The 113073-nt window shown below is 75.8% G+C and carries 108 protein-coding genes and 3 tRNA genes (1 of these 111 running past the window's edge); 61 read left to right on the plus strand and 50 right to left on the minus strand.

Annotated elements, in window-relative coordinates; all coding sequences use genetic code 11:
• Positions 1-710 carry the 5' portion of a phospholipase D-like domain-containing protein gene (locus BJ989_RS02705; RefSeq protein WP_179516892.1) on the minus strand. It extends 418 nt beyond the left edge of the window, so the window shows 710 of its 1128 coding nt (coding positions 1-710); it begins with the start codon at positions 708-710; its stop codon lies beyond the left edge, outside the window.
• A gap of 196 nt (positions 711-906) precedes the next feature.
• Here BJ989_RS02705 and BJ989_RS02710 point away from each other — a divergent pair, with 196 nt between their 5' ends.
• Both BJ989_RS02710 and BJ989_RS02715 read left to right on the plus strand, forming a co-directional pair.
• The gene (locus tag BJ989_RS02710; protein ID WP_179516893.1) at positions 907-2541 is read left to right on the plus strand and encodes a GMC family oxidoreductase; all 1635 of its coding nucleotides are present in this window, start codon (positions 907-909) and stop codon (positions 2539-2541) included.
• Positions 2538-4058, plus strand: a complete 1521-nt coding sequence (locus BJ989_RS02715) for an aldehyde dehydrogenase family protein (RefSeq protein ID WP_179516894.1) — start codon at positions 2538-2540, stop codon at positions 4056-4058. The genes BJ989_RS02710 and BJ989_RS02715 overlap by 4 nt, the downstream gene beginning before the upstream one ends.
• A 134-nt stretch (positions 4059-4192) precedes the next feature.
• On the opposite strand, the gene BJ989_RS02720 is transcribed toward BJ989_RS02715, so the two are convergent.
• Together BJ989_RS02720 and BJ989_RS02725 are read right to left on the minus strand one after the other, a co-directional pair.
• A complete protein-coding gene (locus BJ989_RS02720; RefSeq protein WP_179516895.1) occupies positions 4193-4597 on the minus strand; it encodes a VOC family protein in 405 nt (134 codons plus the stop codon).
• Positions 4598-4798: 201 nt separating this feature from the next.
• Positions 4799-5809, minus strand: coding sequence for an SDR family NAD(P)-dependent oxidoreductase (locus BJ989_RS02725; protein WP_218848690.1), 1011 nt, complete (start codon positions 5807-5809; stop codon positions 4799-4801).
• Positions 5810-5854: 45 nt separating this feature from the next.
• Between BJ989_RS02725 and BJ989_RS18565 the strand changes: the two genes are divergently transcribed.
• The gene (locus BJ989_RS18565) at positions 5855-6658 is read left to right on the plus strand and encodes an MOSC domain-containing protein (protein ID WP_343049033.1); all 804 of its coding nucleotides are present in this window, start codon (positions 5855-5857) and stop codon (positions 6656-6658) included.
• Here the strand turns inward: BJ989_RS18565 and BJ989_RS02735 are convergent.
• On the minus strand, positions 6646-7398 hold the full coding sequence (locus BJ989_RS02735) for a Type 1 glutamine amidotransferase-like domain-containing protein (protein WP_179516897.1): 753 nt from the start codon (positions 7396-7398) through the stop codon (positions 6646-6648). The genes BJ989_RS18565 and BJ989_RS02735 overlap by 13 nt on opposite strands.
• A gap of 151 nt (positions 7399-7549) precedes the next feature.
• Between BJ989_RS02735 and BJ989_RS02740 the strand changes: the two genes are divergently transcribed.
• Together BJ989_RS02740 and BJ989_RS02745 are read left to right on the plus strand one after the other, a co-directional pair.
• Positions 7550-8533 (plus strand): MerR family transcriptional regulator, encoded by a 984-nt coding sequence (locus tag BJ989_RS02740; RefSeq protein WP_179516898.1) that lies wholly within the window; start codon positions 7550-7552, stop codon positions 8531-8533.
• Complete coding sequence (locus BJ989_RS02745) at positions 8526-9446, plus strand: hypothetical protein (RefSeq protein WP_179516899.1); 921 nt, start codon at positions 8526-8528, stop codon at positions 9444-9446. Before BJ989_RS02740 ends, BJ989_RS02745 begins: the two co-directional genes overlap by 8 nt.
• Positions 9447-9498: 52 nt before the next feature.
• Here the strand turns inward: BJ989_RS02745 and BJ989_RS02750 are convergent, their stop codons facing one another.
• The 5 genes from BJ989_RS02750 to BJ989_RS02770 form a co-directional block, all read right to left on the minus strand.
• Positions 9499-11040: a cryptochrome/photolyase family protein gene (locus BJ989_RS02750; protein ID WP_179516900.1), complete on the minus strand. Its 1542-nt coding sequence runs from the start codon at positions 11038-11040 to the stop codon at positions 9499-9501.
• A 92-nt stretch (positions 11041-11132) separates the two neighbouring features.
• On the minus strand, positions 11133-11285 hold the full coding sequence (locus BJ989_RS02755) for a methionine/alanine import family NSS transporter small subunit (protein WP_179516901.1): 153 nt from the start codon (positions 11283-11285) through the stop codon (positions 11133-11135).
• Positions 11282-12913 carry a sodium-dependent transporter gene (locus BJ989_RS02760; RefSeq protein WP_179516902.1) on the minus strand — a complete coding sequence of 544 codons (1632 nt, stop codon included), beginning with the start codon at positions 12911-12913 and terminating at the stop codon, positions 11282-11284. Before BJ989_RS02760 ends, BJ989_RS02755 begins: the two co-directional genes overlap by 4 nt.
• A gap of 199 nt (positions 12914-13112) precedes the next feature.
• Positions 13113-15476, minus strand: a complete 2364-nt coding sequence (locus tag BJ989_RS02765; RefSeq protein WP_179516903.1) for an MMPL family transporter — start codon at positions 15474-15476, stop codon at positions 13113-13115.
• A gap of 67 nt (positions 15477-15543) precedes the next feature.
• A complete protein-coding gene (locus BJ989_RS02770; protein ID WP_179516904.1) occupies positions 15544-16140 on the minus strand; it encodes a TetR family transcriptional regulator in 597 nt (198 codons plus the stop codon).
• Positions 16141-16344: 204 nt separating this feature from the next.
• On the opposite strand from BJ989_RS02770, the gene BJ989_RS02775 reads away from it, so the two are divergent.
• Genes BJ989_RS02775 through BJ989_RS02785 form a run of 3 tightly spaced genes read left to right on the plus strand, consistent with a single transcriptional unit; the run spans position 16345 to position 18300 of the window.
• Positions 16345-16818, plus strand: coding sequence for an SRPBCC family protein (locus BJ989_RS02775; RefSeq protein WP_179516905.1), 474 nt, complete (start codon positions 16345-16347; stop codon positions 16816-16818).
• Entirely contained in the window at positions 16811-17437 is a 627-nt protein-coding gene (locus tag BJ989_RS02780) for a nitroreductase family protein (protein WP_343049035.1), read from the plus strand. The genes BJ989_RS02775 and BJ989_RS02780 overlap by 8 nt, the downstream gene beginning before the upstream one ends.
• Positions 17425-18300 carry a hypothetical protein gene (locus tag BJ989_RS02785; protein ID WP_179516906.1) on the plus strand — a complete coding sequence of 292 codons (876 nt, stop codon included), beginning with the start codon at positions 17425-17427 and terminating at the stop codon, positions 18298-18300. Before BJ989_RS02780 ends, BJ989_RS02785 begins: the two co-directional genes overlap by 13 nt.
• Before the next feature lie 7 nt (positions 18301-18307).
• On the opposite strand, the gene BJ989_RS02790 is transcribed toward BJ989_RS02785, so the two are convergent.
• Complete coding sequence (locus BJ989_RS02790; protein WP_179516907.1) at positions 18308-18790, minus strand: SRPBCC family protein; 483 nt, start codon at positions 18788-18790, stop codon at positions 18308-18310.
• A gap of 106 nt (positions 18791-18896) precedes the next feature.
• Here BJ989_RS02790 and BJ989_RS02795 point away from each other — a divergent pair, with 106 nt between their 5' ends.
• The gene (locus BJ989_RS02795; RefSeq protein WP_179516908.1) at positions 18897-20282 is read left to right on the plus strand and encodes an NAD-dependent malic enzyme; all 1386 of its coding nucleotides are present in this window, start codon (positions 18897-18899) and stop codon (positions 20280-20282) included.
• A 120-nt stretch (positions 20283-20402) separates the two neighbouring features.
• Here the strand turns inward: BJ989_RS02795 and BJ989_RS02800 are convergent, their stop codons facing one another.
• Positions 20403-22508, minus strand: coding sequence for an MMPL family transporter (locus BJ989_RS02800; RefSeq protein ID WP_179516909.1), 2106 nt, complete (start codon positions 22506-22508; stop codon positions 20403-20405).
• Between the two features lie 61 nt (positions 22509-22569).
• Here BJ989_RS02800 and BJ989_RS02805 point away from each other — a divergent pair, with 61 nt between their 5' ends.
• The 4 genes from BJ989_RS02805 to BJ989_RS02820 all read left to right on the plus strand — a co-directional run bounded on the left by BJ989_RS02805 (position 22570) and on the right by BJ989_RS02820 (position 25617).
• A complete protein-coding gene (locus BJ989_RS02805; RefSeq protein WP_343049036.1) occupies positions 22570-23082 on the plus strand; it encodes a MarR family winged helix-turn-helix transcriptional regulator in 513 nt (170 codons plus the stop codon).
• Between the two features lie 104 nt (positions 23083-23186).
• Complete coding sequence (locus BJ989_RS02810) at positions 23187-24716, plus strand: fatty acid desaturase (protein WP_179516910.1); 1530 nt, start codon at positions 23187-23189, stop codon at positions 24714-24716.
• 5 nt (positions 24717-24721) lie between these two features.
• Entirely contained in the window at positions 24722-24913 is a 192-nt protein-coding gene (locus tag BJ989_RS02815; RefSeq protein ID WP_179519319.1) for a ferredoxin, read from the plus strand.
• 116 nt (positions 24914-25029) lie between these two features.
• Entirely contained in the window at positions 25030-25617 is a 588-nt protein-coding gene (locus tag BJ989_RS02820; RefSeq protein ID WP_343049038.1) for a TetR/AcrR family transcriptional regulator, read from the plus strand.
• Between the two features lie 47 nt (positions 25618-25664).
• Here the strand turns inward: BJ989_RS02820 and BJ989_RS02825 are convergent, their stop codons facing one another.
• Positions 25665-26534: a GTP-binding protein LepA gene (locus BJ989_RS02825; RefSeq protein ID WP_179516912.1), complete on the minus strand. Its 870-nt coding sequence runs from the start codon at positions 26532-26534 to the stop codon at positions 25665-25667.
• Positions 26535-26592: 58 nt separating this feature from the next.
• Between BJ989_RS02825 and BJ989_RS02830 the strand changes: the two genes are divergently transcribed.
• Together BJ989_RS02830 and BJ989_RS02835 are read left to right on the plus strand one after the other, a co-directional pair.
• Positions 26593-28026, plus strand: a complete 1434-nt coding sequence (locus BJ989_RS02830) for an MFS transporter (RefSeq protein ID WP_343049039.1) — start codon at positions 26593-26595, stop codon at positions 28024-28026.
• Positions 28026-29300 carry a M15 family metallopeptidase gene (locus BJ989_RS02835; RefSeq protein ID WP_179516913.1) on the plus strand — a complete coding sequence of 425 codons (1275 nt, stop codon included), beginning with the start codon at positions 28026-28028 and terminating at the stop codon, positions 29298-29300. The genes BJ989_RS02830 and BJ989_RS02835 overlap by 1 nt, the downstream gene beginning before the upstream one ends.
• Before the next feature lie 58 nt (positions 29301-29358).
• On the opposite strand, the gene BJ989_RS02840 is transcribed toward BJ989_RS02835, so the two are convergent.
• Positions 29359-30264 carry an alpha/beta fold hydrolase gene (locus BJ989_RS02840; RefSeq protein ID WP_218848692.1) on the minus strand — a complete coding sequence of 302 codons (906 nt, stop codon included), beginning with the start codon at positions 30262-30264 and terminating at the stop codon, positions 29359-29361.
• A gap of 79 nt (positions 30265-30343) precedes the next feature.
• Here BJ989_RS02840 and BJ989_RS02845 point away from each other — a divergent pair, with 79 nt between their 5' ends.
• From BJ989_RS02845 to BJ989_RS02855, 3 genes are read left to right on the plus strand one after another with little or no spacing between them, the layout of a single operon-like run.
• The gene (locus BJ989_RS02845) at positions 30344-30859 is read left to right on the plus strand and encodes a PadR family transcriptional regulator (RefSeq protein WP_179516914.1); all 516 of its coding nucleotides are present in this window, start codon (positions 30344-30346) and stop codon (positions 30857-30859) included.
• Positions 30856-31566, plus strand: coding sequence for an ABC transporter ATP-binding protein (locus tag BJ989_RS02850; protein ID WP_179516915.1), 711 nt, complete (start codon positions 30856-30858; stop codon positions 31564-31566). Before BJ989_RS02845 ends, BJ989_RS02850 begins: the two co-directional genes overlap by 4 nt.
• Positions 31563-32900, plus strand: coding sequence for an FtsX-like permease family protein (locus BJ989_RS02855; protein ID WP_179516916.1), 1338 nt, complete (start codon positions 31563-31565; stop codon positions 32898-32900). Before BJ989_RS02850 ends, BJ989_RS02855 begins: the two co-directional genes overlap by 4 nt.
• A 188-nt stretch (positions 32901-33088) precedes the next feature.
• Here BJ989_RS02855 and BJ989_RS02860 read toward each other — a convergent pair whose 3' ends face one another.
• On the minus strand, positions 33089-33511 hold the full coding sequence (locus BJ989_RS02860) for a hypothetical protein (protein WP_179516917.1): 423 nt from the start codon (positions 33509-33511) through the stop codon (positions 33089-33091).
• Positions 33512-33548: 37 nt separating this feature from the next.
• Here BJ989_RS02860 and BJ989_RS02865 point away from each other — a divergent pair, with 37 nt between their 5' ends.
• From BJ989_RS02865 to BJ989_RS02885, 5 genes are all read left to right on the plus strand, one after another.
• Positions 33549-34514, plus strand: a complete 966-nt coding sequence (locus tag BJ989_RS02865; RefSeq protein ID WP_179516918.1) for an NADPH:quinone oxidoreductase family protein — start codon at positions 33549-33551, stop codon at positions 34512-34514.
• Positions 34515-34578: 64 nt separating this feature from the next.
• Positions 34579-36714, plus strand: a complete 2136-nt coding sequence (locus BJ989_RS02870) for a hypothetical protein (RefSeq protein WP_179516919.1) — start codon at positions 34579-34581, stop codon at positions 36712-36714.
• 40 nt (positions 36715-36754) lie between these two features.
• Positions 36755-38710, plus strand: a complete 1956-nt coding sequence (locus tag BJ989_RS02875) for a M13 family metallopeptidase (protein ID WP_343049040.1) — start codon at positions 36755-36757, stop codon at positions 38708-38710.
• A gap of 190 nt (positions 38711-38900) precedes the next feature.
• Entirely contained in the window at positions 38901-40373 is a 1473-nt protein-coding gene (locus tag BJ989_RS02880; protein WP_179516920.1) for a PKD domain-containing protein, read from the plus strand.
• 114 nt (positions 40374-40487) lie between these two features.
• Positions 40488-42632 carry a RecQ family ATP-dependent DNA helicase gene (locus BJ989_RS02885; RefSeq protein ID WP_179516921.1) on the plus strand — a complete coding sequence of 715 codons (2145 nt, stop codon included), beginning with the start codon at positions 40488-40490 and terminating at the stop codon, positions 42630-42632.
• A 205-nt stretch (positions 42633-42837) separates the two neighbouring features.
• On the opposite strand, the gene BJ989_RS02890 is transcribed toward BJ989_RS02885, so the two are convergent.
• Positions 42838-43323, minus strand: coding sequence for a glutathione peroxidase (locus tag BJ989_RS02890; RefSeq protein ID WP_179516922.1), 486 nt, complete (start codon positions 43321-43323; stop codon positions 42838-42840).
• A 92-nt stretch (positions 43324-43415) separates the two neighbouring features.
• On the opposite strand from BJ989_RS02890, the gene BJ989_RS02895 reads away from it, so the two are divergent.
• From BJ989_RS02895 to BJ989_RS02905, 3 genes are all read left to right on the plus strand, one after another.
• The gene (locus tag BJ989_RS02895; RefSeq protein ID WP_179516923.1) at positions 43416-46253 is read left to right on the plus strand and encodes an SNF2-related protein; all 2838 of its coding nucleotides are present in this window, start codon (positions 43416-43418) and stop codon (positions 46251-46253) included.
• An 81-nt stretch (positions 46254-46334) separates the two neighbouring features.
• A complete protein-coding gene (locus BJ989_RS18570; RefSeq protein ID WP_179516924.1) occupies positions 46335-47066 on the plus strand; it encodes an SWIM zinc finger family protein in 732 nt (243 codons plus the stop codon).
• Between the two features lie 154 nt (positions 47067-47220).
• The gene (locus BJ989_RS02905) at positions 47221-48564 is read left to right on the plus strand and encodes an MFS transporter (RefSeq protein WP_179516925.1); all 1344 of its coding nucleotides are present in this window, start codon (positions 47221-47223) and stop codon (positions 48562-48564) included.
• A gap of 41 nt (positions 48565-48605) precedes the next feature.
• On the opposite strand, the gene BJ989_RS02910 is transcribed toward BJ989_RS02905, so the two are convergent.
• Positions 48606-49169, minus strand: coding sequence for an SACE_7040 family transcriptional regulator (locus tag BJ989_RS02910; protein ID WP_179516926.1), 564 nt, complete (start codon positions 49167-49169; stop codon positions 48606-48608).
• Between the two features lie 120 nt (positions 49170-49289).
• Between BJ989_RS02910 and BJ989_RS02915 the strand changes: the two genes are divergently transcribed.
• The 6 genes from BJ989_RS02915 to BJ989_RS02940 are packed head-to-tail and all read left to right on the plus strand — an operon-like array spanning position 49290 to position 57492.
• Positions 49290-50879, plus strand: a complete 1590-nt coding sequence (locus tag BJ989_RS02915) for a carboxyl transferase domain-containing protein (protein ID WP_179516927.1) — start codon at positions 49290-49292, stop codon at positions 50877-50879.
• Between the two features lie 5 nt (positions 50880-50884).
• Positions 50885-52840, plus strand: coding sequence for an acetyl/propionyl/methylcrotonyl-CoA carboxylase subunit alpha (locus tag BJ989_RS02920; protein WP_179516928.1), 1956 nt, complete (start codon positions 50885-50887; stop codon positions 52838-52840).
• Complete coding sequence (locus BJ989_RS02925) at positions 52837-53871, plus strand: hydroxymethylglutaryl-CoA lyase (protein WP_425489980.1); 1035 nt, start codon at positions 52837-52839, stop codon at positions 53869-53871. The genes BJ989_RS02920 and BJ989_RS02925 overlap by 4 nt, the downstream gene beginning before the upstream one ends.
• Entirely contained in the window at positions 53868-54962 is a 1095-nt protein-coding gene (locus tag BJ989_RS02930) for a hypothetical protein (RefSeq protein ID WP_179516929.1), read from the plus strand. The genes BJ989_RS02925 and BJ989_RS02930 overlap by 4 nt, the downstream gene beginning before the upstream one ends.
• Positions 54959-56278 carry a hypothetical protein gene (locus tag BJ989_RS02935; RefSeq protein WP_179516930.1) on the plus strand — a complete coding sequence of 440 codons (1320 nt, stop codon included), beginning with the start codon at positions 54959-54961 and terminating at the stop codon, positions 56276-56278. Before BJ989_RS02930 ends, BJ989_RS02935 begins: the two co-directional genes overlap by 4 nt.
• Positions 56275-57492 carry a hypothetical protein gene (locus BJ989_RS02940; protein WP_179516931.1) on the plus strand — a complete coding sequence of 406 codons (1218 nt, stop codon included), beginning with the start codon at positions 56275-56277 and terminating at the stop codon, positions 57490-57492. The genes BJ989_RS02935 and BJ989_RS02940 overlap by 4 nt, the downstream gene beginning before the upstream one ends.
• Here the strand turns inward: BJ989_RS02940 and BJ989_RS02945 are convergent.
• Positions 57453-58133, minus strand: a complete 681-nt coding sequence (locus BJ989_RS02945; protein ID WP_179516932.1) for an EcsC family protein — start codon at positions 58131-58133, stop codon at positions 57453-57455. The two genes, BJ989_RS02940 and BJ989_RS02945, sit on opposite strands and share 40 nt — an antisense overlap.
• 77 nt (positions 58134-58210) lie before the next feature.
• Here BJ989_RS02945 and aat point away from each other — a divergent pair, with 77 nt between their 5' ends.
• A complete protein-coding gene (aat, locus tag BJ989_RS02950) occupies positions 58211-58915 on the plus strand; it encodes a leucyl/phenylalanyl-tRNA--protein transferase (RefSeq protein ID WP_179516933.1) in 705 nt (234 codons plus the stop codon).
• Between the two features lie 21 nt (positions 58916-58936).
• Here the strand turns inward: aat and BJ989_RS02955 are convergent, their stop codons facing one another.
• Entirely contained in the window at positions 58937-59290 is a 354-nt protein-coding gene (locus BJ989_RS02955) for a rhodanese-like domain-containing protein (RefSeq protein ID WP_179516934.1), read from the minus strand.
• A 153-nt stretch (positions 59291-59443) separates the two neighbouring features.
• Positions 59444-60361 carry a glycerophosphodiester phosphodiesterase gene (locus BJ989_RS02960; protein ID WP_179516935.1) on the minus strand — a complete coding sequence of 306 codons (918 nt, stop codon included), beginning with the start codon at positions 60359-60361 and terminating at the stop codon, positions 59444-59446.
• Between the two features lie 137 nt (positions 60362-60498).
• Between BJ989_RS02960 and BJ989_RS02965 the strand changes: the two genes are divergently transcribed.
• Positions 60499-60891 (plus strand): ArsR/SmtB family transcription factor, encoded by a 393-nt coding sequence (locus tag BJ989_RS02965; RefSeq protein ID WP_179516936.1) that lies wholly within the window; start codon positions 60499-60501, stop codon positions 60889-60891.
• Positions 60888-61613: a cation diffusion facilitator family transporter gene (locus BJ989_RS02970; RefSeq protein WP_343049041.1), complete on the plus strand. Its 726-nt coding sequence runs from the start codon at positions 60888-60890 to the stop codon at positions 61611-61613. The genes BJ989_RS02965 and BJ989_RS02970 overlap by 4 nt, the downstream gene beginning before the upstream one ends.
• Before the next feature lie 86 nt (positions 61614-61699).
• Here the strand turns inward: BJ989_RS02970 and BJ989_RS02975 are convergent, their stop codons facing one another.
• Both BJ989_RS02975 and BJ989_RS02980 read right to left on the minus strand, forming a co-directional pair.
• Positions 61700-62197: an OsmC family protein gene (locus BJ989_RS02975; RefSeq protein WP_343049042.1), complete on the minus strand. Its 498-nt coding sequence runs from the start codon at positions 62195-62197 to the stop codon at positions 61700-61702.
• A gap of 2 nt (positions 62198-62199) precedes the next feature.
• Entirely contained in the window at positions 62200-63066 is an 867-nt protein-coding gene (locus BJ989_RS02980) for a DNA-formamidopyrimidine glycosylase family protein (protein ID WP_179516937.1), read from the minus strand.
• A 73-nt stretch (positions 63067-63139) separates the two neighbouring features.
• Between BJ989_RS02980 and BJ989_RS02985 the strand changes: the two genes are divergently transcribed.
• Together BJ989_RS02985 and BJ989_RS02990 are read left to right on the plus strand one after the other, a co-directional pair.
• The gene (locus tag BJ989_RS02985) at positions 63140-63457 is read left to right on the plus strand and encodes a hypothetical protein (protein ID WP_179516938.1); all 318 of its coding nucleotides are present in this window, start codon (positions 63140-63142) and stop codon (positions 63455-63457) included.
• A gap of 46 nt (positions 63458-63503) precedes the next feature.
• Positions 63504-64724 carry an AAA family ATPase gene (locus BJ989_RS02990; protein WP_179516939.1) on the plus strand — a complete coding sequence of 407 codons (1221 nt, stop codon included), beginning with the start codon at positions 63504-63506 and terminating at the stop codon, positions 64722-64724.
• 79 nt (positions 64725-64803) lie between these two features.
• Here BJ989_RS02990 and BJ989_RS02995 read toward each other — a convergent pair whose 3' ends face one another.
• Positions 64804-65823: an SMP-30/gluconolactonase/LRE family protein gene (locus BJ989_RS02995; RefSeq protein ID WP_246283386.1), complete on the minus strand. Its 1020-nt coding sequence runs from the start codon at positions 65821-65823 to the stop codon at positions 64804-64806.
• Between the two features lie 121 nt (positions 65824-65944).
• On the opposite strand from BJ989_RS02995, the gene BJ989_RS03000 reads away from it, so the two are divergent.
• The 3 genes from BJ989_RS03000 (at position 65945) to BJ989_RS03010 (ending at position 68933) form a co-directional block, all read left to right on the plus strand.
• Positions 65945-66754 carry a glycerophosphodiester phosphodiesterase family protein gene (locus BJ989_RS03000; RefSeq protein WP_343049043.1) on the plus strand — a complete coding sequence of 270 codons (810 nt, stop codon included), beginning with the start codon at positions 65945-65947 and terminating at the stop codon, positions 66752-66754.
• Between the two features lie 10 nt (positions 66755-66764).
• Positions 66765-67745: a DUF5926 family protein gene (locus BJ989_RS03005; protein WP_179516941.1), complete on the plus strand. Its 981-nt coding sequence runs from the start codon at positions 66765-66767 to the stop codon at positions 67743-67745.
• Between the two features lie 228 nt (positions 67746-67973).
• On the plus strand, positions 67974-68933 hold the full coding sequence (locus BJ989_RS03010; RefSeq protein WP_179516942.1) for a hypothetical protein: 960 nt from the start codon (positions 67974-67976) through the stop codon (positions 68931-68933).
• A 42-nt stretch (positions 68934-68975) separates the two neighbouring features.
• Here the strand turns inward: BJ989_RS03010 and BJ989_RS03015 are convergent, their stop codons facing one another.
• The 6 genes from BJ989_RS03015 to larB all read right to left on the minus strand — a co-directional run bounded on the left by BJ989_RS03015 (position 68976) and on the right by larB (position 74654).
• Positions 68976-69965: an adenylate/guanylate cyclase domain-containing protein gene (locus BJ989_RS03015; RefSeq protein ID WP_343049044.1), complete on the minus strand. Its 990-nt coding sequence runs from the start codon at positions 69963-69965 to the stop codon at positions 68976-68978.
• 110 nt (positions 69966-70075) lie between these two features.
• Positions 70076-70486: a cyclic nucleotide-binding domain-containing protein gene (locus BJ989_RS03020; protein ID WP_179516943.1), complete on the minus strand. Its 411-nt coding sequence runs from the start codon at positions 70484-70486 to the stop codon at positions 70076-70078.
• A gap of 166 nt (positions 70487-70652) precedes the next feature.
• Positions 70653-71876 carry an arginine deiminase gene (locus tag BJ989_RS03025; protein ID WP_179516944.1) on the minus strand — a complete coding sequence of 408 codons (1224 nt, stop codon included), beginning with the start codon at positions 71874-71876 and terminating at the stop codon, positions 70653-70655.
• A 35-nt stretch (positions 71877-71911) separates the two neighbouring features.
• Positions 71912-72535 (minus strand): TMEM165/GDT1 family protein, encoded by a 624-nt coding sequence (locus BJ989_RS03030; RefSeq protein WP_179516945.1) that lies wholly within the window; start codon positions 72533-72535, stop codon positions 71912-71914.
• A 185-nt stretch (positions 72536-72720) separates the two neighbouring features.
• Positions 72721-73917, minus strand: coding sequence for a nickel pincer cofactor biosynthesis protein LarC (gene larC / locus BJ989_RS03035; RefSeq protein WP_179516946.1), 1197 nt, complete (start codon positions 73915-73917; stop codon positions 72721-72723).
• The gene (larB, locus tag BJ989_RS03040) at positions 73914-74654 is read right to left on the minus strand and encodes a nickel pincer cofactor biosynthesis protein LarB (protein WP_179516947.1); all 741 of its coding nucleotides are present in this window, start codon (positions 74652-74654) and stop codon (positions 73914-73916) included. The genes larC and larB overlap by 4 nt, the downstream gene beginning before the upstream one ends.
• 70 nt (positions 74655-74724) lie before the next feature.
• Here larB and BJ989_RS03045 point away from each other — a divergent pair, with 70 nt between their 5' ends.
• The gene (locus BJ989_RS03045) at positions 74725-75138 is read left to right on the plus strand and encodes a DUF4446 family protein (RefSeq protein WP_179516948.1); all 414 of its coding nucleotides are present in this window, start codon (positions 74725-74727) and stop codon (positions 75136-75138) included.
• A gap of 277 nt (positions 75139-75415) precedes the next feature.
• Here the strand turns inward: BJ989_RS03045 and BJ989_RS03050 are convergent, their stop codons facing one another.
• A complete protein-coding gene (locus BJ989_RS03050) occupies positions 75416-76294 on the minus strand; it encodes a prephenate dehydratase (protein WP_343049046.1) in 879 nt (292 codons plus the stop codon).
• A gap of 127 nt (positions 76295-76421) precedes the next feature.
• Here BJ989_RS03050 and BJ989_RS03055 point away from each other — a divergent pair, with 127 nt between their 5' ends.
• The 3 genes from BJ989_RS03055 to BJ989_RS03065 are packed head-to-tail and all read left to right on the plus strand — an operon-like array spanning position 76422 to position 78496.
• Positions 76422-76964, plus strand: coding sequence for an RNA polymerase sigma factor (locus BJ989_RS03055; RefSeq protein WP_218848694.1), 543 nt, complete (start codon positions 76422-76424; stop codon positions 76962-76964).
• A complete protein-coding gene (locus BJ989_RS03060; RefSeq protein ID WP_179516950.1) occupies positions 76961-78256 on the plus strand; it encodes a hypothetical protein in 1296 nt (431 codons plus the stop codon). The genes BJ989_RS03055 and BJ989_RS03060 overlap by 4 nt, the downstream gene beginning before the upstream one ends.
• Entirely contained in the window at positions 78257-78496 is a 240-nt protein-coding gene (locus BJ989_RS03065; protein WP_179516951.1) for a hypothetical protein, read from the plus strand.
• A gap of 96 nt (positions 78497-78592) precedes the next feature.
• Here the strand turns inward: BJ989_RS03065 and BJ989_RS03070 are convergent, their stop codons facing one another.
• The 3 genes from BJ989_RS03070 to BJ989_RS03080 all read right to left on the minus strand — a co-directional run bounded on the left by BJ989_RS03070 (position 78593) and on the right by BJ989_RS03080 (position 82650).
• Positions 78593-80284 (minus strand): acyl-CoA dehydrogenase family protein, encoded by a 1692-nt coding sequence (locus BJ989_RS03070; RefSeq protein WP_179516952.1) that lies wholly within the window; start codon positions 80282-80284, stop codon positions 78593-78595.
• A complete protein-coding gene (locus BJ989_RS03075) occupies positions 80281-80913 on the minus strand; it encodes a TetR family transcriptional regulator (protein WP_179516953.1) in 633 nt (210 codons plus the stop codon). The genes BJ989_RS03070 and BJ989_RS03075 overlap by 4 nt, the downstream gene beginning before the upstream one ends.
• A 150-nt stretch (positions 80914-81063) precedes the next feature.
• Entirely contained in the window at positions 81064-82650 is a 1587-nt protein-coding gene (locus tag BJ989_RS03080) for a bifunctional phosphatase PAP2/diacylglycerol kinase family protein (RefSeq protein ID WP_343049047.1), read from the minus strand.
• A gap of 136 nt (positions 82651-82786) precedes the next feature.
• Between BJ989_RS03080 and serS the strand changes: the two genes are divergently transcribed.
• The 5 genes from serS to BJ989_RS03105 are packed head-to-tail and all read left to right on the plus strand — an operon-like array spanning position 82787 to position 87026.
• Positions 82787-84088 carry a serine--tRNA ligase gene (serS, locus tag BJ989_RS03085; RefSeq protein WP_179516954.1) on the plus strand — a complete coding sequence of 434 codons (1302 nt, stop codon included), beginning with the start codon at positions 82787-82789 and terminating at the stop codon, positions 84086-84088.
• Entirely contained in the window at positions 84081-84974 is an 894-nt protein-coding gene (locus BJ989_RS03090; RefSeq protein ID WP_179516955.1) for an HAD hydrolase family protein, read from the plus strand. Before serS ends, BJ989_RS03090 begins: the two co-directional genes overlap by 8 nt.
• On the plus strand, positions 84971-85486 hold the full coding sequence (locus tag BJ989_RS03095; protein ID WP_343049048.1) for a GNAT family N-acetyltransferase: 516 nt from the start codon (positions 84971-84973) through the stop codon (positions 85484-85486). Before BJ989_RS03090 ends, BJ989_RS03095 begins: the two co-directional genes overlap by 4 nt.
• A complete protein-coding gene (locus tag BJ989_RS03100) occupies positions 85483-86346 on the plus strand; it encodes an HAD family hydrolase (protein ID WP_343049050.1) in 864 nt (287 codons plus the stop codon). Before BJ989_RS03095 ends, BJ989_RS03100 begins: the two co-directional genes overlap by 4 nt.
• 59 nt (positions 86347-86405) lie before the next feature.
• Positions 86406-87026 carry a hypothetical protein gene (locus BJ989_RS03105; RefSeq protein ID WP_179516956.1) on the plus strand — a complete coding sequence of 207 codons (621 nt, stop codon included), beginning with the start codon at positions 86406-86408 and terminating at the stop codon, positions 87024-87026.
• Positions 87027-87155: 129 nt separating this feature from the next.
• Here BJ989_RS03105 and BJ989_RS03110 read toward each other — a convergent pair whose 3' ends face one another.
• From BJ989_RS03110 to mobA, 4 genes are all read right to left on the minus strand, one after another.
• Positions 87156-87851, minus strand: coding sequence for a bacterial proteasome activator family protein (locus tag BJ989_RS03110; RefSeq protein ID WP_343049051.1), 696 nt, complete (start codon positions 87849-87851; stop codon positions 87156-87158).
• A gap of 39 nt (positions 87852-87890) precedes the next feature.
• Positions 87891-88871, minus strand: coding sequence for an NAD(P)H-quinone oxidoreductase (locus BJ989_RS03115; RefSeq protein ID WP_179516957.1), 981 nt, complete (start codon positions 88869-88871; stop codon positions 87891-87893).
• Positions 88872-88904: 33 nt separating this feature from the next.
• Positions 88905-89228 carry a DUF6457 domain-containing protein gene (locus BJ989_RS03120; RefSeq protein WP_179516958.1) on the minus strand — a complete coding sequence of 108 codons (324 nt, stop codon included), beginning with the start codon at positions 89226-89228 and terminating at the stop codon, positions 88905-88907.
• 75 nt (positions 89229-89303) lie between these two features.
• Entirely contained in the window at positions 89304-89945 is a 642-nt protein-coding gene (gene mobA, locus BJ989_RS03125; protein WP_343049053.1) for a molybdenum cofactor guanylyltransferase, read from the minus strand.
• A gap of 40 nt (positions 89946-89985) precedes the next feature.
• Between mobA and BJ989_RS03130 the strand changes: the two genes are divergently transcribed.
• The 3 genes from BJ989_RS03130 to BJ989_RS03140 are packed head-to-tail and all read left to right on the plus strand — an operon-like array spanning position 89986 to position 92377.
• Entirely contained in the window at positions 89986-90789 is an 804-nt protein-coding gene (locus tag BJ989_RS03130) for a nitrilase-related carbon-nitrogen hydrolase (RefSeq protein WP_179516959.1), read from the plus strand.
• A gap of 10 nt (positions 90790-90799) precedes the next feature.
• Positions 90800-92089, plus strand: coding sequence for a hypothetical protein (locus tag BJ989_RS03135; protein ID WP_179516960.1), 1290 nt, complete (start codon positions 90800-90802; stop codon positions 92087-92089).
• Between the two features lie 57 nt (positions 92090-92146).
• Entirely contained in the window at positions 92147-92377 is a 231-nt protein-coding gene (locus BJ989_RS03140) for a biotin/lipoyl-binding carrier protein (RefSeq protein WP_179516961.1), read from the plus strand.
• Positions 92378-92412: 35 nt separating this feature from the next.
• Here BJ989_RS03140 and BJ989_RS03145 read toward each other — a convergent pair.
• Positions 92413-92500, minus strand: a tRNA-Ser gene (locus BJ989_RS03145).
• Between the two features lie 252 nt (positions 92501-92752).
• Here BJ989_RS03145 and BJ989_RS03150 point away from each other — a divergent pair.
• From BJ989_RS03150 to BJ989_RS03160, 3 genes are all read left to right on the plus strand, one after another.
• Positions 92753-93226, plus strand: a complete 474-nt coding sequence (locus BJ989_RS03150) for a hypothetical protein (RefSeq protein WP_179516962.1) — start codon at positions 92753-92755, stop codon at positions 93224-93226.
• Between the two features lie 109 nt (positions 93227-93335).
• A tRNA-Ser gene (locus tag BJ989_RS03155) sits at positions 93336-93429 on the plus strand.
• Positions 93430-93621: 192 nt separating this feature from the next.
• Positions 93622-93834, plus strand: coding sequence for a hypothetical protein (locus BJ989_RS03160; RefSeq protein WP_179516963.1), 213 nt, complete (start codon positions 93622-93624; stop codon positions 93832-93834).
• 190 nt (positions 93835-94024) lie between these two features.
• Here BJ989_RS03160 and BJ989_RS03165 read toward each other — a convergent pair whose 3' ends face one another.
• From BJ989_RS03165 to BJ989_RS03175, 3 genes are all read right to left on the minus strand, one after another.
• Positions 94025-95032 carry a phospholipase D-like domain-containing protein gene (locus BJ989_RS03165; RefSeq protein WP_179516964.1) on the minus strand — a complete coding sequence of 336 codons (1008 nt, stop codon included), beginning with the start codon at positions 95030-95032 and terminating at the stop codon, positions 94025-94027.
• A 177-nt stretch (positions 95033-95209) separates the two neighbouring features.
• On the minus strand, positions 95210-97045 hold the full coding sequence (locus BJ989_RS03170; protein ID WP_179516965.1) for a phosphoenolpyruvate carboxykinase (GTP): 1836 nt from the start codon (positions 97043-97045) through the stop codon (positions 95210-95212).
• Positions 97046-97397: 352 nt separating this feature from the next.
• Positions 97398-98012 carry a hypothetical protein gene (locus tag BJ989_RS03175; protein WP_179516966.1) on the minus strand — a complete coding sequence of 205 codons (615 nt, stop codon included), beginning with the start codon at positions 98010-98012 and terminating at the stop codon, positions 97398-97400.
• Positions 98013-98091: 79 nt separating this feature from the next.
• On the opposite strand from BJ989_RS03175, the gene BJ989_RS03180 reads away from it, so the two are divergent.
• Positions 98092-98164, plus strand: a tRNA-Arg gene (locus tag BJ989_RS03180).
• An 87-nt stretch (positions 98165-98251) separates the two neighbouring features.
• Here BJ989_RS03180 and BJ989_RS03185 read toward each other — a convergent pair.
• Positions 98252-98629 (minus strand): STAS domain-containing protein, encoded by a 378-nt coding sequence (locus BJ989_RS03185; RefSeq protein WP_179516967.1) that lies wholly within the window; start codon positions 98627-98629, stop codon positions 98252-98254.
• Positions 98630-98811: 182 nt separating this feature from the next.
• Here BJ989_RS03185 and BJ989_RS03190 point away from each other — a divergent pair, with 182 nt between their 5' ends.
• Positions 98812-99381, plus strand: a complete 570-nt coding sequence (locus BJ989_RS03190) for a DUF5872 domain-containing protein (protein WP_218848698.1) — start codon at positions 98812-98814, stop codon at positions 99379-99381.
• A gap of 24 nt (positions 99382-99405) precedes the next feature.
• Here the strand turns inward: BJ989_RS03190 and BJ989_RS03195 are convergent, their stop codons facing one another.
• The 3 genes from BJ989_RS03195 to BJ989_RS03205 form a co-directional block, all read right to left on the minus strand.
• Positions 99406-99717 (minus strand): GNAT family N-acetyltransferase, encoded by a 312-nt coding sequence (locus BJ989_RS03195; protein WP_179516968.1) that lies wholly within the window; start codon positions 99715-99717, stop codon positions 99406-99408.
• A 41-nt stretch (positions 99718-99758) separates the two neighbouring features.
• A complete protein-coding gene (locus BJ989_RS03200; protein WP_179516969.1) occupies positions 99759-100679 on the minus strand; it encodes a glucose 1-dehydrogenase in 921 nt (306 codons plus the stop codon).
• Positions 100680-100770: 91 nt separating this feature from the next.
• On the minus strand, positions 100771-101964 hold the full coding sequence (locus BJ989_RS03205; protein WP_179516970.1) for a matrixin family metalloprotease: 1194 nt from the start codon (positions 101962-101964) through the stop codon (positions 100771-100773).
• A 127-nt stretch (positions 101965-102091) separates the two neighbouring features.
• On the opposite strand from BJ989_RS03205, the gene BJ989_RS03210 reads away from it, so the two are divergent.
• A complete protein-coding gene (locus BJ989_RS03210) occupies positions 102092-102973 on the plus strand; it encodes a Cof-type HAD-IIB family hydrolase (protein ID WP_218848700.1) in 882 nt (293 codons plus the stop codon).
• A gap of 25 nt (positions 102974-102998) precedes the next feature.
• Here the strand turns inward: BJ989_RS03210 and BJ989_RS03215 are convergent, their stop codons facing one another.
• Both BJ989_RS03215 and BJ989_RS03220 read right to left on the minus strand, forming a co-directional pair.
• Positions 102999-103961 (minus strand): succinylglutamate desuccinylase/aspartoacylase domain-containing protein, encoded by a 963-nt coding sequence (locus BJ989_RS03215; RefSeq protein ID WP_179516972.1) that lies wholly within the window; start codon positions 103959-103961, stop codon positions 102999-103001.
• Positions 103962-104447 (minus strand): ATP-dependent zinc protease family protein, encoded by a 486-nt coding sequence (locus tag BJ989_RS03220; RefSeq protein WP_343049054.1) that lies wholly within the window; start codon positions 104445-104447, stop codon positions 103962-103964.
• Positions 104448-104505: 58 nt separating this feature from the next.
• Between BJ989_RS03220 and rimK the strand changes: the two genes are divergently transcribed.
• Positions 104506-105705 (plus strand): 30S ribosomal protein S6--L-glutamate ligase, encoded by a 1200-nt coding sequence (rimK, locus tag BJ989_RS03225; protein ID WP_179516974.1) that lies wholly within the window; start codon positions 104506-104508, stop codon positions 105703-105705.
• Positions 105706-105913: 208 nt separating this feature from the next.
• Here the strand turns inward: rimK and BJ989_RS03230 are convergent, their stop codons facing one another.
• Together BJ989_RS03230 and BJ989_RS03235 are read right to left on the minus strand one after the other, a co-directional pair.
• Positions 105914-106105 (minus strand): hypothetical protein, encoded by a 192-nt coding sequence (locus BJ989_RS03230; protein WP_179516975.1) that lies wholly within the window; start codon positions 106103-106105, stop codon positions 105914-105916.
• A 37-nt stretch (positions 106106-106142) separates the two neighbouring features.
• On the minus strand, positions 106143-107660 hold the full coding sequence (locus tag BJ989_RS03235) for a potassium/proton antiporter (RefSeq protein ID WP_343049055.1): 1518 nt from the start codon (positions 107658-107660) through the stop codon (positions 106143-106145).
• A 128-nt stretch (positions 107661-107788) separates the two neighbouring features.
• Between BJ989_RS03235 and BJ989_RS17430 the strand changes: the two genes are divergently transcribed.
• Both BJ989_RS17430 and BJ989_RS03245 read left to right on the plus strand, forming a co-directional pair.
• Entirely contained in the window at positions 107789-108778 is a 990-nt protein-coding gene (locus BJ989_RS17430) for a histidine kinase (RefSeq protein WP_179516976.1), read from the plus strand.
• Positions 108775-109455, plus strand: a complete 681-nt coding sequence (locus BJ989_RS03245; RefSeq protein WP_179516977.1) for a response regulator — start codon at positions 108775-108777, stop codon at positions 109453-109455. Before BJ989_RS17430 ends, BJ989_RS03245 begins: the two co-directional genes overlap by 4 nt.
• A 158-nt stretch (positions 109456-109613) precedes the next feature.
• Here BJ989_RS03245 and ppsA read toward each other — a convergent pair whose 3' ends face one another.
• Both ppsA and BJ989_RS03255 read right to left on the minus strand, forming a co-directional pair.
• Positions 109614-112022 carry a phosphoenolpyruvate synthase gene (gene ppsA, locus BJ989_RS03250; protein WP_179516978.1) on the minus strand — a complete coding sequence of 803 codons (2409 nt, stop codon included), beginning with the start codon at positions 112020-112022 and terminating at the stop codon, positions 109614-109616.
• The gene (locus tag BJ989_RS03255) at positions 112019-112957 is read right to left on the minus strand and encodes a pyruvate, phosphate dikinase/phosphoenolpyruvate synthase regulator (RefSeq protein ID WP_179516979.1); all 939 of its coding nucleotides are present in this window, start codon (positions 112955-112957) and stop codon (positions 112019-112021) included. The genes ppsA and BJ989_RS03255 overlap by 4 nt, the downstream gene beginning before the upstream one ends.
• Between the last annotated feature and the right edge of the window lie 116 nt (positions 112958-113073).

Here is a 113073-nt window from a genome sequence, read left to right on the forward strand (position 1 = left end):
TCCGCCATCGAGGGGGAGTTCCACGGCCCGAAGGACAGCGACACCGTGCGCGAGATCCGCGCGACCCGCCACGGGTCGCCGAGGTCGCGGTCGGCGGTCTGGTCGACGAAGACGTCGACCAGGGTGTCGTAGACCGCGTCGTTGTCGACGAAGACGTAGGCGTCGTTGTACTGGTTCTCCGCAGCACCGACGCTGGCGTTGGCGGAGGTGATGACGCTGACCCGCCGCACCCCGCTGGTCATCGAGAAGGTCCACGACTTCTGGTGCAGCGTGGTCAGCGTGCCGTCGAAGCGGTCGCTGCCGCGCGCGGAGTAGTCGACGACCTTCAGGCAGGACCTGCCGGGACTGCAGTCGGAGCCGATCCCGGCGGCCCGCATGTCGCTGACCTCCTCCTCGGCACGGGACTTGCGCGAGATGAGCAGGCGGACCACGGCGCCGCGACGGTGGGCGGCGATGAGCGCGTCGGCGATGCGCTGCCGGTCGAAGCTCCACGTCACGCCTCGGATGTAGGAGCCCGAGGGCGTCCCGGCGATGGCGTCGAGCACGAGGCGCTCGATCGTCAGGCTGCCCGGCCGGCTGAAGTGCGGACCCGGCGCCGGCGCGGTGGCCGCCGTGGCGGTGGTGGTGAGCGGGGCGGGCGAGAGCAGCGAGCCCAGCAGGACGGTGAGGAGGGTCGCGACCAGCGCGAGGACCCGAGACGGTGTGCGCACGCGGGGATCGTAGACCAGGCAGGCGACGTCTCCCGCGCGTCGCCGACGGCGCTCGCCCGGGCGCCGCCCGGCCTGCGCGCCGCTGTCCGGTTTTCTCTGCCCGCTGTCGGCGCGCTGTGGCAACCTCGCCGGGTCCGCACGTGACCCCGACCACACGGCGTACGTCGCGTGGTCGCCGCAGCTGGGAGGCGCAGCGATGCAGCAGGAGACCTTCGACCACGTGGTGGTCGGCGCGGGCAGCGCCGGCTGCGCGCTGGCGGCGCGGCTGAGCGAGGACCCGGGCGTCCGGGTGCTGCTGCTCGAGGCCGGCCCGCCCGCCGACGCGCTCGAGATCGACATGCCGGCGGCGTTCCCGGGGCTGTTCAAGACCAAGTGGGACTGGAACTACACGACCGAGCCGCAGAAGGGCCTGGCCAACCGCGGGGCCTACTGGCCGCGGATGAAGGCGCTCGGCGGCTGCTCGTCGATGAACGCGATGATCTACATCCGGGGCAACCGCGCCGACTTCGACGGCTGGCAGCGCGACTTCGGGGCGGTCGGCTGGTCCTACGACGACGTCCTGCCCTACTTCCGCCGCAGCGAGGGCAACACCCGGCTGCGCGACGAGTTCCACGGCACCGACGGGCCGCTGCACGTCGAGGACCGCTCCTACACCCACGAGCTGGTGACGGCCTGGATCGACTCTGCGGTCGAGCAGGGCCAGCCGCGCAACGACGACTTCAACGGCGCCAGCCAGCTCGGCGCCGGCACCTACCAGGTGACCTGCAAGAAGGGGCACCGCTGGTCCGCGGCCCGCGCCTACCTCGAGCCCGCCGCCGACCGGTCGAACCTCGAGGTCCGCACGCTGTGCCACACCACCCGCGTGCTGGTCGAGGGCGGTCGCGCCGTCGGCGTCGAGTACCTCCACGCCGGGCAGCGCCACCAGGTGCGCGCGAGCGGCGAGGTGGTGCTCAGCGGTGGGGCGATCAACAGCCCGCAGCTGCTGATGCTCTCGGGCATCGGTCCGGCCGACCACCTGCGCGAGCACGGCATCGACGTGCAGGTCGACCTGCCGGGGGTGGGCGCCAACCTCCACGACCACCTCGTCGTGCCGATGCTGTGGCGCACCAAGGGCACCACCGACATCGGCGTCGACCACAACAACCTGCGCCGGCTGGTGCAGTGGCAGGCCACGGGCAAGGGCCCGCTGTCGTCCAACGTCGGCGAGGGCGGCTCCTTCATCGAGACCCGCTCGGGCCTCGAGGGCCCCGACATCCAGTTCCACGTGGCGGGCGCGGGCTTCTACGACAACGGCCTGAAGGAGGCGCGCGACCGCCTGCTCACCGTGGGCCCGACCCTCGTCGACGTGGCCAGCCGCGGCAGCGTGCGGCTGCGCGGCGCCGACCCGCGCTGGAAGGCGCTGGTCGACCCGGCCTACTACGAGGAGCGCGTCGACCTCGAGGTCGTGAAGGCCGGTTGCCGCGCAGCGATCGAGTCCGTGCGCAGCGGCCCGGTCGCGCGCTTCATCGGCGCTCCTTACCTCCACGCCTCCGACAGCCTCGACGACCTCGCGCTCGAGGAGCACGTCGCGGAGTGGTCGCAGACGCTCTACCACCCCGTCGGGACCTGCGCGATGGGCTCGGGCGACGACGCGGTGGTCGACCCTGAGCTGCGCGTGCGCGGCGTCGAGGGACTGCGGGTCGCCGACGCCTCGGTGATGCCCCGCGTCGTGCGCGGCAACACCAACGCCGCCAGCATCATGATCGGCGAGAAGGCCGCCGACCTCGTCCGGGGCCACGCGCCCCTCAGCCCCGCGGCGGGAGCCGCGGGCCGGAAGGAGACCGTGCGATGACCACCCAGCAGGGCACCCGCCAGCGGCGTGACGAGCGCTTCGACGCCGGCCGCACCGACCGCGCGACCTTCGAGGTCCGCAGCCCCGGCACCGGCGACGTCGTCGGCACCTACCCGGTGCACACCGACGACGACGTGCGCGACGCCGTACGCCGTGCCCGCGAGGCCGCTGCCTGGTGGGCCGACCTCGGCTTCGCGGGTCGTCGCGAGCGGCTCGACGCCTTCCGCGGCATCCTGGCCCGCCGCATCCAGCAGCTGGGCGGCATCGTGGCCGAGGAGACCGGCAAGCCGCACTCCGACGCGGTGCTCGAGGTGGCGCTGGTGCTCGACCACCTCGCCTGGGCCGCCAAGCACGCCGAGAAGGTGCTCGGCCGACGCCGGGTGCGCTCGGGCATGCTGACCGCGCACCTGGCGGGTGAGGTCGAGTACAAGCCGCTCGGCGTCGTGGGCGTCATCGGTCCCTGGAACTTCCCGGTCTTCACCCCGCTCGGCTCGATCGTCTTCGCGCTGGCCGCCGGCAACGCGGTCGTCTTCAAGCCCTCGGAGTTCTCCCCGGGCGTGGGGGCGTGGCTGGTCGACGCCTTCGCCCAGGTCGTGCCGGAGCAACCGGTCTTCCAGCTGGTGACCGGCGACGGCTCGACGGGCGCGGCGCTGTGCCGCTCGGGCGTCGACAAGCTCGCCTTCACCGGCTCGACCGCCACCGCCAAGAAGGTGATGGCCACCTGCGCCGAGACCCTCACCCCCATCGTCGCCGAGTGCGGCGGCAAGGACGCGATGATCGTCGACGAGGACGCCGACCTCGACGCCGCGGTCGACGGCGCGGTGTGGGCCGGGCTGATGAACGCCGGGCAGGCCTGCATCGGCACCGAGCGGGTGCTCGTGCACGAGCGGGTGCACGACGCCTTCCTCGCCAAGCTCACCGCGAAGGTGTCGGGCCTGCGCGCGGGCGCCGACCCGGAGGCCAAGATCGGGCCGATCACCATGCCGTCGCAGGTCGAGGTGATCGAGCGGCACATCGCCGACGCGCTCGAGCGGGGCGGCCGCATCGCGGCCGGCGGCGGCGAGCGCGACGGGCAGGTCGTGCAACCGCACGTGCTGGTCGACGTGCCCGACGACGCGCTGGCCAACACCGAGGAGACCTTCGGGCCCACCCTCACCGTCGGCAAGGTCCGCTCGATGGAGGAGGCGGTGGCGCGCGCCAACGCGACGTCCTACGGCCTCGGCGCCACGGTCTACGGCAAGCGCGGCCGCGAGGTCGCGCGCCGCCTGCGCTCCGGCATGGTGTCGGTCAACGCGGTCTTCGCCGCCGCCCAGCTCGCCTCGGTGCCCTTCGGCGGCGTGGGCGACTCCGGCTTCGGTCGCATCCACGGCCCCGACGGGCTGCGCGAGTTCACCGCCTCGCAGGCGGTCGTGCGCCAGCGCTTCAAGTCGGCGCTGCCGCTGACCTCCTTCGAGCGCACCGCCAAGATGGAGGAGACGCTCGGCAAGGTCGTCGCGATCGTGCACGGGCGGAAGTAGCCCCCGGCGCTCACGGTAGTCCGGCACACCTCGGCCCGCCCGGTCGCCCGGCGGGGCGCAGGTGTGCCGGACCACCGCGCACCGGTGCGGGGCCCGCGGGCGCCGCGGACCCGGCGTACGCCGTGGGGCTGGGCTCAGCCCAGGCGCCAGGTCTGCGGTGGGAGCGGGCCCTTCTCGTGCGGCCCGCGCTCGACGCAGAACTCGTTGCCCTCGGGGTCGGCCATGACCACCCACCCGGTGCCGTCGTCGCGGCGGTGGTCGGCGAGCACGCGCGCGCCGAGCCCCTCGGCGCGGGCGACCGCCTCGTCGCGGGTCTCGTCGTCGGGGGCGACGTCGACGTGCAGCCGGTTCTTGGCGGTCTTGCCCTCGGGCACGGGGATGAAGAGCATCCCGGTGCCGGCGTAGGGGAAGTGCGGGGCGACCACGACCTCGGGGTCGTCGTCGTGGAAGACGTGCCAGCCGAGCAACCGCGACCAGAAGGTGGCCAGCCCCAGCGCGTCGGTGGCGTCGACGGTGATGTTGTGGACGTGCATCGTCATGCCGGCAGCATGCCGGGCGGGGACGTCGACTTCCTCGCAATTGTGCCCAGCAGCACTGTGGAACCCGCGGGTAACCGTCCTTACCTGCACAATTGCGCCCGACTCGACGGCCGCGGCGCGCGCAATTGCTGGGTTCTCGCCCGGTTACCGATCGGTAGGTGGGCAACAGCCCAGCAATTGCACCGACGGGGCGGGGCGGGGTCAGGCGAGGCCGGCGGCGTCGCGCACCCACTGCCACAGCCGCTGGACGTCGGCAGGGGCGGCGCGGCGGCGCCCGAGCCAGTACGCCGGGCGGGCGCGGCGGTCGTGCCACAGCCGGCCGCCGGGGGGCGGGGGCTGCGCGGCCGCGAGCCACACCGCGGTGTCCGCACCGCCGGCGGCGTCGCGCAGCAGTGGCCCGGTCAGCCGGTGGAAGCCGGGCAGGGCGTCGACCACGCCGGGGGTGTCGGCCCAGCCCGGGTGCACGGCGTGCACCGCGATCCCGTCACCCGCCCACCGCTGCGCCAGCGGGCCGAGCAGCTCGACCTGGGCGCGCTTGGAGCGGGCGTAGGCGGTGGTGGGGGAGTAGTCGCCCGTCACGTAGTCGGGGTCGTCGGCGCGCAGCACCTGGGCGTACATCCCGCCCGACGTCACCAGCAGCACCCGCGCCGCGCGGCCGGCCAGCACCGGTCGCAGCAGGTCGGTCATCAGCACCGGCCCGAGCACGTGCAGCGCCATCGTCAGCTCACGGCCCTGGGGCGACGTCGTGCGCACGGGCGGCATGGCCCCGGCGTTGTGCACGACGACGTCGAGCCCGGCGGGCCCCTCGCCGGCCGCCCCCTCGGCGCCGATGCGCCCGCACAGGTCGGTGGCCAGGCGGCGTACGTCGTCGAGGTCGGCCACGTCGCACCGCTCGACGCTGAGCCGGGCACCGGGCACCTCGGCCTCGATCGCGCGGGCGGTCCGCTCGCCCTTCTCGACGTCGCGCACGACGAGGTGCACGTGAGCGCCGAGGCCGGCGAGACCGGCGGCCGTGGCGGTGCCGAGCCCGCTGCTCGCGCCGGTGACCAGCGCCCGGCGCCCGGCCAACGACCCGGGCGCCGGGTCGGCGGGCCACGTCGCGAGCCGGCGCCGCACGGCCAGCCCGGCGCGGGTGTAGCCGCCGACCACCGACAGGTCGAGCGCGGTGTCGAGGGCGGCAGCGGCGCGGGCAGCACGGGGGCGGGCAGTCACGTGGCGGACCCTAGTGACCCGCGGCAACCGGCCTACGCTGGCGTGGTGCAGGTCGTCGCGGTCGGCTACGCCCCGGTGAAGGGGACGCGCCACACCGCCCACGACGCGGTGCGGGTCGAGGCCGGCGGCGTCGTCGGCGACCGCGAGCTGTGCGCCGTCGACGTCGATCGGCGCCGGGTGCTGCGCACCGTCCAGCACCCGGCGCTGCTGCAGGTGCGCGCCGAGCGGCACGGCCCGGGCGGCGGCCAGCTGCGGCTCGTGCTGCCCGACGGCACCAGCGTCGACGGGCCCCTGACCGCGTCCGGGGAGGAGCTCACCTGCGACTACTGGGGCCGCGACGTCGCGCTGCGCCTGCTCACCGGGCCGCACGCGGACCTGCTCACCGCCCACCTCGGGCGACCCGTCCGCCTCGCCGCCGCACCGCCCGGGGCGGTCGTCTACGGCGACCCGGTCAGCCTGGTCACCACCGCCTCGCTCCGCGCCGTGGCCGACCAGCTCGGCTGCCGGCCCGACGAGGTCGCGGCCGCGCGCTTCCGCGCCGACGTCGTGCTCGACGGCGAGCAGCCCTTCGCGGAGGACGCGTGGCGGGAGTGCGAGCTCGACCTCGGCAGCGCCCGCGTGCGGGTCACCGGGCTCGTGCCGCGCTGCGCCGTCGTCGACCACGACCCGGTCACCGGTGAGCGCGACCGGCCCGTCCTCCGCGCACTGGTCGCCCTCGCCCAGCAGCGCGGCGCCGACGGCCGCGACGGGCCGCCCTTCGGGCTCGAGGCGGTGGTCGTCCGGCCGGGCGACGTGCGGGTGGGCGACGCGGCGGCGCTGCGGCCGGCGCGAGCCGCTCAGCCGAGGTAGCGGACCTCGAGCGGGCTCTCTGCGACCTCGGGGGCCTCGACGGCGTCCTCGGTCGCGAGCGCGTCTCCGGCGAGGTGCACGCGGAACCCGCGCGCCTCGGGGCGCGACGACACGGCCTCGACCAGCTCGCCGTCGCGGAAGAGCAGCCCGCACCCGTCGTCGGCGGCGTAGCCGGACGGCAGGCGCCGCGCGCCCACCAGGTCGAGGTAGGCCGGGCGGCGGTCGGCCTCGCCGTCGTAGTGGGGACACGCGCTGCCGCGCAGCAGGCCGAGCCCGTCGGCGAGCGGGGCCAGCGGGCCGAAGGAGTCGGTGACCGAGGCCTCGAACCAGCAGTTCATGCCCGCGCTGATCCCGGCCAGCACCGTGCCGGCGGCGGCCGCCTCGACCAGCAGCTCGTCGAGGCCGTGCAGGCGCCACAGGGCGAGCAGGTTGGCGGTGCTGCCGCCGCCGACGTACACGACGTCCTGCGCCAGCAGGTGGGCGCGCAGGTCGCCTCCGGGCAGCTCGCCGAGGCGGAAGAGCGACAGCACCGAGGTCTCGGCGCGACCGGCGAACGCCTCGGTGAACCGGTCGGCGTAGTCGACGCTGTCGCCGCTCGCCGTCGGGACGAAGCAGACCCGCGGCCGCCCGCTCTCGCCGCGTGGGCGCTCGACCAGCGAGAGCAGGAAGTCGTCGAGGAGGGGGTTGTCGGGTTCCATCGAGAAGCCGCCGCCGCCCAGGGCCAGGACCGTGCCGCGCATGGCGCGATCCTCCCCGGCGCGTGGGGGCACGTCGACGCCGGGGGGATGCCGGGTGCGGGAACGGCCGCCGGCCGTCCACAGCCTGTCCACAATCTGTGGAATGTTTGTCCAGGGCTTGTCCAATCTTTGTCCAGTGTGGTGCACTGACGACGTGAGCACCGGACCCGCCGTCGGACTGCGCATCGGCGCGCTCGCGGAGCGCGTGGGTGCGAGCGAGACGGTGCTCCGGGTCTGGGAGCGGCGCTACGGGCTGTTCTCCCCGACCCGCACCGCCGGTGGCTACCGGCTCTACGGTCCCGACGACGAGCGCCGCGCGCGCGCGATGGTCGAGGCCCGCGAGCAGGGCGTGCCTGCCGCCCAGGCCGCCGCCGCGATCCTGGCCGCCGAGCGTCGGGTCGGTGCGCGGCCCGACGCCGGCGAGCCGGGCACCGACGCAGGCCCGGCCGGGGACGCCCTCGCCACGGCCCCCACTGCTGCCACCGCCGCGAGCGCCGCCGGCTGGGTCGCCGACCTGCTCGCCGCGACCGCTCGCCTCGACCACGTCGCCAGCCACCAGGTCGTCGACCGGGCGCTGGCGAGCGCGTCGGTCGAGGTGGTCGTGCGCGACGTGCTGCTCCCCTTCCTCGCCGAGGTCGGCACGGGCTGGGAGGAGGGCAGCGTCAGCATCGAGCAGGAGCACTTCGCCAGCGACCTGGTGCGTGGCCGCCTCACCACCCTCGGCAGCGGCCTGGGCGCCGGCACCGGCCCGCTCGTGCTGCTGGCCTGCCCGCCCGGCGAGCGCCACGACCTGGGCCTCAAGGCCTTCGAGCTGGTCGCACTGCGTGCGGGCTGCCGCACGCGATACCTCGGCGCCGACACCCCGCTCGCCAGCGTCGAGGCCGCGGCCGCGCGCACCGAGCCCGACCTCGTCGTGCTCTCCGCGACCCGGGCCGAGGTGCTGAGCGGCGTCGCCGACGAGCTGCGCGACCTTGCCGGCCGCCACCCGCTCGCGCTCGCCGGCGCGGGAGCCACCCCCGAGATCGCCGAGCAGGTCGGCGCCACCCTGGTCTCCGGTGACCCGGTCACCGCCGCCCGCCACCTGCGTGCGCTGCGGCCGGGCGGACGCCGCGTGGCCGAGGAGGGCGACCGTGGCTGAGCCGTGGACCGGGCCCGTCCCGCTGGTCGGGCGCCCCGAGCGCACCCGGACCCGCCGCCGCGCGGCCCGCGACCTCGACCCGATCACCGCCCACGTGGTGGCCCGGGCCGCCGGTCGCGAGCTCGCGGTGCGCCGACGCGACCGGGTGCGCCAGGTCGCCCTCAGCCTCGCGTGGGCCGTCGCGGCCGCCGTCTCCGTCGTCGTCGCCGGCACCCTCGGGTCCCCTGTCCTCGAGGGTGCCGGCGGCGCCCTGGCGCCCGGCGCCTCCTCGCTCGCGCCCACCCCGCTGACCGCGGCGGTGGGGCTGCCGCTCGCCCTCGGCCTCACGGCGTACGTCGGGTGGCAGTGGCTCCCGGGCCGCACCGGCGCCACCCGTCACCGGCGCACGGGCTGGTGGGCGGCCTCCGCGCTCGTGCTCCACGCCGCCTGGTGGGTGTCGGTGGCCGGCGGGTCGGTGGCGGCCGGCGGTGCCGTGCTGCTGGCGCTCGCGGCCGTCCTGCTCGGCCTGGTCGGCGCGCTGCACCGCACCCCCACCCGGGGCCGGCTCGAGCGGTTCCTCGTCGACGGCACCCTCGGCGCGTGGCTGGGGTGGGTGCTGCTCGCGGCCCTCGCCCACGTCACCGCGGCCGTCGCGGACGCCGGCCTCGCGGCCGACCCCGTGCTCGAGCCGGCGCTCGCGCTGGTCGCCCTCGCGACCCTCGTCGCGCTCGGGCGCCTCGTCGCGGTCGAGGTCGGCGCGCCCTGGCCCTTCGCGGTCGGCCTTGCCTGGTCGCTCGTCGGCGTGGCGGCCGGCCGGCTCCTCGGCCCGACCGAGCCCGGCGGCTGGCTGGTCGGCCTCGCCGCCCTCGCCGCCGCCGGCGCGGTGCTGCTCGCGACCGCGACCGAGCGGCCTACCCCGCCCGCCCTGACCTGACCCAGGGCCTCAGCTCGTCGGTGACGCGAGGGGCTGAGGCGGAGCGGGCACCTCAGGGCGGGCTGCTGCCCCGGCGCTCCTCCTGCGCGACGAGGTCGGGCAGGTCCTTCAGACGGTCGAGGCCGCGCACGGCGCGCACCATGCGGTTGTTGGCGCCGAACCGCTCGCGGTGGCGGTGCAGGAACCACCAGTAGCCCGCGGAGAAGGGGCACGCGTCGTCGCCGACGCGCACCTTGGGGTCGAGCTCGCACGACCCGCAGTGGTCGGTCATCGTGCTGAGGTAGGCGCCGCCCGAGGTGTAGGGCTTGGTCATCATCGCCCCGCCGTCGGCGTGCTGGCTCATGCCGACGACGTTGGGCACCATCACCCAGTCGTAGCCGTCGACGAACGCGCGGTGGAACCAGTCGGTGACCTCCTCGGGGTGCCACCCGCGCTGCAGCGCGTAGGACCCCAGCACCATCAGCCGGGGGATGTGGTGCACCCACCCGTGCTCGGCGACCTGGTCGAGCGTGTGCGCGAGGCAGCGCGCCCGCGTGGCCGACCCGTCGAGCTCGGCGAACCACCGCGGCAGCGGCTCACGCGCGTCGAGCTCGTTGCGGTGGCGGTAGTCGTCGCCGAAGTGCCAGTAGCAGTGCCACACGTAGTCGCGCCAGCCCATCACCTGGCGCACGAAGCCCTCGACGGAGGCGAGCGGCGCCGAGCCGGAGACGTACGCCGCCTCCGCGCGCCGCACGACCTCGAGCGGGTCGAGGAGCCCGAGGTTCATCGGTGCGCTGATGAGGGAGTGGGCCATCCACGGGTCGCCCTCGAGCACGGCGTCCTCGTGCGCGCCGAAGTGCGGCAGCCGGTCGGCCACGAAGTGCTCGAGGGCGGTCAGGGCCTCCTCACGCGTCGCGGGGAAGATCCGCGGCGCGTCGCGGCCGAGGAAGGAGACCTCGCCGGCGGCCTCCCAGGCGTCGAGGTCGCGGCGCACCTCGGCGTCCACCTCGTCCTCCTCGGGCCACCAGGGCTCCGGCACGCCGAGGGTGACCGCGCCCTTCGGCGGGGGCTCGCGGTTCTCGTGGTCGAAGTTCCACTTCCCGCCCGCCGGGCCACCGCCGTCGTCGAGCAGCACGCCCTCGCGCCGTCGCGCCTCACGGTAGAAGTCCTCCATCAGCAGCCGCCGCCCGCCGCGCCCCTCCGCCCAGCGCGTGAAGTCGGCACGGGAGTTGACGTAGCCGCGCGCGTCGAGCCGCTCGACGTCGAGGCCGCGCCCGTCGAGACCTGCGGCCTCGCCGGCCTCGAGGCGCTCGACGAGCCGCACCGCGGCGTACGTCGTGGGGTGCAGCACCTGCAGGGGCCGCTGCTCGGCGCCGCGTCGCACCGCGTCGCGCACCGCCGGGCCGTAGGTCGGCGCCTGCCGGTAGTCGAGGCGGTCGCCGAGCTCACGCGCGCGGTGGCGCATCGCGGACAGCACGAGGTGCGCCTTGGCGCGGTGCCACCGCTTGCGCGCGAAGACCTGCTTGCTCTCCACCAGCAGCAGCTCGCCGTCGTGGTCGTCGGTGAAGTGCGGGCCGAGCTGGTCGCCGAAGAGCAGGCGGACGGGGGCGCTCACGCGGTCGAGACTAGGGCGCCGGTGGTGGGCCGGACCGTCTGCGCGGCCCGGCTACGCGCGGCCCGGCCACGACGCCCGGCCGCGCGTCCTCGTCACAGGTCGCGGGGCCGCACGGCCGGGTCGACCGGTGTGGTCTCCCGGCTCTCGACGGAGCCCTGCCGCAGCAGGTTGGCCACCGCGAGGCCGAGGCCGCCCCACAGCACCAGCATCGCCACCACCATCAGGACGATCGCGTCGGCGCTCATCGCTGCTCCTCCGTCGTCGTCGTCGTCGTGGTCGTCGTCGTGGCCGGCCCCGTGGGCGCGGCGGCCGTGCCGGGTGCGGCGTGCTCCGGTGGGACGCCGTCGAGGTGGGTGCCGCTGCGCCACGGCAGGCGTGCGAGCAGCAGGCCGACGACCGGCAGTGCGACCACCATCGCCCAGCCGAAGCCGTTGAGCAGCCAGTCGGGGTACTCGCCGTAGGGCTTGCGCAGGTCGTCGAGGAGGGAGAGGACCAGCACGAGCGTGAGGGCGGCGGGGGCGACCACCGCGATCAGCAGCCGCCAGGCGGTGCCTACCCGGGGGCGGCCGTCGACGCTGAGGTGCTCGGCGAGCGCCGGCAGGGCCCGCACCACCCAGGCGACCACCAGCATGCTCACGACCGCGATGAGCAGGATGCCGTACTGGTTGGCGAAGTGGTCGAGCACGTCGAGGACGTGCAGGCCGCTGGTCGTGCTGAAGAGCGCGAGGCTGACGAGCGCTGCGGGGACGACCACGACCAAGGTGGCGGTGCGACGGCCGGTGTCCACCTTGTCGCGGACCGCCGAGATGACCACCTCCAGGACGCTGACCAGGGAGGTGATGCCGGCGAAGACCAGCGAGCCGAAGAACAGCACGCCGATGAAGGCGCCCGCGGGCGCCTCGCTGATGATCGCGGGGAAGGCGATGAACGCCAGGCCGATGCCGCCGGCCGCGACGTCGCCCACCGCGCCGCCGCTGGCCTGCGCGAGGAAGCCGAGCGCGGCGAAGACGCCGATGCCGGCGAGCAGCTCGAATCCGGAGTTGGCGAAGCCGACGACCAGGCCGGAGCCGACCATGTCCTCCCGGCGGCGCACGTAGGAGGCGTAGGTGATCATCACGCCGAAGCCGACCGAGAGGGAGAAGAAGATCTGGCCGAAGGCGGCGCCCCACACCGAGGCGTCGTCCAGAGCGCCCCAGTCGGGGGAGAAGAGCGCATCGAGGCCCGCGCCGGCGCCGGGCAGCAGCAGCGCCTGCACAACCAGCACCGCGAAGGCGGCCACGAGCACGGGGATGAAGACGACGGAGGTCGCGCCGATCCCGCGCTGCACGCCCATCACCATGATGAGCAGGATCGCCACCCACACCACCGCGAGCGGCCAGAGCACCCCGGCCACCACGTCGGTGGTCAGGCCCTCGGCGGCGACGTCGTTGACCTGCAGGAAGTCGCCGGCGAAGAAGCCTTCCGGGTCGGCGCCCCACGCCTGGTCGACGGAGAAGAAGGTGTAGCGCAGCGCCCAGGCGATGACGGCGGCGTAGTAGACCGCGATCACCGCGCAGATCGCCACCTGCCACCAGCCCAGCGCCTCGGTGCCGCGGCGCAGCCGCGCGAAGGACAGCGGCGCCGAGCCCCGGTGGCGGTGGCCGAGCGCGTAGTCGAGCAGCAGGAAGGGGATGCCGGCCGTCAGCAGCGCGACGAGATAGGGCACGAGGAACGCGCCACCGCCGTTCTCGTAGGCGACGTAGGGGAAGCGCCAGATGTTGCCCAGCCCCACCGCCGACCCGATCGCGGCGAGGATGAAGACCCGCCGCGAGCTGAACCCGCCGCGCCGCTGCTCCTCGCCCTGCCGGGGGACCTGCCCCGCGCTGGTGCTCACCGTGACCTCCTGTGCCTCGTGGCGTGCTGAGCGGCCCGGCGCGTGGTCGCCGGGCGCGGCCCAGCATGCTACGAGGCCGACGCCGCGGCACCACCCCCCGTGGGTGCTGTCGCGGCGCCGGCCCCGGCGCGGTGGGGACCCGGCGTACGCCGTGGGGCGGCGGTGCGTGCCGCCCGCCGGTCGCCGGGTCCCGGCGGCGTCAGCGCGCCTCGGCGAGCTCGCGTTCCCGCTCGACCTGGCCGCGCTCCTCGGCGAGGTGGGCCTGCAGCTTCTCCCCCTCGACGTCGACGTCGGGCAGCAGCCGGTCGAGCCAGCGGGGCAGCCACCAGGCGCGCTCGCCGAGGAGGTACATGAGCGCCGGGATCAGGGTCATGCGGACCACGAACGCGTCGAGCACGACGGCCACGGCGAGCGCGAAGCCCATCGACTTGATGATCGGCTGGTCCTGCAGCATGAACGCCGCGAAGACCGACGTCATGATGACCGCCGCCGCGGCCACGACCCGGGCCGAGCCGCGGAAGCCGTCGACGACCGCCTCGCGCGGCGACGCTCCGTGCACGTGGGCCTCGCGGACGCGGGTCACCAGGAAGACCTGGTAGTCCATCGCGAGGCCGAAGACGACGCCGATGAGGAAGATCGGCATGAAGCTGACGATCGGCTGGCCCTCCAGCAGCCCGAAGGCGCCCTCCTGGAAGACCGCGACGGTCGCGCCGAGCGTGGCGAGCACCGACAGCAGGAAGCCGACCGTCGCGGTGAGCGGCACCAGGAGCGAGCGGAAGACGACCATCAGCAGCAGGAACGCCAGCCCGATCACGACCGCGAGGTAGACGGGCAGCGCCCCGTCGAGCCGGTCGGAGACGTCGGTGGTGATCGCGGTGAGGCCGGTGACGCCGACGGTCGTGCCGGTCTCCTCCTCGATCGCCGCCTCCCCGTCGCGCAGCTCCTCGAGCAGCTCGGTGGCCCGCGGGTCCTCGGCGCCGAAGTCCGGCGTCACCAGGACCTGCGCCCCGGTCGGGGTCGCCGCGGGGGTGCCGGGCTCGGCGGTCGGGTCGGCGTTGGTGCCCGCCACCTGGGCGTTGGCGACGCCGTCGGCCTCCGCGGCCCACGCGGCCACCGCGCCGAAGGCGGCCTGGCGCTCCTCGGCGGGGACGTCGCGGGCGTCGACGACGAGGAGGTAGGGCGCCTCGCGGCCGGGTCCGAAGCCGTCCTCGACCAGCTCCGAGGCCTGGCGCAGCGTGGTGTCGGTCGGCGCCGTGCTGTCGGTCGGGAAGGCGAGGTAGAGGTCCTTCAGCGGGATCGCCAGGGCCCCGAGGCCCACCACGACCAGCAGCACCACCGCGACCGGGGCGCGGCCGACGAGGCGGGCCCAGCGCACACCGTTGTTGAGCACGCGGCCGTCGGCCTCGCGGGTGGGGCGGTAGCGGCGCACGACCCCGCCGAACGCCTTGGACTTCAGCGCGCCGAGCAGTGCGGGCAGCAGGGTCAGCGCGACCAGCACCGCGACGAGCACGGTGCCGGCGGCCGCGAGGCCCATGGCGGTGAGGAAGGGGATGCGGACGACCGCGAGCGCCGCCAGCGCGATGATCACGGTGAGGCCGGCGAAGACCACGGCCGATCCGGCGGTGCCGACGGCGACCCCGACGGCCTCCTCGCGGTCGTCGGTGCGCTCGAGCTCCGAGCGGTAGCGCGCGAGGATGAAGAGGGCGTAGTCGATGCCGACCGCGAGGCCGATCATCGACGCGAGGATCGGCGTCGTCGTGCCGAGCTCGAAGAACGCGGTGGCCGCGGTGACGCCGGCCAGCCCGAGGCCGACGCCGATGACCGCGGTCAGGATCGGCAGGCCGGCGGAGACGAGCGCGCCGAAGGTCAGGACGAGCACCAGCAGCGCGACGGCGATGCCGAGGAGCTCGGAGGTGGCGCCGGGCGGCGCGAAGTCCTGCATGCCGGAGCCGTTGGCCTCGGCGACCAGCCCGTCGGCGCGGGCGTCCTCGAGCGCGTCGAGCACGGCGTCGCGGGTGGCGGGCTCGACGTCGGCCGGGGTCTCGACGTCGAAGGCGAAGGTGATGAGGCCGTAGCGCTCGTCCTCCGACAGCGGCGAGACGGTGGCCGCGTCGGCCTCGGCGGCGGCACGGTCGCCGCCGGCCTGCACCGCGCCCTGCACGATCTGCTCGCGCTGGGCGTCGGCGGCCGCGACCGGGTCGGTGACCACCGGGCCGCCGGTCGGCGCCGCCTCGGGCAGCTGCGGCAACGCCTGCAGCTCGGCCACGAGGGCCTGCACCGCGGCCGAGACCTCGGGGTCGCGCAGCGTCGTGCCCTCGGGGGCACGCACGACCACGTTGACCGTCGCCTGGTCGAAGGCGTCGGTGCTGCCCGGGAACAGCTCCGCCTGCAGGTCGGCGGCCTCCTCCGAGGGGATGCCCGGGATGGAGAACGAGTCGACCATCGGCTTGGAGAAGGCGCCCGCCGCGCCGACGACGGCGACGAGGGCCACCAGCCAGGCGGCGAGGACGAGGGGCCAGCGCCGGTAGGCGGTGCGGCCGAGGCGGTGGAGCAGGGTGGCCACGGGGATCTCCTGGGGCTCGGTGCGGGTGTGGGTGCGGGTGGGGCGGTCTGGGGTGGCTGGCGGGGCGTCAGGCGAGGAGCTCGCGGAGCGTCTGCAGGCTCGCGACGAAGGCCTCGCCGAGGTCGACGTCGGGCTCGGGCTGGCGCAGCGCGACCAGCAGGGCAGCGTCGTAGAGGCTCACGCAGACGTGGAGCAGGAGGCGGGCGCGCTCGGCGCCGAAGTCGGCGCCCTCCCGGGCGAGCAGGTGCTCGGCGAGGTCCTCGGCGACGTCCTCGAAGCGGGCGTGCGCGGCGGCGAGCAGGCGCGGCTCGCGCAGCAGGACGCGGCGGCCGAGCTCGATCTCCTCCCGGCCCAGGCCCTGGGCGCTCAGCACGTGGCGCGCCGCGGTGCCGAGGTCGTCGGCGAGGCGGCCCGTGGGGCCGCCCGCGCGGAAGACCGCGAGCACCTCCTCGGCCAGCTCGGGCTCGGGGCCGAGGACGGCGTCGACCTTGCCGGGGAAGTAGTTGAACAGCGTGCGTCGCGAGACCCCGGCCGCTGCGGCGAGCTCGTCCACGGTGAAGCCGTCGAGGCCGTGCGCGTCGGTGAGGCGCAGCGCGGCGAGGTGGATGGCGCGCTCGGTGGCCCGCCGCCGCTCGGCGCGCACGGTCGTTGCACTCTCGGTCACGTGGTGCAGTGTTGCACTTCAGGCCAAGAAGTGCAGGAACTGTGCCGCACCTCACGCACTGGGAGGGCAAGTCCTGCACTGGTGGCCCGAGTTCTCGGGGCACAAGTGCAGGAGTCACCGGTCAGCCGGTGACTCCGACAGCGGCGGCCACGCGGCGCGGGCGACGGCCGAGGCCCCCTGGGGTGGTCTGCCACGATGGACGCCATGGCCCGGTTCAGCGCGACGACGGAGTCCGAGGCGGTCGTGCAGGCGCCCCGCGAGGTGATCTGGCAGGCGCTGACCGACCCGGAGCTGCTGCCGCGGCTCACGCCGTTCCTCGAGTCGATCCACGCCGACGGCGACACGTGGTGCTGGCAGATGACGCGCATCCCGGTGGTCGGCATCGACCTGGTGCCGGCCTTCACCGAGCGGATGGTCTTCGACGAGCCGTCGCGCATCGACTACCACCACGCCCCGCCCCCGGGCACGCGCGAGCGCACGGGGGTCGACGGGTGGTACGTCCTCACCGAGCAGGGACCCGACGCGACCCACCTCGCGATCAGCCTCACCGTCACCGTCGACCTGCCGGTCTCGCGGCTCGCCTCGCCGGCGGTCACGACCGCCATGCGCGGGGTGATGGCGACCATGGGCAAGCGCTTCGCGGCCAACCTCGTCCAGCACGTCGGTGCCCGTGGCTGAGCACGCGCCCGCCGGTGACCAGGCCCGGCTCGCCGAGCCGATGCGCTCGCGGTGGAGCCCCAGCGTCCTCGACCCGGGCCACGAGCTGGCCGCCGACGAGCTGGAGGCGCTGCTGCTCTCCGCCGCCTGGGCGCCGAGCGCCGGCAACTCCCAGCCGTGGCGGCTGCTGGTCGCTCCGCGCGGCAGCGGCCTGCACGACGCCCTCGTCGCCACGCTGAGCCGCGGCAACAGCGGCTGGGTGCCCCGCGCCTCCGTCGTCCTCGTGGTCACCGCGCAGACCGGGCGTGCGCCCGACGACGAGAAGGACCCCACCCCCACGGCGCTGTACGACGCCGGGCAGGCCGCCGCGCACCTCACCCTCCAGGCACAGGCCACGGGGCTGCACGCCCACCAGTTCGCCGGCTTCGACAAGGCCGCCTTCGCCGACGCGGCCGGCGTGCCCGCCTGGCACACCGTCGTCGCCGGCATCGCCGTGGGGCGGTGGCTGCCGGTCGACGAGCGGGTCGGCCCGCTCGCGGTCGACCCGCGCGACGCCGAGCGGGAGGAGCGCCCGCGCCGGCGCCGCGACCTCGCGGAGACGGCGTACGCGGATCGTTGGGGCGAGCCGTGGCGGCGCTGAACGAGCCGCAGCCCGCCCCGCCGCCCAACCCCCTCGGGCGCCGGGGCCGCTGGTTCGCGTTCGTCCTCGTCGCCCTCGTCGTCAACCTGCCGGTCGTGCAGGGCTGGCGCGCGGACCGCCAGCTCGAGCGCGAGGGAGTCGCGGTGCGGGCCGAGGTGGTCGACTCGGTGCTGCTCGACTCCGACGCGGAGGCGCGGCCGGTGGTCGCCTTCGAGCTGCCGCCCACCGGTGACGACGAGCGAGCGGCCGGCACGCGCTGGGCGGTCGAGGTCGACGAGCCGACCTACGACCGGGCGCTGCGCGACGGCGCGATCGACGTGCGCGTCCTGCCCGGGCGCCCCGGCGTCTTCGAGGTGCCCGGCGCCGTCGGCAGCAGGGTCGGCCTGGTGCTGACGCTCGTCGTCGACGCCGTGCTGGTCGGCATCCTGGTGGCGCTGCGGCGACGCCGACGCGCCGAGGCCGCGGCCGGTGGCACCGACACCGGTACGCCGCCCGGTCCCGCCGGTCGTCCGGCCGACGGCCCCGCCGACCTGGGCCCGGACCGGGGCCCGGACCTCGACTCCGACCCGGGCCCGGACGCCCCGGTGGGCGGGGGCGTGCCGCCGGGCGCGGTGCAGCTGGGCGCCCGCGGCACCGCCCGCCTCGTCGCGGAGGGCGACCTCGCGCCCCTCACCCCCGGCCTGCCCCGCCAGCCGCACCCCGACGGCAGCCTCGAGCTGCGCGGGCCGCTGGTGGGCATCCGCGACGACGAGGTCGTGCTCGACGTCGAGGGCACCCGCGTGCTGGTCGACCTCGGCGGCCACCGTGTGGGGCGGCTGCGCTTCGGCGATCCGGTCCAGGTGCGGGTGCGCGAGCAGCCCTGAGCCGGGCTCAGCCCTCCTCGGCGGCCGCGAGGACCACCGGGTCGGAGCACGCCCGGGCCCACGCCTCGATGCGCGCGGTGATCTCGCGCCCGAGCAGCCACCGCCCGACCGGGTCGGCGGCCCACCGCAGCCACGAGGGCTGCGCGGTCCAGGTGTACTTCCACACCGCGAGCGTGCCCGCCGTGCCGTCGCGCTCCTCGGGGGTGAAGCGCCACCCGCCGCCGAACGTCGCGAAGAACCACGGACCGGTGACCATCGTCATGCCGACCGAGGTGGGCGGGCGGTAGGAGACGTACTCGCTCACCATCCGCGGCCCGACGCGGGCCCGGGTCACGGTGCGCACGCCCTTGGCGGGCCGCGCGGCGTCGACGAGGTGCTGGTGGCGGATGAAGGGGTCCCACCGCAGCCGCACCTCGCCCGTGGTCTGGGAGACGGCGAACGCGGTCGCCGGGGACACCGGCACCCACGCGCGAGCGGTGACCTGGGGCACGGGCCCATCCTGCCCTGCCGGGCCCGCTCCGACCTTGCGGTCGTTGTGGTCGCCGGCACGGTGACGTGACTTGCCGGTAACGCGCGGCCCGGAGGAGGGTGCCCCCATGGCCGCCACCACGTCGTCGTACTCCATCACCATGCGCCTGCACACGGCCCCCGACCACGCGGTGGTCGGCCGGGTGGCCACCACCATCAGCCAGGCCGGCGGCGTGGTGACCGCCATCGACGTCGCGGAGTCGTCGCACGAGCGGCTCGTGGTCGACGTGACCTGCTCGGCCATCGACGCAGGGCACGCCGAGCAGGTGCGCGCGGCCGTCGAGGAGGTCGACGGGGTCGAGGTGCACAAGGTCAGCGACCGCACCTTCCTGCTGCACCTCGGCGGCAAGATCGAGGTCGGCTCCAAGGTGCCGCTGCGCAACCGCGACGACCTGTCGATGGCCTACACCCCGGGGGTCGGTCGGGTCTCGATGGCGATCCACGACAACCCCGACGACGTGCGGCGGCTGACCATCAAGGGCAACTCCGTGGCCGTGGTCACCGACGGCTCCGCCGTGCTGGGGCTCGGCAACATCGGCCCCGGCGCGGCGCTGCCGGTGATGGAGGGCAAGGCCGCGCTGTTCAAGCGGTTCGCCGACATCGACGCGTGGCCGATCTGCCTCGACACCCAGGACACCGACGAGATCGTGCGCGCGGTGCAGCTGATCGCGCCGGGCTTCGGTGGCATCAACCTCGAGGACATCGCGGCGCCCCGCTGCTTCGAGATCGAGGCGCGGCTGCGCGAGACCTTGGACATCCCGGTCTTCCACGACGACCAGCACGGGACCGCGATCGTGGTGACCGCGGCGCTCACCAACGCGCTGCGCGTGGTGCGCAAGGAGGTGACCGACGTCCGCGTGGTGGTCGCCGGTGCCGGTGCGGCCGGGTCGGCGATCGTCACGCTGCTGCTCGCCGCCGGCGTGCCGGACGTCGTCGTCTGGGACCGCGAGGGCTGCCTGTCGGCCGACGACGAGACCCTGCCGCCGGCCAAGGCCGAGCTGGCCGCCCGCACCAACCCGCGACGCGTGCGCGGCGACCTGCGCACCGGCCTCGCCGGGGCCGACGTCTTCATCGGCGTCTCCGGGCCGGGCGTGCTGCAGGCCGAGTGGATCCGCGAGATGGCCGCCGACCCGGTGGTCTTCGCCCTCGCCAACCCCGACCCCGAGATCGACCCCGCGTTGGCCGGGCAGTTCGCCGCGGTGGTCGCCTCGGGCCGCTCGGACTACCCCAACCAGATCAACAACGTGCTCGCCTTCCCCGGGGTCTTCCGCGGTCTGCTCGACGCCCGCGCCCACGAGATCACCGAGGAGATGCTGCTGCGCGCCGCCCGCGCGATCGCGCTGGTCGTCACCGACGACGAGCTCAACCCGAGCTTCATCATCCCCAGCGTCTTCCACCCCGACGTGCCGAAGGCCGTCGCCGCCGCCATCTCCGGCCGCCCGCCGCGCGACTGACGCCGACCGCGCGGGCCGGCGTACGCCCGCCGCCTCGCCGCGGGTCACGGCACATGTAACGCGCCGTTGGTGACGCAACGCCCCCCGTCGACGGGGGTAGGGAGTGCTTCCAACGGCGCGTTACATGGGAGCGGGAGCGGGGGTGGTGGCCGTGGTGGCCGTGGCGGGCGGGGTGCGGCGCGGCCACCAGAAGCGGTCGCCGAGGACGACGACCAACGCGGGGACGAGCACGGTGCGCACGAGGAGCGTGTCGAGCAGGACGCCGATGCAGATGACCGTGCCGATCTGCGCCAGCACGACGAGCGGCAGCACGCCGAGCACCGCGAAGACCGCCGCGAGCAGGACGCCCGCGCTGGTGATGACGCCGCCGGTCGCGGTGAGGGCGCGCAGCACGCCGGCCCGGGTGCCGTGGCCGGCCTCGGCCTCCTCGCGGGCGCGGGTGACGAGGAAGATGTTGTAGTCGACGCCGAGCGCCACCAGGAAGAGGAAGGCCAGCAGCGGCGTCGACACGTCGAGCGCCTCGAAGCCGAGGACGCCGGTGAAGACCCACCAGGAGACGCCGAGGGCGGCGGCGTACGTCGCCACGACGGTCGCCACGAGCAGCACCGGGGCCACGACGGAGCGCAGCAGGACGCCCAGGCCGACCAGCACCAGGGCCAGGATGAGCGGGAAGATCACGAGCCGGTCGCGCGCGGCGCCGTCGCGGGCGTCGATCGCCTGGGCCTCGGTGCCGGTGACGTAGGTGTCCTCGTAGCCCGCCAGCTCGGCGCGCAGCGACGCGATGGCCTCCTCGGCCTCGGGGGAGGACGGTGCCGCGTCGAGCACCACGTCGACCTGGCTGACGCCGTCGCCCTGGTCGGTGACGTCGGCGGAGAGCACCGCCCCGGTCGACCGCACCGTCGCGAGCACGTCTCCGGCCGCGGCGCGGGTGACGACCTGGGTGGGGCTGGACGTGCCGGCGGGGAAGGACTCGGCGAGCCGGTCGGCGGCCGCGATCGCCTCGGGCCGCTCGAGGAACTGGTCGCTCTGGTCGAGGCCGGTCGAGACCTGGGCGAGGCCGGCGGCGAGCGCCGCGAGCACCACGACCGAGCCGACCACGAAGGCCGGCGGGCGGGCGGCCACCTGGTCGCCGACGCGGCGCCACAGCGAGCGGCCCTCGACCAGCGTCGGGTCGCCCTCGCGGGGCACCCGCGGCCAGAAGACCCAGCGGCCGAAGCAGACCAGGGCCGCGGGCAGCACCACGAGCGCGAAGACGGCGGCGACCACGATGCCCACCGCACAGGCGAAGCCGAGGCCGCGGGTGGTGGGCACGAGCGAGAGCAGCAGCGTCAGCACGCCGAGCACGACGGTGGTGGCGCTGGCGACCACGGCCTCGGCGGTGCGGCGCACGGCCGTCGCCATCGCGGCTCGCCGGTCGGCGACCCGCTTGAGCTCGTCGCGGTAGCGCGAGATGAGCAGCAGCGCGTAGTCGGTGCCGGCTCCGAAGACGAGCACCGAGAGGATGCCGACGGTCGACTCGTCCCAGGCGATGCCGAGCTGCGCCATCAGCTGGGTGGCGGCGACCGCGGCGAAGCGGTCCGCGACCGCCACGACCGTGAGCGGGACCAGCCAGAGCACGGGGCTGCGGTAGGTGACGACGAGCAGCACGGCGACGACCGCGGCGGTCGCGCCGAGCAGCCGGAAGTCGGCGCCGTCGAAGACCGCGGCCAGGTCGGCCTGCACGGCCGCGGGTCCGGTCACCTGCGCCTCGACGCCGTCGGGAACGCCCTCGTCGAGGTTCTCGCGCAGCTCGGTCACCCGCTCGGCGACGTCGGTGGCCGACCCCCCGGGCACCGGCACGACCGCGAGTGCCGCCGTGCCGTCCTCCGACGGCCGCACCGCCCGCGGGCCGCCGACCGCCCCGACCTCCTGGGCCAGTGCGCCGAGCTCGCCGAGGGCGCCACCCGGCAGCTGGCCCTCGGTGGCCGTCCACAGCACCAGGGCGACCGAGGCGTCGTCCGCCGGCAGCTCGGCGGCGAGCTCGGTGCCCAGCGTCGACTCGTAGCCGGCCGGCAGGGTGTCGAGCGGCGACGGCGCGCGCTCGCCCTCCCCGAGGGCCGCGGCCAGCCCGCCGGCGAGCAGGAGGGGGAGCAGGGCGACGAGCCACGCCGTACGCCGGCCGGTGACGGTGCGCAGCAACGCGGCGAGCGGCCCCCGGTCAGCGGCGTGGGCGGGTCGGTGCGTCATGGCGGCTCCTGGCGGCGACTGCGGGTAGGATGGTGAAGCAGGTTGATCACTAAGCAGGTGAGTGAAAATTAGCAGCCCCGGCAAGCCGGACGAGCCCGGCCCCCACGCGCGCTGGGCCGCGCGTTGGCAGCAGACCGGCTCGCTCACCGCGCTGCGCGCCGCGGTCGACGCCGGGGCACGCGTGCGCCGCGCGGTCTCGCGCCGCGCCGGGCTGAGCGACTCCGAGATGGTCGCCCTCGAGCACCTCGTGCGCGAGCCGCTCGGTCCCGCCGAGCTCGCGCGCCGTCTCGAGGTCACCACTGCGGCCTCGACGCAGATCGTCGACCGGCTGGCCGCCCGGGCCCACGTCGAGCGCCGCCCCGACCCCGACGACCGACGGCGCACGCAGGTCCACGTCACGACCTCCGGGCGCGAGGAGGTGCTGGCCCACCTGATGCCGATGTTCGTCGCACTGGCCCGCCTCGACGCCTCCTTCACCGAGCAGGAGCGCGCGGTCGTCGAGCGCTACCTGCGCGGGGCGGAGGCGGCCTTCGACGCGGGCGCGGCCGGGGAGCTGCCCGCCGACCCCACCTGACGCCGCACCCGCTTGACAGAAACTGCCCTCTTGTCAAACGCCTTGACAATCCCTATCGTCTTGTCAACCCGCATCGCCGCGGGTCGACGACGGCAGGAGGCGCGATGAGCACCGAGAGCACGCACACCACCGGACCCACCGGACCTACCGGACCCGCCGGATCCCCCCGGCCGGCGCCCGACGCAGCCGCCCCCGAGGGCGGCACGCGCGTCGGCGGCACCGTGCCCGCGGGCTCGACGGAGCAGTGGGTCGACAAGAAGCGCTACCTGTGGCTGATCGGCCTCGTCGTGCCCTCGTTGGCCTTCGTCGCGGCCGGCATGCACGCGCTCACCGGCTGGGGCGTGTGGTGGTGGATCGGCCCGATCGTCATCCTCGTGCTGGTGCCCGCGATCGACCTGGTCGCCGGCCTCGACCGCTCCAACCCGCCCGACGACGTCATCGAGGCGCTCGAGCAGGACCGCTACTACCGCTGGGTGACCTACCTCTTCCTGCCGATCCAGTACGCCGGGTTCCTCGCCGGCATGTGGCTGGTCGGCGGCGGCGGGCCGTGGGACCTGTCCACCTGGGACAAGGTCGGCCTGGCGCTCTCGCTCGGCTGCATCGGCGGCATCGGCATCAACACCGCCCACGAGCTCGGCCACAAGAAGGAGAGCCACGAGCGCTGGCTGTCGAAGGTCGCGCTCGCCCAGAGCTTCTACGGCCACTTCTACATCGAGCACAACCGCGGTCACCACGTCCGCGTCGCCACCCCCGAGGACCCCGCGTCGAGCCGCCTGGGCGAGAGCTTCTACGCCTTCTGGCCGCGCACCGTGCTCGGCTCGCTGAAGAGTGCTTGGCGCCTGGAGGAGCGGCGCTACGCCCGCAAGCAGCAGCACCCCTTCCGCCTCGGCAACGACGTGCTCAACGCCTGGGTGATGTCGGCGGTGCTGTGGGCCGGCGTCGTGGCCGCCTTCGGCGTCGGCACGCTGCCCTACCTCGTGCTCCAGGCCGTCGTCGGCTTCTCGCTGCTCGAGGTCGTCAACTACATGGAGCACTACGGGATGCTGCGCCAGAAGGTCGGGCGCCCCGGCAAGGAGCGCTACGAGCGCGTCGACCCCTCGCACTCGTGGAACTCCAACAACATCGCCACCAACGTGCTGCTCTACCACCTGCAGCGTCACAGCGACCACCACGCCAACCCGACCCGGCGCTACCAGACGCTGCGCGACTTCGAGGAGAGCCCGGTGCTGCCCACCGGCTACGCCGGGATGATCGTGCTCGCGCTGGTCCCGCCGCTGTGGCGCCGGGTGATGGACCCCCTCGTCGTCCAGCACTTCGACGGCGACGTGACCCGCGCCAACGTGCAGCCCTCGAAGCGGGCGAAGGTGCTGGCCGCCTGGCCCGCCCCCGCGGCGCCGCACGACGACACGCCCCGCGAGGACGCCGCCCCCGGCGCGGTCGCCGACGAGGTGATGGCCGCCCGCTGCCCGAGCTGTGGCTACACCTACGAGGTCGAGGCAGGGGAGGAGCGCGAGGGCTTCGCCGCCGGCACGGCGTGGGCCGAGATCCCCGACGACTGGTGCTGCCCCGACTGCGGGGTGCGCGAGAAGGTCGACTTCGTGCCGCTGACCGGCGCGACGGGAGCGGTGGCGTGAGCGGCATGCGGATCGTGCCCGACTACGACACCTGCGAGGGCATCGGCATGTGCCAGTCGATGGCGCCGGACTTCTTCGAGCTCGACGACGACGACAACCTGCAGATCCTCGACGAGCACCCCGCCGAGGAGCACCGCACCACCGTGGCCGCGGCCGTCGCCTCCTGCCCCGTGCAGGCGCTGCGGCTCGAGGGCTGACCGGGCCCGCGGACCCGCACCCGCCGACCCGGTCGCGCGCCCCGGCGTACGCCGGGTGGTGCGGGGGCGGGGTCCGCGCACCGGTGGGTGCCGGGGTGGTTCCTAGACTCGGGCGCGTGACCGGCGCGGCGACCTCGAGCCCCCCCGCGCCCCTGCGCGCCCGCATCGTGGCGGCCGCGCTCGCGCTGACGACGGAGCGTGGGTGGTCGGCGGTGACGATGGCCAAGCTCGCCGACGCGGTGGGGGTGAGCCGGCAGACGGTCTACAACGAGGTCGGCGGCAAGCCGGCGCTGGCCGAGGCGATGATCCTCGGCGAGCTCGACCGCTTCCTCGGTGTCGTGACGGGCGCCTTCGACCGCCACCCCGACGCGCTGGTCGACGCGATCCGCGACGCCGCGCACGACGTGCTCGTGCTGGCCGAGGACAACCCGCTGCTGCACGCCGTCGTCTCCGCCACCCACGGCGCCGACACCGAGCTGCTGCCGCTGCTGACCACCCACGCCGAGTCGCTGCTGGTGGCGGCGAAGGGGGTGATCCTCGAGCGCCTCGGTCCCTACGGCCTCGACCTGCCGGCCGCGCGTCTCGACGCCGCCGTCGACACCATCGTGCGGGTCGTCCTGAGCCACGTCATGCAGCCCACCGGCACGCCCGCCGAGACCGCCGACGCGGTCGCCTGGATCGTCGGGCGGGTGCTCGAGCGCTGAGGCGGGACTGCCGGGGCCGCCGGTCGCCGGGGAGCCTCGAGTCGCCTTCAGGCGGCAGCGCGGGCGCGGGCGAGCTCGACGGCGTCGCGGAAGGCGTCGGTGACGTAGGGCGGGACGTCCATGCCGGAGCGGTGGGCCCACAGCAGCTCGCGCTCGACGCGGGCGATCTGCTCGGCGAAGTCCGCGAGCTGGCGGTCGATGCCCAGGGTGGTCATCAGGTCACCGAAGTCGGCCCTCTGCTCGTCGTCGTTGGCGCCGACGGGGCCGTAGGACAGCCGGCGCAGGTGCCGCACGAGGAAGGCCTGCCACGGGCGCAGCTGCTCGGCGAGGCCGCGCGCGCTGAGCGTGTAGAAGGCGTAGTGCCCGGGCTCCTGACGGCGGATCGGGGCGATCACCGTCGCGGCGACGCCGTCCTCGCCGGCCTCGACCAACCCGTCGTGGAGCAGGTTGTAGGCCAGCACCGCCGACCGCTCGGTCGACATGCCGGTGAGGTAGTAGAGCATCCGCACGACGTCCTGCACCGGCCCGAGGTGCGCGAGCGCACCGAGGACGCGGATCTTCAGCGAGACGGTGTCGAGGTCGGCGCCTGCGGGCGGGCGGCCGAGCTGCTGCTGCAGCGCGTCGAGGATCAGCCCGTGCTGCACCTCCTGCGGCTGCCAGACGTCGCGGTAGAAGAGGCGGTCGACCTCCGGCGGGTCGGGCAGCAGCGTCGTCAGCTCGAGCACGTTGCGGTCGACCTCGAGCTCGACGCGCGCCATGTAGTCGAGCACGTGCCCGAACCGGTCGGCCACGAGCCCCGGCTGCCGCACGGTGAGGTCCACGGACTCCAGCGGGATCGGCGGGTGCTCCTCCCCGAGCCGACGCACGTGCTCGTGGAGCCGCTCCTCGGTGGAGCGGCGGCGGGGGTGGGCGCTCACGCCGGCGAGCGTACGGCGCCCGGACCACCCGAGGGGGTGGATCCGTAGAGTCGCGGCTGTGGTGCACGCCTCGCCCGTGCCCGGCCCGCTCGCCGCGGTCCGGCTCGGCACCCCCACCGGTCGCGCGGTCGTGGCCGCCGCGACCCTCGGCTCCGGCATGACGCTGCTCGACGGCACGGTGGTCAACGTCGCGCTGCGCGCCATCGGCGAGGACCTCGACGCCGGGGTGCGGGCGCTGCAGTGGACCACCAACGGCTACCTGCTCACCCTCGCGGCGCTGATCCTGCTCGGCGGCTCGCTGGGCGACCGCTTCGGCCGCCGCCGGGTCTTCGTGGTCGGCACCGTGCTCTTCGCCGTCGCCTCCCTGCTCTGCGGCCTCGCGCCCGACGTGTGGACGTTGGTGGCCGCCCGGGCGCTGCAGGGCGTCGGCGCCGCGCTGCTGGCCCCCGGCAGCCTGGCGATGCTGCAGGCCGCCTTCCGCGCCGAGGACCGCGCCCGCGCGATCGGCCTCTGGTCGGGCCTCGGCAGCATCGCCGCGGCGGTCGGGCCGTTCGTCGGCGGGTTGCTGGTCGACCAGCTCTCGTGGCGCTGGATCTTCCTGGTCAACCTGCCCCTCGCGGCTGCCACCGTGCTGCTGGCGCGGCACGTGCCGGAGACCCGCGACGCCGAGCGGGCCCGGGGCGCCGACGTGCCCGGCGCGGCGCTGGCGACGCTCGCGCTCGCCGCCACGACGTACGCCCTCGTCGAGGTCGGCTCGTCGGCCTCGGCGCTGGCGGCGGTCGTGGGCCTGGTGGCCGGGGCCGCCTTCGTGGTCGCGGAGCGGCGGGCCCGGCAGCCGATGCTGCCGCTCGGGCTCTTCGGTGACCGCACCTTCTCGGCGGCCAACGCGATGACGCTGCTCGTCTACGCCGCGCTCGGCGCCGTGCTGTTCTTCCTGGTGCTGCAGCTGCAGACGGTCGCCGGGTGGAGCGCGCTCGAGGCGGGCCTGGCGACGCTGCCGATCACCGTCTGCATGCTGCTGCTCGCCGCCCGCGGTGGGGCGCTCGCCACCCGCATCGGCCCGCGGGTGCCGCTCACGGCGGGGCCGCTGGTGATGGCCGGGGGCGTGCTGCTGCTGCGGGCGGCGGGTGCGGAGACGTCGTACGTGCGCGACGTGCTGCCGGGCCTCACCGTCTTCGGTCTCGGGCTGGCGCTCATGGTCGCGCCGCTGACCGCGACCGTGCTCGCGGCCGCGCCCGACCGGCACGCCGGCGTCGCCAGCGGCGTCAGCAACGCGGTCGCGCGGGCCGGCACCCTGCTCGCGGTGGCCGCGCTGCCACCGCTCGTCGGTCTCAGCGGCGCCGACTACGCGCGCCCGGAGGTGATGGACGCGGGCTACGACGCCGCGCTGCTCGCCTGCGCCGGTCTGCTGGCGGCGGGTGCGGTCGTCTCGTGGATCGGCGTCCGCGACGTGCTGGCCCCGCCTACCCTGGAGCGCGGAGGTCCCGCCTGATGCACCGCTCGCCCGCCGCCCGCCTGCGGCTCGCCGCGCTGGCCGCTGCGCCCTGCCTGGCGCTCGCCGCCTGCGGCGGCGGGGGCAGCGCCGTCGACGGCTCGCCGACGGCGGCAGCGTCCCCCGGCGGTTCGTCGGCCCCCACGGGCTCCGCGTCGGCGGGGGCGGCGCCCGGGTCGACGCCGGGGGAGCCGTCGGGGTCGCCGGTCGCGGTGGCCGACCCCGAGCACGCCGTGCCCGACCCCGGCCCGCTGCGCGACCCCCTGCTGCCGGCCGACCTGCTGGTCTACGCCCAGGAGCCGCTGAGCGACGAGGTGGTCGACCGGGTCGAGGCACTCCCCGGCGTCGAGGCCGTCGAGCGGCTCTCGATCGGGCAGGTCGCGGTCGAGGACCAGGTGCTCGACGTCGCGGTGGTCGACCCCGCGTCCTACCGCCGCTTCACCCCCGTCAACTCCGCCCAGCTCACCGACATCTGGACCCGCGTCGCCGGCGGCGAGCTCGCGATCCTGCCGGGTCTGGGCAAGCGGCTGCAGGACGAGGCGGGCTACCTGCGGCTGGGCAACGCCGAGGACGCGCCGCAGCTGCACATCGGCGCCTACGCCCCCCAGGTGCCGCAGGTCGACGCCGTCGTCAACGAGACCTGGCGCGACGAGCTCGGCATGCCCGAGGGCAACGCCCTGCTCGTCTCCACCGGCATGACCGCACCGCAGGCCGTGCAGGGGAAGGTCGACCGTGCCGTCGGCGGCGAGGCGTCGGTGCAGGCGCTCGACGTCGTCGCCCGCTTCGGCCTCGACCCCGACGTCCAGCAGACCGCCTACCTCACCGGCGGGTCGGTCGCCGAGGCCGTCGGCACCTTCTCCTACCGGGTCCTGGGCGGCGGGCGCATCCAGCCCGACGCCGGCTGGGTCGCGGCCAACATCCGCACCGAGGTCGTGCCGATCCTCGGCCGCGTGACCTGCCACCGGGTGATGCTGCCGCAGTTCCGCGCCGCGCTCGCCGAGATCGTGTCGCGCGGCCTGGCCGACGAGATCGTGCCGGGGCAGTACGCCGGCTGCTACTACCCCCGCTTCATCGCCGGCTCCACCCAGCTCTCCCTGCACTCGTGGGGCATCGCCTTCGACGTCAACGTGCCCGGCAACCTGCGCGGCACCGTCGGCGACATCGACCGCGACGTCGTCGCGATCTTCCAGAAGTGGGGCTTCGCCTGGGGCGGCGACTGGTCCTACACCGACCCCATGCACTTCGAGCTGGCGCGGCTGGTCGAGCCGCGCTGAGCCGTCTGGCGGGGTCGGCCTGCCGGCGTACGCCCTGCTCTCGGCCCGGCCCCTGGCGTCACGAGGAGGTCGGGGCGGTGCGGGCGGCGACCTCGGCGGCGACGAGGGCCATGGTGCGGCGCGCGCGCACCAGGTCGGCGGAGAGGAAGTAGTGGTCGGCGTGGGGGGTGACGTCGTGCACGACCGGTACGCCGGCCTCCCGCAGCCGGGCGGCGTAGGCGTCGCCGTCGCGCCGCAGGACGTCGCGCTCGGCCGTCAGGACGACGGCCGGGGGGAGGCCCGCCAGGTCGGGCGCGAGCAGCGGTGAGGCGTAGGGCTCGCCGCGCCGGGACGCGTCCGCGAAGTAGGTGCGGCGCACCAGCTGCCGCAGCGACGGGCTGACCATCCCCGCGTCGCGCGGGTCGGGCTCGGTGACGAGGTCGAGCGCGGGCACGCCCAGCACCTGCAGGACCGGGCGGAAGGATCCGGTGTCGCGCGCCATCAAGGCCACCGCCGCCGCGACCTGCCCCCCGGAGGAGAAGCCGCCGACCGCGACGCGCTCCGGGTCCACGCCCAGGTCGGCCGCGCCGGCCCCGGCCACCCAGGCCGCGACGTCGTGCGCCTCCTCCTGCGCGACCGGGTAGCGCACCTGCGGGGCGACCCTGAAGTCGACGTTGACGACCACGACACCCGCCTCGGCCGCCAGGTAGCGGCACCAGAAGTCGTCCATCCGCGGGTGGCGCATCAGCCACGCCCCGCCGTGGCAGTGGACGTAGGCCCCCGCGAGCCCCGCCGGCCCGCCGTCCGAGCGTGGCCGGCCGGCGGCGTACACGTGGGCGGGGACGCGGCCGTGGCGCGTGCGCACCCGCACCCGGCGCGGCCGGGGCAGGTCGGAGCCGGCGAACCGCAGCTCCTCGCCGTAGCGGACGGTCAGCGGAGCGGTCGCCTGCATCAGCCGGACCTGCAGCCAGTCGGTGGGTCGCACGGAGGGTCTTCGACGCCGGTCGACAGAAAGATCGGCCGGACTATTCACAGGGTGTAGTCACCTGGTGCACAGTGGGGGCATGTCCCTCGGTCGCGTGCTCCTCGGCGTCCTCGTCGACGGTCCCGCGCACGGCTACGACCTGAAGCGGGCGCACGACGAGCGCTTCCCGGCGGCCAGGCCGCTGGCCTTCGGGCAGGTCTACGCGACGCTCGCGCGCCTCGAGCGCGACGGGCTCGTCGAGGTCGCCGGCACCGAGCAGGCGGGCGGGCCCGAGCGCACGACGTACGCCGTGACGGAGGCGGGTCGCGCGGCCCTGGCCGACTGGCTGCGGGAGCCGGAGACGCCGGGGCCCTACGCCGCCGACGCGCTGGTGCGCAAGACCGTCACCGCGCTGCACGCGGGCGGCGACGCGCTGGCCTTCCTCGACCGCCAGCGGGCGGTCCACCTCGACGCGATGCGGTCGCTGACCCGCGCCCGACGCGACGGCGAGGGGCCGCCCGACGTCGCGACCCGCATCGCGCTCGACCACACCATCGCGCACCTCGACGCCGACCTCCGGTGGCTCGAGGAGACCCGGGAGAGGATCGGCCGATGACGCAGACCCAGCAGGGACAGCCGAGCGGGGTGCTGCTCGAGGGCCGCGGCCTGCACAAGGCGTACGCCGCGTCCCCCGCGCTCACCGGCGCCTCGCTCGCCGTCCGGTCAGGCGAGGTGGTCGCCGTGACCGGTGCCTCGGGCAGCGGGAAGTCGACGCTGCTGCTGTGCCTCGCCGGCGTGGTGCGGCCCGACGCGGGCGTCGTCACCTTCGGCGGCCGTCGGCTCGACGACCTCGACGACGACGCCCGCACCCGGATGCGGCGCTCGTCGATCGGGCTGGTGCTGCAGTTCGGCCAGCTCGTGCCCGAGCTCAGCGCGGTCGAGAACGTCGGCCTCCCGCTCCTCCTCGACGGCGTGGCGCGCCGCGAGGCCGCCTCGGCGGCCCGGCACTGGCTGGACCGGCTCGGCGTGGCCGACGTCGCCGACGCCCGGCCGGCGCAGATGTCGGGCGGGCAGGCGCAGCGCGTCGCGATCGCCCGGGCACTCGTCACCTCGCCGCGGGTCGTCCTCGCCGACGAGCCGACCGGCGCGCTCGACACCGTGACCGCCGAGCGGACGCTCGACGTGCTCGTCGAGGCGACGCGGGAGACCGGAGCCGCGCTGGTCGTCGTCACCCACGACAACCGGGTGGCCGCGGCCGCCGAGCGCGAGGTCGTGCTGCGCGACGGCGCGACGGTCGGCGCCGACCTGGGCGCCCGGCCGTGAGGCCGCTGTGGCGGGTCGGCCTCGACGCGGTCGGGCGCGGTCGCGCGTCGCTGGTCCTGGCGTGCACGGCGGTCGTGTCGGGGCTGCTCCTGGTGGGGGCGTCGATCGTGCAGCTGAGCCTGGTCGACCGCGGCGACCGCGGGTCCTACGAGTCCGGGATGCTCGGCGTGGTCGCCGACCCGAGCCTGCGTCCGGGCGTGCTCTTCGGCATCGCGCTCGCCTGCCTGCCGCTGCTGCTCCTGCTCGACCAGGCCGTCCGCCTCGGCTCGGCCGACCGACGCCGCCGGGTGGCGGCGCTGCGCGTGGCCGGGGCCACCCGGCGCGACCTCGGTCGCCTCGGCGCGGTCGAGGTCGGGGTGCCGGCCGTGGCGGGCGCGCTGCTCGGCGTCGTGGTCTGGGCGGTTCTGCGGCAGGTGCTGGGGGTGGCGCTGCTCGAGCGCCAGGCGGCCCTGGTGCCGGTCACGGTCGGCCCGGGCCCGTGGGTCCCGGTCGTCGTCGGCGTCCTCGCGGCCTACGGCCTGCTCGTCGGCCGCCGCGCCGGTCGCCGTGCCGCGACCACCGACGGGCTGGGCGAGGCGGGCGGGCCACGGGGGCTCGCCCGCCCGCCGCGGCCGTGGGGGCTGCTGCCGCTCGGCGTCGGTGTCGCCCTGCTGTGGGGGCTCGCCACCGGGGGCGGCGCACCCGGCGACGACGCCCTGACGCTGCTGGCCGTGGCTGCGATCGCGGCCGGCATGGTGCTCCTCGCGCCAGCGGTCGCGCACGCGGTCGCCGGGCTGGTCGCCCGTCGGGCCCGGGGTGCGACGGCGTTGCTGGCGTCGCGGCGGCTCCAGGTCGATGCGCGGCCAGCGGGTCGGGCAGCCGCCGCCGTCGGAGCCGTAGCGCTGGCGCTGGGGGTCGTGGGTGGTTTCGTGCCCGACGTGTGGGGCGTCGACTCCTACGACCGCGGCTTCTACCTGGCGCCCGCCCTGCTCGCCGCGATCCTGGCAGCGGGCCTGGTGGCCGCCTCGCTGGCCGTGCACACGACCGAGACGGTGCTCGACCGACAGCGGGAGCTCGCCACGCTGGTCGCGACCGGTGTCCCGGCTGCGGTGGTCTCGCGCTCGCAGCGGCTCGAGTGCCTGATGGCCACGGTGCCGATGGCCCTGCTCGGCGCGCTGCTCGGCGGAGTGGGCTTCGCCGCGATGGCCGACACGGGGCTCGGAGGCTACGTCGGCGCGGTCGTCGGCACGCTCGTCGCGCTCACCGTCGTCGCCGGTGCGGTCACGCTCGCTACCGCCCTGCTGCGCCCCTGGGTCGAGGCCGCGCTGCAGCCCGACGCCCTGCGCACGGCCTAGCCGCCCGGCGTACTGCTGGGGGTGCCGGGGGTGCCGGGGAGCGCAATGGTGCGGGACCGCACTGTGGAACCCGCCGGTGACCGTCGTGACCAGCACGGTTGCGCCCAGAACGACACCCGGCCGGCCCCGCACGCTGACCGGGACACGAGCCGTACGCCGCACCGCACGCCAGCCGGGACAGCGGCGGGTCAGAGGTGGTCGGGCACCGTGATGGCGTCGGGGTCCTGGCGCACCGGCATGGCGGCGACGGCCGCGCGGGTGAGGGCGACGGTGGTCTGCAGCAGCGCCTGCTGCTTCTTCGCCGACAGCGACTCCCACGCGTCGGGGTCGCGGGAGCCGACCAGCGCGCGGGCGCCGGCGACGGCCGCCTCGGCGTACTCCTCGTCGCTGAACTGCGGCGGCGCTCCCACGGTGGGGCGGTCAGGCAGCGCGATGAGCACGGGCAGCACGACCTCGCCGGCGGCGGCGCGGCGCTGGTACTTCTGCCCGGGGGTCATCGCCTCCCACTCGTCGTCGGCCGACCCGCGCTTCCACGGCGGCCGGGTCGCGGCGTAGAGCTCCTTGCCCACCGCGTCCACGGCGACGGTCATCTCGCGCTCGGTGAACCTCACCGGCCCCAGTCTGCCGCACCTCGCTAGCCTCCCTCCCATGCGCGCCGTCCAGGTCACGTCCCCCACCGGCCCCCGCGACCTCGAGGTCCGCGACGTCGAGGAGCCGACGCCCGGCCCCGACGACGTGCTGGTCGAGGTGCACAGCGTCGGCACCTCCTTCCCCGACCTGCTGCTGAGCAAGGGGGAGTACCAGCTGAAGCCCGAGCCGCCGTTCACGCTGGGCGTCGACTTCGCCGGCACGGTGGTGAGCGGGCCCGACGGCTTCGAGCCGGGCCAGCGCGTGGTCGGCGTGCTGCCCTACGGCGGCGCCGCCGAGCGCGTGGTGGTGCCCCGGATCTTCTGCTTCCCGCTGCCTGACCGCCTCTCCTTCGACGAGGGCGCGGCCATCCCGATGAACTACCTCACCGCCCACTTCGCGCTCGCGGAGCGCGGCGGCCTGCGCTCCGGCGAGACCGTGCTGGTCCACGGCGCGGCCGGCGGCGTCGGCACGGCCACGATCCAGGTCGCGAAGGGCATGGGCGCCCGCGCGATCGCGGTGTGCTCCACCGAGGAGAAGCGCCAGGTCGCGCTCGCCGCCGGCGCCGACGAGGCCGTGCTGCTCGACGGCTTCAAGGACGCGGTGGCCGCCCTGACCGAGGGCCGCGGCGTCGACGTCGTGCTCGACGTGGTCGGGGGCGACGCCTTCACCGACTCGCTCCGCTCGCTCGCGCCGCAGGGGCGGCTGCTGGTCGTCGGCTTCGCTGCCGGGCAGGGCATCCCGGAGGTCAAGGTCAACCGGCTGCTGCTCAACAACGTCGACGTCCGCGGGGTCGGCTGGGGTGCCTACGCGATGGTGCGCCCCGGCTACATGCTCGAGCAGTGGCAGGCCCTGCTCCCGCTGCTCGAGGACGGCACGATCGCCCCGCCGGTCGGGGCCACCTACGCCTTCGAGGACTTCGGCCAGGCCCTCGTCGACCTCGAGGAGCGCCGCGCGCTCGGCAAGCTCGTCGTCCGGGTGCGCTGACCGCGATCCTCAAGGTCTCCCGAATCACCCGCCGCACGCCGGTCGGGCGGCGTAGCGTCGACCGGTGCGCGCACCTCGGGGCCTGCCGGCCGCCCTCCTCGCCCTCTCGCTGACCGCCGTCGCCTCGTGCTCCGGGGCGGGTGGCGGCGAGCCGGGCACGACCGACCCGGCACCGGCGCCTGGCACGCCGGCCCGCGCCGAGGCGCCGGCCTCCGACGTCGACTGGTCCCCGGCGCCGCGCACCGTGGACGGCCTCTCGGTGCTCGCCGAGTCCGACGCCGACGGCTTCCGGCTGCACACCGCGTCCGGCGAGAAGACCTTCCTGCCGGGGGTGAACCTCGGCTCGAGCACCCCGCTGCACCAGCCGGGTGAGGTCGGCACGATCGAGGCCGAGCAGTACCGCGACTGGCTCGCCACCATGGGGCGCCTCGGCTCGCGCGTCGTGCGGGTCTACACGCTCCACCCGCCCGCCTTCTACGACGAGCTCGCGGCCTACAACGAGGCCCACCCCGAGGCGCCGCTCTACCTCGCCCAGGGCGTCTACCTGCCCGACGAGTCGTACGTCGAGCCCGGCGGCACGCTCTACGACCCGGTCGTCGACGAGGCGTTCAGCGCCGAGCTCGCGGACGTCTCCGCCGCCGTCCACGGCGACCTCGAGCGCGAGCAGCGGCCGGGCCGCGCCGGCGGCACCTACACCACCGACGTCTCGCCGTGGCTGGCCTCGTGGGTCCTCGGCGTCGAGTGGGACCCCGCCGGCGTGCTCCGCACCGACGCGCGGCACGCGGACACGGCGTACGCGCCCGGGCGCTTCTTCGCCGCCACCGCGGACGCGACCGCCACCGAGCGCTGGATCGCCACGCACCTCGACGAGCTCGCGGCGCTGGAGGCGGCGCGTGGCAGCTCGGTGCCGGTGGCCTTCGTCAACTGGCCCACGACCGACCCGCTCGACCACCCCGAGGAGCCGCTGCCCGAGGAGGACGCCGCCTCGGTCGACCCGGTGCACGTCCTGCCGACCGACGCCTGGCCGGGCGGCACCTTCGCGAGCTTCCACGCCTACCCCTACTACCCCGACTTCCAGCGCTACGAGCCCGGGCTGCAGGACGAGCAGTGGGACGGCGAGGGCGACCCCTACGCCGGCTACGTGGTGCGGCTGCGCGAGCACAGCGCCGAGCACATGCCGCTGCTGGTCACCGAGACGGGGGTTCCCTCGTCGCTGGGCAGCGCCCACGTCGGGACCCGCGGCCGCGACCAGGGTGGGCACGAGGAGGTCGACGCGATGACGATCAACGCCGACCTCGTGCGGCTCGCTGAGGACAAGGGCGCCGCGGCCGCGTGGCTCTTCGCCTTCGAGGACGAGTGGTTCAAGCGCACCTGGAACACCCAGCTGCACCAGGTGCCCGAGCGTCGCCAGCTGTGGCACGACCCGCTGACCAACGAGCAGTGGTTCGGGCTGCTGTCGACCGACGCCGAGCCGATCCCGGACGCCGCGGCCGAGGTCCTGCCCGAGGCGATGCCGGCCGACGGCCCGTTCGAGTACCTCTACGCCTGGGCCGACGCCTCGTGGGTGCACCTCGAGGTGACCTTCCGCGACGCCGTGCCCGAGGCCCTCGACGTCGAGGCCGACGTGGTGCCCGGCCCGGAGGCGGCCGACTACCGCGTCCTGGTGCGGCCGGGCGAGGGCACCGCCACCGCCGAGGTGCGCCGCGACCTCGACCCGGTGCGCCTCGACGTCACCCCGGGACAGCGCGGCCCCTACCGGCCGGGGGCCGAGGAGCCGTGGCACACCTACGCCTTGATGGTGAACCGCCCCCTCGTCGTGCAAGGCGTCCAGCGCCCGGAGGAGCTGCAGGTCGTCGACGAGCTGCGCGAGGGCGCGTGGGAGCCCGGCGCGGAGGACCGCGACTCGCTGGCCACGTGGCAGGTCGACGAGGAACGGCGCACGGTGCGGCTGCGCCTGCCGTGGTCGATGCTCGGCATGGCCGACCCGTCGAGCCGCACCGCCCTGGGCGAGGGCGTCCCCGCCGAGCTGGTCGAGGTGCCGGGGATGCGCCTGACCTTCACCGCGGCGGGGTCCGGTGGGGCGGCGGCGAGCCAGGAGCTCGACTTCCGCTGGCCGACCTGGAACACCGCGCCCTACTCCGTGCGGGAGAAGGACGGCCTGCAGCGGGTCGCCGACGCCTTCCGCGACGTCGCTCCGTAGCAGCGGTCGGCCGTCGGCCCGTCCGGGTAGCCTCGCCGGCGTGACGATCCTCGACGACGCCCGCCCGGGCATGGACGACGCCATCCGACCGCAGGACGACCTCTTCGGCCACGTCAACGGCACGTGGCTGCGCGAGGCCGAGATCCCCGCGGACCGCTCCAGCTGGGGCCCCTTCGTGGAGCTCGCCGACCGCTCGGAGGAGCAGGTGCGCGCGATCATCACCGAGCTCGCCGAGCGCCCCGACGCCGAGCTCGACGACGACCAGCGCAAGATCGGCGCCCTCTTCACCTCCTTCGCCGACGAGGCCGAGGTCGAGCGGCGTGGGTTGCGACCCGTCGCCCCGCTGCTCGACGCGGTCCACGCGCTGCGCGACGTGCGCGACCTCGCGGCGTTCCTCGGCGAGCTCGAGCGCATCGGCGGCCACGGGCTCTTCGGCTCCTACGTCGACACCGACTCGAAGGACTCCGACCGCTACCTCCTCCACCTCACCCAGGGTGGCCTGGGGCTGCCCGACGAGTCCTACTACCGCGACGACAAGTTCGCCGAGGTGCGGGAGGCCTACGTCGCCTACCTCGAGCGGCTGCTGACCCTCGGCGAGCAGCCCGACCCCGCCGCCTCCGCGCGCCGCATCCTCGAGATCGACACGCTGCTGGCCCGGGGCCACTGGGAGCGCGCCGAGACCCGCGACGTGCAGAAGACCTACAACCTCACCACCCTCGAGGGCCTGCGCGCGCTCTGCCCGGCCTTCGACGTCGACGCCTACGTCCGCAACCTCGCCGGCGCGAAGCTCGAGGTCGAGCAGGTGCTCGGCGAGACCTGCGTGCGGCAGCCGTCGTACTTCTCCCACCTCTCGAGCGTGCTCGAGGAGGTGCCGATCGAGGACTGGCGCCCGTGGCTGGTGAGCCGGGTGCTGCGCTCGTGCGCGCCCTACCTGCCCGGCGACTTCGTCGAGGCCAACTTCGACTTCTACGGCCGCACCCTCAACGGCACGCCCGAGCTGCGCGCGCGGTGGAAGCGCGCCGTCGCCTTCGTCGAGGGCGCCGTGGGCGAGGCCGTCGGCCGGGAGTACGTCGCGCGCCACTTCCCGCCGCGCTCCAAGGAGCTGATGGACGAGCTGGTGGCGAACCTCCTCGAGGCCTACCGCCGCTCGATCGCCGCGCTCGACTGGATGACCGAGGAGAGCAAGCAGCGGGCCTACGACAAGCTCGCGACCTTCCGCCCCAAGATCGGCTACCCCGACCGCTGGCGCGACTACTCCGGCCTGCACGTCACCGCCGACGACCTGCTCGGCAACGTCGCCGCCGCGGCCGCCTTCGAGACCGACCGCCAGCTCGGCAAGCTCGGCGGGCCGGTCGACCGCGACGAGTGGTTCATGCTCCCGCAGACCGTCAACGCCTACTACAACCCCGGCACCAACGAGATCTGCTTCCCCGCGGGCATCCTGCAGAAGCCGTTCTTCGACCCCGACGCCCACCCGGCCGAGAACTACGGCGGCATCGGCGCGGTCATCGGTCACGAGATCGGCCACGGCTTCGACGACCAGGGTGCGCAGTACGACGGCCAGGGCAACCTCCACGACTGGTGGACCCCCGACGACAAGGCCGCCTTCGAGGTCAAGAGCAAGGCGCTCGTCACGCAGTACGACGGGTTCTCGCCGCGGGCGCTGCCCGGCGAGCACGTCAACGGGTCGCTGACCGTCGGCGAGAACATCGGCGACCTCGGCGGGCTGACCATCGGCCACCACGCCTACCTCATCGCGTGCGGGGGGTCGGCCCCCGAGGAGGACCGCCGCCGGCTCTTCCTCAACTGGGCCTACGTCTGGCGCACCAAGCGGCGGCCGGAGCAGGAGCGCCAGTACCTCACCGTCGACCCGCACAGCCCGCCGGAGTTCCGCGCCAACATCGTGCGCAACCTCGACGAGTTCCACGAGGTCTTCGACACCCGGCCCGGTGACGGCCTCTGGCTCGACCCCGAGGAGCGCGTGCGCATCTGGTGACGCCCGGGCCGCGTGCCCGGCCGGCTTGCGGCGATCTTGAGGCGCGAGGTCTGGACCGGCACGCCCGGGTGCGCGAGCGTGGTCCCCGGCCGCGCGGCGCCATGGGGGCGCCGTCGTCGGCCGCCGGGGGGACACCGTGACCGTCAGGTCGGCACTGCATGCGCGCGTCGGCGCGCCCACGCTCCTGACCGTGCTCGCGACCTGCCTCGTCGGAGCGGTCCTCGGGGCCGTGCTCCTGGCCGGGGTGCTGGTCGGCGTCCCGTCCGCGGGCGCGGGGGGCGCCGCGGTCGGGGTCACGGCGGGTGCCGACGGGGGCGACCCGGGTGGTCCCCAGGATGGCGCGCCGGCCGCTGCGCGCGGGCCGGTGGCCGGGCTGGCGCTGCTCGACGCCCACGGGCCGGGAGGCGCGCCGTTCGTGGGCGAGGCCTTCACCGTGCAGTCGCCCGACCAGCCGACCGGACCCCGCGACCGCGGGACCGGGTGGACCTGCACGGTCGACGCGGGGGACGGCACGGCGGCGGACGGGCACTGGCGCGCCAAGCCGTGGTCGCCGCAGGCGCCGTGCGCCAGGAGCCACACCTACGCCTCGCCCGGTCGCCACACGATCACGCTGACGGTCACCGACGACCTCGGCCGCTCGACCACCTCGACGCAGGAGGTGGAGGTGGTCGACCGCCCGGTCGAGGTGCTCGGCGAGGTGGCCGAGGGCTCCGTGCTGCCGCTGCCGGTGCCCGCCTCGGGCGGCAGCTGGCGGGTCGTCGGCGACGCGGCCGCGCGCTGCGCCGTCGAGGGCGGCGAGGCGGGAGACGGTGGTGGGGGAGGACCGGGGGGTGCGGAGCCGGTGCTGCGCTGTCACGACGACGGTCCCGCCCGGCTGCACCTCGACGCGACGGACGGCTCGGAGTCCCGGGCGGTCGACACGGCGTGGCGCAACGTCGCCCCGGCGCCGGGCCCGGTGCGGCTCGAGCGCTGGCGCGCCGACGGCTCGACGGTGCCGCTGCGCGGCGCACGCACCGGGGCGTCCGCCGCAGGCGGGACGCGGGCGGTGGTGGTGCGCACCGGTGACCAGGTCCTGCTGCGGGTGCCGCACGGCGACCCGGGCTCCGCGGTCGACCCCGCGGCGCTCGGTGCGCTGCGCGGCGACGACGTCACCTGCCGCACCGGCTTCGGTGACGGGACCGCTGCCGTGAGCGCGGCGTACGGGCCCGACTGCACCCCGACCACCGCGTGGCAGCGACCGGGCACCTTCCGCGTCACGACGACCGCGACGGACGACGACGGGGCCACGAGCCGGGCGACGTCACGGGTGCGGGTCGTGCTGCGGCCGGTCTCGGCCGCCGTGCGCGGGCGGCTCGACGACGGCTCCTCGGTGAGCGGCTGGGCGCGGCTGCGGCGTGCGGGCACCCGGGGCGTGGTGCGGCTCGTCACGGCGGAGGGCCGGGTCGTCCGTGCCGCCGGGCGGCCGCGGGTCTCGGTGGTCGACGGGGCGGTCACCTGGACGACGCCGGTGCGCGTCGACGGGCAGCGCGGCTACCGCGCGTCGGTGACGGTGCCCGCCGGGCGCGGTCGCGTCGAGGTCGTGGTGTGGGGCGCGGCCGAGACCGTGCTGGTGGCCGGCGGTGCGCGGGAGGCGCTGCGGGCGCAGCGGCGGCTCGGGCGCTGACCCTCCCCGCTGGTCCGTGCGCGGGCACGCCGCGGGCGTGGGCCGCGGCGCGTCGTCCACAGGTGCGCCGCCGGGCGGCGGCGGGTGTCGCCGGGCGCTGGTAGACACGTCGTCATGACCGCCGCGGATCTCGAGGACGCCACCGACGTCGACCGCGCCGCCGTGCGCGCGGAGGCCGAGCGCCACCTGCGCGCCCTGGTCGGGCGCGACGACGCAGCGCTGCGCGAGGACCAGTGGACCGCGATCGAGGCGCTGGCGGTCGACCGCCGTCGCGCCCTGGTCGTGCAGCGCACGGGGTGGGGCAAGTCCGCGGTCTACTTCGTCGCCACCGCCCTGCTGCGCGCCCGCGGGGCGGGCCCGACCGTCATCGTGTCGCCGCTGCTGGCGCTGATGCGCAACCAGGTCGAGGCCGCCGAGCGCGCCGGCATCCACGCCGTCACCATCAACTCGACCAACCTGGAGGACTGGGAGCGGGTCCACGCCGACATCGCGGAGGGCCGCGTCGACGTGCTGCTGGTGAGCCCCGAGCGGCTCAACAACCCCTCCTTCCGCGACGAGGTGCTGCCGCGGCTCGCCGCCACGACGGGCCTGCTCGTGGTCGACGAGGCGCACTGCATCTCCGACTGGGGCCACGACTTCCGTCCCGACTACCGCCGCATCCGCACGCTGCTGGGCGACCTGCGCGCCGGTGTGCCGGTGCTCGCGACCACCGCGACGGCCAACGAGCGGGTGACCCACGACGTCGCCGAGCAGCTCGGGGCCGACACCCTGACGCTGCGCGGTTCGCTCGACCGCGAGTCGCTGCGGCTCGGCGTGGTGCGGCTGCCCTCCCCGCAGAGGCGGCTGGCGTGGCTGGCCGACCACCTCGCCGAGCAGCCGGGCTCCGGCATCGTCTACTGCCTCACCGTCGCCGCCACCCAGGAGATCGCCGACTTCCTGCGCTCCCGCGGCCACGACGTCGCGGCCTACTCCGGCCAGACCGACCCCACCGAGCGTCAGGCGCTCGAGGCCGACCTGGCGGCCGGCCGGGTCAAGGCGCTGGTCGCGACCAGTGCGCTCGGGATGGGTTTCGACGCCACGCTCGGCTTCGTGGTCAACGTGGGCGCGCCGTCCTCGCCGGTGGCCTACTACCAGCAGGTCGGCCGCGCCGGCCGCGGCACCGACGAGGCCACCGTCGTGCTGCTGCCCGCCCCGGAGGACCGCGACATCTGGGCCTACTTCGCCTCGCTGGCCTTCCCCCGCGAGGAGCTGGTGCAGCAGACGCTGCAGGTGCTCGCCGACGAGGGGAGGCCGCTGTCGACCGCGGTGCTCGAGACCCACGTCGAGCTGGGTCGCACCCGCCTCGAGACGATGCTCAAGGTGCTCGACGTCGACGGCGCGGTGCGCCGGGTCCGGGGCGGGTGGGAGTCCACCGGTCAGCCGTGGTCCTACGACGCCGAGCGCTACGCCCGCGTCGCCGAGGCGCGCGAGCGCGAGCAGGCCGCGATGCTCGACTACCTCGCGACCGACGGCTGCCGCATGGAGTTCCTGCGCCGTCAGCTCGACGACCCCGAGGCCGCGCCCTGCGGTCGCTGCGACAACTGCGGCGGGCTGTCGCTGGGCCTCGAGGTGTCCGACGCGGCCGTCGAGGAGGCCTCGGCGCGGCTGGCCCGGCCGGGTGTCGCGGTGGCCCCGCGCAAGATGTGGCCGACCGGCCTGGCCAACCTCGGCCTCGACCTCAAGGGCAAGATCACCGACGGCGCCGACGAGGGCCGCGCGGTCGCCCGCATGACCGACCTCGGCCACGGCCAGGCGCTCCGCGAGCTCTTCCGCGACGGCACCCCCGACGGCCCGGTCCCCGTGCCGCTGGTGCGCGCGGTCGTCGAGGTGCTCGGCGACTGGCTGCCCGGGGCGACGGGCACCGGCGCGGTCGCGGGCTCGGTGGGCTCCGTGGTGCACGTCGAGTCGGCCACGCGGCCGACCCTCGTCGCCGACCTCGCGGCCGGCCTGTCGCGCTACCTCCAGGTGCCGGTCGCCGGCCGGTGGGCCCTCGTCGACGCGTCGGTGCCGCCGGGGCGGGGTGCCGCCAACTCCGCGCAGCGCGTCGCCGCCCTGGGTCGACGCCACGACCTCGTGCTCGACGGCGACCTCCCGCCCGGCCCCGTGCTGCTCGTCGACGACCGCACCGTCACCGGCTGGTCGCTGACGCTCGCCGCCCGCGCCCTGCGCCGCGCCGGCGCGGCGCAGGTGCTGCCCCTGGTGCTCGCCACCGACAGCTGACCGCCGGTCGCTCGCCCCGGCGTACGCCGGTGGTGGCGGCTGCGGTGCGTCATGCGGTGCGCGCGCAGTTGCGTCGACGACGCATGACGCTGCCCGGGGGGTGCGGCGTACGCCGGTGGTGGCTGCTGGGGTGCGTCATGCGATCGACACGCAGCTGCGTCGGTGTCGCACGACGCAGCTGCGGCGCCGTGTCAGCCGGGCGAGGTCAGAGCAGGCCGTCGACGGCGTCGACCAGGCGCGGGTCGTCGGGGGTGACGGTGGGGGAGAAGCGGGCGACGACGGTGCCGTCGGCGGCGAGGAGGAACTTCTCGAAGTTCCACTGCACGTCGCCGGCCTCGCCGTCCTCGTTGGGCGTGCGGGTGAGCAGCTCGTAGAGCGGGTGCCGCTCCGCGCCGTTGACCTCGACCTTCTCCGACATCGGGAAGGTCACGCCGTAGGTCGCGGAGCAGAACTCCTGGATCTCCTCCGCGCTGCCCGGCTCCTGCCCGCCGAACTGGTTGCACGGGAGCCCGACGACGGTGAAGCCGCGGCCGGAGAAGCGCTCGTGGAGCTCCTCGAGGCCGGTGTACTGCGGGGTCAGGCCGCACTTGCTCGCGACGTTGACCAGCAGCGCGGGGTGGCCGCCGGTGAGCTCGCGCAGGGTGCTCGGCGTGCCGTCGAGCCGGGCCAGGGGCAGGTCGAGGATGTCCACGCGGGCAGCGTAGCCACCGGCGCGCGGCGGTCCGCTCCCTGCTCGGGTACGCCGGACGGCCGGTGTCGGCGACAGCGGTTACGGTCGCTCGCGTGAGCTTCGTCCCCGTCACCGGCCCGGCGACCTTCCGGGCCGGCGAGCTGCCGCGCGACGGGGTGGTCGCCTTCAGTGCCGGCGAGGGTGCCGACGGCGGCGGGCGCCGGGTGGAGCTGCCGGTGCGGGCCGCGCTCCCGGTCCTGACCAAGGCGCACGCGCGCGACGACGTGCACCCCAGCGTGGCCCTGCTGTCCGGCGCGGCGCTGCTCGGGCTGCGCCTCGTGGCGGCCGGCCGGCTCGAGCCCGCCGAGCACCCGTCCCCCGGTGGGCCGCCGGCTCGCGGCTGGCGGGTCGCCGACCTGGACGACGCCGACGACGACCGGGTGCGCCAGCTCGCGCTCGCGCGCTCCCACGGCGGGCTCGACGCGGCGGCGGCCGAGGGCGTCGTCCGCCGGTTCCTCGACGCCGTGGCCGACGCGGTCCCCCGCGCCGCACCCGGCGGTGTGCTCGCGCCCGCCCGCCAGACTGCCCACCCGGCCACCCGACGGACCAGCGCGGACGCCCCTCGTCGACCGGGCCAGGCACCCACCGGGCCGTCGCCCCGGCCCGACTTCACCGAGCGGCTGCGTCGCCGCATCCGCGCGGCCGGGTCACCCGCCCGCACCGACCTTCCCCACCTCGTCACCGTGTCGCTGCGCGTCGAGGCCGACGAGGAGGAGCTGGTCGCGGGGGCCGTGCGCCTCGTGCTGCAGGTGCACGACGAGCGCAACCCCGTCCACGTCGCCGACGCGGCACTGCTGTGGACCGAGGAGCCCGACCCGCTCACCGGCGTCCCCCCGCACGGCTTCGGCGACCGCGCCCGCACCCACGCGCTGATCGCGCTGCGCGCCGCGGCCGACGCCTGGCCGGTCCTCGACCGCCTGCTCGAGCTGCGCGTGCCCGACCAGCTCACGCTCGACGGCGAGGAGATCGCCGACCTGCTCGAGACCGGTGTCGGAGCGCTGCGCGAGCGGGGGGTCGACGTGCTCTGGCCGCGCTCGCTCGGGCGCGACCTCACGTCGTCGACGGTCCTCGACCTCGCGCCGGGCGACGGCACCCTGCGGCGCAGACGAGCCGGCGAGGTGCCCGAGCGCGAGGAGCCGCTGGTCGACGGCCTCTTCGGCACCGAGCAGCTCTTCGCCTTCCGCTGGCAGGTGGCGCTGCACGGCGAGACGCTCACCGAGGAGGAGATGGACCGGCTCGCCGCCGCGACCGCGCCGATGCTCAAGCTGCGCGGACAGTGGGTCGTCGTCGACCCCGCGACGGCCCGCCGCGCCCGCAAGCGCCTGGTGCGCACGGTGAAGCCGGCCCAGGCGCTGGCGGCGACCCTCACCGGCGTCGTCGAGGTGGAGGCTACCGAGCACCAGGTCGTCGTCGGCGCCACCCTGGAGCGGATGCGGGCGCGCCTGGTCGGGGCTCGCGAGCGGCCGCCGGTGCCGACCCCGGCGGGGCTGCGTGCGACCCTCCGCGGCTACCAGCAGCAGGGCCTCACCTGGCTGGCCGAGCTGACCTCGCTCGGCCTCGGCGCCTGCCTCGCCGACGACATGGGCCTGGGCAAGACGGTGCAGCTCGTCGCCCTCCACCTGCACCGCCAGGAGCAGGGCGCCACCGGGCCGCTGCTCGTCGTCTGCCCGACGTCGCTGCTCGGCACGTGGGAGTCCGAGCTGCGCCGCTTCGCGCCCGGCGTGCCCGTGCGCCGCTTCCACGGCGCGAGTCGTGACCTCGACGGTCTCGGGCGCGGCGAGGCCGTGCTCACGACGTACGGCACGATGCGGCGCGACGCCGCCGCCCTCGCCGGCGTCGCCTGGGACCTCGTGGTCGCCGACGAGGCCCAGCACGTCAAGAACCCCGCCTCGTCGACCGCCCGGGCGCTGCGCACCATCGACAGCCGGGCGCGGGTGGCGCTGACCGGCACCCCCGTCGAGAACGACCTCACCGAGCTGTGGGCCATCCTCGACTGGGCCACCCCGGGGCTGCTCGGCAGTCGCGCGGCCTTCCGCAAGCGGTGGGCCGCGCCCATCGAGTCGGGGCTCGTGCCGAGCACGGCGCGGCAGTTCGCCGACCTGGTCGAACCGTTCCTGCTGCGCCGACGCAAGTCCGACCCCGGCATCGCGCCCGAGCTGCCCGCGAAGACCGAGACCGACCACCTGCTGGGGCTCACGCGCGAGCAGACCGTGCTCTACGAGGGGCTGGTGCGCGACTCGATGGAGCGCATCGAGCGCGCCGACGAGACCGTGCGTCGTGGCCTGGTGCTCGCGCTGCTGACGGGGCTCAAGCAGATCTGCAACCACCCGGCGCAGTTCCTGCGCCAGACCGACCCGCGACTGGCGGGCCGCTCCGAGAAGCTCGACCTGCTCGACGAGCTCCTCGGCACCGTGCTCGTCGAGGACGGCGCCGTGCTCGTCTTCACCCAGTACGTCGCGATGGCGCGGCTGGTCGAGACCCACCTGGCCCGCACGGGCGTGCCGCACCAGCTGCTCCACGGCAGCACGCCGGTGCGCGAGCGCGAGGCGATGGTCGCCCGCTTCCAGGCCGGCGAGGTGCCGGTGTTCCTGCTCTCCCTCAAGGCGGGCGGCACCGGCCTCACGCTCACCCGCGCCGACCACGTCGTCCACCTCGACCGCTGGTGGAACCCCGCCGTGGAGGACCAGGCGACCGACCGCGCCCACCGCATCGGGCAGACCCGGCCGGTGCAGGTGCACCGCATGGTCACCCAGGGCACGATCGAGGAGCGGGTCGCCGAGCTGCTCACCCGCAAGCGAGCGCTGGCCGACGCGGTGCTCTCGCGGGGTGACGGTGCGCTGACCGAGCTGTCCGACGCCGAGCTGCGCGACCTCGTGTCGCTGCGCCGGTGACCGGGCCGGGTGGCGGTGGACCCGTCGCGGACCCGTCGTGCACCCGCCGCGCACCCGTCGTGAGCGCGTCGTGAGCGCGTCGTGAGCACGGTCTCGCACCCGCGGCTCGAGCCTCGGCGGGGTGCGACCGTGCGCTCGTGGTGGGGCAAGGCGTGGCAGCGGGCCGTCGAGGAGGCCGCCTACGCCGAGGCCGACCTGCGGCGCGGGCGCGCCCACGCCCGTGCCGGCGAGGTGGGCTCGGTGACCGTGGGGGCGGGCACGTTCCTCGCGGCGGTGCTCCACGGCGACGACGCGTGGGCGGTGTCGGGGGCGGTGCCCGTGCTCGACGAGACCGCCCGCGCCGCCCTGGTCGAGGTGGTGCGTGCCGAGTCCGGGCGGGTCCCGGCGCTGCTCGGCGGCGAGCTCCCGATCGACCTGGTCGAGCAGGCGGAGGAGGCGGGTGTCGAGCTGCTGCCCTACGGCGGGGAGCTCACGACCACGTGCACCTGCGACGGCTGGCCGGACCCGTGCCGGCACGCGCTCGCGGTGCTCACGGTGCTCGGCTGGCTGCTCGACGTCGACCCGCTCGTGCTGCTCGCGCTGCGCGGCCTGCCGCGCGACGAGCTGCTCGTCGCGGTGCACGCCGCGGGCCGTGGGGTGGCTCCGGGGGCCGACGACCGGGCCGACGACGGGTGGGACGCCGGCGGGGTCGGCGGGGTCGGCGCCGAGCCTGACGGGGACGCCGACGTCGAGGTGGCGCTCGACGCGGCGTTGCGGGCGGCCCGCGTCCTCGCGGTGCTCGACGAGGGCGGCGACCCGACCCACCTGCTCTGACCCGGCGCCCCGGTGAGCCGCCGCGGCCGCGGATTGCCCGGGGCGCCGGCGTGCGGCGTACGATCTGCGGGGCAGAGGGTTCCTCGCGCGGCCGTGGAGGTGGGACGGCGCGCACGGCTCCGCCCTACCCGGGCACCGACCCTCGAGGACCCCCGTGTCACCGCTCGCCTCCTACCGCCGGCTGCTGCGCGTCGCCGGCCCGCTCTACGTCGTCGTCGCCTTCGTCGGACGGTTGCCCGCCGCGATGTCGCAGCTGGGCACGCTGCTGCTGGTCTCGCAGGCCACCGGCTCCTACGCCGCGGGCGGTCTCGCCGCCGGCACCCTCGCCGTCGCCAACGCCGTCGGCTCCCCGCTCGCGGGTGCGATGGCCGACCGCGTCGGGCAGCGCCGCGTCGTGACGGCCCAGGCGCTCGGTGGCGGGCTGGCGCTGCTCGCCCTCGTCGCAGCGACCCGGGCCGACGCCGACACCCCGGTGCTGGTCCTGGCGGCCGGGGTGGCCGGGCTGCTCGTGCCGCAGGTCGGCCCGCTCGCCCGGGTGCGCTGGCGCCCCATGGTGCACGGCGAGGGCGCGCTGCGGCCGCGGCTGGTCGAGGCGGCCTTCTCCTACGAGGGAGCGGCCGACGAGGCGTCCTACGTGCTCGGGCCCGCGCTCATCGGCGTCGTCGTCTCCCTGCTCGACCCGGGCGCGGCGGTCGCGACGGCCGCGGGGCTGCTGCTGGTCTTCGGCACGTGGTTCGCGCTGCACCCGACGGCGACGCTGGTCGACCCCGACCGCCACCTGCTGCCCGGCGGCCGGCTGCTGGTGCCGGCCTTCGCGGTGCTGCTCGGCGCCCAGCTGCTCGTCGGCGTCCTCTTCGGATCGGTGCAGACCGGCACGAGCGTGCTGGCAGAGGCGGAGGGCCGCCTCGGCCTGGCCGGGCTGGTGCACGCCGTCCTGGGTGTCGGCTCCGTCTGCGCCGGGCTCGCGGTCGTGGCGCTGCCGGCCCGGTTCAGCCTGCCGCGGCGCGGTCTCGCCTTCGCCGCGGGCATGGCCGTGCTCGCGCTGCCGCTGCTGCTCGCCGACTCGCTCGCCGCGCTCGCGCTGGTCGTCCTGGTGCTCGGCACGGTCATCGCGCCCTACATGATCACCGTCTTCACCGCGGGCGAGCGGGTCGCGCCGCCCGCCCGCGTCGGTGCCGCGATGACACTGCTGGCCGGCGCCACCGGCATCGGCTACGCCGTGGGGTCGAGCACCGCCGGTCGCCTCGCCGACGCCGTGGGGACCAGCGTCGCGGACGGCGGGCACACGGCTGCCTTCGCCGTCACCGTCGCCGCCGGGTGCGGTGCCCTCGTCCTGCTCGCGTGCGCGCAGCGGCTGCTGTCCTCCGCTCTCGCCGAGGGGTCACTCGCTGGGGACTCGGCGGCAGTCGGTGTGGTCGAGGGGTCACTCGCTGGGGACGTCGAGCCCCGCAAGGCGGTCGAGGGGTCACTCGCTGGGGAGCGCCCGCCCAGCGCGTGACCCCTCGGCGGGTGGGCAGCGCGTGACCCCTCGGTGGGGGGTCAGGGGGTGAGGACGGGCACCGCGAGGGCGCGCAGTGCCATGCCGGTGAGGACGCCGCGCATCTCCTCGTCGTCGAGGAGGCCCGAGTGCGGGGTGGAGTTGATCAGCCCGAAGGCGGCGTGCGCCGTCGCGCGGGCGCCGTCGAGGCCGAGCACCGGGTCGAGCGAGCGGACCTGGGCGGCCCACAGGTCGACGTACGCCCGCTGCAGGCCGCGGACCCGCTCGCGGGCGTCGGGGGGCAGCGACTCCCAGTCGCGGTCCTGCACGACGATCAGCGCACGGTGCCGCAGCGCGAAGTCGACGTGCCAGTCGACGAGGCCGCGCAGTGCGGCCGCCGGGTCACCCCCGGCCACCGCGACCCGCTCCCGACCGACGGCGAGCAGCTCCTCCGAGATCGAGACGAGCATCTCCGCGAGCACGGCGTCCTTGCTCGGGAAGTGCTTGTAGAGCGCGGGTCCCGAGATGCCGCAGGCCGCGCCGAGGTCGGCCACGGAGACCCCGTGGAAGCCCCGCGCGGCGAAGAGCTCCGCCGCGGTGCCGAGGATCTGCGCCCGCCTGCTCACCACGGCAGGTTAGCGACCGTTCACCTCGGGGGGGGGGCGGCGTCCACGGCGCGATCGCGCCGGACGAGGCCGGGGACCGCCGCTGGACGCCGCAGGTTAACGATCGCTAACCTGGGACGCATGAGCGAGCTCCGCGACCTCGTCGCCGACCTGCGCGCCCGGCTGGCCGTCGCCCGGCAGGGCGGGAGCGAGGCGGCGCGGGCCAAGCACACCGCGCGCGGCAAGCTGCTCGTGCGCGAGCGGGTCGACCGGCTGCTCGACCCCGGCAGCCCCTTCCTCGAGCTCAGCCCGCTCGCGGCGACGGGCATGTACGGCGCGCGCGACGGCGAGGAGGCCGTGCCCAGCGCCGGCATCGTGACGGGCATCGGCCGCGTGCACGGCCGCGAGGTGGTCGTCATCGCCAACGACGCCACGGTCAAGGGCGGCACCTACTACCCGATCACCGTCAAGAAGCACCTGCGCGCCCAGCAGGTCGCGGCCGACAACCACCTGCCCTGCATCGCGCTGGTCGACTCCGGCGGCGCCTTCCTGCCGATGCAGGACGAGGTCTTCCCCGACCGCGAGCACTTCGGCCGGATCTTCTTCAACCAGGCCAACCTGTCGGCGCAGGGCGTGCCGCAGCTGGCCGCGGTCATGGGCTCGTGCACCGCGGGCGGTGCCTACGTGCCGGCGATGAGCGACGAGACCGTCATCGTCAAGGAGCAGGGCACGATCTTCCTCGGCGGCCCGCCGCTGGTGAAGGCCGCGACCGGCGAGGTCGTCACCGCCGAGGAGCTCGGCGGCGGTGACGTGCACGCCCGCACCTCCGGCGTGGTCGACCACCTCGCCGAGGACGACGCCCACGCGCTCGCGATCCTGCGGGGCATCGTCGAGACGCTGCCCGCGACCGGGGCACGGCCCTACGCCGCCGCGACGCCCGCCGAGCCGCCCGCGCCCGTCGAGGAGCCGCTCGAGGACCCCGAGACGCTCTACGACGTCGTGCCCGCCGACACCCGCACGCCCTACGACGTGCGCGAGGTCGTCCGGCGCCTGGTCGACGGCAGCCGCCTGCAGGAGTTCAAGCGGCTCTACGGCGAGACCCTGGTGTGCGGCTTCGCGCGCATCCACGGCCACCGCGTCGGCATCGTGGCCAACAACGGCATCCTCTTCAGCGAGTCGGCGCTCAAGGGCGCGCACTTCGTCGAGCTGTGCAACCAGCGCGGCATCCCGCTGGTCTTCCTGCAGAACATCACCGGCTTCATGGTCGGCCGGGAGTACGAGAACCGCGGCATCGCCCGCGACGGCGCGAAGCTCGTCACCGCGGTGGCGTGCAGCGTCGTCCCGAAGTTCACCGTCGTCATCGGCGGTTCCTTCGGCGCCGGCAACTACGGCATGTGCGGGCGCGCCTACGACCCCCGCTTCCTGTGGATGTGGCCCAACGCGCGCATCTCGGTCATGGGCGGAGAGCAGGCCGCCTCGGTGCTCGCGACCGTCAAGCGCGACGGCCTCGAGGCGCGCGGCGAGCAGTGGAGCGCGGAGGCCGAGGAGGACTTCAAGGCCCCGATCCGCGAGCAGTACGAGCACCAGGGCTCGCCCTACTACTCCACCGCCCGGCTCTGGGACGACGGCGTCATCGACCCCGCCGACACCCGCCGCGTGCTCGGCCTGGGCCTCGCGTCCGCCGCCCACGCGCCCGTGCCCGCCCCCGCCTACGGCGTCTTCAGGATGTGAGCCAGATGTTCGACACCGTCCTCATCGCCAACCGCGGCGAGATCGCGGTCCGCGTCGCGCGCACCTGCGCGCGCCTCGGCATCCGCGCGGTGGCCGTCGCGACCGACCTCGACGCCGACGCCCCCCACGTGCGCGCCTGCGACGCGGTGGTCCGGGTGCCGTCCTACCTCGACGTCGACGCGGTCGTCGGCGCGGCGCGGGCCTCCAGGGCCCAGGCGGTCCACCCCGGCTACGGCTTCCTCTCCGAGCGCGCCCCCTTCGCCCGCGCCCTGGAGGCCGCCGGGATCGCGCTCGTCGGGCCGAGCGCCGACGTCATGGACGCGATGGGCCGCAAGGACGCCGCCCGCGACATCGCCGTCGCCGCGGGCGTGCCGGTCGTCCCGTCGTACTCCCTCGACGACGACCCCGCCACCTTCGCCTACCCCGTGCTCGTGAAGGCCGCCGCCGGCGGTGGCGGCAAGGGCATGCGGGTGGTGCGCTCCGAGGCCGAGTACGCCGCGGCGCGCGACGCCGCCGCCCGCGAGGCCGTCTCGGCGTTCGGCGACGGCACCCTGCTGGTCGAGAAGTACGTCGAGCGCGGTCGCCACGTCGAGGTGCAGGTCATGGCCGACACCCACGGCACCGTGCTGCACTTGCACGAGCGCGACTGCTCGGCGCAGCGGCGCCACCAGAAGGTGCTCGAGGAGGCGCCGGCTCCCGGGCTCACCGACGAGCAGCGCCGCGGGGTGCTCGACGCGGCCGTCGCGCTGGCCGCCCACGTCGGCTACACCGGCGCCGGCACGGTCGAGTTCCTCCTCGACGAGGCCAGCGGCGAGGCGTACTTCCTCGAGATGAACACCCGCCTGCAGGTGGAGCACCCGGTCACCGAGGCCGTGACCGGGCTCGACCTCGTCGAGCTGCAGCTGCGCGTCGCCGCCGGCGAGCCGCTCGGGCTCACCCAGGCCGACGTCGGGGCACCGCGCGGTCACGCGATCGAGGCGCGCGTCTACGCCGAGGACGCCTACGCCGGGTTCCTGCCGCAGGCGGGCCAGGCCTCGATCGTCCGCTGGCCGACGGGCCTCGGGGTCCGGGTCGACCACGCGCTCGAGGACGGGCAGGTCGTCTCCACCTCCTACGACCCGATGCTCGGCAAGGTCGTCGCGCACGGCCCCGACCGCGAGGCCGCGCGTCGAGCGCTGGTGCGCGCGCTCGACGAGACCGCCGTCCTGGGGCTCACCACCAACACCGGCTTCCTGCGCGAGCTGACCGCGAGCGAGGCCTTCACCGCGGGTCCGGTCGACACCGCCTGGCTCGACCGCGTCGACGTCGCCGCCGAGCTGACGCCCGCCGACGCCGACACCGCGCGGGTCGTCGCTGCCTGGACGCAGGCGATGCTGACCGCGCTCGCGAGCCCGGCGGGCGACCCGTTCGCCGCCGACGGCTTCCGCCTCGGCGCCGACCCGGCGCCGCAGCTCGTCGAGCTCGACCGCCCGGTCGTCGTGCACCGCGCGCCCGGCGGCCTGGCGGGCAGCGTCGACGGCCTCGCCGTCCGCCAGCGCGAGGCCGCCCGGCACGTCGTCGTGCTCGACGTCGACCACGACGGGGCCACCCGGCGGCACCGCGCGGTCGTCGACGCCACCGCCCACCGCGTCGAGGTCGTGCTGCGGGGCCAGCGCCACGTCTTCACCCGTCCCGACGTGCTCGCCGACCACGGCCCGGTCGCCGGCGACGGCGCCGTGCTCTCGCCGATGCCGGGCACGGTGCTCGACGTGCGGGTGGCCGAGGGGCAGGCCGTCAGCGCCGGTGACACCCTGGGCCTGGTGGAGGCCATGAAGATGGAGCTGACGCTCACCGCGCCCTTCGACGGCACCGTCACCCACGTCGGCGCCGCCCCCGGCGACCAGGTCGCGCTCGGCCACCCGCTGTTCACCGTCGAGCCCGAGCCCGAGTCCGAGCCCCGGCCCGAGGAGGCGGCGTCGTGAGCGAGCCGACAGGGACGACCAGGCAGCCCACGCCGCAGCCCACGCCCCAGCCCACGGCGAGCACGCCCGCCGCGCCGGCGCCGGCCGCGCTGCCGATGACGGTCCCCGCCCCCGGCCTGCCGGAGCGGGTGACGATCTGGGAGGTCGGCCCGCGCGACGGCCTGCAGAACGAGTCGGGCCTGGTGCCGACCGAGGTGAAGGCGGACTTCGTGCGTCGGCTCCTCGCCGCCGGCCTGCCCGTGGTGGAGGCGACCAGCTTCGTGCACCCGCGCTGGGTGCCGCAGCTGGCCGACGCCGCCGAGCTCGTCGGCCTGCTCGCCGACGACCCGGGCGTCGACCACACCGCGCTGCCCGTGCTGGTGCCCAACGAGCGCGGCCTCGACCGGGCCCTCGAGCTGGGTCTGCGGCGCATCGCCGTCTTCGGCTCGGCCACCGAGACCTTCGCCCAGCGCAACCTCAACCGCTCCCTCGACGAGCAGTTCGCGATGTTCGAGCCCGTGGTGGCCCGTGCCCGCGCCGAGGGCCTGGACGTCCGCGCCTACGTCTCGATGTGCTTCGGCGACCCCTGGGAGGGGGCGGTGCCCGTCGACCAGGTGGTCGCGGTCGGTCGCCGGCTGCTCGACCTCGGGGCGAGCCAGCTGAGCCTCGGCGACACGATCGGGGTCGGCACGCCCGGACACGTCACCGCGCTGCTGCAGGCCTTCGCGGCGGCCGGCACCCCGGTCGAGGACCTCGCGGTGCACTTCCACGACACCTACGGCCAGGCCCTCGCCAACGCGTACGCCGCGCTCGCGGCCGGCGTCACCACCTTCGACGCGAGCGCGGGCGGCCTGGGCGGCTGCCCCTACGCGCGGAGCGCCACCGGCAACCTCGCCACCGAGGACCTGCTGTGGATGCTGCAGGGCCTCGGCGTCGAGACCGGCGTCGACCTCGACGCGGTGGCGGCGACCAGCGTGTGGGTGGCGGACGTGCTCGGCCGGCCCAGCCCGTCGGCGGTCGTGCGCGCGCGTGGGGCACAATCACGCGCATGAGCCGCGCGGTCTACCTCCACGTGGGCGCGCCGAAGACCGGCACCACCTACGTGCAGGACCGGCTCGCCCGCAACGCCGAGAGCCTCGCGCGGCACGGCGTGCACTTCCCGAGCCGCTCGCGGTTCGTGGACGCCGACCTCTTCCACTTCCAGGCCGCGCTCGACCTGCTGGGGCAGGACTGGGGTGGCCCGCCGGGCCACGCCGAGGGCGCGTGGGAGGCGATGCTGCGCCGCGTGCGCCGCTCCTCGGGCACCGTCGTCATCAGCCACGAGATCCTCGCGCCGGCCACCCGCGACACCGTCTGCCAGGTGATGCGGGCCCTCGAGGACTCCGAGGTCCACGTCATCTACTCCGCGCGCGACCTCGCCCGGCAGCTGCCGGCGGCCTGGCAGGAGAGCGTCAAGCAGGGCCGCAAGTGGTCCTTCGCCCGCTTCCTCGACCGCGTCGAGCACGGCAACCCGTGGTTCGCCCGGGCCTTCGACCTGCCGCGGGTGCTCGAGACGTGGGGCACCCAGCTGCCGCCCGAGCGGGTGCACGTCGTGACCGTGCCGCACCGCGGGCCCGACACCCCGCCCGACCTGCTGTGGCACCGCTTCTGCGAGGTGCTGGGGGTCGACCCCGCGTGGGCTCCCCTCGACACCGACCGCGAGAACCGCTCCCTCGGCACCGCCGAGACCCAGGTCGTGCGCCGCCTGAACCGGCGGATGGGCCGTAGCGCCCGGCGCGAGGCGGAGTTCGACCACCTCGTGCTCGAGCACCTCGCCCAGGGCCACCTCGCCGACCGCGGCTCGCCGCCCGTCCGGCTGCCCCCCACGGCGTACGACTGGGTCGAGGAGCGCACCGAGCGCTGGCTGGAGTGGCTCACCGGCAGCGGCGTCGACGTCGTCGGCGACCTCGACGACCTGCGCCCGCGCCGACCCGCGCCCGACGCCCCGTGGCACGACCCCGACCGGGTGCCGCCCAAGCTCGTGCTCGGCGCCGCGCTCGACGCGCTCGAGGGCATGACCCGCGAGGCCGCGCGCCGCCCCGACCCCGACCGCGCCCTCGCGGCGCGCCTGCGCCACCAGGCCCGGCGCCTGCGCGAGCGGTGAGCCCCGCCCGCAGCCCTGCGGACTGGGTCGCCCACCTGCGCTCCGGCGGCACCACCCCCTGGCCGGCCTTCCGCGACGGCGCTCCCGCCGACCCTGCCGGCCCCGCCGACCCCGCCGTCCCCGCCGACCCCGCCCTGCGTCGTGCGGATCCGACGCGATCGCGCGCGGAGCGCATGACGCACGCGGGGGAGGCGGAGGGCCCCGTCGGCGCGCGTCATGCGGATCCGACGCCACCGCGCGCGGAGCGCACGACGCACGACGCCGGGCACCCGCGGCACTTCCCCGGCGCCCAGCAGCTCGAGCTGCTGCGCCGCCTCACCCTGGCCGCGGGGCAGCCGGTGCCGGCGGCGCTGGCCGACCGCGTCCTGAGCGCTGGTACGACGGGACGTGGCCACCCCGACCTCGACCTGGTCGGCGCGGCGGGCGCGCCCGACCCCCGGGGCGACTCCCGCGGCGAGACCCGCGGCGTCGACCCCACGGCGCTGCCGGCCGAGGAGCTGCTGCGCGTCGCGGTGGGCCTCCTGGCGGAGGACCTCGCGGCCACCCCGCCGCCGACCGTCGAGGCGCCGGTGTGGTCGGTGCTGCTGCGCCGGCGCTACCGCGTGGTCGGCGACCCCCGGTTGGCCGACCCCGTGCGCGAGGAGCTCGCCCGCCGCGGGCGCACCATCGGGGGCCGCGACGCACGCGTGCTCGTGCTCGGCACCGGCACCGAGCAGATGCTGGCCGACGCGTGGGTCTCGCGCTTCCTCGACGTCGGCGCGCCGCCGTGGACCGCGTGGCTCGCGGAGTGGGCCGGCCGCGACGCCGTGCCGACGCGGGTCGACCTGGCCGCGGCCGCGCGCACCTGGGCGGGGCGTGCCGGCACCCGCCGCCTCGTCGTCGTGCTCGACCCGACCGCGCTGCCGCGGCTGGTGCGCAGCCGCACCCTGCCCGCCCCGCCCGACCCGGTGCCGGCCCACGCCGCCGAGCTGGCCCGCCGGGTCGCGGAGGTGCTGGGCCTGCTGGTGGAGCCCCGGCGCCGCGAGGTCCTGGTCGGCCGCACCCTGCTGCCCTGGGTGGCCGCGGTCGCGCGCCGCGCCGACCCGCTGGCGCCGCCGCCCGGCGTACCCCCGCGGTTGCGGCCGTGGCTCGAGCGCAGCGCCCGGCGCCTGCACGACGAGGTGTTCGCGGGTGGCTACCCTGTCGTCGGCGACCCGGAGCGGCTGCTCGACGACCACGAGGGGGTCGTGCCGACGACCGCGGGGGCGCTCGACGTCGCGATCGCGGCCCTGCTCGGCGGCGGGCCCGCCGACCTGCCAGGAGGGGGACCAGCGTGACCAGGCGCGTGCTGCTGCACGTCGGGACCCCGAAGACGGGCACCAGCTACCTCCAGGACGTGCTCTTCCGCAACCGCGAGCTGCTCGAGGAGCACGGCGTGCGCTACCCCGCGCACCGCTTCGACGCCCACTTCCTCGCCGCGCTCGACCTGATGCGGCTGCCGTGGGGCGGCCTCGAGACCGAGGCGGTCGGCGCCTGGGACGCACTCGCCGAGCGGGTGCGCGACGCCGAGGGCACGGCCGTGGTCAGCCACGAGATCCTCGCGACCGCCTCACGCGCGCAGGTCGAGCGGGCGCTGACCTCGCTGGGCCACGGCCGCCCCGGCGTCGAGGTGCACCTCGTGCTGTCGGTGCGCGACCTGGTGCGCCAGCTCCCCGCCGAGTGGCAGGAGAACGTCAAGCACCGCGCGACGCTGTCCTTCGCCCGCTTCCTCGACGAGGTCCGCGACCCCGCGCGCAGCAGCAAGGTGGCCTCGTGGTTCTGGGGGGTGCAGGAGGTGCCTGCGATCCTGGACCGCTGGGGCCACGCGCTGCCGCCCGAGCACGTCCACCTGGTCACCGTGCCCGCCCCCGGCGCCCCGCCCGACCTGCTGTGGCAGCGATTCAGCCACGCCTTCGGCCTCGACGACCTGCCGATCGACCTGCACACCGACCGCGGCAACCCCTCGCTCGGCGTGCCCGAGACCGCGCTGGTGCGCCGGATCAACCAGGCCGTCAACCGCGACGTCGCGCCCGCGCAGTACCGTCCGCTCGTCCGCGAGCTGCTCGCCCACCAGACGCTCTCGCGGCGCACCGGCTCGCCACGCCTCGCGCTGCCGCCCGAGGCGGTCGCCTGGGCGCAGGACCTCTCCCGGGGGTGGGTGGAGCAGGTCCGCGACCGAGGCTACGACGTGGTGGGCGACCTCGAGGACCTCGTGGGGCTGGCGCCGCGCGCCGCCTGGAGCGACCCCGACGCCCCTGCCGAGGACCAGGTGGCAGGCGCCGCGGTCGACGCCGTGCGGGCGCTGCTGCTCGAGCACGCCCGTCGCCTGGAGACCGAGGAGGCGCTGCGCCGCGAGCTGCGCGAGGCCCACGAGGCGCTCGAGCGGTCCTACCTGCGCCCGTCCTACCGGCTGCGGGAGAAGGTCGTGCGCCGGTTGCAGTCCAGCGGCGCCGGCCAGCGCCTGCTGGAGGTCTACCGCCGGGTGCGGGGCAGGAGCTCGCGGTCGGCGTAGCGGCCGAGCTTCCAGGTGGCGTAGCCGTCGGCGCCCGCGCCGACGAGGCCGCCCACCACGGGCACGCGCTTGCCGACGGTCGTCGCCATCCGCTTGCCGACGACCCGGCTGACCAGGTCGGTCGCGACGACGCGCGAGACGGTGCGGTCGAGCTCTGGGGTCGTGCCGGGCGCGGTCGCCAGCGCCATCGGTGAGCCGGGCAGCTCGCCCTTGCGGACCATCTTCGCGACGGTGTCCTCGCCGAGGAGGGTCACCAGCACCGCGTTGCGGACCCGCGGGTCGTCGAGGTCGTGGCCACGCAGGTGCGCGATCGCGGCGACCATGCGGCACTGCAGCAGCGTGACACCGGTGACGTTGGCCGGGATGGTCACGGCCGCGGTCACCAGGCCGCCGATGTTGGTGGCGAAGCCCTGGGCGCCGGCGAGGCGTACGTGGTTCTCGATCACCTCGTGGATCGCGCGGTCGACGTGACCGCCCTGCTCCGCGAGCTGCTTGTCGGCCGCCTTCACCGCGGGCGGCAGCGGCCCCACCCCGGCGACGGCGCGGGCGAGCGCCTCGCGCACGAAACCGGTCGTGAGGTCGGGTGCCAGCTGCGTGATGCGCGGCGCCAGGCTGCGCCCGACGCGTCCCTTCAGACCCATGCCGCGAGCCTAGCCAGGGTCGTCGTGCCCGGGCACCGCCCCGGGGTGGGGTCGGCCGCGCGCCCTACGGTGGGTGCGTGCCCGTCGAGCCCCCGCCCACGCCGTGGCACTTCGGCGACGCCGCCCGCTTCCCCGACGACGACGACCTGGTCGCGATCGGCGCCGACCTCGAGCCCGGCACGCTGCTGGCGGCCTACCGTCGCGGGCTCTTCCCGATGCCGTCCGGCCGCCGGCGGGACCCGCCGTACTGGTTCTGCCCCGTGCGCCGCGGGGTCCTGCCACTCGGCGGCGGGCCACACGGCGGCCTGGTGGTCTCGCGGTCCCTGCGCCGGTCGCTCCGGGACTTCGAGGTGCGCGTCGACACCGCCTGCGCCGAGGTCGTCGACGCCTGCGCCGACCCTCGCCGGCCCCAGGGCTGGATCGACGACGACGTGCGCGCGGCGTACCTCCGGCTGCACGACCTGGGATGGGTCCACAGCGTCGAGGCGTGGCAGGGCGAGCGGCTGGTCGGCGGCCTGTACGGCGTGGCGGTCGGCGGGCTCTTCGCCGGCGAGTCGATGTTCCACCGGGTCCGCGACGCCTCGAAGGTCGCGCTGGTCGGGCTCGTCGACCTGCTGCTGGCCGGCACCGACCCGGCCACGCGGGGCGAGCGGCTGCTCGACGTGCAGTGGTCGACGCCGCACCTGGCCTCCCTGGGGGTGGTCGAGGTCGAGCGCGCCGACTACCTCGCGGCGCTGCCGCGCGCGCTGGCCCTGCCGGCCGCCCCCGCCTTCGCCGGCTGAGCCGGCTGGCCGTCGGGGCCCTCAGACCACCTGGGGCGGGGCGCCGCGCTCGCTCACCATCGGTCGGCCGGCGGCCTCCCACTCGAGCATGCCGCCGTCGAGGTTGACCGCCTCGACGCCCTGCTGCTGCAGCCACGCGGTCGCCTGCGCGCTGCGCCCGCCGACGCGGCACACCACGAGCACCTGTCGGTCGGTCGGCACCTCGTCGAGGCGCTGCACCAGCTCGCCGAGCGGCACGTGCAGCGCGCCCTCGACGTGGCCGTGCTGCCACTCCACCGGCTCGCGCACGTCGAGCACTGCGAGGCCCTCGGGCAGGGGGTCGGGCACCCCCGTGATCGCCACCGTCGGCACGGCCTGGCCAGGCTGCTGCGTCATGGGTCGACCCTAACCGCGCCCCCGCTCGGACCCCTGCTGCCGACCAGGGGCGGTGACGGGTCAATTGCTGGGTTGTCGCCCACCTACTGATGGGTAACCGGGCGACAACTCAGCAATTGCAGGCTCGAGGCCCGGCCCCCGCCCGCCGCCGGGTCAGGCGGCCTTGCGCGCCCGGCCGTCGAGGACGCGCAGCAGCACGTCGGGGCGGTCGGTGATGATGCCGTCGACACCGAGGCCGATCGCGCGCTCCATGTCCGCGACCTCGTTGACCGTGTAGACCGAGGAGGTCATCCCGACGTCGTGCACCGCCTGCACGTAGGCCGTGTCGACGCTGCGGTGGCTCGGGTTCACCTGGTCGGCCCAGGTCGCCAGCTCGGGCAGCAGCGCGGGATCCGGTCGCCCGAGCAGGCCGACCGGGACGGTCGGCTCGAGCGCCTCGTAGGTGCGCATCGACGGCCAGTCGAAGGACTGGACGACGAGCCGGTCCGCGCGGACGGCGGAGTCGACGTAGCCGGGCACGGCTCGCATGTCGGCGACGATCTCGGCCTCGATGCCGGGGTAGAGCGCCGGCGACTTCACCTCGAGCAGGAGACCGGCCCGGCTGCGCCGCAGCTCGAAGACGGCCTCGCGCAGGGTGGGGATGCGCTCGCCGGCGAAGGAGGGTGCCTTCCAGGAGCCGGCGTCGAGGCGCTGCATCTCGGCGTAGGTGAAGTCCCCGACGCGCCACGGCGCGCGGCCCGGGAAGACCTCCTCGACGTCGGTGGTGCGGGACAGCGTCGTGTCGTGCACCAGCACGAGCACGCCGTCCTTGCTGCGCTGCACGTCGACCTCGACGAGGTCGGCGCGCAGGCGCACGCCCTCGCGGACCGCGGCGAGCGTGTTCTCCGGGGCGTAGGCGCTCGCCCCGCGGTGGGCGACCACGGTGACGTCGTCACCGGGAGCTGCCAGCGCGAAGGTCGCGGCCGCCGCGGTGAGCGCCGCCGTCGTGCCGAGGGTGACGGCCAGGCGGCGGGCGGCGCGGCCGAGCGTCCGGGAGCGTCGCGCCGTGGGGGAGGTGAGCAGGGTGGTCATGGTGGTGCCTCTCCGAGAAGGGGTGGAGGCTCAGACTCAGCCAGGCCGGGGCGACGGTCCCGTGGCCGGTGCGTGAACCGCGGCGGGGCGTGCGGTGACCACTGGCACCGATCGGTGCCGTGCTCTATCATCGCCACATGCCGATGAGTACGCCGCAGCAGACGGACCTCCTCGACGCGGCGGCGTGCCTGTTCCACGGGTTCTCCGACCCGACGCGGCTCGCCATCCTGCGCCACCTCGCGCTGGGGGAGCACCGGGTCACGGACCTGGTCGCCCACGTCGGTCTCGCGCAGTCGACCGTGTCGCAGCACCTCGCCTGCCTGCGCGACTGCGGCCTCGTGACCTCGCGCCCGGTCGGCCGGGCCTCGCTGTGGTCGCTGACCCACCCCGACGCGCTGGAGTCGCTCTTCGCCGCCGCCGAGCAGCTGCTCGAGCGCACCGGAGAGGCGGTCACCCTGTGCGCCGACCACGGGGTGGCCGGGCCCGGCGCCCGGCCCGGTCACACGCACGCCGCCCGGAGTGCGTCGTGAGCGCGTCCTGCCACGACGGCGCTGGCGACGACGCCGGGCACGACCACGGACCCGCTCACGGCCCTGACGCCGGCCGCGGCACGACCCACGTGCACACCCGCACGCACGTGACCGACCCGGCCCAGCGGGCCCGGCTGGGCCGGCGCGCCCAGCTCCTGGCGGGCGCGTCGGTCGCCTACAACGCGGTCGAGGCGGTCGTGGCCCTCACCGCCGGCGTGGCGGCCGGGTCGGTCGCGCTCGTCGGCTTCGGCCTCGACTCGGTCGTCGAGGTGTCCTCGGGGCTGATCGTGCTGTGGCAGTTCCGCCACGCGCTGCCGGAGTCGCGCGAGCGCGCGGCCCAGCGGCTGATGGCGGTGTCGTTCTTCGCCCTCGCGGCCTACGTGTCGGTGGAGTCGGCCCGGGCGCTGCTGACGGGGGCCGACCCGGAGACGTCGCCGGTGGGCATCGGCCTGGCGGCCGCGTCGCTGGCGGTCATGCCCTTCCTCTCGTGGGCCCAGCGGCGCACCGGCCGTGCGCTCGGCTCGAGCGCGGTCGTCGCCGACTCGACGCAGACGCTGCTGTGCACCTACCTCTCGGCCGTGCTGCTCGCCGGCCTGCTGCTCCACGCGACCTTCGGCTGGGCCTGGGCCGACCCGGTGGCCGGCCTCGTGATCGCCGCCGTCGCGGTCCGGGAAGGCCGCGAAACCTGGCGCGGCGAGGGCTGCTGCGGCGGGTCGTCGTAGTCCAGGGGGCACAACGGGCGCGGCGGCCGGGGAAGGCGCGTGCCGTCGCAGGCGCAGCAGGGCGGCGCTCCGTCGTGCCCGCTCGGTCACGACGGCGGCAGCGCTCGGCCGACCCGCACCACCGGCTCGTGGCGCACCGGGAAGGCGACGCTGCGCGCGATGAAGCACAGCGCGTGCGCGCGCGTGTGCGCGGCGGCGGCCGCGTCGAGCATCGAGGCGTCGGCGACCACCACCTCGGGGCGCAGCACCACCTCGGTGAACTGCCCACCGCCGTCGCGGTCGGTGCGCACCGTGCCGACCGCGCGGTCGACGTACGCCGTCACGACGACGCCCGCGTCGACGCAGACGTGCAGGTAGGACAGCAGGTGGCACTGGGCGAGCGCGGCGAGGAGCAGCTGCTCGGGGTTCCACCGGGCGGGGTCGCCGTGGAAGGTGCGGTCGGCCGAGCCGAGCAGGTCCGGCGGCGCCTGCCCCCGCACGGGCTCGGCCCGCACGACGTGGTCGCGGCCGTATCCCCGGTAGTCGCGCGTGCCCTCCCCGCGGTCGCCGGTCCAGGTGACGCTGAGGGCGTAGCCGTGCTCCACGACTACTTCAGGAACTTCGAGGTGCGCCGGTCGGCCAGCGGCTTCCCGCCGGTCTGGCAGGTGGGGCAGTACTGCAGGCTCGAGTCGGCGAAGGAGACCTCGCGCACGGTGTCGCCGCAGACCGGGCAGGGCTTGCCGGCCTGCGCGTGGACGGCGAGGTGCGACTTCTTCTCGCCCTTGAGCTCGCTGGCCGCGAGGCCGCGCGAGCGGGCGACCGCCGCGCCCAGGGTGGTGCGGACCGCGTCGTAGAGCGTCTGCACCTCGGTCTCGGTCAGCGACGAGGCCGGCTTGAACGGCGACATCCGCGCGGCGTGCAGGATCTCGTCGGAGTAGGCGTTGCCGATGCCGGCGATGGTGCCCTGGTGGCGCAGCACGCCCTTGACCTGTCCGCGGCCCGCGTCGGCGAGGATCTCGCGGAAGCGGTCGACGGTGAAGGCGTCGTCGAGGGGGTCGGGCCCGAGCGAGACGATGCCCGGCACGTCGGCGGGGGAGCGCACGACGTAGAGGGCGAGGCTCTTGCGGGTGCCGGCCTCGGTGACGTCGAGCCCGGAGCCGTCGTCGAGGGTGATGCGCGCGGCGAGCGGCGACTTGCCCCCGGGGCGCGGCGGCAGCTCCGGCACCTGGTCGCGCCAGCGCACCCAGCCGGCGCGCGCGAGGTGCATCACGAGGTGCAGCCCGGAGGCGCTGACGTCGAGGAACTTGCCGTGCCGCGTCACCCCGTCGACCAGGGTGCCCTCGAGGGCCGAGACCGGCGGGTCGAAGGTCTTGAGCGCTGAGAAGTTCGCCAGGTCGACGCGGACGATCGCGCGGTCGGTCAGCCGGCCCTGCAGGTCCAGGGCCAGCGCCTCCACCTCGGGCAGCTCGGGCACGCGACGAGCCTAGCGGCGGGTACGCCGTGCGGAGGGGTGGTCACGACCGGCGCCGCGGGCGCATGATGGCGTGGTGCCGACGCACGCGCTGCCCGACCCGACCCACGGCGCGGTCCTCCTGGACCCGCGCGGTGGCGGACGTGCGCTGCGCGCGACGTGGCACCTCGACCGCACCGACGAGTCCGGCCGGGCCGACCCCCTCGTGGTGCTCTCGCTGTGGCGCGACAACGTCTGCGCGGGGTCGTTCCGGCTGACCCCGGCCGAGGTGCCGGGGCTGGTCGCGCTGCTGGCTGGGGGCCTCGACGCGCTCGAGCGCCGCTCGGGCCCGGTGCGCACCGACGCGACCACCGGGGGTCCGGCAAGCGACGCCGGACACGCCGCTGCGGGTTGATCGGCGCCTCTGCCGACGACGCTAGAGAGCCGTATACGGTCCGATCGTGGACCCCGTGCGCAACCCCTACGCCCCCGGCGCCGGCCAGCGGCCGCCCGAGCTCGCCGGCCGCGACGAGCAGCTCGCCGCCTTCGACGTCGTGCTGCAGCGCGTGGCCAAGGGGCGTCCCGAGCGCTCCCTCGTCCTCACCGGGCTGCGCGGCGTGGGCAAGACGGTGCTCCTCAACGCCCTGCGCTCGGCCGCGGTCCGGCGGCAGTGGGGCACCGGCAAGCTCGAGGCGCGACCCGACCAGGGCCTGCGCCGCCCCCTGGCCTCGGCGGTGCACCAGGCGGTGCGCGAGCTCGGGCACGGCCAGGCCGACCAGGTCGACCACGTCCTCGGTGTGGTGCGCTCCTTCGCCCAGCGCGAGGCGGGCGCGGGTGCCAAGCTGCGCGAGCAGTGGTCGCCCGGCATCGACGTGCCGGCCGTGCGCGGCCGCGCCGACTCCGGCGACGTCGAGATCGACCTGGTCGAGCTCTTCACCGACCTCGGCGGTCTGGCCGCCGACCTGGGCAAGGGCATCGCGGTCTTCCTCGACGAGATGCAGGACCTCGGGCCCGACGACGTGTCCGCGCTCTGCGCCGCCTGCCACGAGGTGGGCCAGGCCGGCCTGCCGGTCATCGTCGTGGGCGCCGGGCTCCCGCACCTGCCCGCGGTGCTGTCGGCGAGCAAGAGCTACTCCGAGCGGCTCTTCGCCTACCACCGCGTCGACCGGCTCTCGCGCGACGCCGCCGACCGCGCGCTGAGCGCCCCCGCGGCCGACGAGGACGCGGCGTACACCCCGGAGGCGCTGGCCGCGATGCACGCCCTGACCGGCGGCTACCCCTACTTCGTGCAGGCCTACGGCAAGGCCGTGTGGGACCGCGCGCCGCGCAGCCCGATCACCGCCGAGGACGTCGCGGTCGCCGCGCCCGAGGCGGAGGCCGAGCTCGCGGTCGGCTTCTTCGGCAGCCGCTTCGAGCGGGCGACGCCGGCCGAGCGCGACTACCTCCGCGCCATGGCCGACGCCGCGACCCTGGTGCCGGACGGCGGCGCCGGGGCGGGCGAGGTCGACCCCGTCGGCTCGGTGTCGACCGCCGACGTCGCCGCGGTGCTCGGCAAGAAGCCGCAGTCGCTCTCGCCGGCCCGCGACTCGCTGATCAAGAAGGGGCTCGTCTACTCCGGCGAGCGCGGCCGCATCGCCTTCACCGTCCCCCACTTCGGGCAGTACCTCCGCCAGCAGGCCTGACCGGGCCCGACCAGGGGGTCGGCACCGCCACGACGCGCTGCGGCGCGTCGAGACGCTGCCGTCCCTCGCGGCGGGCGGGTCAGCGGCGGTCGATGCGGGTGACCCAGTACTCCGTGGTGGGGGTCGGCGGGGTGCTGAACCGCGCGTTGGGCAGGTAGAGCGAGCCGCCGAAGCGCGCGACGGTGGTCGGCACGTCGAAGTCGTCGTCGGTGAGCGTGCGCACGACCTCGCCCGAGGTGCCGTCGGCGCTGAGCTCCACCACCGCGACCTGCTCCTGGCGGTTGAGCACGGCGTACAGCGTCGTGCCCTCGAGCAGCAGGCCGTCGCCGTTGGTCAGCCGGGCGCCGCCGAGGTCGACCTGGGTCGCCTCGCCGGTGACGGGGTCGACGCGGTAGAGCAGGCCGGTGCCGGAGTTCACCACGAGCAGCGCGGAGCCGTCGGGGGTCTCGGTGAGGCCGTTCGCGCCGAAGCCGGTGCCCTGCTGCCACTCACCGCCGAGCGGCACGCGCACGGGCTCGGCCGGCAGGGCGCCGCCCGGACCCAGCGGCAGGGCGTAGAGCACCGGCGACTGCGAGTCGGTGAGCCAGACGGTGTCCTCGGTGAGCACGACGTCGTTGACGAAGGTCGGGCTGCCGGCCGGCGCGAGGCGGTAGCTGGCGAGGAGCTCGCCGGTGCGGCCGTCGACCACCCGGGCGTCGCCCGCGGGCCCGCCCGCGACGAAGACCCGGCAGCGCTGGTCGACCTTGAGGCCGACCGACGGGGTGCCCGGCCCCTGGCTGATGGTGCGGCCCTCGCCGGTGCGCAGGTCGACGCGGTAGACGTCGCCGTCGGCGCGGGAGCCGAAGAACGCGGTCGCACCGCGCCCCACGGTGATGCCCTCGGGCTGGAAGCCGTCGGGCAGCTCGATGCGGTCCGGGAAGCGCTCGGCCGGTGCGGCGGAGGCGCCGGGCGCCGCGACTCCGGCGGCGCCGAGCAGCGCGCCCACGGCGGCGACGGAGGTGACGGAGACCGCGAGGCGCGCCCGCCGGGTGGTGCGGGCCGCGCGTGCCGTGGCGGGGGAGCTGGAGGGGGAGCTGGAGGGGGAGGTGACGGGGGACATCGGACTCCAGGTGTCGGGGAGGGTGTCCGCGCCGGGGTGAGGCCCCGGCGCCGAGACTGGGACCGTTCCAGATTGCCCAACCGGACCAACCCGCAGGGGTGAGGTGGTGACAATGGGTGGCGTGAGCGAGCAGCCGGCGGCCAGCGCGCCCGCGGCCGTGCGACCGCAGGTGGTGGCGCACCGCGGTGCGAGCCACGCCGTCGCCGAGCACACGCTGGGCGCCTACCTCGCCGCGATCGACGAGGGCGCCGAGGCGCTCGAGTGCGACGTGCGCCTGACCGCCGACGGCCACCTGGTGTGCGTGCACGACCGCACGATGCGCCGGGTCGCCGGCTCGCCGGCCGCGGTCTCGACGATGGAGCTCGCCGAGCTGGCCGACCTCGACGTCGCCTCCTGGAAGCACCCGTGGGCCGACCTCGACGACGAGGCACCCGAGCGGGTGGCCGAGCACGGCAAGGTGCTGACGCTGCGGATGCTGCTGGAGACCGTCGCCGACCTCGACCGGCGGGTCGAGGTCGCGATCGAGACCAAGCACCCCACGCGCTACGGCGGGTTGGTCGAGAAGCGGCTCGTCGAGCTGCTGCGCGACTTCGGGTGGGACCGCGCCGACAGCCCGGCGCGGGTGATGAGCTTCAGCTACACCGCGCTGCAGCGCACCCAGCGCCTCGCGCCCGAGCTGCGCGTGGTGCAGCTGGTCGACAAGGCCCACCACTGGCCGATGCTGCGCCGGGTGGTGGGGCGGGACTGGGTGGTCGGGCCGGGCATCGCGGAGCTGCGCGAGCACCCCGGCCTGCGGCGCCACCTGCGCGGTCGCGAGGTCCACGTGTGGACCGTCAACACCCAGGCCGACCTGCGGTTGTGCCAGGAGATGGGGGTGCGGGCCGTCATCACCGACCGCCCGGCCTACGTCCGCTCCCTGCTCGACGGCTAGCCTGCGCCGCATGGGCAAGCGTCAACGCGACCGCGCACGCGCGGCGACCGGCACCTCTGCGAGCACCACCGGCGGCGCGGGAGGCGCCTCCGGCACCGAGGGCGCGGTCGGCCCGCGGCAGCCGTGCCCCTGCGGCTCCGGCAAGCGCTACAAGGCCTGCCACGGCGCGCCCGGCGGCGGCACGGCCTACGTCGCCCGGCCCTTCGCCGGCCTCGACTCCGAGTGCGACCTCGTCGCCCTGCGCGAGCTCGTGCCCGCGGCGACCGCCCCGCTCCCGCTGGTCGGCGAGCACGCCGACCGCTCCGTGCGCCTCGCCACCCTGCTCCCGGGCGCCGCGCCGGCGATGGTGCGCCCCGACGGCACGGTGTGGCTCGGGCTGCAGGTCCAGCACGCCTACGGCGACCCGTCCCGCGAGCTCGCCGCGGTCCTGCTCGCCGCGCTCGCGGCCGAGCCGGGCGAGACCGTGGGCCTGGCCACCGACCCGGGGCCGGGGCCGCGCCTGCAGGACCTCGTCGCGCCGGGCCCGCTCGACGTGACCGTGCACGAGGGCTTCGGCTACTGGCTCGACGACGTCGAGGACGCCGGCCCGGAGGCGGCCGCCGCGCTCGAGCAGGCCGACGCCTCGGTCCACCCGACCGCCAAGCTGGCCTCCGTGCCGTCGGGCTGGTGGACCCACGTCGGCACCAAGGAGCACCTGCGCTGGGTGATGCCGCATCCCGAGGACGAGCTGCTCGACGCCCTCGCCCGGCTCCACGCCGCGGGGCGCGACACGCTGGTCGAGGGGAGCCGCTTCGTCGGCATGTTCCGCGCCCACGGGTTGCTGACCCCGGTGTGGGACCTGCCGGTCGGCACGGGCGCCGAGGCCGTCGAGGACCCCGCCTCCGACTTCGGCGAGGCGCTCGCCGAGGCGCTCGCCGCGACTGAGCCGCTCACGGCGGCGGAGCGCTCCGCGCGCGCCGGCCTGCAGAACCGCCAGGTGACGATCCGCTAGACCGGCTCCGCCCGCTAGACCGGCTCCGCGCCGTACGCCGCTCCCGGCGGCCGCCTCCTGCGTCACCGTTGTGGCGGGGGCCGGGGGTGGCTACTGTGTGCCGCGGCCCGGTCGTCGTCGTTTCCCCCGTCGACGACGGCCGGGCCCTTCACCGCCGCCGCGCCCGTCCCCGGCGCCCGGTTCCGGCGATCTGCTGCGGGCGCGGTCGGGGGCTCCTACGGTGGCCGGGTGAAGCGCCAGGTCGTCACCGCCCTCGTCTCCTGCGCCGCGACCGTCACCCTGGTCGTCGGCGTCACCACCGGGGTCACGCTCGCCCAGTCCGCGGCGCCGTCCTCGAGCGCGTCGGAGCGCGCCGAGGTCGCCGACTGCGAGGCCGAGGAGGCGCGCGTCGAGCAGCTCCGCGGCTTCACCGCCACGCGCCAGCGCCAGCTGCGCGCCGCCGAGCGCCAGGTGCAGCAGCGTCGCCAGGCGGTGCAGCGCGCGAAGGGCCCGAAGGCCGAGCGCAAGGCACGCCAGGCGCTCGCCCAGGCGCGCGAGCGCCGCGAGGTCGCGCAGCGCAACCGGGCGGTGTCGCAGGCCAACCTGGCGCGGGGCGTCGAGGCGCTGCGCGCGTGCCGGGAGCAGGCCGCCGAGCCGACCGGGACGGCCACCGCGACCGCCGAGCCGACCGCGAGCGCGACTCCGGCGCCGAGCGGGACCGCCACCGCCACGGCCTCCCCCACCGCCACGGCCTCCCCCACCGCCAGTGCTTCCCCGACCGGCACGCCCACCGCCACCTCCACGGTCACGCCCACGCCGACCCCGAGCGGCACGGCCGCGCCGACCGGCCCGCTGCAGCCGCTGTGCGACGCCGGGCTGCTCCAGGAGGTCTGCGACGCGGCCTCGAGGCTGCCGGCGCCGGAGCCCGGCGCGCCGAGCCCGCTGCAGGCGCTCTGCGACGCGGCGCCGGAGCTGCAACCGCTGTGCGACGCCACGGCCGGGCTGCCGGACGTGCCCGACGCCGAGGGCGCCAGCCCGCTGCAGCCGCTCTGCGACGCAGGCCTGCCGCAGGAGCTCTGCGACTACGCGGTCGGGGTGCTGCCCGGCCCCGGCGGGCTGCCGCCGCTGCCGGACCTCGGCGACCTCGGGCTGCCCGGCTTCGACGAGCTCGTCGAGCTGCTCGGCGCCGCCTCGCCCGCCCGCGGCTGACGCCGGCCGGCACCCGGCTGCGCCGGTCGGAGCCGGGACCCGTCAGCCGCGCGGCTCGCGGAGCACCCAGGACTCCAGGCGCGCGTACCCCTTGACCGAGGTGCGCGAGAGCCGCTTGAGCCGCCACGGCCCGGGCGGCTCGCCGTCGGGACCGGGCGGGGCGTGGTCGGGGCAGAGCACGTCGTGAGCGCCCCGGTCGACGATGACGCTGCCGGGTCGCGCGTGGGAGGTGAGGCGGGCCGCGACGTTGACGGTCGGGCCGTAGACGTCGCCGAGGCGGGCGACGACCTCGCCGTAGGCGACGCCGGCGCGCACCGCCGGGAAGGGGTCGTCCTCGTCGGCGCCGATGCGGGTGAGCTCCCACGCGGCGGCGGCCGCGTCGGCGGCCGAGTCGGCGACGTAGAGGACCTCGTCGCCGATGGTCTTGATGATCCGGCCGCCGTGCTCGAGCACGACGCCGCTGGCGCGGTCCTCGAAGGCCTCCAGCCAGGCGACCAGCTCGGCCTCGTCGAGCTCCTTGCTGCGCGTGGTGTAGCCGACGATGTCGACGAAGCCCACGGCCGTGGGCAGCGCGACGTCGGTGGCGCCCGCGCGGCCGTCGCTCAGCACGCGGCCGGCCGCGGCCGCGAGGTGGCGGCGCCAGGTGTAGGCCTGCAGCGCCTCGAGGCGCGGGAGCACGTCGGAGGCGACGGCGGTGAGGCGCTCGACCGGGTCGGCGCCGCTGTCGGCCGCCTCCACCACGACCTGGGTGAGGAGGTCGACCTGCCACTCGGCGAGCCGGGCGAAGCTGCGGCCCCAGGTGCGCACGAGCGCGGCCTGCGACTCGGGGCCGATGACGCCGGCCTCGTAGAGCGCGCTGGAGGTGCGCAGCGCCTCGACGTCGCCGTCGGTGAAGGCGACCTCGTCGTCGGCCAGCTGCGGGAAGCCGAGGAGGCGCCACAGCTCCGCGGCCACCGTCAGCGGGACCCCGCTCCGCTCGGAGACCTCGAGCCGGGTCAGGTGCGGCACCTGGCCGAGCAGCTGCTGCTCCACCAGGGGCAGCAGGTCCTCGGCCGGCGGCGTCTCGGCGGGCGGCGCCTCCGCTGGCGGGGCTCCGGCAGGTGGTGCCTCGGCCGGGGCGTCCGGCGGGCCGGTCTCCTCGCTCAGGCGGAGCCCTCGTCCGACTGCTCGGCCTGCCCGGCCTGCGCGGCGGCGGCGGCCCGGGTGGCAGCGGTGTCCTCGAGCGCCTTCTTGAAGGCGGGGACCTCGGCGACGAGCTGCTCGAGCTTGTCGGAGGTGAAGTGCAGCAGCTCGAGCGGGGTCGCCGCGACGATCGAGGCGGTGCGCAGCGAGTGGTTGAGGATGGCGGCCTCGCCGATGATCTCGCCCTCGCCGAGGCGGGCGATCTCGCGGCCCTGGTGGCGCACGGAGACCTCGCCGGAGAGCACGATGTAGGCCTTGTCGGCGGGGGTCGACTCCCAGATCGGCGACCAGCCCTCGGGGATGCGGACCTTGGTGCCGGCCGCCTTGACCTTCGCGGTCTCCTCGGCGGTGAAGCCCTCGAACACGGACACGGTGCCACCTCTCTCGTGGTCGGCCGCCGCGGGCCACCCGCGCCGGCTCGTCTCCCCGGGGCCGATCCTCCCGGTCGGCGCGGGTGCGTGTCCAGCGACCGGTGCACACGCGTGCAGTGAGTCGGGCCACGCACCCCGGCCGGGCGGCGTACGGCGGGTCGCGCGGTCAGTCGGTGGGGAGCGGGTCGCGCGCGATCGGGCAGCTCATGCAGCGCGGCCCGCCGCGGCCGGAGCCGAGCTCGGAGCCGGCGATGCGCACGACCTCGATGCCGGCGTCCTCGAGGCGGTCGTTGGTCTCGTCGTTGCGCTCGTAGGCGACGGCGACGCGCGGGGCGAGGGCGAGGGTGTTGTTGCCGTCGTCCCACTGCTCGCGCTCGGCGGTGACGGGGTCCAGGCCGGTGTCGATCTGGTGCAGCGTGTCGATGCCCATGGCCTTGGCGGCCGCGACGAGGAACGGCTCCGCCGGGGCCACGTCGAGGCGCAGGGTGTGCTCGTCGTCGCCCTGCTCGGCGGCGGTGATCGCGTGCGCGGTGAGGGAGTCGACGATGTTGGGGTACATCACGATCTTGTCGACGTCGACCATCGTGCACACGGTGTCGAGGTGCATCGTCGCGCGCTCCTGCGCGATCGGCACGGCCAGAACGGTGCGCGCCAGGCCGGCGTGAAAGACCTGGCGGGCGAAGCGCTCGACGCCCGCCGGCGTGGTGCGCTCGCCGACGCCGACCGCGATGACGCCGGGGGCGAGCAGCAGCACGTCGCCGCCCTCGACGTGCTCGTGCTGCCAGCCGTGGAGGCGGCGGGTGCCGACGAAGCGCGGGTGCTCGGTGTAGATCAGCTCGGTCAGCTGGGTCTCGCGGGCGCGCGCGGGCATCGCGAGGCTGGTGACGGCGACGCGGTCGCGCACCCACACGCTGGAGTCGCGGGTGAAGAGCAGGTTGGGCAGCGGGTCGACGAGGAAGTCGTCGTGGGCGAGCAGGCTGGTGACGAGGCCGTGGCCGCCGCGCACCTCGTCGTTGCGGATGCCCGCGGTGAGGTAGCCGCACAGCTCCTCCGGGCTGGCCTCGGCGAGGGCGGTGCCGAGGTAGGTGCGCAGCGTGTCGCCGAGGTGCAGGCCGTTGAGCGCGGTGGTGATCGCGTGGCGGCGGGCCGACTCGCTGGCGAGGGTCTCGGTGAGCAGCTCGGTGAGGTAGAGCACCTCCACGTCCCGGGCCCGCAGCGCCTCTGCGAAGGCGTCGTGCTCCTCCTGCGCCCGGCTGACCCACGGGATGCCGTCGAATAGCAGCTTGTCGTTGTTGCGCGGCGTCAGGCGCTTCAGCTCCGGCCCGGGGCGGTGGAGCATCACGGTGCGGAGCCGGCCGACCTCGCTGTCGGCGCCGTGGGTGGCGGTCATGGGCGTGGACCCTACTCCGCCGGGGGACGCGCGGCTCAGCCCAGGAGCTCGTACGCCGTGACCGCGGCGAGCACCAGGCACACCGCCGCACCGACGTAGTGCAGCACCGCGATCGGCACCCACCGCAGCAGCGTGCGGCCGACGACGACCGCGAGGCCCGACACGGCCAGCAGCGCGCCCCACGCGCCGGCGAAGACGGCGGCCGGCTCCTCGGTGCGGGCGACCAGGCTCAGCGTCAGCAGCTGCGACAGGTCGCCCCACTCGGCCGCGAAGAGCACGAGGAAGCTGGCCCCGATCGCCCGCACGCCGGTCGCGTCGCCGGCGCGCGCGGCGTACTCGGCACCCTCGTCACCGGGGTCGTCGGCGTCGTCGTCGGTCCCGGTGCGGCCGTGGGCGCGGGCCTCGCGCAGCAGCAGGACGGCACCGAGCAGGAACAGCGCGAGCGCGACACCGCGCACGAGGGCGTCGGGCAGCAGGCCGGCCACCCCGCCGAGCGCCACCGCGATGCCGGTCTGCACCGCGAAGGCGAGGCCGACGCCGAGCCACACGTAGAGCGGGCGGAACTTCGTCGACAGCACGAGCGTGGCGATGAAGGTCTTGTCGGGCAGCTCGACCACGAAGATCGTGGCGAAGGCCAGGGCGACGACGGCGAGGTCCACGGCGTCATCCTCCCGTGGTCGCCGTCGGGTGCGTCACGCGGTGTGGGCGCAGCTGCGTCGCGAGCGCATGACGCAGCGGGGCGGGGGCGGGCGTACACCCGTGGTCGCCGTCGGCTGCGTCATGCGGTGTGGGCGCAGCTGCGTCGCGAGCGCATGACGCAACGGGGCGGGGCGGGCGCCGGGGCTCAGGGCAGCAGGTCGCGTGCGGCGGCGACGGCGCGGGCCAGCACGACCTTGACGGGCAGGCCGAGGGCCTCGGCGGCGCGGGCGACGTGGTCGTACTCGGGCTGGGCGTTGACCAGCACGCCGTCGTGGCGCGCGAGCTTGACGGCGACCGGGTGCCCGTCGACGTCGACGGTGGCGAACTCCCGCTCGAGCGCGTGCTTGCCCAGCGGCACCTCGCGCAGCCCGATCGCGGAGGTCTCGCGGAAGACGGTGGCGCGCACGGCCGGAGCCGCGGCGGCGGAGACGAGCACGCTGAGGGTGTGAGCGGGGCGGCCCTTCTTCATCAGGATCGGGGTCAGCCAGGCGTCGGAGGCGCCGGCGGCGAGCAGGGCGGCGATGACCGACGGCCAGACGCGGGGGTCCAGGTCGTCGACGTTGGTCTCGACGAGCAGCGGCGGTGCGGCCGCGCCACCGGGTGCCGCCGCCACGGCCGGCCCGACGAGCAGGCGCAGCACGTTGGCGTGGCCCTCGGGGTCGCGCCCGCCGGCACCGACGCCGACCTCGGCGACGGTCATGGCCGGCTGGGCGCCCCACGCGGTCGCGAGCGCGGTGAGGAGGGCGGCGCCCGTCGGGGTGCACAGCTCGGTGGCGGGGGCCGACGCCGGGCCGCCCCAGGAGGGCACGCCGCGCAGCAGCTCGACGACGGCGGGCGGGGGGGCCGCGAGCTCGCCGTGGGCGGCGCGCACGGTGCCGGACCCGACCGCCACCGGCGAGACGACGACCTCGCCGTGGCCGTGCGCGGCGAGGTGGGCGAAGCCGGCGGCGACCCCGACGACATCGGCGACGGCGTCGAGCGCGCCGACCTCGTGGAAGTGCACCTCGTCGACCCCGCAGCCGTGCACCGCCGCCTCGGCGACGGCCAACCGCTCGAAGGCGGCCACGGCACGCTCCGCCACCGGGGTCTCGAGCGGGGCGGCGGTGAGGAGGGCGCGCACGTCGCGCCACGTGCGGTGGGTGGTCGAGTCGGCGACCTCGACGTGGCAGCGGGTCGCGGCGAAGCCGCCGCGGCGCACCCGCTCGACCCGCAGGGTGACGGGCTCGGGCGCGACGGCGTCGACGGCCGCCTGCAGCACGTCGACCGGGACCCCGGCCCCCACCAGCGCGCCGAGCAGCATGTCGCCGCTGGCGCCGGAGGAGGCGTCGACCCAGACGGTCACGGACGGTCCTCGGCCGCGGCGGTCGGGCGTACGTCGTCGCGCGGGGCCGCGCGCCGGGCCACCCGCGCCGCGTGGACGCCCGCCCCGTAGCCGTTGTCGACGTTGACCACCGCGACCCCGGGGGCGCAGGAGCTGAGCATCGCGAGCAGGGCGGTGACGCCGCCCAGCGAGGCGCCGTAGCCCACGCTGGTCGGCACGGCGACGAGCGGCACGCCCGTCAGCCCGCCGACCACGGACGGCAGCGCGCCCTCCATGCCGGCGACGACGACCAGGCAGTCGGCGCGCTCCAGCTCGTCGCGCACCGCGAGCAGGCGGTGCAGGCCGGCCACGCCGACGTCGGTGACGACCCGCACGCCGGCCCCGTGCACGCGGGCCGACAGCGCGGCCTCGGCGGCGACCGGGGCGTCGGAGGTGCCGGCGGCGACGACCAGCACCTCGCCGCGAGGCTCGGGCAGCGGACCGAGCGTCGCGCACCGGGCGACCGGGTCGAGCGTCGCGCCGACGCCGGCCGCGGCGTCGAGGCCCGCGTCGGTCAGCCGGGTGGCGAGGACGGCCCGGTCGGGGTGGCGGGCGTGCAGCGTCGCGAGGATCTCGGCGACCTGCTCCGGGGTCTTGCCCGCCCCGTAGACGACCTCGGGGTCACCCGTGCGCGCGGCCCGGTCGAGGTCGACGCGGGCGAAGCCGAGGTCGGCGGTGCGGGGGTCGGTCGTACTGGGTGCGGGGTCCTGCGCGCTCACGCGGCGACGCTACTTTACCCGACGGCGAGGCACGCCGTCACCGGGTGCGGCGGCTCCTAGGCTGCCCGGCATGTCCGCCCAGTCCGTCGTCGTCGTCCTGCTCGTGCTCACGCTCGCGGTGGCCGTCGCCGCCCTCGTGGTGGCGCTGTCCGCCCGGGGCCGGCGCCGTCCCGCGGGGGAGGCCGGCGTCGACGCGGTGCCGCAGGACGTCCACGGTCTGCGGCAGGAGGTCGCCGCCCTGCGCCAGGAGGTCGGCGACGCCCTGCGGCACCTGTCGGTGGTGCGCTACGACGCCTTCGGCGACATGGGCGGCCACCTGTCGTGGTCGCTCGCCCTGCTCGACGACCACGGCCACGGTGTCGTGCTCACCTCCATCCACGGGCGCTCCGAGGCGCGCACCTACGCCAAGTCGGTCAGCGCCTGGGCGTCCGAGCAGCAGCTCTCGCCCGAGGAGGCCGAGGCGATCGCGCACGCCCGGCCCTGACGGCGTACCCCCGCCCCGGCCCGCCCCGGCCCGCCCTCACTCGCCCGGCCCGCCCTCACCCGGCAATTGCTGACCTGTCGCCCACCTACCGGTCGGTAACCGGGCGACAACCCAGCAATTGCCCCCTGGGACGGCGGGGCGGTCGCCAGTCGGTCGTCCGGACGAGCGCAATTGTGCGGAACGGAGCGGTGCTACCAGCCGGTAACCGTCCTCCTCGGCACAATTGCGCCCGACGGGACGCCGGCCGCGCCCCCACGGCGTACGGCGCGCCCCACCGTCAGCGGCTGCGCCAGGGGTCGGCGGGGTAGGTGCCGAGGACGGTCACCTCGTGGGTGAAGAAGCGCAGCTCCTCGAGCGCGCGGGCCAGCGGCGGGTCGTCGGGGTGGCCGTCGACCTCGGCGAGGAACTGGGTGGCGGTGAAGGCGCCGTCGACCATGTAGCTCTCGAGCTTGGTCATGTTCACGCCGTTGGTGGCGAAGCCGCCCAACGCCTTGTAGAGCGCGGCGGGGATGTTGCGCACGTCGAAGACGAAGGTCGTGACGACCGGCCCCGCGCCGCGCGGGGCGACGTCGGGCTCGGGGGAGAGGACGACGAACCGGGTCGTGTTGTGGTCCTCGTCCTCCACGTCCTCGCGCAGCACCTCGAGGCCGTAGATCTCCGCGGCGAGCGGCGGGGCGATGGCCGCCTGCGTGACGTCGCCGGCGTCGCGCACCTCGCGCGCCGCGCCCGCGGTGTCGCCCGAGACCAGCGGCGTCAGGCCCAGCTCGCGGATCACCTGGCGGCACTGGCCCAGCGCGTGCACGTGGCTGTGCACGGTGCGGATCGTCGACACGCTCGCGCCCGGCACGGCCATGAGGTGGAAGCGGATGCGCAGGAACCGCTCGCCCACGATGTGCAGGCCCGAGGTCGGCAGGAAGTGGTGGATGTCGGCGACCCGCCCCGCGATCGAGTTGTCGATGGGGATCATCGCCAGGTCGGCGTCGCCGCCCTGCACCGCGGCGAAGACGTCCTCGAACGACGCGCACGGCACCGCCTCCCAGTCGGGGTAGGCGTCGCGGCACACGATGTGGCTGTTGGCGCCGGGCTCGCCCTGGTAGGCGATGCGGCCGGGCGCGGAGCGCGCGGAGGGAGCCGAGGGCGGGGAGGGCGTCGTCACCGGCCCCATCATGCCGACGCCGCGCCGCGGCCGGGTGGCGCCCTCGGGCAACCGGTCGCATCATGAGGCGTCTGGAGGGGTGAGAGGCGCCCGCGACGGGTCGGGCGCGGCAGGCAGGGGGACGACGATGACCGGAGTGGTCGAGGCGCCGGAGGCGCCGGACCGGGGGCGGGCGGGTGAGCTCGCGCGCCACGTGTACGCCGCGCACCGGCTCGCACTGGTCAGGCTGGCGGTGCTGCTGGTCGACGAGACCGCGGCGGCGGAGGACGTCGTGCAGGACGCGTTCGCCGCGTTCGTGGCGCGCGCGCCGCGGGTGCGCGACGAGCAGGCGGCGCTCGCCTACCTCCGCACCTCGGTGGTCAACGGTGCCCGCTCCGCGCTGCGGCGCCGCCGCACCGCCCGCGGCTACACCCCGCCGCAGCCGGTCGCGCCCGACGGGCCCGACGACCTCGCCGTGCTGGGGGAGGAGCACCGCGCGGTGCTGGCCGCCCTCGCGACCCTGCCGCAGCGGCGGCGCGAGGTGGTGGTCCTGCGCTACTGGTCCGGACTGTCGGAGCAGGAGATCGCCGAGGCGCTCGGGATCAGCCGAGGCGCCGTGAAGTCGACCGCGAGCCGCGCGCTCGCGCAGCTCGAGGTGGCGCTCGGCGCCACGCAGGAGGGGGCACGATGAGCACCGCAGTCGAGCAGCGGCTGGCCGCCGCGCTGGAGGCCCGGGCCGAGCTGGTCGGCCCCGAGCACCTCACGCCCTCCCCGCTCCCCGACCCCGCGCTGCCCGGGCCTGCCCGGCTCGACCCCGGCGACCCCGGCGACGCCGGCGAGCCCGGGCCCGGCGCGTGGCGGCGCCGTGCGACGTACGCCGCCGTGGCGGCCGCCGCCGTCGCCGTCCTGGCCGTGCCGGTGTGGCTCGCCGACGGTCCGGGCGAGCGGCGGCCGGCGCCGGCCGACGTGCCCGCGCCCGACGGCTGGGTCGGCGGCACCGGCCGCACCGGCCCCGGGGCCGACCTGCCCGGCAACCGGGTCAGCACCGACCTCGATGGCGACGGCGCGCCCGACACGCTGTGGCTGCGCGCCCCGGCGCCGGAGGGACCGGCCGGCCCGGTGCGGCTCGAGGCGCTGCTCTCGAGCGATCCCGACGAGGTCCGGTGGACGGTGCTGCGCCGGGCCGGCTCGGGCGCCCAGCTCGAGGGCGCCTACGGCCCCGGAGGGCTCGACCTGCGCCTCGACGACGAGCCGGGCAGCGAGGTGCTGGTGCTCTTCGAGCCGGAGGGTGCCGACCAGTACGGGCTCGCCGCCGTCGACCTCGTCGGAGGTCGTCTCGTCGAGGCCGACGTCGACGCCGGGGACACCGGGGCGCCGTTCGCGCTGGGCCTCGACGCCGACCGGCGCCGGGTGCACTTCGGGGTGCTCGACGACGCCCGCCTGGTGACTGCCCGCACGCGGGAGCCGGCGACGGACGAGGTGCGCTACCGCCGCAGCCAGGCATGGACCTGGGACCTCCGGGCGCCGACGGCGCCGGGCGAGCGCCCGGTGCTGGTGCCGACGCCGCGCGACGACGTCTGCCGCGACGACTACGGCTACGGCTTCGGCGACTGCCGGCCGGGCTCCGACCGCCCGCTGGACCTCGACCCGCCGGTCGGCGAGGGCGACAACCCCTCCGACGTCGTCCCGGACTTCTACCCCGACGTCACGCGCCGGCTCGGGCCGGGGGAGGCCTTCCGCTTCACCTCGGTGGCCGGTGCCGGCACGGCGGGCCTCGCCCGACCGGAGGAGGCGCCGCGGCTCGAGGTCGAGCTCGACGGCACGGCGTACGCCGCGACGCTCCCGGCCGGCCTGCCGGCGACCCTGGTTGCGGGCACGGTCGCGGCCGAGGCCGGACCCGGCTTCCTCGTGGTGCGCGGGGCGGATGGCGAGACCGACTGGAGCGTGTGGCAGGTCCGCGACGGTGCCCTGGTCGAGGTGTAGGTGCTCGCCGAGGACGTGCCCTTCGGCGATGCCGTGGAGGGTGACGGCGCGCGGGTGAGCACCCACATCTCCGAGCGGGGGCTGCTCTCGACCCGGGTCGTCACCCCGGGCGGCGACCCCGAGGTCGCGGACGTCGTGACCTGGAGCCTCGACGACGGCCCGGCGCTGCTGCCGACTCCGATCGCCTGCTTCCGCTTCCCCGCCGACGGCTCCGCGCCCAGCTTCGCCACCCGCTGCTGAGCCCCGCCGCCCGGCACCCCGGCGGCTCGCATGCAACGCGGTGTCCCGGGTGCTTCCCCAGGGCTCGAGCCCTGGGGAGGCGACGCGGACACCGCGTCACATGGCGGCAGGGGCCGGTACGTCGACCTCGGCGCGGGCGACCACCGAGCGGAGGTCGAGCCCCGGCGGCAGCGTGCCGAGCGCGCCGCCCCAGTCGCGGCCCAGCCGGGTGGCGCAGAAGGCGTCGGCCACCGGCTGCGGGGCGTGTCGCACGAGCAGCGAGCCCTGGAGCACGAGCGCCATCAGCTCGACCACCCGACGGGCGCGCACCTCGAGGTCGTCGGGGTGCGACAGCTCCTTCTTGAGCAGCGCGAGCGCGTCGTCGAGGCGGTGGTCGGCGCCGGCGGCCAGCTCGACCTCGCCGAAGAACGCCTCGACCGACTGCGGCTCGCGGCCCATCGCCCGCAGCGCGTCGAGCGCCGCGACGTTGCCGGAGCCCTCCCAGATCGAGAGCAGCGGCAGCTCGCGGTAGATCCGCGGCAGGTCGGAGTCCTCGACGTAGCCGTTGCCGCCGAGGCACTCCAGCGCCTCCGCGGCGTGGATCGGCCCGCGCTTGCACACGGCGTACTTCGTGACCGCGAGCGCGAGCCGACGGAAGGCCGCCTCGCCCTCGTCGCCGCGGACCGCGCGGTCGTTGGCGCCGGCGAGGCGCAGCGCGACGGTGGTCGCGGCCTCCGACTCGACGACGAGGTCGGCCAGCACGTTCTGCATCAGCGGCTGGTCGACCAGCGCGCGGCCGAAGGCGGCGCGGTGGCGGGCGTGGTGGACGGCCTGGACGGTGCCGGAGCGCATGCCGGCCGCGGTGCCGAGCACGCAGTCGAGGCGGGTCATGTTGACCATCTCGACGATGGTGCGCACGCCGCGCCCCTCCTCGCCGACGAGCCAGCCGAGGGCACCGTCGTACTCCACCTCGGAGGAGGCGTTGGAGCGGTTGCCCAGCTTGTCCTTCAGGCGCACGAAGCGCACCGGGTTGCGGGTGCCGTCGTCGAGCACGCGCGGCACGAGGAAGCACGAGAGGCCGCCGGGTGCCTGGGCCAGGGTGAGGAAGAGGTCCGACATCGGCGCGCTGGTGAACCACTTGTGGCCCACGAGCCGGTAGGAGCCGTCGAGCTGCGGCGCGGCGGTCGTGGTGTTGGCACGGACGTCGGAGCCGCCCTGCTTCTCGGTCATCGACATGCCCGCGATCAGCCCCTGCTTGGTGCCGGGCGCGCGCAGGCCGGGGTCGTAGGTGCGGTTGGTGAGCAGCGGCTCGAAGCGGCCGGCGAGCTCGGGGTCCGCGCGCAGGGCGGGGACGACGGCGTACGTCATGGAGACGGGGCAGCCGTGGCCCGCGTCGACGTTCCAGGCCAGGAAGCCGGCGGCACGCGCGACGTGGGCGCCCGGGCGGTCGTCGGCCCAGGGCGCGCCGTGGAGCCCGTGCGCGACGGCGGTGGCCATCAGCTGGTGGTAGGCGGGCTGGTAGTCCACCTCGTCGACGCGGTGGCCGTAGCGGTCGTGGGTGCGCAGCACCGGGGGGTGCCGCTCGGCGAGGCGGCCCCACTCCTGCGCCTCGGCGGAGCCCGCCAGCCGGCCGAGCGCGTGCAGGTCGTCCTCCGCCCAGCCGGCGCCCTCGCGGTGCAGGCCCTCGAGCAGCGCGGGGTCCTGCGCGGTGTCGTGGCCGACGAGCGGCGGCGCCTGGTTGGCGACCGTGTGGGTGCCGAGGTCGGCGAGCGGGGCGGCGCCGTGGACGGGGCGCGGGGGACGGGTCATGGCTGCTCCAGGGGGTGGCGGGCGCCGAGGGCGCGGACGACGACGCGGGTGAGGGCGGTGACGGTGCTGCGGGCCGGGTCGGTGCCGGGCGCGACCCGCCCCTCGTGGAGGGGTACGACGAGCGCCTCGGCGATCGCGCCGACGACCGCGGCGGCGGTGACCTCCGGGTCCTGGGCCGGCAGCTCCCCGGAGGCGACCCCCTCGGCCACGAGCGCGGCGAAGAGGTCGCGGTAGGCGCGGCGGAAGGCGAGCCGCTCGGCCTCGACCAGCGGGTCGACCGGCTCGGCGAGCAGCGCCCACGCCATGCGGGGGGCCCGCAGCGCGCGGGTGGCGAAGGTCTGCACCCCCGCTGCCGCCCGCTCGCTCACGGGCCCGCTGCCGGCCAGCGCCGCCGCGACGGCCGCGACCTCGCGCGCGGTCGCGACGCGGAAGACCTCGGCGAAGAGCGCGCCCTTGCCGGCGTGGTGGCGGTAGACGCTGCCCGTCGCGACGCCGGCCCGCTCGGCGACCGCGGCGACCGAGCACCCGGCGTACCCGTGCTCGGCGACGAGCTCGCTCGCCGCCTGCACGAGCGTGCTGCGGGTGGCGTCGAGCCGCTCCTGCACGGCGGTGCTGCGGCGGTAGGGCACGCAAGCATTGAACCGCCGTTCACAGCTTGGCGGCAAGTATCCACCTCGGCATGAGTCCCCGGCTGACCGGGGACTCCTGCACTTGTGGCCCAAGAACTCGGGGCACAAGTGAGGGAGTCACCGGTCGACCGGTGACTCCGACAGCCCGGCTCAGCGCGGCACGCGCACCAGCAACCGGCCGTGGACGCAGCGCATGCGCAGCTCGCGGCCGGGTCCGACGGAGTCGCCGTCGAGCTGGCGGGGGACGTCGGCGGAGGCGCGGACGACCACCTCGGCGCCGGTCATGCGGTTGATCAGCTCGTCGGTGCGCGTGGCCTTGGCGAGCACCCGCATCGCGAGCGGGATCCACGAGACGAAGCGCTGCGGGTGCAGCATCACGACGTCGAGCTGGCCGTCGTCGATGGCGGCGTCGGGCAGCAGCGGCATGCCGGCCTGCAGGTAGCCGACGTTGCCGACCACGACCGTCCGGGCGCGGTGCCGCGAGAAGGGGCCGCCGTCGACGGAGACCTCGACCTTCATCGCGGGGAACATCAGCGACCGGAAGCCGGAGATCACGTAGGCGAGCCAGCCGACCTTCTTCTTGATGTCCTCGTTGACGCCCTCCATGATCGCGGCGTCGAAGCCCATGCCGGCCATGACCATGAAGTGGGTGTCCTCGATGCCGTCGCCGCTGACCTCGACCAGGTCGATGGCGCGGTCCTGGCCGTGCAGGGCCACGTCGATGGCCGAGCGGATGTAGAGCGGGATCGCCAGGTTGCGCGCCAGCAGGTTGCCCGTGCCGGCCGGCACGATGCCGACGGGGATGCCGGTGCCGGCGAGCTCGGCGCAGACCTCGCGCACGGTGCCGTCCCCGCCGCAGACCAGCACGAGGTCGGCGCCGGCGACCGCGGCGGCCTCCGCCATGCCGGTGCCGGGGTCCTCGACGGTGGTGGTGTGCCAGGCGTGCACGGTCCAGCCGGCGTCGCCGGCCATCGCCTCGACCAGGGCGCGGAAGGCGCCCGGGTCCTCGACCTTGATCGGGTTGAGCACGACCGCGAGCTTCTTCTCCGAGGCGTAGACCTCCGGCAGCGGCTCGGCGGCCACCGCGTGCCCCCGCGGCTCCGGCGAGACGACCACCGTCGCGAGCAGCACGACGCCCACGCCGAGCAGCACCCCGGCGACCACGTCGGTGGGGTAGTGCCGCCCCAGCAGCACCCGGTCGAGGCAGACCAGCACCACCAGCGCGAGACCGACCACGCCGACGAAGCGGCGCGCCGCGGCCCGCCGCGCGAAGACCCCCACGAGCACGACGCAGACGCCGACGAAGGCCGTGACCGACGAGGCGTGCCCCGAGGGGAACGCCCCGCTCTCGAGGTACGCCGAGGCGTCCTGCCAGTCCGGACGCACCCGGCCGATCCCGCTCTTGAGCCCCGCCGTGGCGAGCGCGGTCACGACCATGACGGCGACGGTGAACGCCGCGGCGCGGCGCTGGCCGCGCAGCGCCAGCAGGCCCGCGAGCACGACCGTGGCCACCGTCATCCCGACGGTGCCCAGGGCGACCTCGACCACGCGCAGCACGTCGCGCAGCCAGTCGACCCCGGTGGCCCAGGACTGCGCCGGCTGGCCCCGGTCGTCGAGGCGCGCGAGCGGACCCCAGGCGGTGTCGACGGCCAGGGCGAGCAGCGCGAGGAGTGCGAGGCACGCGACCGCTGCGGCGAGCCGGGCGGCGCGCGGGCGGTCGAGGGGGGAGTCCAGCACGCAGGGCAGCATGCCACCGCGCCGCGCCCCGGACCCCATCTCGGGGGCGTGGGCCTCGCCGCCCCCGTTAGCCTCTCCCCGTGACCTCACCCCACGACGAGCACCGCTGCGCTCCCCTCGACGCGGGGGCCTCGAGGTGATCGACCCGCGACTCCTGCGCGACGACCCCGACCGCGTGCGCGCCGGCCAGGCCAAGCGCGGCCTGCCCACCGACGTGGTCGACCAGGCCCTCGCGGCCGACGCCGCCCGCCGGGCCGCGATCGTCGACTTCGAGGCCAAGCGCGGCGAGCAGAAGCAGCTCGGCAAGCAGGTCGCGAAGGCGCAGGGCGACGAGAAGGCCTCGATCCTGGCCCGCACCAAGGCGCTGGCGGCCGAGGTCAAGGCCGCGGAGGCGCGCCAGGGCGAGGCGGAGGCCGCCTGGCAGGCCGCGCTGTCGTCGATCCCCAACGTGGCCGCCGACGAGACGCCGGCCGGCGGCGAGGACGACTTCGTGGTGCTCGAGACCGTCGGCACGCCGCGCGACTTCGCGGCGGAGGGCTTCGAGCCGCGCGACCACGTCGAGCTCGGCCGCCTGCTCGGCGCCATCGACCTCGACCGCGGCGCCAAGGTCTCCGGCTCGCGCTTCTACTTCCTCACCGGCGTCGGCGCCGAGCTCGAGCTCGCGCTGGTCAACCTCGCGATGGAGCAGGCCCGCGAGGCCGGCTTCACGCAGGTGATCGCGCCCTCGCTGGTCAAGCCGCGCGCGATGGAGGGCACCGGCTTCCTCGGCCAGGCCGCCGACGACGTCTACCGCATCGAGGGCCAGGACATGTACCTCGTCGGCACCTCCGAGGTGCCGATGGCGGCCTACCACTCCGACGAGATCCTCGACGGCGCCGCGCTGCCGCTGCGCTACGCCGCGTTCAGCCCGTGCTTCCGCAAGGAGGCCGGCTCCCACGGCAAGGACACCAAGGGCATCATCCGGGTCCACTGGTTCGACAAGGTGGAGATGTTCGTCTACACCACGCTCGAGGACGCCGAGGCCGAGCACCAGCGGCTGCTGGCCTGGGAGAAGGCGTTCCTGGACAAGCTGGAGCTGGCCTACCAGGTGATCGACGTCGCCGCCGGCGACCTCGGCCTCTCCGCGCAGCGCAAGTTCGACTGCGAGGCGTGGATCCCCACCCAGGGCAAGTACCGCGAGCTCACCTCCACCTCCAACTGCACCGACTTCCAGACCCGCCGCCTCGACACCCGCGCCCGGTTCGCGGCCGGCGAGGGCGGCGGCAGCGAGGTGCGCCCGGTCGCGACGCTCAACGGCACGCTGTGCGCGATGACGCGCACCATCGTGGCGATCCTCGAGACCCACCAGCAGGCCGACGGCTCGGTGCGCGTGCCCCAGGCACTGCAGAAGTGGCTGGGTCGCGAGGTCCTGGAGCCCGTGGAGCGCCCCGGTGGCTGAGCCCCGCCCCGGCTGGGTGCCGCGCCTGGTCGCCCTCGACATCGACGGCACCCTGCTGCGCTGGGTCGAGGGCTCGGGCCAGACCCGCGAGGAGGTCTCGCCGGCCGTCCACGACGCCGTACGCCGGGTGCTCGACGCCGGCGCCCACATCGTGCTCGCCTCGGGCCGCTCGCCCCACGGGATGACCCGCATCGCCGACCTGCTCGACCTGCGCGGTCAGCCCGCGCGCGGCGATGCCGACACCCCCGGCGGGGAGGACGAGCGGGTGTGGGTGGTGGCCTCCAACGGCGCGGTGGTCTTCCGCTACCCGCCGGTCGAGGTGGTGCTCGAGGAGACCTTCGACGCCAGCGCCGCGGTCGCGGAGGTGCTGCGGCACCACCCCGACGCGATGGTTGCGGTCGAGGACCGCGGTGTCGGCTACCGGGTCAACAAGCCCTTCCCCGACGGCGAGCTCTCCGGCGAGATGCGCGAGACCAGCCTGGAGGAGCTGCTCGGCGAGCCCGTCAGCCGCGTCATCGTGCGCGACCCGGAGGCCACCGCCGACGACTTCGTGGCCCTGGCCGCCCGGCTCGGGCTGCACGGCACCGACTACGTCGTCGGCTGGACCGCCTGGATGGACCTCGCCCCCGTCGGGGTCTCGAAGGCCTCGGGGCTCGAGCACGTCTGCCAGGCGCTCGGCGTCGAGGCCGCCGACGTGCTCGCCATCGGCGACGGCCGCAACGACCTCGAGATGCTGCGGTGGGCCGGTCGGGGCGTGGCGATGGGTCAGGCGGTGCCCGAGGTGCACGAGGCCGCCGACGCCACCACGCTCACCGTCGACGAGGACGGCGCCGCGGTCGAGATGTCCCGCTACTTCCCGGCCGCCGCCGAGGAGGCCTCGGCGTGACCTCGCCGGTCCCGCCGCCGAGCCTGCCGCCGGTGGCGGTGACCGACCGGCTCCGGATGCCGCTGTGGACCGCCGACGACGTCGCCGCGATCCGCGCCGGCGGGCGGCGGCAGGGCTACCACCCCGACTACCCCCGCCCCGACGACCGCGACGCGGCGGCGCTGTGGCGCGACGGCGACACCTGGGGCCCGCGCCACGTCGTGCGCGGCGTGACCGCCCTGGGCTCGATCGGCTTCTTCGGCTCTCCCGAGCCGGCCGCCGACGGCGTGCTGGAGGCCGAGGTGGGCGTCGGCCTGGTGGCGGAGGCCCGCGGCTACGGCTTCGCCACCGAGGCGCTGCGCGGCCTGCTCGCCCTCACCGACGCCGCGGGGGTGCGGGTGCGCGCCTCGGTCGAGCCCACGCACCAGGCCAGCCTGCGGGTGCTCGCGAAGGCCGGGCTGACGGGTCTGCGCGGCGCCGACGAGGACGGCCGCCTCGTCATGGTGCGTCCGCTCCCCGTGGCCGCCCCGTGACCGGCCCCGTGACCGGCCCCGGGACGGGCCCCGAGACGGGCCCCGAGACCGGCCTCGGGGCCCGCCCGGGCCCGCCGCGGCTGGTCGCGACGGACCTCGACGGCACCCTGCTCGACGCCGAGGGACGGGTGAGCACCCGCACGCGCGAGGTGCTCGAGGAGCTCGACCGGCGCGACGTACCGGTCGTCTTCGTCACCGGCCGCCCCGTCCGGTGGATGGCGTCGCTGTGGGACGCCGTCGGCGGCCACGGCCTGGCGATCTGCAGCAACGGCGCCCTCGTGTACGACGTGGCGCGCGGCGCCGTCCGCTCGTCCCGGCGCGTGTCGCCCGAGGTGGCCGTCGAGGTCGGCCGGGTGCTGCGCGCGGCCGTGCCCGGCACGACCTTCGCCCTGGAGCGGCTGGACGGCTTCGCCCGCGAGGGGGACTTCATGCCGCGGCTGCCCCCCGGTGACGACGTGCCGGTCGGACCGCTGGCGGAGATCGCCGACGACGGCGTGGTCAAGGTGCTCGCGCGGCACGAGGAGCTCGAGCCGGAGGACTTCTGGCGGCGCGTCGAGGAGGCCGTCGGGTCGCTCGTGACCACGACGTGGTCCTCGACCGGCGCCCTGGTGGAGATGTCGGCGCTCGGCGTCACCAAGGCCTCGACGCTGGAGCAGCTGTGCCGCGAGCTCGGGGTGCTGCGCGAGGACGTCGCCGCCTTCGGCGACATGCCCAACGACGTCGCGATGCTGCAGTGGGCCGGTCGCTCGTGGGCGATGGACGCCGCGCACCCGTCGGTGAAGGCCGCGGCGCTGCACGTGGCGCCGCCCCACGACCTCGACGGTGTGGCGCAGGTGCTGACCGAGCTGTTCGACCTGTGAGCCGGTTGGGCACACTGGTGCCCCGACCCGCCCGCGCGACCCAGGAGGACCGACCGCCGATGCCCGCGACCCCTCGGCCCGCCCGGCGCCAGACCACCCTGCTCGCCGCCGCCCTGCTCGCCGCCTCGCCCGTGGCCGGGCTCCCGCTCGCCGCGCCGGCGGCGGCCGCCCCGCGCGGCTGCCCCACCGCGGGCGGTCTCGCGCAGCAGCTCGCCGACGCCGACGTCGTGCTCGCCGGCACGGTCACCGACGTGGTGCGGGCCCGCACCGACCGTCCCCGCCAGGCCGAGGCGACGTACACCCTCGAGGTCGACCGGGTGTGGCGTGGCTCGACGCGCGAGGTGGTCGAGGTGACCGCGCCCGCCGCCTCGCGCACCTGCGGCCTCGCGCTGACGCAGGGGCGCCGCTACGTGCTGTTGGCCACCGCGCAGGGCGCCGACCTGTCCACCGACGCCCGGCTCGGCACCGCCCCGGCGAGCGAGGCGCTCCTCACCCGGGTGACCGGCGAGCTGGGCGAGGGCCGGGCCGTCGGCGTCGAGCCGAGCGAGCCTGCCGACCCCGTCGCGACCACCGTCGACGACTCCCCGCCGCCCGACTTCGGCCGCACCGCGGCCCCCGGCGCCGCCCTCGCGCTCGTCGGCCTCCTCGGCCTGCTGGTCGTCCGCCGCCGGGCGCGCTGACCCCCCGCTGCCGGGGGCCGTCGGAGTCCCCGGTCAGCCGGTGACTCCTGCACTTGTGGCCCGAGAACTCGGCCCACAAGTGCAGGACTTGGGCCACAGGACGCGTGCGCGCGGGTCAGGAGCGGGCCGTCAGAGATACATCCCGCCGGACCCGGACGGGGAGCCCGGACCCTCGGGGCCCGGCGCACCCGGGCCACCCGGCCCACCCGGCTGCGGGCGGCCGGCCGGCAGGGCGCGCCGCGCCTGCTCGAGCTGGGCGCGGGCGGCCATCTGCTGGGCGTAGATCGCGGTCTGGATGCCGTGGAAGAGCCCCTCGAGCCAGCCGACGAGCTGCGCCTGGGCGATCCGCAGCTCCGACTCCGACGGCGTGGTGCCCTCGGCGAAGGGCAGCGAGAGGCGCCGCAGCTCCTCGACCAGCTCGGGGGCGAGCCCGGCCTCGAGCTCCTTGACCGACGAGGCGTGGATGTCGGCGAGGCGGGCGCGGCTGGCCTCGTCGAGGGGCGCGGCCTTCACCTCCTCGAGCAGCTGCTTGACCATGGAGCCGATGCGCATGACCTTGGCGGGCTGCTCCACGAGGTCGGTGAGGTTGCGCTCGTCCTCCTGCTCGAGGTCGCGCCCCGCGTCGACGCCCTCGAGGCCCATGCCCTGCAGGGCGCTGACGGGCACGGCGCCGACCGGCTGGCCGTCGGGGCCGACCACCACGACGTGCTCCTCGCCCGACGCACCCGCCTGGCCTGGCTGCCCCGCCTGGCCTGGCTGCCCTGACTGGCCCGGCTGCCCTCCCTGGGGCGCGTGGCCGCTGCGGTCTGCGGGGGTCTGCGTCATGCCTCCCACCCTAGACAGCGGGGGCTCAGCCGCCGGGCCCTAGCGGGTGGTGAGCACGATCTTCCCGACGTGGCCCGACTCCTCCATCAGCCGGTGGGCGTCGGCGGCACGCTCGAGCGGCAGCACGTCGTGGACGACGGGGCGCACCTGGCCGTCGGCGACCAGCGGCCACACGTGCTCGACGACGGCCGCGCAGATCGCCGCCTTGTCCGCGGCGGGTCGCGAGCGCAGGGAGGTCGCGATGACCGCGCCGCGCTTGCCGAGGAGCCGGGCGATGTCGAGCTCGCCCTTCACGCCGCCCTGCATCCCGATGATGACGAGGCGGCCCTCGGTGGCGAGCGCGCGGACGTTGCGGTCGAGGTACTTCGCCCCCATGTTGTCGAGCACGACGTCGGCACCGTGGCCGTCGCCGTGGGTGCGGAGCACCTCGACGAAGTCCTCCTCGCGGTAGTCGATCGTCACGTCCGCCCCGAGCTCGGCGCAGACCCGCAGCTTCTCCGGCGACCCGGCGGTGGTGAAGACCCGGGCGCCCAGCGCGGAGGCCAGCTGGATGGCGAAGGTGCCGATGCCGCCCGCGCCGCCGTGGACCAGCAGCTGCTCGCCGGGCTGCAGGCCCGCCACCATGAAGACGTTGCTCCACACCGTGCACGCGACCTCCGGCAGGGCGCCGCTCGTGACCAGGTCGACGCCGCCCGGCAGCGGCATCAGCTGCCCGGCGGGCACGGCGACCTGCTCGGCGTAGCCCCCGCCCGCCAGCAGCGCGCACGCCTCGTCGCCGACCGACCAGCCGGTGACGCCCTCGCCGACGGCGCTGACGGTGCCGCTGCACTCCAGGCCGAGCACGTCGCTCGCGCCGGGCGGCGGCGGGTAGAACCCCTGCCGCTGCAGCGTGTCCGCACGGTTCACCGCCGTGGCGGCGACGTCGAGCACGACCTCGCCGGGCCCGGCCACGGGGTCGGGCAGGTCGACGACGGTGAGGGCCTCGGGGCCTCCGGGCTCGGGAGCGGTGACGGCGCGCATGGTCCCCACCCTAGGCACCGGGCGGGGCCGCGCTCAGCGCACGAACTCGTCGCTGCTGTGGTCGACCGTGCTGTCGTCGGGCACCTCGAGGTCGACGTCGTCCGGGTCGGGCGCGCTCGCCGGCCGGTCCCACCCGTCGGCCAGCGCCTGGGCCCGCCCGGCCAGCCGCTCGAGCTCCTCGGGGCCGGCGTCGGCGCACCCCGCCGCCCGGCCGAGCAGGAAGGCGGTCACGGGCCCGGCGCCCGGGTGCACGGTGCGACTCGCGGCGTCGACCAGGTCGGCGACGAGGCCCTCGTCGACCTCCGCGTCGACGTCGAGCACGTCGGACAGCTCGTCGATCCAGTCGTGCAGGTTCACCCGGTCACTGTGACCCCGCCCCCCGCGCCGCCGCAAGGGTCCGCGCCGCGCGTCGTACGCCGTGCCCGACGGTGGTCAGTCGGCCCGCAGGCCGCGCAGGTCGGCCCAGGTGTCCACGTCGACGGCCTCGTCGCGCTCGGCGGTGACGGCGGCGAGGTCGAGGGGCGCGAGGAGGCGGTGGAGCGCGGCGCCGTGGCGCTCCTCACGGGGCGGGGCGACGGCGTCGAGGCGGACGAGGTCGACGACGCCGGCGAGCTGCCGGCGGCCGGGCTCGCCCGGCGTGGGCCCGGGCTCGTGCAGGAACGCACCGTCGCGGCCCGTCGCCGCGGCTCGCAGCCGGGCGAAGGTGTGCGCCCCGACGCGCGGCATGTCGACGGCCAGCACGCCGAGCAGGCGGGGTCGTCGCGCCAGCGCGTCGCGGCCCGCGAGCAGCCCGGCCACGGGACCGCCGCGCGCCGGCTCCTCCACCGTGAAGGTCACCGGCCGCGTCGTGGGCACCGTCGGCCCGACCACCACGACCTCGTCGGCGTCGGCGCAGGCCGCGAGGGCGTGCTCGAGCAGGGTGCGGCCGCCGACCTCGACCGCGCCCTTGTCCGCCCCGCCCAGGCGGGCGCCGGTGCCGCCGGCGAGCACGACGACGCAGAAGCCCCGCGCGCCGTCGCCCGCGCCGCCCCCCGCGCCGCCGCCCACTGTTCCTTCCCCTGCTGCGCCACCCACGCCCGCGAGTGTGGCAGCACGCGGGTGGCACCCTGGTCCGGTGAGCGCACCCGACCGCCCCGACAGCGCCGGCACCCGCCCGGAGACCCTCACCGTCACCCTCGTGCAGGCCGCCGCCGCGCTGGAGCGGGAGGCGAACCGCGCCCGCCTCGGCGCGCTGGTGCCCCCGGGCGCCGACCTGACGGTGCTGCCCGAGGCGTTCGCGCGCGACTTCGGCCCGGTCGGCAGCGACGTCGCGCCCCACGCCGAGCCGCTCGACGGCCCCTTCGCGACCGCGCTCGCCGGAGCCGCCGAGGCGGCGGGCACCACCGTGGTGGCCGGCATGTTCGAGACCAGCGACGACCCGGCGCGGCCCTTCAACACGCTCGCGGTGCGCGGCGCGGTCGAGGCGTCCTACCGCAAGATCCACCTCTACGACTCCTTCGGCCACCGCGAGTCCGACCGCCTCAGCCCCGGCCCGCTCGAGCCCGTCGTCGTCGACGTCGCCGGCTGGCAGGTGGGCCTGATGACCTGCTACGACCTGCGCTTCCCCGAGCTCGGCCGGGCCCTCGTCGCCGCCGGCGCCGAGGTGCTCGTCGTCCCGGCCGCGTGGCTCGCCGGTCCTCGCAAGCTCGACCACTGGCGCACCCTGGCGCGGGCGCGGGCCATCGAGGACACGGCGTACGTCGTGGCGTGCGGCCAGCCGGCGCCGCGCTACACCGGCCACTCGCTGGCCGTCGACCCGTGGGGCGAGGTGCTCGTCGAGGCCGGTGACGGCGAGGAGACGGTGAGCGCCACGCTGCGCCGCGAGGTGCTCGACGAGGCCCGGTCGACCAACCCGTCGCTGGCGAACCGGCGACTGTAGCCTCACCGCCGTGTCCCGCCCTGCCGGCCGCCGTGCCGCCCCCCGACCGTCGCGCCTCGCGCGGCTGCGGGGGCACGCGCGGGCCGGCGCCGTGCCTGCCGGACCGAGTGCTCCCGCGCCGCCGGCGACCGACGAGCGGCCCTCCGGGGGCGGTGTCGAGACGGGCCTCCGGTCCTCCCCGACCACCCGAGCAGACGGGCCCGCCGTCGCCTCGACCACCCGGCGGGAGGCGCCCGCGCCCCCACCCGCGCGGGACGAGCACGACGACGAGCCCGCCTCGCTCATCCCGTCGCGCGGCGAGGTGCTGCTCGCGCGCCTGACCGCCTCGCGGCTGCCGATGGCCGGCTGGTGGGTGCTGGTGGTGGGCGGCCTCGCCGCCCTCCTGGCGACGACCGCCGGGCTGGTGCCCGACGGCGCCGCCGACCTGACCGGAGGCGTCGGCGCCGTGGCCGTCGCGACGGCCTACACCTGGGGCCTGGCGGCCCGCACCGGCGGCCGGCCCTACGTCTTCGGCGCGCTCGCGCTGGCGATGGGGGTGGTGACCCTCGTCCTCGACGCACCCGTCCTGCGCACCGGCGCCGCGGTGCTGACCTGCGTCGTCGCGGCGGTGCTGGCCGTGACCGCGACCGTGCCCGCGCGCCGCTACGCCACGGCCGTGCGGGAGGCGCTGGTCGCCACAGCCCTGGCCGCGGTGGGCGCCTTCGCGGTGGTCGGCTTCCGGCCGCAGGTCGACCTGGTCCGCTTCGAGTACGTCACCCTCGCCGCCGCCGTGCTCGGCACGGTCGCGCTGGTGTGGCGCCTCGGGGCCGGTCTGCACGGGCTGGGCCGCCGCGGCCTCCTGGTCGTGCTCGTCGGCACGGCGGTGCTCGCGCTCGTCGTGACCTACGCCGAGCTGCTGCGCCGCTACGGCACCCCGGGTCTCGTCGAGGCCGCCCTCGACGCGGTGCGCTGGCTGCGTGAGAACGCCGGCGCCGCGCCCAAGGCACTGCCGACGCTGCTCGGCGTGCCCGCGCTGGTGTGGGGCACGCACCTGCGCGCCCGCCGCCGCCAGGGCTGGTGGGTCACGGCCTTCGGCGTCGCCGCCACGGCCCGCACCGCGCAGACGCTGGTCTTCCCGGGCACGACCCTGCTCGAGGACGGGCTGAGCCTGCTCTACTCCGTCGCCCTCGGTGCGGTGCTCGGCTACCTGCTGATCCGCGTCGACCTCGCCGTCGGCGGCCCGCGCGGCAGCCGCGCCCGCCGCGAGGAGGAGCGCGGCGCGCTGCGTCCCGAGCCCCGTCGCACCCGCGCGCTGCAGTGAGGTGGCCGGCGGCGTCCCGGCTCGGCGTACCCCGCGGTAACGACTAGGTTCGCCAGCATGGCGCGCACCCAGCAGCAGGACGTCGTCGCGGAGATGGTGGCCGGCGTCGTGACCGTCGGCGTCGCGGTCGGCGACCGGGTCGCCGCGGGCGACACCGTGGTGCTGCTCGAGTCGATGAAGATGGAGATCCCGGTGCTCGCCGAGGCGCCCGGCACCGTGCTGGCCGTCAAGGTCTCGCCGGGCGACGTCGTCCAGGAGGGCGACGTGCTGGTGACGCTGGGCCCCTGAGGCCGGGTCCGCAGGGCCCCTGCGGGCCGCGCCGGTGGCAGAGGGGGCGGGATTCGAACCCGCGGTGGGTCTCCCCACGACCGCTTTCAAGGCGGTTCCGATCGGCCACTCCGGCACCCCTCCGTGCCGGCTCGGCGCCCGGGCGACCGGGGGCCGTGGGAGCCGACGCCGCCCGAGTGTACGGCGCGCCCGCCCCATCGCTCCCGCCCCGCTGCTGCGTCATGCGCTCCGCTCGCCACCGCACCGCTTCCGCACGACGCAGCCGTGGCAGCGGTGGGCCGGCGGGGAGGGTCGCGCTGTGACCCCGACCACGGCAGGGACGTGCGATGCCGGCGCGCGGTGGTGACCGCTCGCGCGGCGAGGGATGATCAGGGAGTGGCACGCACACCCGAGAGCAGCTCCGGCACCACCGACTACCGCCCGGCCCCGACCCTGGTCGCGCGCCTCTTCGGCGCCGCGGTCGCCGCGGTCGGCCTGCTGGTCTTCCTCACCACCCTCGTGGTCGCGCTGCTCGACTGGCACACCGCGGTCGTGCTGGTCGTCGCGGCCGGGGGGCTGCTGGTCGTGGCCGCCCTCGCGGCCGCCGCGACCCGGTCGGTGTCGGTGCTCCGGCTGACGCCGGAGGGCTACGTCGTGCGCCTGGTGCGCGGCGCCGGGGCCACGCGCGCCCGGTGGAGCGAAGTCGAGGACGCCGTCACCGCGCGCGTCGCCGACGCCGACTGCATCGTGCTGCGGCTGCGCGACGGGCGCTCGACGACGGTGCCGGTCGCGGTGCTCGCGGCCGACCGCGACGACGTGGTGCGCGACGTGCGGGCGCGCCTCAAGGCGGCCCGCGGCTCGCGCCGCTGAGCCGGCCCGCGGCGACGGCTCACCGACTCGGGATTCGACCCGCGCAGCGGACGCGCCGGACCTGATTCGGCAGCCGGGGGCGCGGCCTTGTAGCCTGACCGGGCTGTCGGGAGGCGTCGCCTAGTCCGGTCTATGGCGCCCGCCTGCTAAGCGGGTTTGGGGCTACAACCCCATCGAGGGTTCAAATCCCTCCGCCTCCGCCAGTGCGCCGCTCGGCGGCCCTCCGGGGCCGCCGAGCCGGCCTGTGCCCTGGTCCGCACCGTCGGGCACGAGTTGCACGTTCCTGCAGTGCAGAAACATGAGGCAGCGTCCGGGGTGCACGGAGCGCCGCCGTGACGGAGGATGGGTGTCGGCGAGGCCCGCACCCGTACGGGCCTCGGAGGGATGGAGCACCCATGACGAAGCACCTGCGCCGCATCGCGACCACCGTCGCCGCCGCCGCGCTGGCCGCCGGCCTCCTCGGAGCCGGCGCCGCCACCACCGCCCAGGCCAAGTCCGACACGAGCTGGGGTGGCTACCTCACCAGCGAGAGCGGCAAGGCTACGCAGGCGAAGGCCGACACGAGCTGGGGTGGCTACCGCGTGGCCGCCCGCTCCGACTACTACTAGGCCGACCCACCCGCGACCCGGTCACCGGGTCGCGACCCGCACGTGAGACGGGGATCCAGCCAACCCCCACATCGCTGGATCCCGGTGCCGTCCCCCCGGCCCGTCTCATGCACGAGGGCAGTGCTCCCCGCTCGGGCGGGGGCACTGCCCTCGTGTCACCTCCTGTGCCCGCGCGCGGCCGCGGACCGGTTCAGGTCGGGTCGTCCTCGGGCGCGTCCTCCTGGCCGGAGACCCCCTGGCGCCCCATCGCGTAGCCGAGCTGGAAGCGCGTCTGCGCGTCGTATTCCTCCTTGAGGTCCGCGACGTAGCCTGCGTAGGTGCGCGGGCTGACCCCGAGGCGCTTGGCGCTGGCAGGGTCGGCGTAGCCCTCGATCAGCATCCGGATGGTCATCGCGCGCTGCTCGGCGGCGATGTCCTTCATCAGCGAGGTGTCCTTCTGCGTGAAGGGGCGAGCGCGCTCCCAGGTGCGCTCGAAGAGGTCGACGAGGTAGGCGACGACCGAGGGCTCCCGGATCACGAGCGCGGAGCTCAGTCCGAGGTGGCCCGGGATCACCGCCACCTGCCGGTCGACGACGATGAGGCGGTTGAAGAACTCGTCGAGGGTGCGCACCTCCGCGCCGCGCGCGCTGACGGCGGCGACGTAGGCGTGCGTGATCGAGCTGCGCCGCGCGGCGTGCTGGTAGAGCGTGCGCATCCGCACGCCGCGGTCGAGCGCCGCGGTGTCGCGCTCGGCGGCCAGCTCGAGCGTCGGCCGGTCGCGCCCGGTCTGCGGCTGCGCGGTGAGCAGCTCCTCCTCGGCGTCGGCGACGACGCCGGCGATGTAGGGGTTGATCGCCTCGCCCCGGACCTCGGTGAAGGGTCCCTGCGCCGGCTGGGGCGTACGCCGCCACGTCTGCCCGAGGGCCCCGAACGACTTGGCCCACTGAGCCGACTCGACGAGCAGCTCGGCACCCTCCTGGCCCATCGGGGCCACCACGCGGGCCGAGACGGTGGAGGGGTCGACGGCGGTCCAGGTCTCGCGGGCGGCGTCGTTGCTCAGCAGCCCGAGGCGCACCAGCAGGTCGAGCGCGGGCCGGTCGGGGCCGCCGTCGACCACGCGGGGGTCGTCGACGCGCAGCCCGCCGGAGCGCAGCACGTCCTCGTAGAGCGCCGAGGCGTCACCGTCGAGGAGCCGTCGCTCCTCCGGCCCGAACTGCACCGCACCCTCCTCCGGCCGGGCCCCGCTGCGGGCCCGCCACCCGGGCGCATCATGGCACGCCGGCCCTCGGCGGCCGGGCACGCACGAGAGCCCCGCTGCCGGGCGGCAGCGGGGCCCTCGCCATCGTGCTGGGTCGTGCTGGGTCGTGCTGGGTCGTGCTGGGTCGTGCCGGGTGCGTCAGGCGTCGAGGCGCGCGCGGAGCCCATCGAGCTCGGTCCACAGCACGGCGGGCAGCTGCTCGCCGAACTTCTCGAACCACTCCTGGATCTGCGGCAGCTCGGCTCGCCACTCCTCGGGGTCGACCGCGAGGGCGGCGCGCAGCTCCTCCTCGGTCATGTCGAGGCCCTCGGTGTCGAGCGACTCCGGGGTCGGCACGTGGCCGATGGGGGTCTCGACCGCGGCGGCCTGACCGTCGATGCGCTCGACGACCCACTTCAGCACGCGGCTGTTCTCGCCGAAGCCCGGCCACAGGAAGCCGCCGTCCTCGTCGCGGCGGAACCAGTTGACGTAGAAGATCTTCGGCAGCTTGGCGGCGTCGTTGTCCTTGCCGACGGTGATCCAGTGGTCGAAGTAGTCGCCGGCGTTGTAGCCGATGAAGGGCAGCATCGCCATCGGGTCGCGGCGCACCACACCGACCGCGCCGATCGCGGCGGCGGTGGTCTCCGAGGAGAGCGTCGCGCCGAGGAACGTGCCGTGGGTCCAGTCACGGGCCTCGAAGACCAGCGGCACGGTGGTCTTGCGGCGACCACCGAAGAGGATGGCGTCGATCGGCACGCCGCGCGGGTCGTCGTACTCGTCGGCGAGGATGTCGCACTGCTTGATCGGGGTGCAGTAGCGGCTGTTGGCGTGACTGGAGAGCTCGTCGGACTCGGGCGTCCACGGCTCCCCCTTCCACGAGGTGGCGCGGGCGGGCGGGTTCTCGAGGCCCTCCCACCACACGTCGCCGTCCTCGGTGAGGGCGACGTTGGTGAAGACCGAGTTGCCCTTCTCGATGGTGCGCATCGCGTTGGGGTTGGTGTGGTAGTTGGTGCCCGGGGCGACGCCGAAGAAGCCGTACTCGGGGTTGACCGCCCACAGCCGGCCGTCCTCGCCGACGCGCATCCAGGCGATGTCGTCGCCGAGGGTCTCGACCTTCCAGCCCGGGATGGTCGGCTCGAGCATCGCCAGGTTGGTCTTGCCGCAGGCGCTGGGGAAGGCCGCGGCGATGTACTTCACGACGCCCTCGGGCGAGGTGAGCTTGAGGATCAGCATGTGCTCGGCGAGCCAGCCCTCGTCGCGGGCCATCACCGAGGCGATGCGCAGCGCGTAGCACTTCTTGCCCAGCAGCGCGTTGCCGCCGTAGCCGGAGCCGAAGGACCAGATCGCGCGCTCCTCGGGGAAGTGCACGATGTACTTCGTGTCGTTGCACGGCCAGGCGACGTCGGCCTGGCCCTCCTCGAGCGGCATGCCGACCGAGTGCAGCGCGGGCACCCAGGCGACGTCCTGGCCGGCGGCGTCGAGCTCCTCCATGCGGCGGAGCACGTGGGTGCCCATGCGGGCCATGACGCGCATCGAGACGGTGACGTAGGCCGAGTCGGTGATCTCGACGCCGAACATCGGCTTCTCGGCCTCGAGGTGGCCCATGACGAAGGGGATGACGTACATCGTGCGGCCCTTCATGCAGCCGGCGTAGAGCCCGCGCATGAGGTCCTTCATCTCGTCGGGGTCCATCCAGTTGTTGGTGGGCCCGGCGTCCTTCTCGTCGACGCTGCAGATGTAGGTCCGGTCCTCGACCCGCGCGACGTCGATCGGGTCGCTCGCGGCGTGGAAGGAGTTCGGCTTGATCTCCGGGTTGAGCCGGGTGAAGGTGCCGGTCGCCACCAGGGCGTCCGTCAGCTCCTTCCACTCGGCGTCGTCACCGGTGCACCAGTGGATGCGGTCCGGCTGCGTCAGCTCGGCGACCTCGGTGACCCACGCCAGGATGCCCTGGTGGGTGGTCGGCGCCTGCGGCTGTGCCTTGGTCTGGGCGGTCATGCCTGGGGGTCCCTCTCGCGCGTTCGCGGAGGTGGGAGCGAGCCGTCGGAGAGGACGGCCGTGCCCGCCTCCGGCCGTCGAGCGTATCGACGGAGCTGTCGTGGAGTCGTGTGTGTGGCCGGCCGGCTCCGTCGCCGCCCGGCGTTTGTCGCCGGGTGACAGGTCGCCCCAGGGACCCTGGCCCCGGGAGCTCCAGGACCTGCTCTCTGCGACGACCGGGGACCCGGTGTCGCGAGGGTACGCCCTGCCCCCGGGGGCACCTATTGGATCGTTCACAGGTGTGACCCAGGTCGCAGGGAGCGTGTCCTGGCAGCGATCCGGGCCGTGCGCGCGGCTGAGGCGGCGCCGGTCGTCAGCGGGTGGCCGCGAGGTCGACGAGGCGCTGCACCAGGTCGTACGCCGCGGGCTTGTCGAGCCCGCTCAGCCGCAGCGAGGTGCCCCGGAGGTCGGCCTCGCCGGGCAGCAGCGCGACCAGGTCGCCGCCCGTCGTCGTCAGCGCCAGCCGGCTGTCGCGGGCGCGCGCGGCGTCGAGGGCCTCCGCGACCGCGTCGGCCGGGGCCACCTCGACCTCGACGAACCACGCGTCGGCGACCGTGTCGAGGTCGGTGCGGGCGGCGGTCAGCGTGAGCGGCCGGGCCCCGGGGTCGAGCTGGTAGGGCAGCGCCGACTCGTTCCAGCACAGCCGCTGCCCGCCGGCGTCGGGCGTGCACGAGGGCCGCACGAAGACCTCGCGGCCGACCCCCACGGCGGCCTCGACGTCGTCGGTGAGCTCGGGGCGGGCGGAACCGAGGGCGCCCGCGTCGTCGGTCGGCCGCCCGGCGTCCGCCGTCGCCACCGGCGTGCCCGGCAGCGCGGAGGGCCGGTCGGGCCGCTCGGAGGTGGGCGCGCCGGCGCCCCCGGTGCACCCGGCGAGCAGCGCCGTCGCGACCGCGACGGCGGCGAGCAGCGGCACACGGCGTGGGGGCACCGCTCGATCCTGCCGCGCGCCGGCCCCGATTTCACGCGGGCTGACCTCCCCGCTATGCTCGTCGGGTCCTCACGGACGGGCGCCTGTAGCTCAACGGATAGAGCATCTGACTACGGATCAGAAGGTTTGGGGTTCGAATCCCTACAGGCGCGCTGCAGAAGCCGCTGGTCTACTCCCCCGATGACCTGCGGCTTCTGCTCTTTCCTGGCGCTCCTCGACCACGACCCCGTCGCGGGTGGTCAGGTGGCCTCGACCAGGACCGCGTCGAGCGGTCGGTCGCCGCCGAGCAGCGTGAGCGTGTTGGTCAGGCGGAGCACCGTCAGCACGGAGGCGCCGGCGGAGGCCAGCTCGAGGCGGCCGCCGGCGGCACGCATGCGCTTGAAGGCCCGGATGAGCACCCCGAGGGCCGACGAGTCCAGCAGGCCCACCGCACCGAGGTCGAGGACGAGCGTGCTCCACGGCTCGACGCTGCGCTGCAGCGCCGACTCCAGGAGCGCGGCGCTCGACATGTCGAGGTCTCCGCGCAGCGGCAGCACGTAGCAGGTCGCGCCGTGGGCGTGGACCGGGCGGAGCTCGCCGACGTGGCCGAGGTCGGGGTAGGCAGGGCGGGACGGCATGCGGCACCTCCGCTGGGTGCGGGCCCGCAGCCGAGTCCGCGGCAGACGGCGGTCGCCTACTGGCTCCAGCCTGCCGGGCCGACCTCAGGCCACCCCGGTGGGTGGCAGCAGTTCTGACCTCTCCTCCCCGCAACGTCGGCTCAAGGTGCGGGCAGGCCGGCCACGCGGGGTACCTGCCTCGCGTGGGCAAGAAGGAGCAGCAGTACACCGACCCGGAGATGCGCCAGCGGGTGAAGGAGGAGATCCAGGCCTCCGACAAGGGCGGCCGGCCCGGGCAGTGGTCCGCGCGCAAGTCGCAGCTGCTCGTCCAGGAGTACGAGCGGCGCGGCGGCGGCTACCGCGGGGAGAAGTCGGAGGGGGCGAAGGACCTCGAGCGGTGGACCGAGGAGGACTGGCAGACCCAGGACGGCTCGGCTCGCGCCCGCGACGGGGACGAGACCAAGCGCTACCTGCCGAAGAAGGCGTGGGACGAGCTCAGCCCCGCCGAGAAGCGGAGGACCGAGAAGGCCAAGCGCGAGGGGTCGAAGGAGGGCGAGCAGTTCGTCGACAACACCGACGGCGCCAAGAGCGCCCGCAAGCGCGCGCACGTGCCCATCCGGGACTACGACGAGCTCACCGCGAAGGACGTGGCGAAGCGGGTGCGCGACCTCGACGCCGACGGGCTCGCCGCGGTCGAGCGGCACGAGCGCGACCACGACGGGCGCAAGACGGTGCTCGACGCGGTCGCGCGTGCCCGGCGCCGGGCGGGCTGACCCGCCCCGCCGGGCAGGACCCCGTCAGTCGCGCGCGGTCGAGCGGGGCGCGCCGTACAGCAGGTCGCGGTAGTCGGGGTGCCGGTCGATCCAGCCCTTGATGAACGGGCAGATCGCGAGCACCCGCCGTGTCCCCTCGGTGCGCACCGTGTCGAGCCCGGTGCGGGCCAGGGCCGAGCCGACCCCGTGGCCCTCGAAGCGCGCCGGCACCTCGGTGTGGGTGAAGACGTAGAGCTGGTCGGTCAGCTGGTACTCCGCGAAACCGGCCAGCTCGCCGTCGATCCACGCCTCGAAGCGGTGCTCGGCGGCGTTGTGCTGCGTCTCGACCTGGGCCACGACCGCAACCTACCCCGCGGCGGCCGGCTGCGGCGCGGGCCTCAGGTGTGCACCGGGCTGCCGCCGGTGACCGCGATGACCTCGCCGGTGACGTAGCTGGACTCGGCCGAGGCGAGGAAGACGAACGCGGTGGCGACCTCTGCCGGCTGCCCGGCGCGTCCCAGCGGCACCTGGCTGCCGAAGCCCTCGACCTTCTCCTCGGGCATCGTCGCCGGGATCAGCGGCGTCCAGATCGGACCCGGAGCGACCGCGTTGACGCGGATGCCGTCGGCCGCGACCGACTGCGCCAGGCCGCGGGTGAAGTTCACGATCGCCGCCTTCGTGGTGGCGTAGTCGAGCAGCTCGGGCGAGGGCGAGCTCGCCTGCACCGAGGTGGTGTTGATGATCGACCCGCCGCGCGGCAGGTGGGGGAGGGCCTCGCGGCTCAGCCAGAACATTGCGTAGACGTTGGTCTTCAGCACCCGGTCGAGCTGCTCGGTAGTGATGTCGGCCAGGCCGCCGGGCTGCGCCATCTGGTAGGCCGCGTTGTTGACCAGCACGTCGAGCCCGCCCAGCTCGTCGACGGTGCGGCGCACGAGCTCGCGGCAGAAGTCCTCGGAGGTGAGGTCACCGGGCACGACCAGCGCTCGCCGGCCGGCCGCCTCGACGAGCTCCGCCGTACGCCGGGCGTCGTCCTCCTCCTCCGGCAGGAAGGTGATCGCCACGTCGGCGCCCTCCCGGGCGAAGGCGAGCGCGACCGCGCGCCCGATGCCGGAGTCGCCACCAGTGATGAGAGCGACCCGGTCGGCCAGCTTGCCGGTGCCGCGGTAGGACTCCTCGCCGTGGTCGGGCTCGTCGCCCAACCGCTCGGTCACCGAGCCCGGCGACCCCGGCGCGGGCAGCTGCTCGCCCTCCGTGTCGGGCTGCCCGTGCTGGCGCTGCGGGTCGGTCGTCGCGGGCTCGTGCGGCTCGTGCTCGGACACGTCGGTGCTCCTGCTGGTCGCGGTCGGGACCCCGCCCCGTACCCCGGGCCGAGGCCCGTCACCGGCGCCGGCCTTGCCCGGACGCGCGCTCTCACCCGTGGGGGTGCGCCCCGGCCGCTGCGTCGGTGCCGCCCAGCGCGTAGGCGTGCGGGTCGGGGGCGAAGCGCACCACCTCGGGCGCGCCGCCCGCGACGGTGCGGCCCGCGACGCGGGTGGCGGCCGTCAGGCTGGCGCAGCCCTGGCCGGCGCCGACGCGGCGCAGCCCGGCAAGGTCGCCCGCACCCCAGCGCCCGAGGGCGTCGGGACGCAGGGAGGGGTACATCACCTGGCGGGCGTCGCCGACGTGGCCGAGCCCGACGGCGTGGCCGACCTCGTGCAGCAGCAGGGTGCCGAGGGTCTGGCCGGGGCCGAAGCGCGCCGGCGCGCGGAAGGTGCGGTCGAGCACCACGCCGCCGCGGTCGAAGACGCCGACCGAGCCGTCGGAGGTCATCCGGCCGCCCGAGCCTCCGATGCCGACGACGCCGCCCGCGAGCCGGCGCACCTGGCGCGGCGTGGCCCAGGCGATGGTCAGGCTGGTGCGCGGGGCGTAGCGCGCGCGGCGCACGTCGTTGAACGGGATGGCGGTGGTCCGCCCGGCGTAGCGGAAGCGCAGGCCCGACGCCTCGGCGATCCGGCGGAACGTGCCGTGCACCGCCCGCACGCCGCCGGCGGGCGCGCCGGTCGGGTTCACGCGGTAGGTGAGCGGCGAGCAGGGGTCGTAGCGGAAGCCGCGCAGCAGCGGGCGCCACGCCGTCGGCGACCCGGCGCCGCTCCAGCCGAGCGTGACCTCGACGGGTGAGGCGAGCGCAGTCGTCACGGCGTCGAGCACGACGCCGACGAGGGCGCCGAGCAGGCCGAGCGGCAGCACCGCCTCACGACGCTCCACCGTCGTCACGAGGGTGCCGCGCCACGCCCACCACGTCGGCACCGGCAGCCGGAAGCTCCCGTCGTCCGCGGTCGTGACGGCCGGGCCCATCGGCAGCAGGCCGTTCGGCGTGCGCAGGTGCAGCCGCACGCGCCGGTCCTCCCCGACGCCGGCGACCGCGCCGGCCACCGTGCCGGTCACGGCCAGGCCCTGCCCGACCCGGACGAGGCTCGTCGCGGGCGAGGTCAGGTCCACGGTCGCGGGCAGGTGGTCCGGCTCCGCGGCCGCCGCGGGTCCGGCGTGCGCCGTGGTCGTGAGGAGGGCGGCGATGAGGGTGGCGGTGGTCGCGAGCCGGGTGGTCCGGCGGGCGCGCAGGGGCACGGGGGCTCCAGGGGAGGGCGAGGTGGACGGGGGGTTCCGCCGTCCCGATCGGCCGTCGCGGGGGCAGCCTGAGCGGAACCGGACGAGACCACCTCGCGGGGTGGAGCGGGCTGGGACGATGGGGCACGTGAGCACCTCGACCTCCCGCCCGACCGGAACGCGCCTGCCCGAGCCCCGTCTGCCGGAGGGCCCCGTCGACCTGGGCCTGGTCGTCGTCGACATGGACGGCACGCTGCTCGACGGCGAGGGCCGGGTGCCGGACGGCCTCTGGCCGCTGCTCGAGCGGCTCCGCGCCCGCGACGTCGTCTTCGCGCCGGCCAGCGGCCGTCAGCTCGCCACGCTGCAGGCGACCTTCGACCGCCTCGGCGACGACCTGGTCGTGATCGCCGAGAACGGCGCCTTCGTCGTGCGCGGCGACGAGGAGGTCTCCTCCACGGTGCTCGACCACGCCGTGGTGCACGAGGTGGTGCGGGCGATGCGCGAGCACGCCGCTGGCGGTCACGACGTCGGCGTGGTCGTGTGCGGCAAGCGGTCGGCCTACGTCGAGAGCGCCGACCCGCACTTCCGCGAGCAGGCGGGCCGCTACTACGCCCGCCTGGAGCAGGTGGCCGACCTGGTGGCGGTCGACGACGAGGTGCTCAAGGTGGCCGTCTTCGACCCCACCGCGGTCGCCGAGCACACGGCTCCCGCCCTCGAGCGCTTCCGCACGACCCACCAGGTGGTCGTCTCGGGCCACCACTGGGTCGACGTCATGGACGCCGCGACCAGCAAGGGGGTGGCGCTGCGCCGGCTGCAGGAGACGCTCGGCGTCGGGCCCGAGCGCACCGCGGCGTTCGGCGACTACCTCAACGACCTCGAGATGGTGGGCGAGGCCGAGCACTCCGTGGCCGTCGCGAACGCCCACCCCGAGGTGCTTGCCGCCGCGCGCTGGGTCGCGCCGAGCAACCTCGAGCGCGGCGTGCTCGTCGCGCTCGAGACGATGCTGGGGGAGGTCTCGAGACGGGCCTGACGACCCTCCTCGGCCACCCCGCAGGTCAGTCCTGGTCCTCGACCTCCGCGATGTGCACGACGGCGTCGCCGGAGTTGACCAGCGGTGCCTCGGTGCGGCCGACGACGACGCCGTCGCGGTCGGCGTGCACGAGCCGCACCCGCTTGCCGAAGGAGTCGAAGAGCCCGCCGAGGCGGTCGCCCTGGGCGACCCGCTGGCCGAGCTCGGCCTCGAGGTGGAGCATGCCCGTGCCGCGCGCGCGGACCCAGCCGCTGCGCCGCGAGCGCAGGCTGGGCGTGGGGGGGTCCTCGGCGAGCGGCTCGGTCATGCCGAGGGCGGCCAGCACCCGGCGCACCCCCCGCACGCCGGCGTCGACCGCCCACGGGTCCATCCGCCACGCCTCGCCGCCCTCGTAGAGCAGCACGGCGGCGCCGCGCTCGCGCGCGGCGTGGCGCAGCGAGCCGTCGCGCAGCCGTGCGTGCAGCGTCACCGGGGCGGCGAAGGCGGCCGCGAGGTCGCGGCAGCGCGGGTCGTCGAGGTCGGTGCGCACCTGCGGGAGGTTGGAGCGGCGGTCGGAGCCGGTGTGCAGGTCGATGCCGACCTCGCACTTGGCGACCACCTCGGTCATCACCAGGTGGGCGATCCGCCCGGCGAGCGAGCCGCGCGCCGAGCCGGGGAAGGAGCGGTTGAGGTCGCGGCGGTCCGGCAGGTAGCGGTCACCCGTCATGAAGCCGAGCACGTTGACGATCGGCAGCGCGATCAGCGTGCCGCGCAGCGCCTTCGGGTCGAGGTCGGCCAGCACCTGCCGCACCACCTCGACGCCCACCGCCTCGTCGCCGTGGATCGCGGCGTCGACCCACACCGTCGGGCCGTCCTCGCGGCCGTGCAGCACCCGCACGGGCAGGTCGACCTCGGCGCCGGTGACGAGCCGGGTGATCGGCAGCGACAGCGCTTGCTCGCGGCCCGCGCGCACGCGCACCGAGCCGATCTCGAAGGACGGGCGCGCCACCTAGCGGCCCCGGTTGCGACGACGCAGGGCCAGCGGCGGGCGACCACCGGCGTACGACCGGGAGGGGTCGACGACGTAGCCCTGCCGCAGCGCCTCGCGGCCCACGAGCATGCGGAAGCCCATCTCGTCGCGGCGGCTCAGCGTCACCTCGGCGGTGACGGTGCGCCCGACCAGCGTCAGCGCCATCGGCACCACGAGCCGGACCTCGGTGTGGCCGGAGGACGAGCGCACCTCCCGCTCGTCGAGCACGCGTGCCTCGGTCTCCACGGCGTCGTCGTCGCTCGCCTGCCAGGGGTGGACGGAGAAGCGGACCCACCGCTCGCCGTCGCGGGTGGTCTCCTGCACGTCGAAGGCGTGGAGCGCCGAGGTGCGCGCGCCGGTGTCGATCTTCGCCTTCACCCACGGCACCCCGACCTCGGGCAGGCCGACCCACTCCCGCCACCCCGTGAGGGTGTAGGAAGGGTCTGCCAGCGTCGTCGTCGCCACCGTGGCTCCTCTCCGTCCGCCGGGGGTGGGTGCGGGGGCCGAGGCCCCCGAGGGAGACATGAAGCTCGCCATCCTGTCCCGCGCGCCCCGCTCGTACAGTACGCAGCGCCTCCGGACCGCCGCCCTCGACCGGGGCCACCACGTCAAGGTGCTCAACACCCTGCGCTTCGGCATCGACCTCTCCGGCGACGAGCCCGACCTGCAGTTCCGCGGCAAGCACCTGTCGCACTACGACGCGGTCCTGCCGCGCATCGGCAACTCGGTGACCTACTTCGGCACCGCGGTGGTGCGGCAGTTCGAGCAGATGGACGTCTACACGCCCAACACCTCGTGGGGCATCGCCAACTCCCGCGACAAGCTGCGCGCCACCCAGATCCTCTCGCGTCACGGCATCGGCATGCCGGCCACGACCTTCGTGCGCGACCGCGCCGACGTGATCCCCGCGATCGAGCGGGTCGGCGGCGCCCCGGTCGTCATCAAGCTGCTCGAGGGCACCCAGGGCATCGGCGTGATCCTCGCCCCCGACATCAAGGTCGCCGAGGCGATCATCGAGACCCTGCAGAGCACCCGGCAGAACGTGCTGATCCAGCACTTCGTGTCGGAGTCCAAGGGTCGCGACATCCGCGCGCTCGTCGTCGGCGACCGGGTCGTGGCAGCCATGCGGCGGGTGGCGAAGGGCGACGAGTTCCGCTCCAACGTGCACCGCGGCGGGTCGGTCGAGGCCGTCCACCTCGACCCCGACTTCGAGAAGGCGGCGGTGCGCTCGGCGCAGATCATGGGTCTGCGCGTCGCCGGCGTCGACATGCTCGAGGGCAACGACGGGCCGCTCGTCATGGAGGTCAACTCCTCGCCGGGCCTCGAGGGCATCGAGACCGCCACGGGGCTCGACGTGGCGGGCGCGATCATCGACTTCGTCGACAACCAGGTCGCCTTCCCCGAGATCGACGTGCGCCAGCGGCTCACGGTGTCCACCGGCTACGGCGTCGCCGAGATCGTGGTGCTCGAGGCCTCCGACCTCGTCGGCAAGGCGCTGGGCGACTCGGGCCTGCGCGAGCGCGACGTCAGCGTGCTGACCCTCCACCGGGGCACGACGGTGATCCCGAACCCGGCGGCCCGCCACGTGCTCGAGGCCGGCGACCGGCTGCTGTGCTTCGGCAAGCTGGAGGAGATGCGCTCGATGATCCCGAGCCGCCGCCGTCGCTCGCGCAAGGTGAAGAAGCTGCCCAAGGAACCGATCCACGACGCCCCCGCCGGCTGAGCGGACCCGGCCGAGCGGCCGCTCGGTCACCCCGCCGGGTGGGATCTGCGATCGGACCCATCCGACGCGGCGGGGGTGTCGAACACCCCGTGGCGGCCCGCCCCATCACCACGAGGGGTGAACGATCACCTGCCGGGGGTGAGGCGCGGGCTGCCCTCGGGGCGCGCGGGTCCGTGCGCGCGACGGGGTCGCACGACGAGGCCGCACCTCACCCGTCGCGCCCGCCGCGCGCCTCGACGTACGCCGTGAGGTCGGCGTCGGCGGCCTCCACCAGGCCCGCCACCTCGCCGCCGTCGCAGGTGAGCAGGCCGACGACCAGCCGCTCGCCGTCGCGGGCGAGCAGCCGCCAGTGGCCGCCGGAGGCCTCCCAGCGCTGCACCTGCTCGAGCGGGGTGTCCACGCCGCGCATCGTGCCACCCGAGGTGCCCCCGCGCCCCTCACCGGCGGGGGGACGGCTCGCGGCGCTCGCCGTGCCAGTAGGCGAGGCGGCCGCGTCGCGCGACGGCGCGCAGGCGCCGCTCGGTCTCGCGGCGCACCGGGTCGGGCACGGCGAGCAGCAGGGTGTCGCCGGAGCGCAGCGTCGTGTGGGCGTCGGGCACCAGCACGCGTCCCTCGCGGTGCACCAGCGCGAGCGCGGCCTCCGGGGGCAGCCGCAGGTCGGTGACGTATAGGCCGGCCATCTGCGAGCCCTGCGGGACCTCGAGCTGCAGCAGCGCCGCCGACATCCCCTCGAGCGGCGCCGACTCCACCGCCAGGTCGAGCGGTGACGTCGCGACGGCGACACCGGTGCGCCGCGCGAGCCACGGCAGGGTCGGCGCCTGCAGCAGGGTGAAGACGACGACGAGCACGAAGACCACGTCGAAGATGCGGGTGGCGGAGGGCAGGCCCTGCGCGACGGGGATGGTCGCCAGCACGATCGGCACGGCGCCGCGCAGCCCCGCCCAGGAGAGGAAGACCTGCTCGCGCCAGGGCAGGCGGGCCCACACGCTGCACACCGCCACCGCCAGGGGGCGCGCGACGACGGTGAGGGCCAGGCCGACCGCGGCCGCCGGGAGCAACGCGTCGAGCAACCGTGCGGGGCTGGCCAGCAGCCCGAGCAGCACGAAGAGCGCGATCTGGGCCAGCCACGCCAGGCCTTCGGCGAAGCCCAGGCTGGCCTGGTGGTGGGGCAGCCGGCTGTTGCCGAGCCACAGCCCGGCGACGTAGACCGCCATGAGCCCGGACCCTCCGAGCAGCGCCGCGCCGGAGAAGGCCAGCAGCAGCCAGGTGAAGGTGGCGAGGGGGTAGAGCCCCGACGACGGGAGGGCCCCGCGCCGCAGTGCCGTCGCGCCGACCGCGCCGGCGGCGAGGCCGACCCCCACGCCCAGCACGACCTGGAGCACCAGCTGACCGGCGATCGCCCATCCCGAGGCGGTCTCCCAGGCGTCGGAGGCCACCAGCGTGACCAGGATGATCACCGGCGGGTCGTTGAGCCCCGACTCGGCCTCGAGCGTGGCGCGCAGCCGCGGTCGCACCGGCAGGCGGCGCAGCACCGAGAAGGTCGCGGCGGCGTCGGTGGAGCCGACGACGGCGCCGAGCAGCAGCGCGGTGCGCCAGTCGACGTCGAGCAGCGCGTGGCTCAGCACGGCGGTCACCGCGACGCTCACCGCGACGCCGACGGTCGCGAGCAGGCCGGCGAGGCCCAGGACCGGCCGCATTACCGACCACCGGGTGGACAGCCCGCCCTCGCCGATGATCACCGCGAGCGCGAGGGTGCCGAGCACCGTCGTCAGGGCCGCGTCCTCGAAGGGCAGCCCGAGCCCCGACTCGCCGAGCGCGAGCCCGATGGCGAGGTAGAGCAGCAGGCTCGGCAGCCCGGCCCCGACAGAGAGCCGCACGGCCAGCACGCCGACGAGCAGCACCAGCGACCCGGCGAAGACCGCCATGTCGAGGTCGAGGCCCGCGTAGTCACCCACCCCTCCAGCGTGCCGCGACGACCGCCCCGACCCGATGGGGTCTCCTCCCCACAGTGTGCGGGCCGGGCCGGGCACTGCTGGGCGGGTGCGGCGTGCGGAGCACCGGACGGGTCAGGGCGCGCTGGTCGGTGACCAGCTCGCTGCTGACGCGCGTGGCCGCGGCCAACCTCCTCGTCTACGGCGCGGGGGCGGTCGCGCTCGCCACCGGGCCCGTCGCCGTGCCCCGCGACCCCGAGCCGGGGTCGGTCGTGCTGCTGGTGCTCGGGGTGCTCGTGCTCACCGGCGTCGTCGCGCTGCTCCTCGGCCCGACCCTGCGCGCGCTCGACCAGGTCGTCGAGGCGCTCGACCTCACCGGCGCGGCCGGACGCGTGCCCGTGCCGCGCCCGCGGGAGGCGGCGCGGCTGGCGACGGCGGTCGACGAGCTGCTCGACCGCGTCGAGCGGGCGCAGGCCGACCGCGCACTGGCGGTGACCGACGCCGAGGAGGCCGAGCGCGCCCGCATCGCCCAGGACCTGCACGACGGCGTCGGGCAGTCGCTCACCGCGGTGCTGCTCGAGCTCGCCGCGGCCGAGCGGTCGATGGCGCCCGAGGAGCGCGCCGCCGTCGCCGCCGCGCGCGAGGGGGTGCGGGCGGCGCTCGAGGAGGTGCGCGTGGCCGCCCGTCGGCTGCGGCCCCACGTGCTGGAGGACCTCGGCCTGCGCAGCGCCCTGGTCGCCCTCACCACCGACCTCTTCGCCGCGACCGACGTCGCGGTCCACCGCGCGGTCGTGCCCGGCCTCCCCGCGATGTCGGAGGCCACCGAGCTGGTCGTCTTCCGCGTGGCGCAGGAGGCCCTGACCAACGTGGCGCGCCACGCCGACGCCCGCACGGTGCGGCTGCGCCTCGGCCCCGTCGGCGCCCACGTCGAGCTCGTGGTCGAGGACGACGGCCGCGGCGTCGACCCGGCGGCACCCGCCACCCAGGGCACCGGGCTGCGCGGCATGGCCGAGCGCGCCGCCGGCGTCGGCGGCAGCCTGAGCGTCACGCGGCGCGAGGGCGGTGGCACGCGGGTGCGGCTGCTGGTGCCGGCCGCGCCCCCGGCTGCGGCCCCGACCGCGGCCCCGGAGGGCGGCCGGTGAGCGCGACGCGGGCCCGCACCGACCCGGGGCGGCCGGCCCGGGTGGTCCTGGCCGACGACCACGCGCTGGTGCGCCGCGGCGTGCGCCTGATCCTCGACGCCGAGCCCGACCTCGAGGTGGTCGCCGAGGTCGGCGACGGCCGCGCGGCCCTCGACGTGCTGCGCACGGTGCCGGCCGACCTGCTCCTGCTCGACGTCGCGATGCCCGTGATGACCGGGCTGCAGGCGGCCCGCGAGGTGCAGCGCCGCGGGCTGCAGGTGACCGTGCTGATGCTCTCGATGCACGACAACGAGCAGTACTTCTTCGACGCGCTGCGTGCCGGGGCCGCGGGCTACGTGCTCAAGGCCGCCGCCGACCGCGACCTCCTCGAGGCGTGTCGGGCGGCGCTGCGCGGCGAGACGTTCCTCTACCCCGGCACCGAGCGCGCCCTGGTGCGCGAGTGGGTGGCGCGCGAGCGCCGCGGCGAGCGGCACGCCCCCGCGCTGCTCACGGCCCGCGAGGACGAGGTCGTCAAGCTCGTCGCCGAGGGCCACAGCACCCGCGAGATCGCCCGGCTGCTCGTCATCTCGCCGCGCACCGTGGAGCGCCACCGGGAGAACGTGCTGCGCAAGCTCGGCCTGCGCGACCGCACCGAGCTGACGAGGTACGCCGTGCGCGTGGGACTGATCGAGCCCTAGCGGGGCGCGGCTCGGCACCCCGGGAATGGAAGAACCGCCCGGTGGTCTCGGGTCCACCGGGCGGTTCGAGCACCACTGTAGCCCGCGGTCCCGGCCGTTGTCAGGGTTTCCGCCTCAAGATCGGCTCAAGGAGCGCGCGGGCCGGTCGGGCGCCGGCCTCAGGCCCGCTTCGCCAGCCGCAGCCAGGTGTCCACCACGGTGTCGGGGTTGAGCGACATCGACTCGATCCCCTGGTCGAGGAGCCAGTCGGCGAGGTCGGGGTGGTCGGAGGGGCCCTGGCCGCAGATGCCGACGTACTTCCCCTGCGCCTTGCAGGCCTCGATCGCGCGGCTGAGCATGTGGAGCACCGCCGGGTCGCGCTCGTCGAAGCCCTCGGCCACGAGGCCGGAGTCGCGGTCGAGGCCGAGCGTCAGCTGGGTCATGTCGTTCGAGCCGATGGAGAAGCCGTCGAAGTGCTCGAGGAACGCCTCGGGGATCACCGCGTTGGACGGCACCTCGCACATCATCACGACCCGCAGGTCGCCCTCCCCGCGGCGCAGGCCGTGCTCGCCGAGCAGGCGGATCACGCCCTCGGCCTCCTTCACCGTGCGGACGAAGGGGATCATCACCTGCACGTTGGTCAGGCCCATCTCGTCGCGAACGTGGCGGATCGCGGCGCACTCCATCTCGAAGCACTCCGCGAAGTCGGCCGAGAGGTAGCGCGAAGCGCCCCGGTAGCCGATCATCGGGTTCTCCTCGTCGGGCTCGTAGCGCTCGCCGCCGACGAGGTTGGCGTACTCGTTGGACTTGAAGTCGCTCATCCGCACGATCACGGGCTCGGGCGCGAAGGCCGCCGCGATCATCGAGACGCCCTCAGCGACCCGCTTGACAAAGAAGTCGCGCGGGCCGGCGTACGCCGCGGTGAGCTCCTCGATCTCCTCCCGCAGGTCGTCGGGCAGGGAGGAGGGGTCCCGCTCGAGGTCGAGCAGCGCCTTCGGGTGGATCCCGATCTGGCGGTTGATGACGAACTCCAGGCGCGCGAGGCCGACGCCGGCGTGGGGCAGGCGGGAGAACGCGAAGGCCTGCTCGGGGGTGCCGACGTTCATCATGATCTTCACCGGGACCTCGGGCATCGACCCGAGCTCGGTGGTCGTGACGTCGAAGTCGAGCAACCCGTCGTAGACCAGCCCGGTGTCGCCCTCGGCGCAGGAGACCGTGACCTCGCGGCCGTCGGCGAGGTCGCGGGTCGCCGAGCCGGTGCCGACGACGGCGGGGATGCCGAGCTCGCGGGCGATGATCGCGGCGTGGCAGGTGCGCCCGCCCCGGTTGGTCACGATGGCGGCGGCCCGCTTCATGATCGGCTCCCAGTCGGGGTCGGTCATGTCGGCGACCAGCACGTCGCCGGCGGTGAACTCGTGCATCTGGTCGACCGAGGTGAGCACGCGGGCGGCGCCGGCGCCGATCTTCTGGCCGATGGCGCGGCCCTCGACGAGCACGTCCGCGCCCGCGCGCGCGTCCTTCGGCATGGCGTAGCGCTCCAGGGTGCCCGTCGCACGGGACTGCACGGTCTCGGGGCGGGCCTGGAGCACGTAGAGCCGCCCGTCGAGGCCGTCCTTGCCCCACTCGACGTCCATCGGGCGGCCGTAGTGCTCCTCGATGGTGAGTGCGTGCCGGGCCAGTTCCTCGACCTCGTCGTCGGTCAGCGAGAGCAACCGCGCGTCGGCGGGGTCGACGTCGACGAACTCCGTGGTGCGGCCGACCTCGGCGTGCTCGGTGTAGACCATCTTGGTGGCCTTGGCGCCCACGCCGCGCTTGAGCACCGCCGGGCGGCCGGCCCGCAGCGCCGGCTTGTGGACGTAGAACTCGTCGGGGTTGACCGCGCCCTGCACGACGCCCTCGCCGAGGCCGTACGCCGACGTCACGAAGACCGCGTCGTCGAAGCCCGACTCGGTGTCCACCGTGAACATGACACCCGAGGCACCGACGTCGGAGCGCACCATCCGCTGCACGCCGGCCGAGAGGGCGACGTCGGCGTGGGCGAAGCCGTGGTGCACGCGGTAGGCGATCGCGCGGTCGTTGTAGAGGGAGGCGAAGACCTCGCGGATCGCGGTCATGACCGCGTCGATCCCGCGCACGTTCAGGAACGTCTCCTGCTGCCCGGCGAAGGAGGCGTCGGGGAGGTCCTCGGCGGTGGCCGAGGAGCGCACCGCGAAGGACGGCTCCTGACCGTCCGGCACCTCGGTGCCCTCGACGAGCTGCTCGAAGGCGCGGCGCACCTCGCGCTCGAGGTCCTCGGGGAAGGGCTGGGCGACCACTGCCTCGCGGATCTCGCGCCCCACCTCGGCCAGGCGGCGGGTGTCCTCCACGTCGAGGTCGCCGAGCAGCTCGTCGATGCGCTCGGCCAGGCCGGTGTCTCCGATGAAGTGGCGGTAGGCGTCGGCGGTGGTGGCGAAGCCGTCGGGCACCCGCACCCCGAGGTCGGCGAGCTGGGAGACCATCTCGCCGAGCGAGGCGTTCTTGCCGCCGACCTGGTCGAGGTCGGCCAGGCCGAGCTCGGAGAACCAGCGGACGAGGGGGGATGCGGTCATGGCCGTCCTTCCGTGGGGGTGGTGCCGGGAGTGCTGCGCTGGGTGCTGCGGGGGGTGCTGCGGGGGGTGCTGCGCGAGGTGGTGGCGGGGGTGTGCCGGGCGCGGGCCCGCGTCTTGAGGGTCTGCAGGATCAGCGCGGAGATCTCCTCGACCGACTTGGCGCTCGAGTCGATGACGGGGAGCCGGTGGGCGTCGAGGAGGGCCCGCGCGCGGCGCAGCTCCCAGCGGCACTGCTCGGGGGAGGCGTAGCGCGAGCCCGGGCGGCGCTCGTGGCGCACGCGGCTGAGCCGGTCGACGGTCGTCGTCAGCCCGAAGGCGCGGTCGAGGTGGTCGCGCAGCGGCTCGGGGAGGTCGTCGCGCTCGAGGTCCTCGTCGACCAGGGGGTAGTTGGCGACGAACAGCCCGTGTTGGAGTGCGAGGTACATCGACGTCGGCGTCTTGCCGCAGCGTGACGGCGCGAGGAGCACCACGTCGGCCTTCTCGAGCGCGCGCAGGCTCTGCCCGTCGTCGTGCTCGATGGTGAACTCCACCGCTGCCATGCGGTTGTTGTAGCGCTGCACGTCGCGCACGCCGTGCAGGCGGGCCGCCTGCCTGATGCCGGTGCGGCCGAGGATCGACTCCACGCGCGACATGTGCAGGTCGAAGAAGTCGATGATCGGCGCCCGCGTGCGTGCCAGCTCCTGGCGCACGGCGTCCTCGGCGGCGGTGGTGAAGACGAGCGGCACGGTGCCGGCGTCGACGACCTCGTCGAGCGTGGCGACGACCTCGCGGGCGTGCTCGACGGTCGTGATGAAGGGGATCGTCGTGCGGTCGAAGACCAGGTCGGGGAACTGGATGAGCAGCGCGTTGCCCATCGTCTCCGCACTGATGCCGGTGCTGTCGGAGAGGAACCACACGGGCACCGCCTCCGGCCCACCTGCCTGCTCGACCACCACCTCGGCATCCTCTCGCTCGACCGCCACCGTGCCTCCCGGTGCCCACGGGGCGGGCGTCCGAGTCGGCCCCGCCGGTCCCCGCCCGCGGCCGCTCGCACCGTACGCCGTGGCCGCCC

It is taken from the genome of Nocardioides perillae, from assembly GCF_013409425.1.
In the GTDB taxonomy this organism is placed as follows: Bacteria; Actinomycetota; Actinomycetes; order Propionibacteriales; family Nocardioidaceae; genus Nocardioides; species Nocardioides perillae.

What these genes read in the sequence shown, in the direction of transcription:
- BJ989_RS02710 (WP_179516893.1), top strand. Translation starts at nt 907, where the DNA reads ATGCAGCAGGAGACCTTCGACCACGTGGTGGTCGGCGCGGGCAGCGCC.
- BJ989_RS02715 (WP_179516894.1), top strand. Translation starts at nt 2,538, where the DNA reads ATGACCACCCAGCAGGGCACCCGCCAGCGGCGTGACGAGCGCTTCGAC.
- BJ989_RS02720 (WP_179516895.1), bottom strand. Translation starts at nt 4,597, where the DNA reads ATGACGATGCACGTCCACAACATCACCGTCGACGCCACCGACGCGCTG.
- BJ989_RS02735 (WP_179516897.1), bottom strand. Translation starts at nt 7,398, where the DNA reads ATGCGCGGCACGGTCCTGGCCCTGGGCGGCGGCGGCTTCTCGATGGAA.
- BJ989_RS02755 (WP_179516901.1), bottom strand. Translation starts at nt 11,285, where the DNA reads ATGAGCGCCGACGCGATCGTCCTGATGGTGGTGGCGATGCTGGTGCTG.
- BJ989_RS02775 (WP_179516905.1), top strand. Translation starts at nt 16,345, where the DNA reads ATGGCCCGGTTCAGCGCGACGACGGAGTCCGAGGCGGTCGTGCAGGCG.
- BJ989_RS02795 (WP_179516908.1), top strand. Translation starts at nt 18,897, where the DNA reads ATGGCCGCCACCACGTCGTCGTACTCCATCACCATGCGCCTGCACACG.
- BJ989_RS02800 (WP_179516909.1), bottom strand. Translation starts at nt 22,508, where the DNA reads ATGACGCACCGACCCGCCCACGCCGCTGACCGGGGGCCGCTCGCCGCG.
- BJ989_RS02810 (WP_179516910.1), top strand. Translation starts at nt 23,187, where the DNA reads ATGAGCACCGAGAGCACGCACACCACCGGACCCACCGGACCTACCGGA.
- BJ989_RS02815 (WP_179519319.1), top strand. Translation starts at nt 24,722, where the DNA reads ATGCGGATCGTGCCCGACTACGACACCTGCGAGGGCATCGGCATGTGC.
- BJ989_RS02835 (WP_179516913.1), top strand. Translation starts at nt 28,026, where the DNA reads ATGCACCGCTCGCCCGCCGCCCGCCTGCGGCTCGCCGCGCTGGCCGCT.
- BJ989_RS02845 (WP_179516914.1), top strand. Translation starts at nt 30,344, where the DNA reads ATGTCCCTCGGTCGCGTGCTCCTCGGCGTCCTCGTCGACGGTCCCGCG.
- BJ989_RS02850 (WP_179516915.1), top strand. Translation starts at nt 30,856, where the DNA reads ATGACGCAGACCCAGCAGGGACAGCCGAGCGGGGTGCTGCTCGAGGGC.
- BJ989_RS02865 (WP_179516918.1), top strand. Translation starts at nt 33,549, where the DNA reads ATGCGCGCCGTCCAGGTCACGTCCCCCACCGGCCCCCGCGACCTCGAG.
- BJ989_RS02885 (WP_179516921.1), top strand. Translation starts at nt 40,488, where the DNA reads ATGACCGCCGCGGATCTCGAGGACGCCACCGACGTCGACCGCGCCGCC.
- BJ989_RS02915 (WP_179516927.1), top strand. Translation starts at nt 49,290, where the DNA reads ATGAGCGAGCTCCGCGACCTCGTCGCCGACCTGCGCGCCCGGCTGGCC.
- BJ989_RS02920 (WP_179516928.1), top strand. Translation starts at nt 50,885, where the DNA reads ATGTTCGACACCGTCCTCATCGCCAACCGCGGCGAGATCGCGGTCCGC.
- BJ989_RS02930 (WP_179516929.1), top strand. Translation starts at nt 53,868, where the DNA reads ATGAGCCGCGCGGTCTACCTCCACGTGGGCGCGCCGAAGACCGGCACC.
- BJ989_RS02945 (WP_179516932.1), bottom strand. Translation starts at nt 58,133, where the DNA reads ATGGGTCTGAAGGGACGCGTCGGGCGCAGCCTGGCGCCGCGCATCACG.
- BJ989_RS02955 (WP_179516934.1), bottom strand. Translation starts at nt 59,290, where the DNA reads ATGACGCAGCAGCCTGGCCAGGCCGTGCCGACGGTGGCGATCACGGGG.
- BJ989_RS02960 (WP_179516935.1), bottom strand. Translation starts at nt 60,361, where the DNA reads ATGACCACCCTGCTCACCTCCCCCACGGCGCGACGCTCCCGGACGCTC.
- BJ989_RS02965 (WP_179516936.1), top strand. Translation starts at nt 60,499, where the DNA reads ATGCCGATGAGTACGCCGCAGCAGACGGACCTCCTCGACGCGGCGGCG.
- BJ989_RS02995 (WP_246283386.1), bottom strand. Translation starts at nt 65,823, where the DNA reads ATGTCCCCCGTCACCTCCCCCTCCAGCTCCCCCTCCAGCTCCCCCGCC.
- BJ989_RS03005 (WP_179516941.1), top strand. Translation starts at nt 66,765, where the DNA reads ATGGGCAAGCGTCAACGCGACCGCGCACGCGCGGCGACCGGCACCTCT.
- BJ989_RS03025 (WP_179516944.1), bottom strand. Translation starts at nt 71,876, where the DNA reads ATGACCGCCACCCACGGCGCCGACAGCGAGGTCGGCCGGCTCCGCACC.
- BJ989_RS03045 (WP_179516948.1), top strand. Translation starts at nt 74,725, where the DNA reads ATGTCCGCCCAGTCCGTCGTCGTCGTCCTGCTCGTGCTCACGCTCGCG.
- BJ989_RS03055 (WP_218848694.1), top strand. Translation starts at nt 76,422, where the DNA reads ATGACCGGAGTGGTCGAGGCGCCGGAGGCGCCGGACCGGGGGCGGGCG.
- BJ989_RS03060 (WP_179516950.1), top strand. Translation starts at nt 76,961, where the DNA reads ATGAGCACCGCAGTCGAGCAGCGGCTGGCCGCCGCGCTGGAGGCCCGG.
- BJ989_RS03070 (WP_179516952.1), bottom strand. Translation starts at nt 80,284, where the DNA reads ATGACCCGTCCCCCGCGCCCCGTCCACGGCGCCGCCCCGCTCGCCGAC.
- BJ989_RS03105 (WP_179516956.1), top strand. Translation starts at nt 86,406, where the DNA reads ATGCCCGCGACCCCTCGGCCCGCCCGGCGCCAGACCACCCTGCTCGCC.
- BJ989_RS03110 (WP_343049051.1), bottom strand. Translation starts at nt 87,851, where the DNA reads ATGACGCAGACCCCCGCAGACCGCAGCGGCCACGCGCCCCAGGGAGGG.
- BJ989_RS03115 (WP_179516957.1), bottom strand. Translation starts at nt 88,871, where the DNA reads ATGCGCGCCGTCACCGCTCCCGAGCCCGGAGGCCCCGAGGCCCTCACC.
- BJ989_RS03140 (WP_179516961.1), top strand. Translation starts at nt 92,147, where the DNA reads ATGGCGCGCACCCAGCAGCAGGACGTCGTCGCGGAGATGGTGGCCGGC.
- BJ989_RS03160 (WP_179516963.1), top strand. Translation starts at nt 93,622, where the DNA reads ATGACGAAGCACCTGCGCCGCATCGCGACCACCGTCGCCGCCGCCGCG.
- BJ989_RS03170 (WP_179516965.1), bottom strand. Translation starts at nt 97,045, where the DNA reads ATGACCGCCCAGACCAAGGCACAGCCGCAGGCGCCGACCACCCACCAG.
- BJ989_RS03185 (WP_179516967.1), bottom strand. Translation starts at nt 98,629, where the DNA reads ATGCCGTCCCGCCCTGCCTACCCCGACCTCGGCCACGTCGGCGAGCTC.
- rimK (WP_179516974.1), top strand. Translation starts at nt 104,506, where the DNA reads ATGAAGCTCGCCATCCTGTCCCGCGCGCCCCGCTCGTACAGTACGCAG.
- ppsA (WP_179516978.1), bottom strand. Translation starts at nt 112,022, where the DNA reads ATGACCGCATCCCCCCTCGTCCGCTGGTTCTCCGAGCTCGGCCTGGCC.